Source organism: Bacillus sp. J41TS8 (assembly GCF_018333035.1).
GTDB classification, from domain to species: Bacteria; Bacillota; Bacilli; order Bacillales; family Bacillaceae; genus Bacillus; species Bacillus paralicheniformis.
In genome coordinates this window covers 1-81,194 of record NZ_BORF01000018.1, presented here as the reverse complement: position 1 = coordinate 81,194, position 81,194 = coordinate 1, and the positions used below count along the sequence as shown (strand labels likewise).

Below are 81,194 nucleotides of genomic sequence, written 5' to 3'. Positions count from 1 at the left end.
AGTTTGGTGGCGATAGCGAAGAGGTCACACCCGTTCCCATGCCGAACACGGAAGTTAAGCTCTTCAGCGCCGATGGTAGTTGGGGGCTTCCCCCTGTGAGAGTAGGACGCCGCCAAGCACTTAAAAAAGACCAGCTTATATAAGCTGGTCTTTTTTCTTGTTCCCTAAGGTTTTATGATAGCCAAAAGTGGAAATAATAAAGGACGAAGAGCAATTAGTTGAAAAAAAAACGAAAACCACTTATAGTAAAGTTAAAGTCAAATATAGTCAAAGTCAAGTGAAGGAGGGGGCTGAGTGGGGAAAAATATTTCTGACATAATCGAACAGTATTTGAAACAAATATTAGAACAGAACGGGAAAGAAATATTAGAGATTAAACGGAGCGAAATAGCCGATAAATTTCAGTGTGTTCCTTCTCAGATCAATTACGTGATCAATACGCGTTTTACGAGTGAGCGCGGATACATCGTCGAAAGCAAAAGAGGCGGCGGCGGTTATATCCGAATTATTAAAATTAAAATGAACGATAAAATTGATTTGATTGACAACATTATGAATCATATCTATACAAGGCTCTCCCAGGCTGCTTCAGACGATATCATTTTAAGGCTTTTAGAAAATGGTGTCATTACAAAAAGTGAAGCAAAATTGATGGTGAGTGTCATGGATCGTTCTGTATTATATATTGATTTGCCTGAACGAGACGAATTAAGAGCAAGAATGATGAAAGCCATGCTTACGTCACTTAAATTTAAGTAAAGCGGGTGAGAAGCGTGATATGTCAAGAGTGTAAAGAAAGACCAGCAACTTTTCACTTTACGAAAGTCATTAATGGCGAAAAAAAAGAAATGCATATCTGTGAACAATGTGCGAAAGAAAACAGTGAGTCATATTCTATGAATGAAAGTGGCGGATTTTCCATCCATAATTTATTATCCGGACTGCTGAATTTTGACTCGTCTTTTACTAACAGCAGCGAGGCTCAGCTTTTTCAACAGCCGGACCAGGTTCTGAGATGCAAAAAATGCAATATGACATTCCCGGAATTTCGAAAAACAGGCCGATTTGGATGTTCGGAATGTTATAAAACCTTCCATTCCTATATCACTCCGGTTTTAAGAAAAGTTCACAGCGGGAACACGGTCCATGCCGGTAAAATACCAAAGCGGATCGGCGGTAACCTGCATGTAAGAAGACAAATTGAAGCATTGAAAAAAGAGCTGAAAGAATTAATTCAGCAGGAGGAATTTGAAAAAGCAGCCAACATTAGAGACCAGATCAGGTCGCTTGAACAAAACCTGAATGCAAACAAGGAGGAGGAGGACTGATGTCACTGCAGCATTTTATTCAGAATGCTTTAAGCAATTGGATGCGGCAGGAAGGCCCTGAAAGTGACATCGTGCTTAGCAGCCGGATCCGTCTTGCTCGCAACTTGGATAAAGTTCGTTTTCCAACGCTTTTTTCAAACGAAGAGGCTTCAGCGATTATTACATTGTTTGAAGAACAATTCACAGGCTATGAAGTGCCAGGTATTGGGAAATTCGAGCTTGTGAAAATGGATCAGGTGCAGCCTTTGGAAAAAAGGGTTCTTGTAGAAAAACATCTGATCAGTCCGCATTTGACGGAAGCTTCCTTTGGCGCATGCCTTCTTTCTGAAAATGAAGAAGTGAGTATTATGCTGAATGAGGAAGATCATATTCGCATTCAATGTCTGTTCCCGGGATTTCAGCTTTCAGAAGCATTAAAAGCAGCAAATCAGGTGGACGATTGGATTGAAGAACGGATTGACTATGCTTTTTCAGAACAAAGAGGCTACTTGACCAGCTGTCCTACAAATGTCGGAACCGGGCTTAGAGCTTCTGTCATGATGCACCTTCCTGCTTTAGTGTTAACTAGACAAATAAACAGAATTATTCCGGCAATTAATCAATTGGGGCTTGTTGTTAGAGGAATTTACGGTGAAGGCAGCGAAGCATTAGGGAATATCTTTCAAATTTCCAACCAAATTACCCTCGGTAAATCGGAACACGACATTGTCGAAGATCTGAACAGCGTCGTTGCTCAGTTGATCGAACAAGAGCGTTCAGCAAGAAAGGCGCTTTATCAGACTTCGCAAATCGAGCTTGAAGACCGCGTCTACAGATCTTACGGCGTACTGTCCAATTGCCGGATGATCGAATCGAAAGAAACAGCAAGATGTCTTTCAGACGTTCGTCTTGGAATTGACCTGGGGATAATAAAAGGTCTTTCCAGCAATATACTTAATGAGCTGATGATCCTCACGCAGCCTGGATTTCTCCAGCAATATTCAGGAGGAGTCTTAAGGCCAAACGAGAGGGACATCAGGCGGGCTGCTCTTATCAGGGAGCGTCTGAAATTAGAAAACAACGGCAATAGACAGGAGGATGAAACGATATGATGTTTGGAAGATTCACAGAAAGAGCACAAAAAGTATTGGCGCTTGCTCAAGAAGAAGCTCTGCGTCTGGGCCATAATAACATTGGAACAGAACATATTCTCCTCGGCCTTGTCCGCGAGGGAGAAGGGATTGCTGCAAAGGCGCTGCAGGCATTGGGACTCAGCCCTGACAAGATTCAAAAAGAAGTTGAAAGCCTCATTGGCCGAGGGCAAGAGATGTCACAATCGATCCATTACACACCGAGAGCCAAAAAAGTGACTGAACTGGCGATGGATGAAGCAAGAAAGCTTGGTCACTCCTACGTTGGAACTGAACACATCCTCCTCGGCTTAATCCGAGAAGGGGAAGGTGTTGCGGCAAGGGTGCTGAATAATTTAGGCGTCAGCTTAAACAAAGCGAGACAGCAAGTATTGCAGCTGTTGGGCAGCAATGAGAGTGGTGGCGCTGCTTCAGGCGCCAACAGCAATGCCAACACACCAACCTTAGACAGTCTTGCCAGGGATCTCACGGCGATTGCAAAAGAAGACAGCCTTGACCCCGTAATCGGCAGAAGCAAAGAAATTCAGCGCGTAATTGAAGTGCTGAGCCGCAGAACGAAAAACAACCCTGTGTTAATCGGGGAGCCCGGTGTCGGTAAGACAGCGATTGCCGAAGGCCTCGCCCAGCAGATCATCAATAACGAAGTACCGGAGATTCTCCGCGATAAGCGAGTTATGACGCTTGATATGGGAACGGTTGTTGCTGGTACGAAATACCGCGGTGAATTTGAAGACCGCCTGAAAAAAGTGATGGACGAAATTCGTCAAGCGGGAAATATCATCCTCTTTATCGATGAGCTGCATACTCTCATCGGAGCCGGGGGAGCGGAAGGGGCCATCGATGCCTCCAATATCCTTAAACCGTCGCTGGCGCGCGGAGAGCTGCAATGCATCGGAGCGACAACCCTTGATGAATACCGCAAATACATTGAAAAAGATGCTGCACTCGAACGGCGTTTTCAGCCGATTCAGGTTGACCAGCCGTCTCCTGAAGAGAGCATTCAAATATTGAGAGGTCTCAGAGACCGCTATGAAGCCCACCACCGCGTATCGATTACGGATGAAGCGATCGAAGCGGCTGTGAAGCTGTCAGACCGGTATATTTCGGACCGTTTTCTGCCTGACAAGGCGATCGACTTAATCGATGAAGCCGGTTCAAAGGTTCGCCTGCGTTCATTTACAACGCCTCCGAACTTAAAAGAGCTTGAACAAAAGCTTGATGAGGTAAGGAAAGAAAAAGATGCCGCTGTCCAAAGCCAGGAATTCGAAAAAGCAGCGTCATTACGGGATACGGAGCAGCGCCTGCGCGAACAGGTCGAAGAAACCAAAAAAACCTGGAAAGAAAAGCAGGGACAGGAAAATTCCGAAGTGACCGTCGACGATATTGCAATGGTTGTTTCAAGCTGGACCGGAGTGCCGGTTTCGAAAATTGCGCAGACTGAAACAGACAAATTACTGAACATGGAGAGCATTCTTCATTCCCGCGTTATCGGCCAAGATGAGGCTGTCGTTGCGGTTGCCAAAGCAGTCAGACGCGCACGTGCCGGCTTAAAAGATCCAAAACGTCCTATCGGTTCGTTTATTTTCCTCGGCCCTACAGGCGTAGGAAAAACGGAGCTTGCCCGTGCACTTGCCGAGTCCATTTTCGGCGATGAAGAAGCCATGATTCGCATCGATATGTCCGAGTATATGGAAAAACATTCAACATCAAGACTCGTCGGTTCCCCTCCGGGATATGTCGGCTATGATGAAGGCGGACAGCTCACTGAAAAAGTGAGAAGAAAACCGTATTCCGTCGTCTTGCTTGACGAAATCGAAAAAGCGCACCCTGATGTCTTCAATATTTTGCTGCAAGTGCTTGAAGACGGTCGCCTGACTGATTCAAAAGGGCGCACGGTCGACTTTAGAAATACGATTTTGATCATGACATCAAACGTCGGTGCGAGCGAACTGAGAAGAAATAAATACGTCGGGTTTAATGTGCAGGATGAAACCCAGAATTATAAAGATATGAAAGACAAAGTCATGGGCGAATTAAAACGCGCCTTCAGACCTGAATTTATCAACCGGATTGATGAGATTATCGTCTTCCACTCTTTGGAGAAAAAACATTTGAAAGATATTGTATCCCTCATGTCAGAACAATTAACTAAGCGTCTGAAAGAACAGGATCTGTCAATTGAGCTGACTGAAGCGGCTAAAGAAAAAATTGCCGATGAAGGCGTGGATCTCGAATACGGGGCGCGCCCTCTCAGAAGAGCAATCCAAAAACACGTGGAGGACCGGCTGTCTGAAGAGCTCCTGAAAGGCCATATTGAAAAAGGCCAGCATATTGTTTTGGATGTAGAAGGCGGAGAATTTGTCGTAAAAACCGAAGCTAAAACGAACTAATATAGAGACAAAAGAAAGAGGCATACGATGTTCATCAGTATGCCTCACTTTCTTATAAAGGGAGCGTTTTGAAAAATCAATGGCTAAAACAAAGACTAAATTCATTTGTCACTCATGCGGTTACGAATCCGCCAAGTGGATGGGGAAGTGCCCCGGATGCGGCACATGGAATACCATGGTGGAAGAAACGATAAAAAAACCCGCCGCCAACAGAAGAACCGCTTTTTCACATTCCGTTCAAACGGTGCAAAAGCCTTCACCTCTCACTTCAATCGAAACAACAGAAGAGCCGCGAATTAAAACGAAACTGGGCGAATTCAACCGCGTCTTGGGAAACGGTATTGTCAAAGGTTCACTCGTTTTAATCGGAGGCGATCCCGGCATCGGGAAATCAACCTTGCTGCTTCAAGTATCTGCCCAGCTCGCTGATTCAAAAGAAAATGTCCTGTACATCTCAGGTGAAGAATCGGTCAAGCAGACAAAGCTGAGAGCAGACCGTCTAGGCATCAACAGTCCCACTCTTCACGTTTTATCTGAAACCGATATGGAGTATATTACGTCTTCTATAGAAGAGATGAATCCATCATTCGTGGTGGTTGATTCGATTCAAACCGTTTACCAAAGTGATATTACATCTGCTCCAGGCAGCGTGTCCCAGGTCAGGGAATGCACCGCTGAGCTGATGAGAATTGCAAAAACAAAAGGGATTCCGATATTTATCGTCGGGCATGTCACAAAAGAAGGTTCGATTGCCGGACCGAGACTTCTGGAACATATGGTCGACACCGTCCTTTATTTTGAAGGTGAGCGGCATCATACATTTCGGATTTTAAGAGCCGTCAAAAACCGGTTTGGATCAACGAATGAAATGGGAATCTTTGAAATGAGGGAAGAGGGCCTGACAGAAGTGCTGAATCCGTCGGAGATCTTTCTCGAAGAGCGCTCGGCTGGAGCAGCCGGCTCGAGTGTCGTGGCTTCAATGGAAGGCACGAGGCCGGTCTTAGTAGAGATTCAGGCGCTGATTTCCCCGACGAGTTTTGGAAATCCGCGCAGGATGGCAACCGGAATTGATCATAACCGCGTCTCATTGCTGATGGCGGTTTTAGAAAAAAGGGTGGGGCTGCTGCTGCAAAATCAAGACGCCTATTTAAAAGTCGCCGGCGGCGTCAAGCTGGACGAGCCGGCGATCGACCTCGCCGTTGCGGTGAGCATCGCCTCAAGCTTCAGAGACACCCCGCCTCATCCGACGGATTGTTTTATCGGCGAAGTCGGCTTGACAGGGGAAGTCCGCAGAGTATCAAGGATAGAACAGAGGGTGCAGGAAGCGGCGAAGCTTGGTTTTAAAAGAATGATTATTCCTTCTGCAAATGTGGAAGGATGGACAAAGCCGAAAGGAATTGAAGTCGTCGGTGTTGAAAATGTAGCTGAGGCCCTTCGAGCTTCATTAGGAGGATCATAATATATGGAAAAAGACAAAAAAGGAGCGAAACAGGATCTTTCAGAAATATTGCAGTTTGTCGCCCCCGGCACACCTCTTCGCGAGGGAATCGAAAACGTCCTTCGGGCCAAAACAGGCGGATTAATCGTGGTCGGCTTCAATGATAAAGTGAAAGAAGTGGTTGACGGAGGGTTCCACATTAATTCTTCTTTCTCTCCGGCTCATCTGTACGAGCTGGCTAAAATGGACGGGGCGATTATTCTCAGCGATTCAGGGCAGAAAATTTTATATGCCAATACGCAGCTTATGCCTGAGGCGACGATACCATCCTCTGAGACGGGCATGAGGCACAGAACGGCCGAGCGTGTGGCCAAGCAGACCGGCTGTCTGATCATTGCGATTTCTGAAAGGCGGAATGTGATTACGCTCTATCAGGAAAATATGAAATATATACTCAAAGATATCGGCTTTATCTTAACAAAAGCCAATCAGGCGATTCAGACACTCGAAAAATACAAACTCATTTTGGACCATGCGATTTCCAATTTGAATGCGCTGGAGTTTGAAGAGCTTGTGACATTTGGGGATGTCATCTCTGTTCTGCATCGATATGAAATGGTGCTCAGAATCAAAAATGAAATTAATATGTATATTAAAGAGCTTGGAACAGAAGGCCATCTCATCAGGCTCCAGGTTAGTGAACTGATCACTGATATGGAGCAGGAAGCGGCGCTGTTCGTTAAAGATTATGTGAAAGAAAAAATCAAAGACCCGTTTGTCCTGCTGAAGCAGCTACAGGATATGTCGAGTTTCGAATTGCTGGATGACTCGATTCTCCTTAAGCTTTTAGGCTATTCTGCAACTACGAATATGGAGGAATACGTTTTCCCGAGAGGCTACAGGCTCCTTCACAAAATCCCCCGTCTCCCGATGCCGATCGTAGAAAATGTTGTCGAAGCATTCGGCCATTTAAAGCTTATTATCGAAGCGGATGTAAAAGAATTGGATGAAGTGGAAGGAATTGGGGCGGTCCGTGCCCAAAAGATAAAGAAAGGGTTAAAGAGACTTCAGGAGAAACATTATACTGACAGGCAGCTGTGAGAAAAATTTCTAAAAGTGATTAAAATTTGCAATTTATGGGTATATTATTCTTACTTTTTGTTTTCCCTTTTTCCGGTTGAAACAGCTGCATTCATAAAAATTAAAACGATTATTTTAAAGGAGGTGAAGGTATGTTGAAACGAATAGTTCAAGCGTTCTTTGCGATTTTGGGAGGCGTTATCGGTATTTTTCTCATACCGGAATTGTTTGTGCTGTTAAATATACAGGACATACCTTTAGTAACAAACCCGTATGCGTCCGCTTGTTTAGGAGCTATCATCTTTTTTCTTCTGGGCATCTGGTGTGCGGATCATGTCATCAACTGGGTGAAACAAATTGAGGATTCCTTGATCAAAGCACCTGTCTCAGATTTATTGTTCGGCTCTTTGGGATTAATCTTCGGACTTATGCTCGCTTATCTTATCGTCAATGTCATTCCGTTAAAAGACATCCCTTATCAGTTGATCAGCACGGTCATTCCGATTGTGTTGGCCGCATTTCTCGGCTATCTCGGATTCCGTGTAGGTTTCAAGAAGAAGGATGAAATGCTGACACTTTTCACATCGAGAAAGAAAAAAGGTTCTGCTGAGGAAGAGCGTCCCGAAGAAGACAAAAAGCTGAAAATTTTAGACACAAGTGTTATTATAGATGGGAGAATTGCTGATATTTGTCAGACCGGATTTCTTGAAGGCGTCATTGTGATTCCTCAGTTTGTGCTTGAGGAGCTGCAGCATATCGCCGACTCTTCAGACGTCCTCAAACGAAACAGAGGACGGAGAGGACTGGATATTTTAAATCGGATCCAGAAAGAGCTCGATATCAAAGTTGAAATTTATGAAGGCGATTTTGAAGATATTCAAGAGGTCGACAGCAAGCTTGTCAAACTGGCGAAATTGACCTCAGGCGTTGTCGTTACCAACGATTTCAATTTGAACAAAGTATGCGAGCTCCAAAAGGTTGCCGTATTGAACATCAACGACCTTGCCAACGCCGTCAAACCTGTCGTGCTTCCGGGAGAAGAAATGAAGGTGCAGGTCATCAAAGACGGGAAAGAACATAATCAGGGCGTGGCTTATCTGGACGACGGCACGATGATTGTCGTGGAAGAAGGGCGGAATTATATCGGCAAACATATCGACGTGCTCGTGACCAGCGTGCTGCAGACAGCGGCTGGCAGAATGATATTCGCCAAGCCAAAACTGCTGGAAAAGGCGCTTTGAAAAAGGGAGAAATAAAATGAATTACGAAGTCGTCATTCCTGCCGCCGGACAAGGTAAACGAATGAATGCCGGGAAAAACAAACTGTTTATCGAGGCGAAAGGAATACCTGTGATTATTCATACATTAAAGGTGTTTGAAAACCATGATGCCTGCAAAAGGATCATTCTTGTCATCAATGAACAGGAATTCGGTGAATTCAGCACCCTTTTAAAAACCTATCATTTTACAACTCCGATCGAGATGGTTCCGGGCGGAAGAGAACGCCAGCAAAGCGTATTTGCGGGTATTAAAGCGGCCGGCAAAGAGGAAACGGTCCTCGTCCATGACGGAGCAAGACCCTTTATTAAACGGGAATATATCGAACAGCTTGTCGAGAAAGCGAAGGAAACGGGGGCTGCTATCGTTGCCGTACCTGTTAAAGACACGATCAAACGCGTTCAAGACGGTGAAGTAGCCGGAACGATTGAACGTTCAAGCTTGTGGGCCGCTCAAACCCCACAAGCTTTTCGTCTTTCTATTCTGATGAATGCTCACCTTGAGGCTGAAACAAAAGGTTTCCTCGGTACGGACGACGCCAGTCTGGTCGAGGAAGCCGGAGGTACGGTTGCAATCATTCAAGGGGATTATCAAAACATCAAACTGACGACCCCGGATGACTTGCTTGTCGCAGAAGCGATATTAGAAGCGGAAAAGAGGAATGAACATGTTTAGAATAGGCCAAGGATTTGACGTCCATCAACTAGTGGAAGGCAGGCCGCTCATTATCGGGGGAATTACGATTCCTTACGAAAAAGGCCTGCTCGGACATTCGGATGCCGATGTGCTTTTGCACACGATTGCAGATGCGTGTCTCGGCGCCGTCGGCGAGGGCGATATCGGAAAACACTTTCCGGATACCGACCCTGAGTTCAAAGATGCCGACTCCTTCAAACTCCTTCGTCACGTCTGGATGATTGTGAAGGAAAAAGGCTATACGCTCGGGAACCTGGATTGTACAATCATCGCCCAAAAGCCTAAAATGGCGCCGTATATCGAAGACATGAGAGCCAGAATTGCCGAAGGGCTTGAGGCGGAAATGTCCCAAATTAACGTAAAAGCGACCACAACCGAAAAGCTTGGATTTACGGGAAGAGCCGAAGGAATCGCCGCTCAGGCTTCCGTTCTGCTCCAAAAGGTATAATTCATTTTGAAGACAGGTTCATTTGATGATAGAATAGGAAATAAATTTGAACTCTGTTAGAGACGAAAGGAAGTTAGACAGATGGGAAACGAAGTTCGGGTTCGTTATGCGCCGAGCCCAACAGGCCATTTACATATCGGAAATGCCAGAACCGCTCTCTTTAATTATTTGTTTGCCCGGAGCCAAGGCGGAAAATTCATCATCCGCATTGAAGATACGGACCGGAAGCGTAACATTGAAGGTGGAGAGCAAAGCCAGCTGAACTATTTAAAATGGCTGGGCATCGACTGGGATGAAAGCGTGGATGTCGGCGGAGAATACGGACCATACCGCCAATCCGAAAGAAACGACATTTACAAAACATATTACGAGGAGCTTCTTGAAAAAGGGCTTGCCTACAAATGTTACTGCACGGAAGAAGAGCTTGAGAAAGAGCGCGAGGAACAGGCTGCCCGCGGAGAAATGCCGCGCTACTCAGGCAAGTGCCGCAATTTAACTAAAGAAGAGCAGGAAAAGCTCGAAGCTGAAGGAAGACAGCCGAGCATCCGCTTTAAAGTCCCTCAAGGAGAAGTCATCAGCTTCAATGACATCGTCAAAGGAGAAATTTCTTTTGAAACAGACGGCATCGGCGACTTCGTTATCGTGAAGAAAGACGGAACGCCTACTTACAACTTTGCCGTAGCTGTCGATGACTATTTAATGAAAATGACGCATGTCCTGCGCGGCGAAGACCACATTTCCAATACGCCGAAGCAGATCATGATTTACAACGCCCTTGGCTGGGACATCCCGGCATTTGGACATATGACATTAATCGTCAATGAAAACCGTAAAAAACTGAGCAAACGGGATGAGTCCATCATTCAGTTTATCGAACAGTACGAAGAGCTCGGCTATTTGCCGGAAGCATTGTTTAACTTCATCACTCTTCTCGGCTGGTCGCCGGTCGGAGAAGAAGAACTGTTTACAAAAGAACAGTTTATTGAGATATTTGATGTACACCGTTTGTCAAAATCACCAGCGGTGTTTGATACGCATAAACTGAAATGGGTCAACAACCAGTATGTGAAAAAACTTGATCTTGATCAGGTGATCGAATTGACCGTTCCGCATTTGCAAAAAGCGGGCAAGGTTTCAGAAGAGCTAACTGGCAGCGAACAGGAATGGGTTCGCAAGCTGATTTCTCTATATCAGGAACAGTTGAGCTACGGCGCTGAAATCGTCGAGTTAACAGAGTTGTTCTTTAAAGACGATATCCAGTATAATCGTGAAGCAAGAACAGTTTTAGAAGAAGAGCAGGTTCCGGAAGTGCTTCGCGTATTTGCCGAAAAGCTTGAGCAGCTTGACTCGTTTACGGCAGATGAGATCAAGGCATCCATCAAAGCCGTTCAAAAAGAAACAGGACATAAAGGGAAAAAGCTGTTTATGCCGATCCGCGTAGCGACGACAGGCCAGACCCACGGTCCTGAACTGCCTCAGTCCATTGAATTATTGGGGAAAGACACCGTTTTAAAACGGCTGAATAACATTATTCAATAAGATAAATCGTTGACAGGGATAAGTATAAAGCCAGGGCCTTTAAAGAGAGAGTCTTCATCGGCTGGAAAAGACTTAAGCGCCGGGCTTTAGAAATGCACCTCTTGAGACCTTTGAAGAACGTTTTTACACAAGTATTCAAAGGCGGTATCCGCCGTTATGGATGAGAGTTGAGAAAACAGCTGTGCTGTTTTCTAAACAGAGTGGAACCGCGCGTCAAAAAGCGTCTCTGTCATTAGACAGAGGCGTTTTTTTATATGGTTTGACAATAGATAGAGACAAAGGAAGCGGGGAACGGGGGGAATCATGTGTTCTTTAAAATGCTGAAAGAAGATGTAGACGTCGTATTTGATCAAGATCCAGCTGCGAGAAGCTACATTGAAGTCATCTTAACTTATTCAGGTTTGCATGCTATATGGGCGCATCGAATTGCACATGCTTTATATAAAAGAAAAAGGTTTTTCATCGCCAGAACGATCTCTCAAATCGCCCGCTTCTTTACAGGAATCGAAATTCACCCGGGTGCCAAGATCGGCAGGAGGTTTTTCATCGATCACGGCATGGGGGTTGTGATCGGCGAAACCTGTGAGATCGGAAACAATGTCACGGTTTTTCAGGGCGTAACGCTAGGAGGAACTGGAAAAGAAAAAGGCAAAAGGCATCCGACAATCGAGGATCATGCCCTGATCTCAACAGGGGCAAAAGTGCTTGGATCCATTACAATCGGAAGAGGGGCGAAAATCGGCGCCGGCTCCGTCGTCCTGCATGATGTGCCTGAATGCTCCACCGTTGTCGGCATCCCGGGCCGCGTCGTCGTACAAAACGGAAAGAAAATCAGACGCGACTTGAACCACCAGGACTTGCCGGATCCGGTGGCTGACCGCTTCAGAGAATTGGAAAACGAAATCAGGCAGCTGAAACAAGAGCTCCGGAGAAAAGAAAGGGAAGATGAGCTGTGACACTAACACTGTATAATACTCTCACACGAAAAAAAGAGCCGTTTGTGCCTCTTGAAGAAGGCAAGGTCAAAATGTATGTGTGCGGGCCGACCGTATATAACTACATCCACATCGGAAACGCGAGGCCGGCGATCGTCTATGACACGGTCAGAAAGTATTTGGAGTATAAAGGCTATGACGTCCAATACGTCTCCAATTTTACAGATGTCGATGACAAATTAATTAAAGCGGCAAATGAGCTTGGAGAGGAAGTGCCGGTCATCGCCGAACGCTTTATTAAGGCGTACTTCGAAGATGTCGGTTCACTGGGCTGCACAAAAGCGGATTGCCATCCGCGCGTCACTGAAAACATGGATGAAATCATCGATTTTATTCGAACGCTGATCGATAAGGGCTATGCTTATGAGGCAGACGGGGATGTTTATTATAAAACAAGATCGTTTGAAGGCTATGGAAAGCTGTCACATCAATCAGTCGATGAGCTGAGATCAGGCGCCCGGATTCAAGTGGGCGAGAAAAAAGAAGATGCGCTCGATTTCGCATTATGGAAAGCGGCGAAAGATAACGAAATCTCCTGGGATAGCCCTTGGGGAAAAGGCCGTCCCGGCTGGCATATCGAGTGCTCTGCGATGGCGAAAAAATATTTGGGCGATTCGATCGACATTCACGCCGGCGGCCAGGATTTGACCTTCCCGCATCACGAAAACGAAATTGCCCAATCGGAAGCATTGACAGGGAAGCCTTTCGCGAAATATTGGCTTCATAACGGCTACATTAATATCGATAATGAGAAAATGTCAAAATCGCTCGGTAACTTTGTGCTTGTGCATGACATTATTAAAGAGCATGATCCCCAAGTGCTGCGGTTTTTCATGCTGTCTGTTCATTACAGACATCCGATCAACTATTCGGTCGAACTTCTTGAAAACACAAAAAATGCTTTTGGGCGTCTAAAAACAGCTTATAGCAATTTGCAGTATCGCCTGAAAAGCAGTACAAATTTAACAGAGGGCGATTCAGAATGGCTTGGAAAAATTGAAGAGCAGCTAAAAGCCTTTGAAACGGCAATGGATGATGATTTTAATACAGCGAATGCAATTTCCGTCCTGTTTGATCTGGCCAAACACGCCAACTACTATCTGCAGGAAAAGAATACTTCAGAACATGTCATTCAGGCATTTCTACAGCTGTTTGACGAGATCTGCTCAGTTCTCGGCTTCTCCCTCAAGGAACAGGAACTTTTGGATAAGGATATTGAAGAACTGATCGAGAAGCGGAATGAAGCCCGCAGAAACCGTGACTTCGCAACATCTGACCAGATTCGCGACCAGCTGAAAAGCATGAACATTATCCTGGAGGACACTCCACAGGGTACACGCTGGAAAAGAGGAGAATCGTAAACATGAATTTGGAAACCATTAAAGACGCCAAACAGCTGAATGGTTTGGCGCTTGCTTACATGGGTGATGCCGTATTAGAGGTATACGTCAGGCATCACCTCTTAAAGCAAGGCAGGACAAGGCCCAATGATCTGCACAGGCAGTCGAGGCGCTATGTCTCTGCCAAGTCGCAGGCAAGCATGCTGTTTGCGCTAGAGGAGCAGGAATTTTTCACCGAGGAAGAACAGGCTGTGCTGAGAAGAGGACGGAATGCCAAATCCGGAACGGTACCGAAAAATACGGATGTTCAAACATATCGTTACAGTACGGCTTTTGAGGCGGTCATCGGGTATCTTTTTCTTGAGAACAGGGAAGATAGGCTTAATGAACTCATCAAAGCAGCACTGGAAAAACGGGATGGCAGGGAGGAAGTCAAATGAGTGAGCAGCATGATTACGTCATAGGAAAAAACGCGGTCATCGAAACATTAAAGTCAGGCCGGGAATTGTATAAGCTGTGGATGGCGGAAAACACAGTGAAGGGACAGGCTCAGCAAGTCGTTGAACTTGCCGCCAAAAAAGGCATCACGATTCATTATGTCCCAAGAAAAAAACTTGATCAAATGGTTTCCGGACAGCATCAAGGCGTCGTCGCTCAGGTCGCGGCTTACGAGTATGCCGAGCTGGATGATCTTTTTCAAAAGGCCGAAGACAGAAATGAACAGCCGTTTATCCTCGTTTTAGACGAGATTGAGGATCCGCACAATCTGGGCTCTATTATGCGCACCGCAGATGCGGTAGGGGCTCATGGCATCATCATCCCGAAGAGGCGCGCGGTCGGCCTTACGACGACTGTCGCCAAAGCCTCGACAGGAGCCATCGAACATATTCCGGTCGTCAAAGTGACCAACCTGTCGCGAACCCTGGAAGAAATGAAGCAACGGGGCATTTGGGTAGTCGGTACCGATGCGTCTGGAAAACAGGACTACAGGTCGCTTGACGGAAATATGCCGCTTGCGCTTGTCATCGGCAGCGAAGGAAAAGGCATGGGAAGGCTTGTAAAAGAGAAATGTGATTTTCTCATCCGCCTGCCGATGGCGGGAAAAGTTACGTCCCTGAACGCCTCAGTCGCAGCCGGCCTCCTGATGTATGAAGTGTACCGGAAACGAAGCCCTCTGGGAGAATAGACGGAATGGACATCCTGTTGGTCGACGGTTATAACATGATTGGGGCATGGCCTCAGTTGAAAGATTTAAAAGAAAACAGTTTTGAAGAAGCAAGGGATCTGTTGATACAGAAGATGGCGGAATATCAATCGTATACTGGGTTCCGGGTAATCGTTGTCTTTGATGCGCATCTCGTTAAAGGAATCGAGAAAAAGAAGGTCAATCATCGCGTAGAAGTGATATTCACAAGGGAAAATGAAACGGCTGATGAACGGATCGAAAAACTGGTGTCAGACTTGAATAATATTCAGACGCAACTCCATGTTGCCACATCTGACTACACAGAGCAATGGGCGATTTTCGGCCAAGGGGCCCTGCGCAAATCAGCCAGGGAGCTGCTCAGGGAAGTCGAAGCGATCGAAAGGCAAATCGAAAAAAGGGTGAAACAAATCACCTCAGAACGTCCCGCGGGGAAAATTCCATTGTCAGAAGACGTCTTGAAGATCTTCGAAAAATGGCGGCGTGGCGACTTGGATTAGGTTGACGCTTTTTTGTCCATTACTGTATAATATTTCTATCTACGTGCGGTCGGGGGGATCGGAGTGAACTTACAAAACAACCAGGGAAAATTCAGCAAAGAACAGTTCAGCAAAGAACGTTTTTGCCAGTTGGAAGACGAGCAGGTCATTGAAATGGTTCATGTCGGAGACAGTGATGCGTTAGATTACTTGATTACAAAGTACCGTAATTTTGTAAGGGCAAAAGCAAGATCCTACTTCTTAATCGGGGCTGATCGGGAAGATATCGTTCAGGAAGGCATGATTGGACTCTACAAATCTATCCGTGATTTTAGAGAGGACAAGCTGACTTCATTCAAAGCTTTTGCAGAATTATGCATTACCCGCCAAATTATTACCGCTATCAAAACAGCTACTCGCCAGAAACATATTCCGCTCAATTCTTATGTGTCGCTGGACAAGCCCATTTATGACGAGGAATCAGACCGGACGCTTCTCGATGTGATTTCCGGAGCCAAGGTCATGAATCCTGAAGAGCTGATCATCAATCAGGAAGAATTCGATGATATCGAGCTGAAAATGGGAGAATTGCTTAGTGATTTAGAAAGAAAAGTTCTTGCGCTCTATCTCGACGGAAGATCCTATCAGGAAATATCCGAAGAACTAAACCGCCATGTAAAATCGATCGATAATGCGCTCCAGCGTGTCAAAAGAAAGCTTGAAAAGTACCTGGAGCTCCGCGAAATCAGCTTGTAGCCAATGCTTATGGCATATTGACAGTCATTTTATGACTGTGATATGTTACTTAGGAAAATGATCGTCCAGAAAAAGGTGTAAACATGAAGAAAAAAGTAACGTTAGCCTGCAAAAATTGCGGAAGTCGTAATTATACGACAATGAAAAGCTCCGCAGCTTTGGCTGAACGGCTCGAAGTAAAGAAATACTGCAATAACTGCAATTCACATACAGTACATCTGGAAACAAAATAGGCGTTTTTGTTTTTAGGTTGTGGAGGTTTCTTACCATGGGTATTATCAAATTTTTAAAGAATGTCGGAAAAGAAATGAAAAAGGTCACCTGGCCTAAAGGAAAAGAACTAACGCGCTATACGATCACTGTTATCACCACCGTTATCTTTTTCGCTATCTTTTTTGCACTCATCGATTCGGGTATTACGCAATTAATTCGTTTAATAGTTGAATAATGATCAGCATAACGTGTTATAATAGATCTAAATATGACTTGCCAAAAAACCCGTTTAACGGGTTTTTTCATTGTTTCAAAATATGAGGCTCGTATAAAAGAAAGTGTCAGTTTCCCGGTACGGCCAAAAACTTTTAAGGTGTGGGGAGGGAAGGACTGAAAGGGTCCTGAATGAGAATGGAAAAGAAATGGTATGTGGTTCATACGTATTCCGGCTATGAAAATAAAGTAAAGGCGAATTTGGAAAAACGGGTGGAATCGATGGGGATGCAGGATAAGATATTCCGCGTCGTTGTACCTGAAGAGGAAGAAACCGATATTAAAAACGGCAAGAAAAAAGTCGTTAAAAAGAAAGTATTCCCTGGGTATGTACTTGTCGAACTAGTCATGACGGATGATTCTTGGTATGTTGTTCGAAATACGCCTGGCGTGACCGGGTTTGTCGGTTCAGCCGGATCAGGTTCAAAGCCGACTGCGCTGCTTCCGGGCGAAGCGGAAAAAATTCTGAAGCGGATGGGGCTTGAAGAAAGAAAAACAGAAATCGACTTTGAATTAAAAGAAACCGTCAAGGTGATCGACGGCCCGTTTGCTGATTTCACAGGGACGATCGAAGAGATCGACCACGACAAAAATAAAGTCAAAGTATTCGTTAATATGTTCGGAAGAGAGACCCCGGTTGAGCTCGAATTTACTCAAGTTGACAAATTGTAATGGAAAAGCGCTTGAAATCACTATATAAAAGTGATAATATACAAAGGTGCGTCTTGGCAAAAAGGTCAAGGCAGCTAGCTTGATATTTTCATCATTCATATAAAGAATGAGACCTTGAGTGGGAGGGTTCACCCTATTACCACATCACGGACTTAAGGAGGTGTGTCTCGTGGCTAAAAAAGTAGTTAAAGTTGTAAAATTGCAAATTCCTGCTGGAAAAGCGAATCCAGCTCCGCCAGTTGGTCCTGCATTGGGTCAAGCCGGTGTTAACATCATGGGATTCTGTAAGGAGTTTAACGCTCGTACATCTGACCAAGCTGGTCTGATCATTCCTGTAGAAATTTCGGTTTACGAAGACCGTTCATTTACATTTATCACAAAAACTCCGCCTGCTGCTGTATTGCTTAAAAAAGCGGCTGGAATTGAGTCAGGTTCTGGTGAGCCTAACCGTAATAAAGTCGCAACCGTTAAACGCGATAAAGTACGTGAAATCGCCGAAACAAAAATGCCTGACTTAAATGCGGCAGATGTTGAAGCGGCTATGCGTATGGTTGAAGGAACTGCCCGCAGTATGGGTATTGTGATCGAAGACTAATTTTTGTCTCTTTGCTGGGTTGCGAGTTTGGATCAGACAAGTTCGCAACCCTTATTCGTGGGAGGTTATTCCGCTAAAACCACTAAGGAGGAAATTTTAAAATGGCTAAAAAAGGTAAAAAATACGTCGAAGCTGCCAAGCTTGTAGAGCGTACAAAAGCTTACGACGTAAACGAAGCGATCGAGCTTGTGAAAAAAACAAACACAGCTAAATTCGATGCCACTGTTGAAGCGGCATTCCGTTTAGGTGTTGACCCTCGTAAAAACGACCAGCAAATCCGCGGTGCAGTTGTACTTCCAAACGGAACAGGCAAAACTCAGCGCGTTCTTGTTTTCGCTAAGGGCGAAAAAGCGAAAGAAGCAGAAGCTGCTGGTGCAGACTACGTAGGCGATTCTGATTACATCAACAAAATTCAGCAAGGCTGGTTTGATTTTGATGTAATCGTTGCGACTCCTGATATGATGGGTGAAGTCGGTAAAATCGGACGCGTGCTTGGACCAAAAGGTCTTATGCCAAACCCTAAAACAGGAACGGTTACTTTCGAAGTTGAAAAAGCAGTCAACGAAATCAAAGCTGGTAAAGTTGAATACCGCGTTGATAAAGCAGGAAACATCCACGTTCCAATCGGAAAAGTGTCATTCGAAGAAGGCAAGCTTGTAGAAAACTTCGCGACAATGTACGACACAATTTTGAAAGCGAAACCTGCTGCTGCTAAAGGTGTATACGTGAAAAACGTTTCTGTTACATCTACAATGGGACCTGGAATCAAAGTGGACCCTTCAACTTTCAACGTAAAATAATATTGACTTTTGATAAGACGTTCTGATATAATTCAAAACGTTGTAAAAATAAAATATGTCCATTTATACCGTAGACAGTAGGTGCCGATAAGGCTTAATCTCCTACCGAGGTGTATATATATCACAGCTCTAGCGTTACGTATGCTTGTATATACAGCCTCCATGTCGAATGGAGGCTTTTTATATGGAACATGTCGTTAAAGAACGTGATCACCGAACGGTATAAGTGTTACACAGATGAATCTTACAGGAGGTGTAACCATGAGCAGCGCAATTGAAACAAAAAAAGTTGTTGTTGAAGAAATTACTTCTAAACTGAAAGAAAGTAAATCAACGATCATCGTTGACTATCGCGGCCTTAACGTAGCTGAAGTAACAGAACTTCGTAAACAGCTTCGCGAAGCTAACGTTGAGTTCAAAGTGTACAAAAACACGATGACTCGCCGTGCGGTTGAACAAGCTGAACTTGATGGTTTGAACGATTTCTTAACAGGACCGAATGCGATTGCATTCAGTACTGAAGATGTTGTCGCTCCAGCTAAAGTTCTTAACGAGTTTGCTAAAAAGCACGAAGCTCTTGAAATCAAAGCGGGCGTAATCGAAGGCAAAGTATCTACAGTTGAAGAAGTGAAAGCTCTTGCTGAACTTCCATCTCGCGAAGGCTTGCTTTCTATGTTGCTTAGCGTACTTCAAGCTCCAGTTCGCAACCTTGCTCTTGCAACTAAAGCTGTTGCAGAACAAAAGGAAGAACAAGGCGCTTAATAGCATCAGTATCTAAAAAATAAAACAAAATGGAGGAATTACAAATGGCTTTAAATATCGAAGAAATCATTGCTTCCGTTAAAGAAGCAACTGTACTTGAATTGAACGACTTAGTAAAAGCAATCGAAGAAGAATTTGGCGTAACTGCTGCTGCTCCTGTAGCTGTAGCTGGCGGAGCTGCTGCAGGCGGTGCTGCTGAAGAAAAAACTGAATTTGATCTTGTTCTTGCTGGTGCAGGAGATCAAAAAATCAAAGTTATCAAAGTTGTTCGTGAAATCACTGGTCTTGGCTTGAAAGAAGCTAAAGAACTTGTTGACAACACTCCAAAACCTCTTAAAGAAGGTATTGCGAAAGAAGAAGCTGAAGAGCTTAAAGCTAAACTTGAAGAAGTTGGCGCTTCTGTAGAAGTTAAGTAATCTTCACCTAATCTTTAGGGGAAAGCTCGCTTTTAAAAGCGGGCTTTTTCTTTGCTAATTAATTGTAGTCCCTTCCGCATAAGATACGCCATCTTGTTTCAAGATATCTGGAGAGTTCACCAACTGAGGAGGTTCTGTGATGACTGACCATTATTATTCGGAAAAACCTTCAGCAAAAAGCAGCAGATCAACGTGGGCATTTCGCTTGAGAAACCGGACGTTTACTTTTATCAGCGACAGCGGAGTTTTTTCAAAAAGAGAAGTGGACTTTGGCTCAAGGCTGCTGATTGAAGCTTTCCGGGAACCGGATACAGAAGGTGATTTTTTGGATGTAGGCTGCGGCTATGGCCCGATTGGTCTTTCGCTTGCTGCGGATTTCGAAGATCGAATGGTTCACATGATCGATGTTAATGAAAGAGCTGTCGAACTTTCGAAGGAAAACGCGTTAAATAATCAGATCGACAACACAAAGATCTATCAGAGTGATCTGTTTGCCAACGTCGAACCTGCAAAAAAATTCGCTTCTATTATTACTAATCCCCCCATACGCGCCGGGAAAAAAACTGTGCACGCCATCTTTGAAAAAAGCGCTGAACATTTGCGGCCTTCAGGAGAGCTGTGGGTCGTCATTCAGAAAAAACAAGGCGGGCCTTCTGCCATTGAAAAATTAAAAGAACTTTTTGCGGACGTTGAAGTCGTTCACAAAAAGAAAGGGTACTATATCATCAAAGCAAAAAAAGTTTGACTCGGATTTTCAGCTATGTTAATATTATAAAATGCCAATGTATATATTTTGCTGCTGTTTTTAAGAAACGCCTAGGTTTGTATAAAATATACATTTTTGGGAACACTAATAAAATCGGTATTTTGTTTTTGGATGTGGTTTTCTAAATTAGAAACCCTTTTTTCTTTTGTCTTGTAAAAGTATTTCTTACATATTTGCGGAAGAAATGCTTGTTACACATATATTACGCATGATTTGAGGGGTGAATCAGTTGACAGGTCAACTAGTTCAGTATGGACGACACCGCCAGCGCAGAAGCTATGCACGCATTAGCGAAGTGTTAGAATTACCAAATCTCATTGAAATTCAAACCTCTTCTTATCAGTGGTTTCTTGATGAGGGTCTTAGAGAGATGTTTCAAGACATATCGCCAATTGAGGATTTCACTGGTAACCTCTCTCTGGAATTTATCGACTACAGCTTGGGCGAGCCTAAGTATCCGGTAGAAGAATCAAAAGAGCGCGACGTGACCTACTCAGCTCCGCTGCGTGTTAAAGTCCGCTTAATCAACAAAGAGACCGGTGAAGTAAAGGATCAGGATGTCTTCATGGGTGATTTCCCTATTATGACAGACACTGGAACCTTTATTATCAACGGTGCGGAACGGGTCATTGTATCTCAGCTCGTTCGTTCTCCAAGTGTATATTTTAGTGGTAAAGTAGACAAAAACGGTAAGAAAGGTTTTACCGCGACTGTCATTCCAAACCGTGGCGCATGGTTAGAATACGAGACTGATGCGAAAGATGTTGTTTATGTACGCATCGATCGCACACGTAAGTTGCCAGTTACGGTTCTTTTGCGTGCTCTTGGCTTCGGATCTGACCAAGAGATCATTGATCTCATCGGTGAAAACGAGTATTTGCGCAATACGCTTGATAAAGATAATACGGAAAACACCGATAAAGCGCTTCTTGAAATCTACGAGCGTCTTCGTCCAGGAGAGCCGCCTACAGTAGAAAACGCAAAAAGCCTGCTTGATTCAAGGTTCTTTGATCCGAAAAGATATGACCTTGCAAGTGTAGGACGTTATAAAATTAATAAAAAGCTTCACATCAAAAACAGACTGTTTAATCAGCGGCTTGCTGAAACGCTGATCGATCCTGAAACAGGCGAAATTCTTGCCGAAAAAGGCGCGATTTTAGACAGAAGAACGCTTGACAAAGTCCTTCCGTACCTTGAAAACGGAATCGGTTTTAAAAAGCTGTATCCGAACGGCGGAGTTGTCGAAGATGAGGTGACGCTTCAGTCTATTAAAATCTATGCCCCGACAGATCAAGAAGGGGAGCAGACAATCAATGTGATTGGAAATGCTTATATTGAAGAAGGCGTTAAAAATATTACACCTTCTGATATTATCTCTTCCATCAGCTATTTCTTTAACCTGCTTCACGGAGTGGGCGATACCGACGATATCGACCATTTAGGAAACCGCCGTCTCCGTTCAGTGGGAGAGCTTCTGCAAAACCAATTCCGTATCGGTTTAAGCAGAATGGAGCGTGTTGTTCGTGAAAGAATGTCTATTCAAGATACAAACACGATCACGCCACAGCAGCTGATCAATATTCGCCCTGTCATCGCATCAATCAAAGAGTTTTTCGGAAGCTCGCAGCTTTCTCAGTTTATGGATCAGACGAATCCGCTTGCTGAGCTGACGCATAAGCGCCGTCTGTCAGCGCTCGGACCGGGCGGTTTGACCCGTGAGCGCGCCGGAATGGAAGTCCGTGACGTTCACTATTCCCACTACGGCCGGATGTGTCCGATTGAAACTCCTGAGGGTCCAAACATCGGCTTGATTAACTCGCTTTCTTCATTCGCGAAAGTGAACCGTTTCGGCTTCATCGAAACGCCGTATCGCCGCGTTGACCCTGAGACTGGAAAAGTAACGCCGAGAATCGATTACTTGACAGCTGATGAAGAAGACAACTATGTCGTTGCCCAGGCTAACGCACGTCTGAATGATGACGGATCTTTTGTGGATGACAGCATCGTTGCCCGTTTCAGAGGGGAGAACACCGTTGTTCCGAAAGACCGCGTCGACTATATGGACGTTTCGCCTAAACAGGTTGTCTCTGCCGCGACTGCATGTATTCCTTTCTTGGAAAACGACGACTCAAACCGCGCCCTAATGGGAGCGAACATGCAACGGCAGGCTGTACCTCTTATGCAGCCTGAATCTCCGATCGTCGGAACCGGAATGGAGTATGTATCTGCAAAAGACTCCGGTGCCGCTGTTATTTGCCGCCATCCTGGAATCGTTGAACGGGTGGAAGCGAAAAACATCTGGGTGCGCCGCTATGAAGAAGTCGACGGCCAGAAAGTCAAAGGGAACCTTGATAAATACAGCCTGCTGAAGTTTGTTCGTTCCAACCAGGGAACTTGCTACAACCAGCGTCCGATCGTAAGCGTCGGTGATGAGGTTGTAAAAGGTGAAATTTTAGCTGACGGTCCGTCTATGGAAAAAGGTGAGCTTGCCCTTGGACGCAACGTCATGGTCGGCTTTATGACATGGGATGGCTACAACTACGAGGATGCCATCATCATGAGCGAACGCCTTGTAAAAGACGACGTATACACGTCTATTCATATTGAGGAATACGAATCAGAGGCCCGGGATACAAAACTCGGACCTGAAGAAATTACACGCGATATTCCAAACGTCGGTGAAGACGCTCTTCGCAATCTCGATGAACGCGGAATTATCCGTGTCGGTGCTGAAGTAAAAGACGGAGATCTTCTTGTTGGTAAAGTAACGCCTAAAGGTGTTACAGAGCTTACTGCAGAAGAGCGCCTGCTTCACGCCATCTTCGGCGAAAAAGCGCGTGAAGTCCGCGATACGTCGCTGCGTGTGCCCCACGGAGGCGGCGGTATCATCCTTGATGTAAAAGTGTTCAACCGCGAAGACGGAGACGAACTGCCTCCGGGCGTTAACCAGCTCGTCCGCGTTTACATCGTTCAGAAGCGTAAAATTTCTGAAGGGGACAAAATGGCCGGACGCCACGGGAACAAAGGTGTTATTTCGAAAATCCTTCCGGAGGAAGATATGCCGTATCTGCCTGACGGAACACCGATTGACATCATGTTAAACCCGCTGGGCGTACCATCGCGTATGAACATCGGGCAGGTGTTGGAGCTGCACCTTGGTATGGCTGCACGCCGTCTCGGTCTGCATGTCGCGTCGCCGGTATTTGACGGTGCCCGCGAAGAAGATGTGTGGGAAACGCTTGAAGAAGCCGGCATGTCAAGGGATGCAAAGACAGTTCTTTACGACGGCCGAACTGGGGAGCCGTTTGACAACCGGGTGTCTGTCGGCATCATGTACATGATCAAATTGGCTCACATGGTTGACGACAAATTGCACGCGCGTTCTACAGGTCCTTACTCACTCGTTACCCAGCAGCCTCTCGGAGGTAAAGCGCAGTTCGGTGGACAGCGTTTTGGAGAGATGGAAGTTTGGGCGCTTGAAGCTTACGGTGCAGCATATACACTTCAAGAAATCCTGACTGTTAAATCGGATGATGTCGTAGGCCGTGTGAAAACATACGAAGCCATCGTAAAAGGCGACAATGTTCCAGAACCTGGTGTTCCGGAATCGTTCAAAGTATTGATCAAAGAGCTTCAAAGCTTAGGTATGGACGTCAAAATCCTATCAAGCGACGAAGAAGAAATCGAAATGAGAGACTTGGAAGACGACGAAGACGCGAAACAAAACGAAGGGCTTTCTCTGCCGAATGATGAAGAGTCCGAAGAATTCGTTTCTGCTGACGCAGAGCGCGATGTCGTCACAAAAGAATAAACGAATTTTATACGCAAGTGACAGGGTATAACCCGAAGATAAAAAGGGAGGTAGGCCCCTTGCTGGATGTGAACAATTTTGAGTATATGAACATCGGTCTCGCTTCACCTGACAAAATCCGTTCATGGTCTTACGGAGAAGTGAAAAAGCCTGAAACAATCAACTATCGTACTTTGAAACCTGAAAAAGATGGTCTATTCTGCGAGCGCATTTTCGGTCCTCAAAAGGACTGGGAATGCCACTGCGGAAAGTACAAGCGGGTTCGTTATAAAGGCGTAGTCTGCGACCGTTGTGGAGTTGAAGTAACCCGGGCTAAAGTCCGTCGTGAGAGAATGGGGCATATCGAGCTGGCAGCCCCTGTTTCTCACATCTGGTATTTTAAAGGAATCCCGAGCCGTATGGGTCTTGTGCTGGATATGTCTCCGCGCGCATTGGAAGAAGTCATTTACTTTGCTTCTTATGTCGTAACAGATCCGGCCAATACACCGCTTGAGAAAAAACAGCTTCTTTCTGAAAAAGAGTACCGGGCGTACCTTGATAAATACGGAAATAAATTCCAGGCATCAATGGGTGCTGAAGCGATTCATAAGCTCCTTCAAGATATCGACCTCGATAAAGAAGTGGATATGCTGAAAGAAGAGCTTAAAACGTCACAAGGACAGCGCCGCACACGTGCGATCAAACGCTTGGAAGTATTGGAAGCATTCCGCAACTCCGGAAATAAGCCGTCCTGGATGATCCTCGACGTTCTTCCGGTCATTCCGCCTGAGCTGAGACCGATGGTACAGCTTGACGGTGGACGTTTTGCAACTTCCGATCTGAACGATTTGTACCGCCGTGTCATCAACCGTAACAATCGTTTAAAACGTCTTTTGGATCTTGGAGCGCCAAGCATTATCGTTCAAAACGAAAAGCGCATGCTTCAAGAAGCCGTGGACGCGCTGATCGATAACGGACGCAGAGGCCGTCCTGTTACAGGTCCGGGAAACAGACCGTTAAAATCCCTTTCTCACATGCTGAAAGGTAAACAAGGCCGTTTCCGTCAAAACCTTCTCGGTAAACGTGTTGACTACTCAGGCCGTTCGGTTATCGTCGTAGGTCCGAACCTGAAAATGTATCAATGCGGTCTTCCGAAAGAAATGGCGCTGGAACTGTTCAAGCCATTCGTCATGAAAGAGCTTGTTGAAAAAGGTCTTGCCCACAACATTAAGAGTGCGAAGCGTAAAATTGAGCGCGTTCAGCCGGAAGTCTGGGATGTCCTTGAATCAGTTATCAAAGAACACCCTGTGCTTCTCAACCGTGCACCTACGCTTCACAGATTAGGTATTCAAGCGTTTGAACCAACGCTTGTCGAAGGCCGTGCCATCCGTCTTCATCCGCTTGTATGTACGGCATACAACGCTGACTTTGACGGTGACCAAATGGCGGTTCACGTTCCTTTATCAGCAGAAGCGCAAGCTGAGGCGCGCATCTTGATGCTTGCCGCACAAAACATCCTGAACCCTAAAGACGGAAAACCGGTTGTTACGCCGTCTCAGGATATGGTGCTTGGAAACTACTATCTGACGCTAGAACGCCCAGGCGCAGTCGGCGAAGGTATGGTTTTCAAAGATACGGATGAAGCGCTTCTTGCGTATCAAAACGGATATGTTCATTTGCATACGAGAGTAGCCGTTGCGGTTAACTCCCTGAAAAATGAAACATTTACCGAAGAACAGCGTTCCAAGCTGCTCGTTACAACTGTCGGAAAACTGATCTTCAACGAGATTCTTCCGCCGTCGTTCCCATACATGAACGAACCGACGAAGAGCAACATTGAAGAAAAAACACCTGACCGTTTCTTCTTGGATTACGGTGCAGATGTTAAAGAAGCCATTAAGAACCAGGAAATCAACCAGCCGTTCAAAAAAGGCATTTTGGGTAAAATCATTGCGGAGATCTTCAAAAGATTCCATATTACAGAAACATCAAAAATGCTTGACCGCATGAAAAACCTTGGATTTAAATATTCGACAAAAGCCGGAATTACGGTCGGTGTTTCCGATATCGTCGTATTGGACGACAAACAGGAAATCCTTGAAGAAGCGCAAGGAAAAGTTGATAACGTCATGAAGCAGTTCAGACGCGGTCTGATTACTGAAGAAGAGCGTTATGAACGGGTCATTTCCATCTGGAGTGCAGCTAAAGATACGATCCAAGGCAAGCTGATGAAATCCCTGGATGAAATCAACCCGATCTACATGATGAGTGATTCCGGAGCCCGGGGTAACGCATCAAACTTTACGCAGCTTGCGGGTATGCGCGGTCTGATGGCCAACCCGGCTGGACGGATCATCGAACTTCCGATCAAGTCAAGCTTCCGCGAAGGTTTAACGGTACTCGAGTACTTTATCTCTACTCACGGTGCGCGTAAAGGTCTTGCGGATACGGCTCTGAAGACAGCCGACTCAGGTTACCTGACACGCCGTCTCGTAGACGTAGCCCAAGACGTCATCATTCGTGAGACTGACTGCGGCACAGACCGAGGTATTCTTGCCAAAGCCATCACGGAAGGCACAGAAGTGATCGAGCGTCTTGAAGAGCGTCTTGTCGGCCGATTCGCGAGAAAACCTGTTAAACATCCGGAAACAGGTGAAGTGCTTGTGGATGAAAACGAGCTGATCGACGAAGATAAAGCGCTCGAAATTGTCGAAGCAGGCATTGAAGAAGTGTGGATCCGCTCCGCATTTACATGTAATACGTCACATGGTGTATGTAAACGATGCTACGGCCGCAACCTGGCAACAGGAACCGACGTCGAAGTCGGGGAAGCAGTCGGAATCATCGCTGCCCAGTCCATTGGTGAGCCGGGTACACAGTTAACAATGCGTACCTTCCATACGGGCGGGGTTGCCGGAGACGATATTACACAAGGTTTGCCGCGTATCCAGGAATTGTTTGAAGCGCGAAACCCTAAAGGTCAAGCGACGATCTCTGAAATTGACGGTGTCGTAGCTGAAATCAATGAAGTGCGTGACAAACAGCAGGAAATCGTCGTTCAGGGCGAAGTCGAAAGCCGTTCATATACGGCGCCTTACAACGCGCGCCTGAAAGTCACTGAAGGAGAGAAAATTTCCCGTGGCCAGGTGCTGACAGAAGGTTCGGTTGATCCGAAAGAGCTTCTGAAAGTTACTGACATCACGACGGTGCAAGAATACCTCCTTCATGAAGTGCAGAAGGTTTATCGTATGCAAGGGGTTGAAATCGGGGATAAGCACGTCGAGGTTATGGTTCGCCAGATGCTTCGCAAAGTGCGTGTCATCGATGCCGGCGACACGGAAGTGCTGCCAGGCACGCTGCTCGATATTCACCAGTTTACCGAAGCGAACAAAAAAGTTCTGCTCGGAGGCAAACGCCCTGCAACAGGCCGTCCGGTGCTTCTCGGTATCACCAAAGCATCGCTTGAAACGGATTCCTTCCTGTCTGCCGCGTCATTCCAGGAAACAACACGTGTCCTGACAGATGCAGCAATCAAAGGAAAACGCGATGAGCTTCTCGGCCTGAAAGAGAATGTTATCATCGGTAAGCTTGTTCCTGCTGGAACGGGTATGCTGAACTACCGTAAAGTGAAGCCGGTATTGCAAGTCCAATCATCTGATGAAATGGTTCCGGCTGAATAAATAAAAAAATCCTAAAGAAGGATGTCACTAAAAATTGTCATCATGTGTTGACATCCTTCTTTCAGGATGATAATATAACCAAGGTGCTCAATTTAAACCTGTTACTTTGGAGGATATATGATGTCTTATGATAAAGTATCACAGGCTCAATCTATTATTATCGGTACGAAGCAGACAGTCAAAGCGCTGAAGCGCAATTCTGTTAAGGAAGTCGTCGTAGCAAAAGACGCTGATCCTTTTCTGACGTCAGATGTTATTAACCTGGCAAATGAACAAGGGATTCCCGTCTCAATGGCAGAGTCCATGAAAAAGCTCGGCAAAGCCTGCGGAATTGAAGTCGGAGCTGCAGCTGTTGCCATTATTCAATAACGTACTCGTTGTTTTTGCTTTTATGCAAAGGCATTGTTTTTTGCTTTTAAATGAACCACCTGGGTATGTGGGTTATAAAACATGATGAAGGGAGGAATTACAAAATGCCTACAATTAATCAGCTAGTCCGCAAAGGACGCGTAAGCAAAGTTGAAAATTCTAAGTCTCCAGCACTTAACAAAGGATACAACAGCTTCAAGAAAGAGCACACTAACGTATCTTCACCACAAAAACGCGGAGTATGTACTCGTGTCGGTACAATGACACCGAAGAAGCCGAACTCGGCGCTTCGTAAATATGCCCGTGTTCGTTTAACTAACGGAATCGAGGTTACGGCCTACATTCCTGGTATCGGACACAACCTGCAAGAGCACAGTGTCGTATTGATCCGCGGTGGACGTGTAAAAGACTTACCGGGGGTACGCTACCACATCGTGCGTGGCGCGCTTGATACTGCCGGAGTTGAAAACCGTGCACAAGGCCGTTCTAAATACGGTACAAAACGTCCTAAGAAAAAATAATTCCGTTTAAATACAAATAAAAGGGTTTTTAAAAGCAAGGAGTTCTGGCAATGCTGTTAAGGGCATCAGGCTTTTCGCGCCTAGCGCTAGTTTGATCCCGGCAGCTGAACCGTGAATCCCTCTGCTTACTGTAAACCCGTAACAAGAGAAGGGAGGATAATCAGATGCCACGTAAAGGTCCTGTAGCAAAAAGAGATGTTTTACCTGATCCGCTTTACAACTCTAAACTGGTTACTCGTTTGATCAACAAAATGATGATCGACGGTAAAAAAGGTAAAGCTCAAACAATCCTATACAAGTCATTCGATATTATTAAAGAACGTACCGGCAACGATGCAATGGAGGTTTTCGAACAAGCATTGAAGAACATCATGCCAGTGCTTGAAGTTAAAGCACGCCGTGTAGGTGGTGCAAACTACCAAGTACCTGTAGAGGTTCGTCCTGAACGCCGTACGACTCTTGGACTTCGCTGGTTAGTAAACTACGCTCGTCTTCGCGGAGAAAAAACGATGGAAGAGCGTTTAGCTAACGAAATCCTTGATGCAGCTAACAACACTGGTGCAGCTGTTAAGAAACGTGAAGATACTCATAAGATGGCTGAAGCAAACAAAGCGTTCGCTCACTATCGCTGGTAATCTCACACGACAAAATATTATTCCCTAAGAAGGAAGGAGAAAAGACCCAATGGCAAGAGAGTTCTCCTTAGAAAAAACTCGTAATATCGGAATCATGGCTCACATCGATGCCGGTAAAACGACAACAACTGAACGTATCTTGTTCTACACAGGCCGTATCCATAAAATTGGTGAAACTCATGAAGGGGCTTCCCAAATGGACTGGATGGAGCAGGAACAAGAACGCGGTATCACAATCACATCCGCTGCAACAACTGCACAGTGGAAAGGTTACCGCGTAAACATCATCGACACACCAGGACACGTAGACTTCACAGTTGAGGTTGAACGTTCTCTGCGCGTACTTGATGGTGCCGTTGCCGTTCTTGACGCACAATCAGGCGTTGAGCCGCAAACTGAAACAGTTTGGCGTCAGGCAACAACTTACGGAGTACCTCGTATCGTATTTGTCAACAAGATGGACAAAACGGGTGCGGACTTCCTTTACTCTGTAGGAACTCTTAAAGACCGTCTTGAGGCGAACGCTCACGCGATCCAATTACCGATTGGCGCCGAAGACAATTTCGAAGGGATCATCGACCTTGTAGAAAACGTTGCGTACTACTATGAAGATGATCTTGGAACACGCTCTGATGCGCGTGAAATCCCTGCCGAGTACAAAGACAAAGCTGAAGAGCTTCGCGCCAGCTTGATTGAAGCTGTTGCTGAGCTTGATGAAGAGCTTATGATGAAGTACTTGGAAGGCGAAGAAATCACAGTTGACGAGCTGAAAGCGGCAATCCGCAAAGGAACTTGTAACGTTGAGTTCTATCCGGTTCTTTGTGGTTCAGCTTTCAAAAACAAAGGTGTTCAATTAGTGCTTGACGCAGTTCTTGACTACCTGCCAGCTCCAACTGACGTACCAGCAATCAAAGGTACTCTGCCTGATTCTGAGGAAGAGGTTACTCGTGAGTCTTCTGACGACGCACCTTTCTCAGCACTTGCATTTAAAGTTATGACTGACCCTTACGTTGGTAAATTGACGTTCTTCCGTGTGTACTCAGGAACACTTGATTCCGGTTCATACGTAAGAAACTCAACAAAAGGCAAACGTGAGCGCGTCGGACGTATCCTGCAAATGCACGCCAACAGCCGTGAAGAAATCTCTACTGTGTACGCAGGGGATATCGCTGCTGCTGTAGGTTTGAAAGACACGACTACAGGGGACACGCTTTGCGACGAGAAAAACCTTGTTATCCTGGAATCAATGGAATTCCCTGAGCCTGTTATCCACGTTGCAATCGAGCCTAAATCTAAGGCTGACCAAGACAAAATGTCTACTGCACTGGCTAAATTGGCTGAAGAGGATCCAACATTCCGTGCGCATACTGACCCTGAAACAGGTCAAACGATCATCGGCGGTATGGGTGAGCTTCACCTTGATATCATCGTTGACCGTATGAAACGCGAATTTAAAGTTGAAGCCAACGTCGGTGCTCCTCAAGTTGCGTATCGTGAAACATTCCGTGCGAGCGCGCAAGTTGAAGGTAAATTCGTACGTCAGTCTGGTGGACGCGGACAGTTCGGACACGTTTGGATCGAATTCTCTCCAAACGAAGAAGGAAAAGGCTTTGAGTTCGAAAACGCAATCGTCGGTGGTGTCGTTCCTCGTGAATACATTCCGGCTGTTCAAGCAGGACTTGAAGATGCACTTCAAAACGGTGTAGTCGCAGGTTACCCTGTTATCGACATCAAAGCGAAATTGTTTGACGGTTCTTACCACGATGTCGACTCTAACGAAATGGCGTTTAAAATCGCTGCTTCCATGGCGCTTAAAAACGCGGCAAGCAAGTGTAACCCAGTTATTCTTGAGCCGATCTCCAAAGTTGAAGTCGTTATCCCAGAAGAATACATGGGAGACATCATGGGCGACATTACGTCACGCCGCGGTCGCGTAGAAGGTATGGAAGGACGCGGAAACGCTCAAGTCGTTCGCGCGATGGTTCCACTTTCTGAAATGTTCGGTTACGCTACGGCTCTCCGTTCAAACACACAAGGACGCGGTACGTTCACAATGGTCTTTGACCACTATGAAGAAGTGCCTAAGAGCATCGCTGATGAGATCATCAAAAAAAATCAAGGTGAATAATTGATTTTGCCTCTTCATTAAAGTATAAATACTATTGTAAGATGAGAAAGTGAAACATTGCTTTCACTTTCTATCACTCTATATAACAAAAACTAACCTTTTTAAGGAGGATTTTCAGAATGGCTAAAGAAAAATTCGACCGTTCCAAATCACATGCCAACATTGGTACAATTGGACACGTTGACCATGGTAAAACTACATTAACAGCTGCTATCACTACTGTGCTTCATAAGAAATCTGGTAAAGGTACTGCTATGGCATACGACCAAATCGACGGTGCTCCAGAAGAGCGTGAGCGCGGTATCACAATCTCTACTGCACACGTTGAGTACGAAACAGAAACTCGTCACTATGCACACGTTGACTGCCCAGGACACGCTGACTATGTTAAAAACATGATCACTGGTGCTGCGCAAATGGACGGAGCGATCCTTGTTGTATCTGCTGCTGACGGTCCAATGCCACAAACTCGTGAGCACATCCTTCTTTCTCGTAACGTAGGTGTGCCTTACATCGTAGTATTCTTGAACAAATGCGACATGGTAGACGACGAAGAGCTTCTTGAGCTAGTTGAAATGGAAGTTCGCGATCTTCTTTCTGAGTATGAGTTCCCTGGTGACGATGTACCAGTTATCAAAGGTTCTGCACTTAAAGCTCTTGAAGGTGACGCTGAATACGAAGCTAAAATCTTCGAACTGATGGATGCAGTTGACGAATACATCCCAACTCCAGAGCGCGATACTGAAAAGCCATTCATGATGCCTGTTGAGGACGTATTCTCAATCACAGGTCGTGGAACAGTTGCTACTGGACGCGTAGAGCGCGGACAAGTTAAAGTCGGTGACGAAGTTGAAATCATCGGTCTTCAAGAAGAAAACAGCAAAACAACTGTTACAGGTGTTGAAATGTTCCGTAAGCTTCTTGACTATGCAGAAGCTGGAGACAACATCGGTGCACTTCTTCGCGGTGTATCTCGTGAAGATATCCAACGTGGTCAAGTACTTGCTAAACCAGGTACAATCACTCCACATAAAAAGTTCAAAGCTGAAGTTTACGTTCTTTCTAAAGAAGAGGGTGGACGTCACACTCCATTCTTCTCTAACTACCGTCCTCAGTTCTACTTCCGTACAACTGACGTAACGGGCATCATTCAGCTTCCAGAAGGCGTAGAAATGGTTATGCCTGGAGACAACATCGAAATGACTGTTGAATTGATTTCAACAATCGCGATCGAAGACGGAACTCGCTTCTCTATCCGTGAAGGCGGACGTACAGTTGGTTCTGGCGTTGTTTCTTCAATCATCGAATAATACTTATAAAATAAAAAACGAGATCCAGCCGGGTCTCGTTTTTTATTTTGAGCCGCTATGCTAAAGGGATTTATTTTCCGCCTGTAAGTCCTTGATTAACACTGCTTGAATCTGTATAATAAAAAAAGTGTGCAAAAGCCGGTAATATTCAATATTACCTTGCATCATGCCTATAAATTTTGTATAATAGTGCATGTTGGTCTTTGACTGCGATGAAGTGAGAGGTTGCTGACACACCCGGCCGCTTTGCCATGGCAAGGTGATTCAGGTTTTTCTCACGGAGAATTGTCTAATGTAAGTAGGCGAAAAGGAGGGAAAATAATGGCAAAACAAAAAATTCGTATTCGTTTAAAAGCGTATGATCATAGAATCCTTGATCAATCTGCTGAGAAGATTGTTGAAACGGCTAAACGTTCCGGAGCCAGCGTTTCTGGTCCGATTCCGTTGCCAACTGAGAAATCAGTTTACACAATCCTTCGTGCGGTGCACAAATACAAAGATTCTCGTGAGCAATTCGAAATGCGTACACATAAACGTTTAATCGACATTGTGAACCCAACACCACAAACTGTCGATGCTCTAATGCGATTAGATTTACCATCTGGTGTCGATATCGAAATTAAACTTTAATCTAAAATATAGAATGATTTTTATAGGAGGTGTGACGAATGACCAAAGGAATCTTAGGAAGAAAAATTGGTATGACGCAAGTTTTCGCAGAAAACGGTGATCTTATTCCGGTAACTGTTATCGAAGCTGCTCCTAACGTTGTACTTCAGAAGAAAACTTCTGAAAACGACGGCTATGAAGCGATTCAGATCGGTTTTGACGACAAGCGTGAGAAGCTTGCCAATAAACCAGAAAAAGGACACGTTGCAAAAGCGGAAACTGCTCCTAAGCGCTTCGTTAAAGAATTACGCGGAGTGGATATGGATGCGTATGAAGTTGGTCAGGAAGTCAAAGTTGATATTTTCTCTAACGGAGAAGTCGTAGATGTAACAGGAACATCGAAAGGTAAAGGTTTCCAAGGTGCTATCAAACGCCACGGACAATCTCGCGGACCTATGTCTCACGGTTCACGCTACCATCGCCGTCCTGGTTCAATGGGACCGGTAGACCCTAACCGTGTATTCAAAGGAAAGCTGTTGCCTGGACGTATGGGCGGAGAGCAAATCACTGTTCAAAACCTTGAAATCGTAAAAGTGGATGCAGAGCGCAACCTTCTTTTAGTTAAAGGTAACGTTCCTGGTGCGAAAAAATCATTAGTCGCTGTTAAAAGCGCTGTTAAATCTAAATAATTCTCTTAGGAAAGGAGGAAATTGATCATGCCAAAAGTAGCTTTATATAACCAAAACGGTTCTACTGCTGGTGATATCGAATTAAACGACTCTGTATTTGGAATCGAGCCAAATGAGAGCGTAGTATTCGACGCTATTCTTATGCAAAGAGCTTCCTTACGTCAAGGAACTCATAAAGTAAAAAATCGTTCGGAAGTACGTGGCGGAGGTCGCAAACCTTGGCGTCAAAAAGGTACCGGCCGTGCTCGTCAGGGATCTATCCGTTCACCGCAATGGCGCGGAGGTGGTATCGTATTCGGTCCTACACCACGCAGCTATGCATATAAATTACCGAAAAAAGTTCGCCGCTTGGCTATCAAATCAGCATTGTCTTCTAAAGTGAATGACAACAACTTGATCGTTCTTGAAGATCTTAATCTTGATGCGGTTAAAACAAAAGAAATGGCAGCTATCCTTAAAGGTCTGTCTATCGAGAAGAAAGCTTTAATCGTAACTGCGGATGCAAACGAGACAGTTGAACTATCTGCTCGTAACCTTCCAGGAGTTACTGTTGTTGAAGCTAACGGAATCAACGTCCTCGATGTTGTCGGTCATGAGAAGCTTGTGATCACGAAAGCAGCGGTTGAAAAAGTAGAGGAGGTGCTTGCATAATGAAAGATCCTCGTGATGTTCTAAAGCGCCCCGTCATTACTGAACGTTCTGCTGATTTAATGACTGAGAAAAAATATACGTTTGAAGTAGACGTAAGAGCTAACAAAACAGAAGTGAAAGACGCTGTTGAGCAAATCTTTGGAGTGAAAGTTGAAAAAGTCAACATCATGAACTACAAAGGGAAATTCAAACGTGTCGGCCGCTACTCTGGTATGACAAACAAACGCAGAAAAGCGATTGTTAAGCTTACTGAAGACAGCAAAGAAATCGAAATTTTTGAAGCTTAATCACTTGTAAAAAGAAGGAGGGAAATTCAAAATGGCGATTAAAAAGTACAAACCGACCTCTAACGGACGTCGCGGCATGACTACGTCTGATTTCGCGGAAATCACGACAGATCAGCCGGAAAAATCCTTGCTTGCCCCGCTTCACAAAAAAGGCGGACGCAACAACCAAGGTAAATTAACTGTACGTCATCAAGGCGGCGGACATAAACGCCAATACCGTATTATCGACTTCAAACGCGATAAAGATGGTATACCTGGACGCGTTGCTACAGTTGAGTACGATCCAAACCGTTCAGCTAACATTGCTCTAATTAACTATGTAGACGGAGAAAAACGCTACATCCTGGCTCCTAAGGGCCTTCAAGTAGGAACTGAAATCATGTCAGGACCAGAAGCTGACATTAAAGTAGGTAACGCACTTCCACTGATCAACATCCCTGTTGGTACAGTCGTGCACAACATTGAATTGAAACCTGGAAAAGGCGGACAGCTTGTACGTTCAGCTGGTACATCTGCTCAAGTTCTTGGTAAAGAAGGAAAATACGTTCTTGTGCGTCTGAACTCCGGTGAAGTTCGCATGATTCTTTCTGCTTGCCGCGCTTCTATCGGTCAAGTAGGTAACGAACAGCACGAACTGATCAACATCGGTAAAGCAGGACGTTCACGCTGGAAAGGCATCCGTCCTACAGTTCGCGGTTCTGTTATGAACCCTAACGATCACCCGCACGGTGGTGGTGAAGGACGCGCTCCGATCGGACGTAAATCACCTATGTCTCCATGGGGTAAACCAACTCTTGGATTCAAAACTCGTAAGAAAAAGAACAAATCAGATAAATTCATCGTACGTCGTCGTAAAAATAAATAACGGGGTTGTCTACGGTTCATATCGGACCGTAGTGCAATCACGAAGGGAGGTTCCAAAATGGCTCGCAGCTTAAAAAAAGGACCATTTGTCGATGATCATCTAATGACAAAAATCGAGAAATTAAATGAAGCGGATAAGAAACAAGTTGTGAAAACTTGGTCTCGCCGTTCTACTATTTTCCCGCAATTTATCGGTCACACAATCGCAGTCTATGATGGACGCAAACATGTGCCTGTTTACATCTCTGAAGATATGGTAGGTCACAAGTTGGGTGAATTCGCACCGACACGCACTTACAAAGGTCATGCTAGTGATGACAAAAAAACAAGACGCTAATGAGAGGAGGCTTTTAAATGCAACAAGCTAAAGCTGTCGCAAGAACAGTCCGTATTGCTCCTCGTAAGGCACGTCTAGTAATGGACCTGATTCGAGGCAAGCAAGTAGGTGAAGCAGTATCGATCTTAAACCTTACGCCAAAAGCTGCTTCCCCGATTATTGAAAAAGTTTTAAAATCTGCTATCGCTAACGCTGAGCACAACTACGAAATGGATGCAAACAACCTGGTTGTTACTCAAGCTTACGTGAACGAAGGCCCTACGTTGAAAAGATTTCGTCCGCGCGCTATGGGACGTGCAAGCCAAATCAACAAACGTACGAGCCACATTACTATCGTTGTATCAGAAAAGAAGGAGGGATAACTCGTGGGTCAAAAGGTAAATCCAGTCGGTCTTCGTATTGGTGTTATACGTGATTGGGAATCTAAGTGGTACGCTGGCAAAGATTACGCTGACTTCCTTCACGAAGATCTGAAAATCCGTGAATTTATTAATCAACGCCTGTCTGACGCTTCTGTTTCTAAAGTGGAAATCGAGCGTGCGGCAAACCGTGTAAATATTACGATCCACACAGCTAAGCCTGGTATGGTTATCGGTAAAGGCGGTTCTGAAGTCGAAGCGCTTCGCAAAGCCCTTAACAGCCTTACTGGCAAGCGTGTACACATTAACATTCTTGAAATCAAAAGAGCTGATCTTGATGCTCAGCTAGTTGCTGATAACATCGCTCGTCAATTGGAAAACCGCATCTCTTTCCGTCGTGCGCAAAAGCAACAAATCCAACGCACAATGCGCGCTGGTGCACAAGGAATTAAAACAATGGTTTCCGGTCGTCTTGGCGGCGCAGACATCGCTCGTTCTGAATACTACAGTGAAGGAACTGTTCCATTGCACACACTTCGTGCAGACATCGACTATGCTACATCTGAAGCTGACACAACTTACGGCAAGCTTGGTGTAAAAGTCTGGATCTATCGTGGAGAGGTTCTTCCTACTAAGAAGAAAACTGAGGAAGGAGGAAAATAATATGTTAATGCCAAAACGCGTTAAATATCGCAGAGAGCATCGCGGAAAAATGCGCGGCCGTGCAAAAGGCGGCTCTGAAGTGCATTTCGGTGAATACGGCATCCAGGCTCAAGAAGCTTCTTGGATTACAAACCGTCAAATCGAAGCTGCGCGTATCGCAATGACTCGTTACATGAAACGTGGCGGTAAAGTTTGGATCAAAATTTTCCCTTCTAAGCCTTATACAGCTAAGCCTCTAGAGGTTCGGATGGGTTCCGGTAAAGGTGCTCCTGAAGGATGGGTAGCTGTTGTAAAACCGGGCAAAGTTTTATTTGAAATTTCTGGTGTGTCTGAGGAAGTCGCTCGTGAAGCTCTTCGTCTTGCATCTCACAAATTGCCAATTAAAACGAAGTTCGTAAAACGTGAAGAAATTGGTGGTGAATCAAATGAAAGCTAATGAAATTCGTGACCTTACCACTGCTGAAATTGAACAAAAAGTAAAGTCTCTTAAAGAAGAACTTTTCAATCTTCGCTTTCAATTAGCGACAGGACAACTTGAAAACACTGCTCGCATTCGTGAAGTGCGCAAGTCAATCGCGCGCATGAAAACTGTGATTCGGGAAAGAGAAATTGCTGCCAACAAATAATTCCGGAGGGAGGTTCTCTAAAACATGAGCGAACGCAATCAGCGCAAAGTCTACCAAGGACGTGTTGTTTCTGACAAAATGGATAAAACCATTACTGTTGTTGTAGAAACTTACAAAAAACATTCACTCTACGGTAAACGCGTAAAGTACTCTAAAAAATTCAAAGCACATGATGAAAATAACCAAGCTAAAATCGGAGACATCGTAAAGATCATGGAAACTCGTCCATTATCTGCGACTAAACGTTTTCGTCTAGTTGAAGTTGTCGAAGAAGCTGTTATTATCTAATAAAGTTCGGAAACCTTTTTCCGAAGGGAGGTAACAAATAATGATTCAACAAGAGACTCGTTTAAAAGTAGCTGATAACTCTGGTGCCCGTGAAGTATTAACAATCAAGGTGCTTGGTGGTTCTGGACGCAAAACAGCTAACATTGGTGATGTCATTGTTTGCACGGTTAAACAAGCAACACCAGGAGGCGTTGTCAAAAAAGGTGAAGTCGTAAGAGCTGTAATCGTACGTTCTAAGAGCGGCGCGCGCAGAAATGACGGATCTTACATCAAATTCGATGAGAATGCATGTGTTATCATCCGTGACGACAAAAGCCCGCGCGGAACTCGTATCTTCGGACCTGTAGCACGTGAACTTCGTGATAACAACTTCATGAAAATTGTTTCTCTAGCTCCAGAAGTACTTTAATGATATCAATGCCGGACTAAGGAGGTGCGATCAGGATGCATGTTAAAAAAGGCGATAAAGTAATGGTTATCTCTGGTAAAGACAAAGGGAAACAAGGTGTGATCCTTGCAGCTTTCCCTAAAAAAGACCGCGTAATCGTTGAGGGTGTCAACATGGTGAAGAAGCACTCAAAGCCGACTCAAGCTAACCCTCAAGGCGGAATTTTAAATCAAGAGGCGCCAATTCATGTGTCAAACGTAATGCCGCTCGATCCTAAAACAGGTGAAGTGACTCGCGTAGGATACAAAGTGGAAAATGGCAAAAAAGTTCGTATTGCAAAAAAATCTGGGCAAGTTCTAGATAACTAGTAATAAAGGAAGGGAGGTCTATCTCATGAACCGCCTTAAAGAAAAGTACAATAAAGACATTACACCTGCATTAATGAAAAAGTTCGAATACAAATCTGTGATGCAAGTGCCTAAAATCGAAAAAATCGTAATCAACATGGGTGTTGGTGACGCTGTTCAAAACGCTAAAGCTATCGATAGCGCTGTTGAAGAACTAACGTTTATCGCTGGTCAGAAACCTGTCGTTACTCGTGCGAAGAAATCTATTGCTGGATTCCGTCTTCGTGAAGGAATGCCAATCGGTGCGAAAGTAACTCTTCGCGGAGAGCGCATGTACGATTTCCTTGATAAACTAATTTCTGTTTCTTTACCACGTGTTCGTGACTTCCGCGGAATTTCAAAAAAATCTTTTGACGGTCGCGGAAACTACACACTAGGAATCAAAGAACAGCTGATCTTCCCTGAAATTGACTATGATAAGGTAACTAAAGTTCGCGGTATGGACATCGTTATCGTAACGACTGCCAACACTGATGAAGAAGCTCGTGAACTGTTAACTCAATTAGGTATGCCATTCCAGAAATAATCAATGAAAGGGAGGCGAAATCGTGGCTAAAAAGTCAATGATTGCGAAACAAAAACGCACACCGAAGTTTAAAGTACAAGAGTACACTCGCTGCGAACGCTGCGGCCGTCCGCACTCTGTTATTCGTAAATTTAAACTTTGCCGTATTTGTTTCCGTGAACTTGCATATAAAGGACAAATTCCTGGCGTTAAAAAAGCCAGCTGGTAATCCCCGTTTATGGGAAGGAGGTTATTAAATAATGGTTATGACAGATCCGATTGCAGATATGCTGACTCGAATTCGTAATGCAAACATGGTACGTCATGAGAAGCTCGAAATTCCTGCTTCGAAGTTAAAAAGAGAAATCGCTGAAATCTTGAAAAGAGAAGGTTTCATCCGTGACGTAGAATTCATTGAAGATAACAAGCAAGGTATCATCCGTGTTTTCTTGAAATACGGACAAAACAACGAGCGTGTCATCACTGGCCTTAAGAGAATCAGCAAACCAGGTCTGCGCGTTTACGCTAAGTCAAACGAAGTGCCTCGCGTACTGAACGGACTTGGAATCGCAATTCTTTCTACATCACAAGGTGTGTTAACAGATAAAGAAGCCCGCGCTAAACAGGCTGGCGGAGAAGTATTAGCATACGTTTGGTAAGAAGTTTAACATGAATGGAGGTGTTTGGTATGTCTCGTGTAGGTAAGAAGCTACTTGAGATTCCTTCAGGCGTTACAGTTACTCTGAACGACAACACTGTAACCGTGAAAGGACCAAAAGGAGAATTAACTCGTACGTTTCATCCTGATATGAAGATTAAAATTGAGGACAATGTACTTACTGTAGAGCGTCCTTCAGATAATAAAGAACACCGTGCGCTGCATGGCACAACTCGCAGCATCATCGGAAACATGGTTGAAGGTGTATCTAAAGGTTTTGAAAGAGGTTTGGAATTAGTCGGTGTCGGTTACCGTGCTTCTAAATCCGGAAACAAACTTGTTTTGAACGTTGGATACTCTCACCCTGTAGAAATCGTTCCTGAAAACGGAATTGAAATCGAAGTTCCATCTCAAACAAAAGTGGTTGTAAAAGGTACAGATAAAGAGCGTGTTGGAGCTACTGCTGCAAACATTCGCGCTGTACGTTCTCCAGAACCTTACAAAGGCAAAGGGATCCGCTATGAAGGAGAAATGGTTCGTCGTAAAGAAGGTAAATCTGCTAAGTAAAACCGCTTAATGTGAGAAAGGAGTGACCCAGATGATTACGAAAACAAGCAAGAATGCTGCACGTCTTAAAAGACACGGTCGTGTTCGCGCGAAGCTTTCAGGAACCCCTGAGAGACCTCGTCTAAATGTTTTCCGTTCAAACAAACATATTTACGCACAAGTGATCGATGATGTGAACGGTGTTACACTTGTGAGTGCATCAACTCTTGATAAAGACTTTAACGCTGAAAATGGCAGCGATACGTCTGCGGCTGCAAAAGTTGGCGAGCTTGTTGCAAAACGCGCTTCTGAAAAAGGTATCACAAATGTCGTGTTCGACCGTGGCGGTTACCTTTATCATGGACGTGTAAAAGCATTGGCTGATGCTGCACGCGAAGCTGGATTAGAATTTTAATAAAAGAAGGAGGGACATATGAATATGCGTCGTATTGACCCAAGCAAATTAGAGTTAGAAGAACGCTTAGTTACCGTTAACCGCGTAGCGAAAGTTGTTAAAGGTGGTCGTCGTTTCCGCTTCGCAGCTCTAGTCGTTGTCGGTGACAAAAACGGACACGTAGGATTCGGTACTGGTAAAGCACAAGAAGTACCAGAAGCGATCCGCAAAGCTGTTGAAGATGCGAAAAAGAATTTGATCGAAGTACCAATGGTTGGAACTACAATTCCACACGAAATCATCGGACGTTTCGGTGCAGGAAACATCTTGTTAAAACCTGCTTCTGAAGGTACGGGAGTTATCGCTGGAGGCCCAGTACGTGCGGTACTTGAGCTTGCAGGTGTAGCTGATATCCTTTCTAAGTCTTTAGGTTCTAACACACCGATCAACATGATCCGTGCAACAGTCCAAGGTTTAAGCGAGCTGAAACGCGCTGAGGACGTTGCGAAGCTTCGTGGAAAATCTGTAGAAGAACTGTTAGGATAAGGAGGGAACATTAATGGCTAAATTAGAAATTACCCTCAAACGCAGTGTAATCGGACGCCCGGAAGATCAGCGTATTACTGTAAGAACGCTCGGTTTAAAGAAAACAAACCAAACTGTCGTTCATGAAGACAACGCTGCAATCCGCGGTATGGTTAACAAAGTATCTCATTTAGTTTCTGTTAAAGAACTTTAAAAATAAACGATAGGCTAAGGAGGTGTCCAAATGAAACTTCATGAATTAAAGCCCGCAGAAGGTTCACGTAAAACGCGCAACCGCGTAGGTCGTGGTATTGGTTCTGGTAACGGTAAAACAGCAGGTAAAGGTCATAAAGGTCAAAACGCTCGTTCTGGCGGCGGTGTACGTCCTGGATTCGAGGGTGGACAAATGCCTTTGTTCCAACGTCTTCCTAAACGCGGTTTCACAAACATCAACCGCAAGGATTTCGCTGTAGTCAACCTAGACAAACTCAACAGCTTTGCAGAAGGGACGGAAGTTACTCCTGAACTTCTTTTAGAAACAGGTGTAATCAGCAAGTTGAAATCTGGAGTGAAAATTCTTGGCGACGGTCAATTAGAAAAGAAATTAACTGTTAAAGCCAATAAATTCTCCGCTTCTGCTAAACAAGCAATTGAGGCTGCTGGCGGTACAGCTGAGGTGATCTAACTTGTTTAAGACAATCTCCAATTTTATGCGTGTGAAGGATATTCGGAATAAGATTATCTTCACTCTTTTAATGCTTATCGTCTTTCGTCTCGGTTCGTTCATTCCTGTGCCGCATGTAAACACAGAAGTTTTAAAGGCACAGGATCAAATGAGCGTATTTGGGATTCTAAACACATTTGGCGGCGGTGCATTGTTCAACTTCTCCATTCTTGCGATGGGAATCATGCCTTACATCACAGCTTCAATCATCATTCAGCTCCTGCAGATGGATGTTGTGCCGAAGTTTACCGAATGGTCTAAGCAAGGAGAAGTTGGTCGCCGAAAACTAGCACAGTTCACAAGGTACTTCACAATCGTTCTTGGATTTATCCAGGCTTTAGGTATGTCTTACGGGTTTAACAACATGGCCGGCGGCGCGTTGATTACAAACCCTGGAGTCGGTACTTATTTGCTTATTGCGGTTGTACTAACTGCTGGAACTGCTTTTTTAATGTGGCTGGGAGAACAAATTACGTCTCATGGAGTTGGTAACGGAATATCCATTATCATCTTCGCCGGTATCGTTGCCGGCATTCCGCAGACGATTAATCAGATCTACGCTCAGCAGTTTGTAGATGCTGGAGATCAGTTATTCTTGCAAATCATAAAGGTTGTCGTTATATTGGTTGCGATTTTGGCGATTGTCGTTGGCGTTATTTTCATCCAACAGGCAGTTAGAAAAATCTCAATTCAATATGCGAAAGGTTCAGGCCGTTCACCGGTTCCTGGCGGCCAGTCTACACACTTGCCGCTGAAGGTTAACCCGGCGGGAGTTATTCCGGTTATCTTTGCAGTAGCATTTATCACCACTCCGCGGACCGTGGCAACATTTTTTGGTACCAATGACGTCACGAATTGGATTCAAAAAACGTTTGATTACACGCATCCGGTCGGAATGGGAGTTTATGCGGCGTTGATCATCGCCTTTACCTATTTCTATGCATTTGTGCAGGTAAACCCTGAGCAAATGGCCGATAATCTTAAAAAACAAGGTGGCTATATTCCGGGAGTTCGTCCAGGAAAAATGACTCAAGATAGAATTACGAGCATTTTGTATCGACTTACATTTGTAGGCTCCATATTCTTGGCCGTGATTGCCATTCTTCCTGTCTTGTTCGTTAATATTGCTGGGCTGCCTTCATCTGCACAAATTGGTGGAACAAGTTTGCTGATTGTCATCGGGGTTGCACTTGAAACAATGAAGCAGCTTGAAAGCCAGCTGGTAAAACGAAACTATCGTGGATTTATGAAGCACTAGAGGAAATGGGGCGCGCCCATTCCCTCTAAAATAGAGAGGACGGGGAATCCGAAATGAACTTAGTCTTAATGGGACTGCCTGGAGCCGGTAAAGGGACACAGGCTGAACGGATTGTTGAAGATTTTGGGATACCTCATATCTCAACAGGAGACATGTTCCGCGCTGCGATGAAAGAAGAAACGGATCTGGGACTCGAAGCCAAATCATACATTGATAAAGGTGAGCTTGTTCCGGATGAAGTGACAATTGGTATTGTCAGGGAGAGACTTGGCAAGAATGATTGTGACGGAGGTTTTCTTCTGGACGGATTTCCGAGAACAGTCGCTCAAGCTGAAGCACTTGAGGAAATTCTTAAAGGACTTGGCAAGTCGATTGACCATGTCATCAACATTCAAGTCGATAAAGATGCATTGATGGAACGTCTGACAGGACGCAGAATCTGCAGAAACTGCGGTGCAACTTATCATTTAGTCTTTAATCCGCCTGCGAAAGAAAATGTATGCGACAAGTGTGGAGGAGAGCTTTATCAGCGTGAAGACGATAATGAAGCTACTGTATCTACACGGTTAGAGGTCAACATGAAGCAAACCCAGCCTTTACTCGATTTCTATGCGGATAAAGGATATCTCGTAAACATTGACGGGCAGAAGCACATCAATGAAGTTTACGCTGATATAAAGGAGCTTCTCGGAGGCCTGGACAAATGATTATTTGTAAAACTCCCCGAGAAATCGAAATCATGCGGGAAGCCGGAAGAATTGTCGCTTTAACTCATCAGGAGCTGAAAAAGCACATTAAACCCGGTATCTCGACAAAAGAACTGGATCAAATTGCCGAACGTTTTATTACAAAGCAAGGTGCAATCCCGTCTTTTAAAGGGTATAATGGTTTTCGCGGGAGCATTTGCGTTTCGGTCAACGAAGAACTCGTGCACGGTATTCCGGGAAAACGGGTCCTTCGCGACGGAGACATCATCAGCATCGATATCGGTGCGAAGCTGAACGGTTATCATGGTGACTCTGCATGGACTTATCCAGTGGGTACGATTAGCGATGATGATCAAAAGCTGCTGGATGTGACAGAGGAGTCTTTATATAGAGGCTTGAAGGAAGCAAAACCGGGAGAACGTTTGTCGAATATTTCCCACGCAATTCAAACGTATGTCGAAAGCGAACAATTTTCAGTCGTCAGGGAATATGTAGGACACGGGGTAGGGCAGGATCTTCATGAGGATCCGCAAATTCCTCACTACGGTCCGCCGAACAAAGGCCCGCGTTTAAAGCCTGGCATGGTCCTGGCCATTGAGCCGATGGTCAATGCAGGCACACGCTATGTCAAAACATTGGCTGACAACTGGACGGTTGTAACTGTGGACGGGAAGAAGTGTGCTCACTTTGAACACACGATTGCCATAACGGAAGCCGGTTTTGAGATACTGACAAAAGCCTAGGTGAAATGAGATGTATCGGAAAACACCTGAAATTGGACAGTTCGTACGCATAGCAAAAGGCCGCGAAATGAACCAATACGCAGTTGTTATTGATATAGTCGATCATCATCATGTGCTGGTAGCAGACGGAGAAAAGCGTAAATTTCATTCTCCTAAGAAAAAGAATATCAATCATTTAACCTTTTATGATTGCGTATCTCCGGAAGTTCAGAACAGTATAAACGAAACAGGGCGTGTGACAAACGGAAAATTGAGATTTTCTCTTTTGAAATTTGTCAGAGAGCAAGTTACTGATTTGAAGAAGGGAGAACACTTGAATGGCGAAAGACGATGTAATTGAAGTGGAAGGTACTGTAGTCGAAACGCTGCCAAACGCAATGTTCAAAGTTGAACTTGAGAATGGTCATACGGTTTTGGCTCACGTATCTGGTAAAATCCGCATGCACTTCATTCGCATTTTACCTGGAGACAAAGTTACGGTAGAATTATCTCCATATGACTTAACTCGTGGTAGAATTACGTACCGTTACAAATAAAGCACTCCGGAAATTGAAGGAGGTTGGAAACACATGAAAGTGAGACCATCAGTTAAACCGATCTGTGAAAAATGTAAGGTCATTCGCAGAAAAGGAAAAGTAATGGTGATCTGTGAAAATCCAAAGCATAAACAAAAACAAGGATAATTTTTAAGGAGGTGCGAGAGAGATGGCTCGTATTGCTGGTGTAGATATCCCACGTGATAAACGTGTTGTTATTTCATTAACATACATCTTTGGAATCGGTCGTACAACGGCTCAGCAAATCTTAAAAGAAGCTGGAGTTTCTGAAGATACTCGCGTTCGTGATTTGACTGAAGAAGAACTTGGTAAAATCCGTGACGTGATTGACAAATTGAAAGTTGAAGGTGACCTTCGCCGTGAAGTGTCTCTTAACATCAAACGTCTGATCGAAATCGGAAGCTACCGCGGAATTCGTCATCGTCGCGGATTGCCTGTTCGCGGTCAAAATACTAAAAATAACGCGCGTACTCGTAAAGGTCCGCGTCGTACTGTAGCTAACAAGAAAAAATAAGCAAGGGAGGTAATTAAACAATGGCTGCTGCTCGTAAAACAAACACGCGTAAACGCCGCGTGAAAAAGAATATTGAATCTGGAATTGCTCATATCCGTTCAACTTTCAACAACACGATTGTTACTATCACAGATGTTCATGGTAATGCTCTTTCTTGGTCAAGCGCCGGATCTCTTGGATTTAAAGGTTCTAAAAAATCCACTCCGTTTGCTGCGCAAATGGCCGCTGAAACAGCTGCTAAAGGTTCTATCGAACATGGACTTAAAACTCTTGAAGTTACTGTAAAAGGACCTGGTTCTGGCCGTGAAGCTGCAATTCGTGCACTTCAAGCTGCTGGACTGGAAGTTACAGCAATCAGAGACGTAACGCCTGTTCCTCATAACGGATGCCGTCCGCCAAAACGTCGCCGCGTGTAATTTGTTTGTATAGATTTTGTGTCCCTGTCAATAATGGGTTATGATACAGTTAATTTATAAAACGAATGCACACTCGTTGCCTGAGCACATACGGGACTAAACAATGGGGAATTTCGGATAGAATCAGAGAAATTCTTTCCGGGGTTTCGACGTTTTGAAGGAGGGTTTTATGAAATGATCGAGATTGAAAAACCAAAAATCGAAACGGTTGAAATCAGCGACGATGCCAAGTATGGTAAATTTGTCGTAGAGCCACTTGAGCGTGGATATGGTACAACTTTGGGTAACTCCTTACGTCGTATCCTTTTATCCTCACTCCCTGGTGCCGCTGTAACATCGATCCAAATAGATGGTGTACTGCATGAATTCTCGACGATCGAAGGCGTCGTTGAAGATGTTACAACGATTATCTTAAACATTAAAAAACTTGCACTGAAAATCTACTCTGAAGAAGAGAAGACGCTTGAGATTGATGTACAGGGTGAAGGAGTTGTAACAGCTGCTGATATTACCCACGACAGTGATGTTGAGATTTTGAATCCTGATCTTCACATTGCGACTCTTGGCCAAAATGCGAGTTTTCGAGTTCGCTTAACCGCTCAAAGAGGTCGCGGGTATACACCAGCTGACTCGAATAAGAGAGACGATCAGCCAATTGGAGTCATCCCGATTGATTCCATCTTTACACCTGTTTCTCGTGTAACATATCAAGTTGAGAATACTCGTGTGGGTCAGATTACAAACTATGACAAACTTACGCTTGACGTATGGACAGATGGAAGCACTGGACCAAAAGAAGCAATTGCGCTTGGTTCAAAGATTTTGACTGAACACCTTAATATTTTTGTCGGTTTGACCGACGAAGCTCAGCATGCTGAAATCATGGTTGAAAAAGAAGAGGACCAAAAAGAAAAAGTTCTTGAAATGACTATTGAAGAGCTCGATCTTTCAGTCCGTTCTTACAACTGCTTGAAGCGTGCGGGAATCAATACAGTTCAAGAACTTGCGAACAAAACTGAAGAAGATATGATGAAAGTTCGCAACCTGGGTCGCAAGTCGCTTGAAGAAGTAAAAGCGAAACTTGAAGAACTTGGACTTGGCCTTCGCAAAGACGATTGACTAGTTTCCATGTGAACTAGGATTTTCGTGTGTTTTTTATTTCAGATCGAGTATTTCAATAAAGGAGGGGACACCACATGTCATACAGAAAACTAGGACGCACTAGTGCACAGCGTAAAGCAATGCTGCGTGATCTTACAACAGACTTGATCATCAACGAGAGAATCGAAACAACAGAAGCTCGCGCGAAAGAACTTCGCTCTGTTGTAGAAAAAATGATTACACTTGGCAAGCGCGGAGATTTACACGCACGCCGCCAAGCAGCTGCATACATCCGCAATGAGGTTGCAGATGCAGAGAAAGACCAAGATGCACTCCAAAAACTTTTCTCTGATGTAGCACCTCGTTATGAAGAGCGCCAAGGCGGATACACACGTATTATGAAGCTTGGTCCTCGCCGTGGTGACGGAGCACCAATGGCTATCATCGAATTGGTTTAATCACATATTTTGTGTGTCTAAAGAAGGGCGGGACAGTTTTTAACTGGATCTATGCCCTTTTTTTAGATACCGGGGAATTTTCTATGATAAAAGAATAGTCAGAAAAGCAGAGCTTTAGAGGTGAGGAGGCCGGACGGGCAAATGAATCAAGATCGATTAATAGCTGCAGAGGATATCACGTTTCGCTACCAGAAAGATGCGGACAGGCCTGCGCTTGATCATGTATCTTTCCATGTGTCGAAAGGAGAATGGCTTGCGATCGTAGGTCACAACGGCTCAGGGAAGTCGACGCTCGCCCGTGCTTTAAACGGACTGATCCTGCCTGACGAAGGATCGATTGATGTCGGCGGTATTCAGCTGACGGAAGAGACGGTCTGGGATGTCCGAAAAAAAATCGGCATGGTGTTTCAAAATCCGGATAACCAATTTGTCGGGACAACCGTCCGCGATGATGTGGCTTTTGGTTTAGAAAACAACGGAGTTCCAAGAGAAGACATGGTGGAAAGGGTGGATTGGGCCGTTCAACAGGTGAACATGCAAGAATTTCTCGATCAAGAGCCGCACCATCTCTCTGGAGGGCAAAAGCAGCGTGTTGCGATTGCGGGAGTGCTTGCCGCCCGTCCTGACATCATGATTCTCGACGAGGCGACTTCCATGCTCGACCCGATGGGACGGGAAGAAGTGCTGGATACGGTCAGAAGGCTGAAAGACCAGGGAATGGTTACGGTCATTTCGATTACACATGACTTAAACGAAGCTGCTAAGGCCGACCGGATCATCGTCATGAACGGCGGAAGAAAATTTGCCGAAGGCACGCCGCAGGAAGTCTTTCGTCTGAATCAAGACCTGATAAAAATCGGGCTTGATTTGCCTTTTTCTTTTCAGCTCAGCCAAATGCTGAAGGAAAGCGGTCTGGCTTTGAAAGGCGATCATCTGACACAAGAAGGATTGGTGAATGAGCTATGGACATTGAAATCAAAGATGTAGAGCACCGATACCAGATGAAAACGCCTTTTGAACGCCTTGCGATCTATGATGTCAACGCCGTGATTAAAGAAGGAAGCTATGTTGCTGTGATCGGCCATACAGGATCGGGAAAATCGACGTTGCTTCAGCACCTGAACGGGCTTTTAAAACCGACAAAAGGACAGATACGCCTCGGCGGGGACGTTCTCGAAGCAGGCAAAAAGAATAAACACTTAAAAGCTTTGCGGAAAAAGGTCGGGATTGTCTTTCAGTTTCCTGAACATCAGCTGTTTGAAGAAACAATTTTAAAGGACATTTCATTCGGCCCGATCAATTTCGGCATGAGCCGGGAGAAGGCGGAAGAAAAGGCGAGGGAAATGCTGAAGCTTGTAGGTTTGGATGAGGAGCTGTCCGACAGGTCCCCGTTTGAACTAAGCGGCGGGCAAATGCGCCGCGTGGCCATTGCGGGAGTGCTGGCGATGGAGCCGGAGGTTCTCGTCCTCGATGAACCGACGGCAGGGCTCGACCCAAGAGGCCGCAAAGAGATCATGGACATGTTCTACAGCCTCCATAAGCAGAGGAATCTGACGACGATTCTCGTCACCCACAGTATGGAAGATGCGGCGGCGTATGCAGATGAACTGATTGTGATGCATAAAGGCACGGTCAAAGCAAAAGGGACGCCGCGGGAGCTTTTTTCAAGAAAAGACGATATCGCTGCCTTTGGGCTTGATTTGCCGGAAACGATTAAATTCCAAAAACGTCTTGAAGAAACGCTGGGCATTACGTTCAAAGCGCCGATCTTGACGATTGAAGAAGCAGCCTCCGAAATTAAAGCTCTTTTTCAGGAGGAAAATGCCCTATGATGGACAATATCATTATCGGCAAATATGTACCCGGGACATCGATCATTCACCGGCTTGATCCGCGTACAAAGCTGTTAACCATTTTCCTTTTTGTCTTTATCGTTTTTTTCGCGAATAATACGGAAACATATGCACTGCTCGGCCTGTTTACGGTCGCAGCCGCAGCTTTGTCGGGCGTTCCGGTGCGATTCCTTTTAAAAGGGATGAAGCCCGTGTTCTGGATTGTGCTGTTTACGTTTCTGCTTCATATTTTTATGACAAGGGAAGGGCCGCTTCTCGCCGATCTCGGCTTGTTTAAAATTTATGGGCAGGGGCTTGTTCAAGGGATTTTTATTTCGCTGCGCTTTGTTTACCTCATCATGATCACAACGATTTTAACATTGACGACGACTCCAATCGAAGTGACCGATGGTTTGGAGCATTTGCTCGGTCCGTTTAAAAAATTAAAGCTTCCCGTTCATGAACTCGCTCTCATGATGTCCATCTCCCTCAGATTTATACCGACTCTGCTCGAAGAGACGGATAAGATCATGAAAGCGCAAATGGCAAGAGGCGTTGATTTTACGAACGGCCCGGTCAAAGAACGTGTCAAAGCGATCGTTCCTCTTCTTGTTCCGCTGTTTGTCAGTGCCTTTAAAAGAGCCGAAGAGCTTGCAACTGCGATGGAGGCGCGAGGATACAGGGGAGGGGAAGGCCGTACAAAATACAGGCAGCTGACGTGGAAATGGAAGGATACTTCCGTGCTCCTCATTTTAGCTGGTCTTGGCGTATTGCTAATTTTATTGCGGACTTAGGTGATAGACGATGAGAATGAAGTGTACGATTTCATATGACGGACACCTTTTTTACGGCTACCAAGTGCAGCCTGGTCAAAGAACGGTGCAGGATGAGCTTGAAAAAGCGCTGCAAACGCTCCATAAAGCGAAGGAGCGTATTCCTGTCGTTTCATCCGGGCGCACCGACAGCGGCGTTCACGCGGTCGGACAGACGATTCATTTTGACAGTCCGCTATCCATCCCTGAGGCGAAATGGCCGTATGCTTTGAATGCCCTGCTGCCTGATGATATATCGGTCCACAATGCGGAAGCTGTGGATGATCAATTTCATGCGAGGTTTTCTGCAAAAAGAAAAGAATACCGGTATATGATTTACAGGGGCAGACATCCGGACGTTTTTAAACGCCACTATGCATACCATGTTCCGTATGACCTTGATATGGAAAAAGTCCAAGAAGCCTCCCGCTTTCTGGTTGGAACCCATGATTTCACAAGCTTTTGTGCAATCAAAACCGAAGTGAAGGACAAAGTTAGAACGGTCTATGAACTCGAATGGTCTGACACAGGGGACGGACTGCAGATGAGGATTGTGGGCAGCGGATTTTTGTATAACATGGTTAGAATCATTGCCGGCACGCTTCTTGATGTAGGAACCGGAAAATTTTCCCCTGGAGACATTGAAAAGATGATTCTTGCCAGAAGCCGCGATGCCGCAGGGCGCACTGCACCGGCGCACGGCTTGTATTTATGGCGTGTTATCTATGACAACTAAACCAGGTGTAACATTTTCTTGACAGAGAGTACAGAAAGTTATAAGATATCATATGGTATGTATTTCAACCCCACGATAAGCCCCGGAAACTTATTGTGTTTTGAAATAGAACGTAATTGAAGTTTATTGAAAATGGCAGATTTATTTAGGAGGGAAATTTAATGCGTACAACACCTATGGCTAACGCAAGTAATATTGAACGCAAGTGGTTAGTTGTTGATGCTGCTGGCAAGACGCTAGGACGTCTTTCTACAGAAGTTGCATCTATCCTTCGCGGAAAACATAAACCAACTTACACACCACACGTTGACACTGGAGATCATGTGATCATCATCAACGCTGAAAAAATCGAGTTAACTGGTAAAAAGTTAACGGACAAAATCTACTACCGTCACACTCAACATCCAGGCGGTTTAAAATCAAGAACTGCTCTTGAAATGCGTACAAACTACCCTGAGAAAATGCTTGAACTTGCGATCAAAGGCATGCTTCCAAAAGGTTCTCTAGGTCGTCAAATGTTCAAAAAATTGAACGTATACCGTGGTTCTGAGCATCCACACCAAGCACAAAAACCTGAAGTTTACGAACTTCGCGGTTAATTAAAAAGGAGGTTACCAATTTGGCACAGGTTCAATATTACGGTACTGGCCGTCGTAAAAGCTCTGTAGCGCGTGTGCGTTTAGTTCCAGGAGAAGGCCGTATCATCGTGAATAATCGTGAAATCAGCGAGCACATCCCATCTGCAGCTCTAATCGAAGATATCAAACAACCATTAAATTTGACTGAAACAGCTGGTACTTATGACGTTTTAGTAAACGTTCATGGAGGCGGCTTATCCGGTCAATCCGGAGCAATCCGTCACGGTATCGCCCGCGCTTTGCTTGAAGCAGATCCGGAATACCGTTCAACTCTAAAACGTGCCGGTCTACTGACTCGTGACGCACGTATGAAAGAACGTAAAAAATACGGACTTAAAGGCGCACGCCGTGCACCTCAGTTCTCAAAACGTTAATATACCAACGTTCAAGCCCTCATCCGGTTACTCGGAAGAGGGCTTGTTTTTTGCTTTAAAATGATTTTTGACCACATTTTGACCACGTTTAAATGAATTTCTCATAATTCCATGTACTTTTTAAATGTTTCGGCCGTTTTTTCTTTTGCGGTTTTCGTGACATGTGTATAGATGTTCATAGTCGTTTGAATTTCTTTGTGACCTAAACGGGCTTGTACTTCTTTAATGGATGCGCCTGCTTCAAAAAGGATCGATGCGTGAGAATGTCTAAAACCGTGAATCGTGATTCTGTGAAGCTTATTTTTAGCGATCATACGGTTTAAGAGGGAAAAGCCTTAGAGGGCGCATATCGCCCCGTATAAGCGCGTATTTAGCTTCTGAGGTGATCCCATTAGATAAGAGTATTTCTTTTTGCTACGTACGCCATTTTGTAAGTATTTGGGCCGTATGATAATCAATCGTAATAATTCGCTTAGAATGATATTTTTTTGTTGTTTGGATGACTTCTTTACCGTCTTCAAAAAACATTGTTTGTTTGATGTTTATTGTTTTCTCTTTTAAGTCAACGTCCCTCCATTCCAAGGCAAGAAGTTCCCCTTTACGCATACCGGTAAAAATAAGAACATAAAACATAACATAATCTTGTTGTTCAAGTTGCGAATGCGCTTTTTCGAGAAAGGTTTTGATTTCGTCCTTTTCCCAAAAGTTCCGTTTCTCTTCTTCCTGCGGTAAAAACCAATATGAACGCCTCCTATGCTCAATTAGTAAATTGCACAAGTTGAAAAGAACGTTTGTTCTGTTTTTGGTGTTAAAGAAAAGCCCTAAAAAGGGCATTTCTTAATTATTGACTTCGATTGTGTGCTTGATGTCTTTTCCAAGAGGCTCGAAATTGTTATCTGTTGGAGCATCAACACGCAGTTCAATGGATTTCAAATCCTTAACAGATGACTTTTTTAAGATATATACATTATGCCCCTCGTTTTTAACTTTGCCTAAGTATTCACCCTCGATGTGTTCAGACAATAACATTTCAGGTTCCAGCTGCTCTTTAGTGTTTGTGACGATTGTGGCTTGTCCTAAATAGAAGTTAACATCTTTTTCTGATGTGTTTTCGCCAGATAGTTCAATTGTGACAGCATTCACTTTCTCACCTACTTTGACACCGAGCAGATCAGCAGTTTCTTCGTTTTTTGGCTCCATTTCTTTCAATTGTACAGCTTTGATTTCGTATTTAATAGGACCTGTAGTTCCGTTTATATTTAGTTTTTTATTAGTATAGACATTTTTCCCTTTGAGGTTTTCGTCTTCCTGTACATCTTCTTTTTTGTTGTCAGTGTCTTTATTTTCGCTTGCTGATGATTCTTTTTTGGTATCATCTTTTTTTGCGGTGTCTTTAGAACCGCACGCCCCTAAAATAATCCCTAAACAGAGCGCAAGGGATAAAATTAAAAATTTCTTCAAGTAAAGCCCCCCAGTTCATTTATATGGTATATCTTTTATCATAGGACAAAACTCCCGCAAATTCAACGGAACAATACCAATTTTGTAAAAAGTTACGTCTGTGATTAATCAGATTTCTTTTTCCCGCCTTCTTTCAGTTGCGCCGTCATGATTTCAAGAGCAGCATCTAAATCTCCTGTGTAAATTCTCCATCAAGGGTGGCAAGGAATGTTTTTGCATTAGATAATCCAAAAGGGGAATTTATAGTAAAAAACGGCAGTCATTTCGAAATGGATACAACGGGGCACACTTGGATCGATTCAACAGGAGTTATATCGATCAGCAGTGGCGAAAGGGTTTCGCTAGGATCAACTGTTCACTTGCCTGCTAAAACTATGTTAGGCGGAAGAGATACCTCAAGCCAATACGAGCAAGCAAGAACTTACAGAGATATATGGCGGATTACAGTATAACCGAATGATTCCGCTGATTATGTAGATGTTCATCTAGGCTCGGATTCTGCCGCCTACGGTTCCACGCAATACTTTTTTCAAGATGAAAACGCCAAAAAAGCTGAAAATATTTTTGCTGTTTTCGCCCAACCATACGGGGGCTATTCTAATGCTTGTACGGCAGGCGTTGAGGCCATGTCTAGCACAGGATTTAAGTGTATGTGCGAGGAACTGGAACATTAACAGGGGGCAGCGATAAGATTATGCGAGTGCTAGTCTGTATGTTTTACGAAGTACCGTAAAAAAAGTGAGGTTTTAAAATGGCTATCGATTATAAAGGTTATTCCTATCACAAATATATGGACGGGGTCGAAATCACCGAAACCGATACGGGGATCATTATAAGCGAATTTTCCTGATCGACGGTGACACAAAACATCATTTTGACGCCGTTTCTATCAGTTTAAATAGAGACGATGAATTCCCGATCTTGTATGAATTGTTCATCGTGAAAGACGCGGAAACCGGAAGCATGAAATACCATCTTGATAAAACATATCTTGAATAGCTGATTGTAAAGCCTTTCTCCAAAGAGAAAGACAGATCAGTCAGAACTTAGAACAGGAAAACGAAAAGCTCAAAAAAGAGCTTCAAGAAGAGCGGATCGGAAATTCACAGGCGGAAGATGAAGTGATAGAAATGAATCAAATCGAAGTAAATAAAGAATATCACGAAAAAAGAGCAGAAGCGGCGAGATAAGCGGCTTTTTTATTTTGTATAAAGGAGTCCATACAATGGATACATTTTATAAAGGTGTCATTGCTGTTGCGGGTGAAATTGCCGGATTTCTTTTTGGAGGTTGGAGCGTGCTGCTTACTATTTTGTCTGTACTTGTGATTGATTATGCAAGCGGTCTGATGGCTGCCGGAATAAACGGAGAAAAGTAAAGTCGGATATATCGGCATTACTCGTAAAGTGTTTATTTTTGTGATCGTTGGGGTTATGGCGAATTTCGGTGGATTTTCGGGACATGAAAGAACGTAAAAAATACGGACTTAAAGGCGCACGCCGTGCACCTCAGTTCTCAAAACGTTAATTTCTGGCGTTTCAAAGGCTCTCAAGACTTTTGTCTTGGGGGTCTTTTTTATTGCTGCCGTCCTACATATGAAGCGGATACCGGAACACGGTTCATCTCCCGCGCCCAGACGGATATTTGTCCGATGTGATGAATTTCATGGGCGATCAAATGCTTTAAAATGTCACTTTGTGTATAGGTATCTTCTGACCAAGACGTTTTGACAGGCTTTTGTTCGGCTGCGCTGGAAAAATGAAAAACCACGCTCTCAACTTCGGGACGATACGCTTCAGAAAACCTGATAATGTGCTGAATCGACGGGTAGTCGGAAAACTCGGGAGTGAAGTCCGGCTTGTCTAAAATGGCATACATCCAGCTCACCTCAACATCGACAATATGAAACAAGTTTTTCAAAATGCTTTCCATACCGCCTGAATGCCTTTTTTCGAGTTCCTCTTGTAACTGATGCAAGCACCATTCAAACCCTTCATTGCGAACCTGCCAATTATATTGAAACAATCCATTCATTGCCTCACATCTCTTTATCTGTTCGGACTTTTCCTTCTCCTGAAAATCGGGCTTCAAACTGCATAAAAGGAAACTGATCAATTGAATTTTCCGGCGTTTATTTTTCATTTTTACTTGAAGCAGATCCGGAATACCGTTCAATTCTAAAACGCGCTCTACTTCTGACTCGCGATGCGAATAAGAACGTACCCGTGCACCTCAGTTTTAAAAACGTAAATATAGCATGTTACATGCTCTCAAATCATTTGATTGGAGGCCACGACGATTGTATAAGATAAGCAGACATAGAAAAGCCTTTAAAAGACGGTTCTCAGCCTTCTGAAAATGTTTTGATTGTGCCTTGGTCCTTTGACCTCTTAGCGGAGCTGTAAACGTTTATTGAGGCTGTTGAGGAGAGGGAGGGCAGCGAGAGGGTATAGCCCCCCGGATGATGTGTGAAAACGGGCTTAAAATAATGGTCCAGCTATAAAAAAAGCAAAAGAACCAATGAGTTCTTTTGCTTTTTCAAAGGGAAGGGGGAAACTTTTTAGTTTCGCACACTCAATCAGTCAATGCTCGATAGACATTTAATACTCCCGCACCGGTGTCTATTTTGTCAGCGTTCCGATCAGCATTTTTTAACAGGATTTTAACAGCCTTGTCTGGTTTGTCATGCAATTGTTTCTGATCAATCAGAAGGGCCAGAGCGCCGGATACTTTTGGGGCCGCGATCGAAGTGCCTATTGAGAATGTATAGGTTACTCCGGGAGCTGCACCGAGAATGTATTCCTGCCTGAACAGTCCTTCTCCGTAATATCGATCCTCGCCCACTTCATTTAAAAGACGGAGATCGCCTCCATCGGCTGCAATGTCGACGACATTTTTTCCATAATTGGAAAAGACGGATCTCATTCCGCTTGGACCTATTGAGGAAACGGTGACGACATTCGGCAATTGGGCCGGAATCAAAATGACTTTGCCGTCTGCCGATAAGTCCTCCTGTTTGGTACTTCGCCAATATTCAAATACGGCATTTTTGTCTTTCAAGTCAAGGCCTTCATTTCCAATTGAGGCTACAACGGCACTGCCCTTTTTATGGGCAAATGAGACTGCTTTTTTAAAAGCTTTAATTTCAGCCAGATCATTCGTATCAGGCATTTGTTTGTTCTTCCGATTTTGTTTTACAAGAAATGTACCGAAGCTGACGTTGATAATATCGACATCATCGATCGCCGCTTGGATGATCGCATCAATAATCCAGACTGTGTCAGCGCTTTTCCCGCCGAATACTCTGTAAGATCTGATTCCTGTTTCTGGAGCGATCCCTTTCATCAATCCATTTGCCGCAATTTGACCGGCTACAAATGTTCCGTGTCCCAGGTAATCTGTGCTGTCGTTTATGTCACCCTTTTCATATGGTTCCTGTCCTCTCAGTCCCCCTTTAGGCACAAAGTTTCGGACGGAGAGGATGTTTTCTTTCAAATCTGGATGGTTCATGTCAATTCCGGAATCAATGATACCCACGATTGTGTTTTTGCTTCCTTCGGTGATTTGATAAGTCTGTCCATTATTAGTCGCTTTTCTCATATCCCATTGGAAGTCGTCCCATAGAGTAGGGGTGCCCCCAAATATCGTCGCCTCCGCCGGAGCAGTGTTATGCAGTGAGGCAGGCTGCATGGCTACAGATTGGTTATGGCTGTTTATATAGTTTATTTCAGCCGCCAATTCTTGAACCTCTTTTTGTCTGCCTTCTATCTGATAAAGCCCGATTTCTTCGACTGAGTATACAAGTTTTATGTTTCGTTCATTAAGTGTCTTCACCCAATCATCGTGATGGGCTGGGCTCTCTAGGTAAATCGTATATCTATCAAGTTGACTGTCATTAGCGGAAGCCTGCCCGGGCAGGGCAAAGATGATCACGACGAGCAGGCACAATAATAATATGTGAATTCGTTTTATGTTCATGATTTTTCCTCCCAGCCTACCATACATGTTGAATTCGCCGAGAAGTTAGTAGTTTTTATTGGCTTTTAGTATCAGGCTATCATGAATAAAAGGTTCTGTTATTCAACTTTTTAATGCTGAGCAGCGAGAAGAGCGCGGTCATCGCGACGCAGACGATAAAAAATACTGCCAGCCTGTCGGTGCCGGCATATACATTTGTCATCCCATAGAGCGGCAGTGCCCATGGATAAAGGACTGGTATCAACGAGTCCGTATTGTTCGAAAAGGCTAAGAAGGAGGGAAAACTTAAGAATATGCTGATCATCAGGGCCGTCCGAGCGGATTTCATTCGTAGATAAAAATAGAACAGGAGCGTTCCGAGACTGGTTGCCCCGGCCGTTCCAAGGATTACGGCCGATAAGTAAGTGCCTATTGGGATTTGGTCCGTATATCCAGAAGCATAGCCAAGGACAATCTGCAAACCGAACATCAGCAATTGTGCGGACAGAATGATGATTACGGTCCAAGCCATCTTGCTTAAAAAGAACACTGTTCCCTTTGCAGGAATCATCAGCAAATGCTCCCAATTGTTTGCTTGTTTTTCATATTTGGACATTGTGCCCGTAATCAGGGAGATGATAATCGGAAAGAAGACCGTACCATAAAACATCTGGGTCATCATCATAAGAATCTGCCAAGAATTCGCCTCATTGTAAACGTACTTTCCAATCATGATTTTTGTATGAATAATCCATCCGTAGATGACAGGCAGGACAACTAGGATAATGATCATCAGCCAGATTTTCATTTTTCTAATTTTGATCCATTCTGCCGAAAACGCCTGCTGAAAGCTTGCCATTTCACTCACCTCCGGAAGAAAAGGTTTTTTGGTAAAAAATCAGTAAAGATAACATACCGTACCCCAGTGTCGACACCAGCATGAGAACTGGTAATAAGCTGTTTGCCTGTGTTCCGGCCCGCAACAGTTCAGCAAGCGGACCCCATGGGAGCCACCAATAAGGCAGCACAGCATGAAAGAGGAAAACCGCCATCCCGATGCTGACGGAAATATACGGATTTTCAACCACGACTGTCGCAGACGTCTGAAAGACAACAAAAGGAAGTGCAAACAGAAATGCCGTGTAGAGCAATGGTTCAGGGAATGTCCCTCCGAATATGAAGCCTAGTCCGCCCATCAGCAGCCACAGGATCAAACCGAATAGCTGGACAAGTAAGGTGGCTAGAATAACTTTTACAAAAAAATGCTTCCACTTTGCATGCGGAGTGGAAAGGAGAACGGGCCACATTCCCGATTTGTGCTCAACCCCGCTCACTAACAAGGTGAACATCATCACCACAAAGATGATGAGATAGCTCCAAGTCAAGGTGCAAAGCTCATAAAGGACGCGGAAGGCCTGTTCCGCGGTTCGCCCGTTTTTTGTCAAATAGAGCATCATTGTCCAACAGGCCGCAAAAATCAGGAGCGGTCCGGAACATAATGGCAGCAGGAGGGCTGCGGGCCTTTGTTTCCGCCACTCGGCTGCAAAAACGCTTTTCATACAGACACCTCGGAGGAACGGATTAGCTGTAGATAGGCTTCTTCCAGCGTCCCTGGAGATTCGTTTATATGAAAATCGGTTATTTCATTTTCAATCAAAATGCCTTCTATTTTGTCTTTTACTGCTCCAGAAACTTGCACTTGCTCAGCCCGGTCAACGCGGGTCTCTAAGCCATGTTCGTGCAGAATATCGATGATTTTTCCGCTTTCAGTTGAGCGGATGATGTAACCAGATTTTTGATCGGAGAGCAATGTCGCCATTTCTCCTTGAAACAGAAGGTTTCCATGGTAAATGACACCTATCCGATTTGCCATTTGCTCGACCTCTCCAAGAAGATGGCTCGATACAAGAACGGTGGCACCTTCTTTTTTCGGCAGTTCGCGGATTAGCTCCCGTATTTCATGGATTCCCTCAGGATCCAATCCGTTTGTCGGCTCATCGAGCAGCAGGAGCCTGGGGTTGTGAAGAATCGCGCTGGCAATGCCTAGCCGCTGCTTCATGCCGAGTGAATATGACTTTACTTTTTTAGATCCGACGCGGTGCAGACCGACTCTTTCAAGCGCCCAGTCGATAGCCCTGTTGTCTGAGATTCCGCGCAGGGTGGCCAGTATACGTAAATTATCGCGTCCGTCCAGATGTTCATAGTAGGAGGGCTTTTCAATCAGGGCGCCCGTCTTGGCTAGAATTGAAATCCGGTTATCAGGCATTCTATTTCCAAACATAAGAATCTCACCGGAATCGGGGCGGATCAAGCCCATCAACATCCGCATCATCGTTGTTTTTCCTGAGCCATTAGGTCCGAGGAATCCGTATACTTCTCCTTCCGGAACCAGCAAACCGGCATCTTTCACGACATCGATGCGGTTGTATGTTTTCGTCACGCCTTTCGTTTCGATGATCAAGAATCGTCGCTCCTTTCTATTTCGTTACACATCTTCTTTATTGTATTCAAATACATCATCGATCGAACAGCCGAACGCATGTGCAATTTCAAATGCGAGCGTGAGGGAAGGGGTGTATTTCATTTTTTCAATTGAGATGATTGTTTGCCTGCTCACACCCGCCCGTTCCGCTAATTGCTGCTGGGTCATCTTGGTGCGCGCCCGCCATTCCGGAAGCCGGTTCGTCAGTTTTTTTTTCTGTTTGTTTTCTGCATTCATACCTGTCCCCCATTGATCAATTTCTATGTCCATTCCTTTTTGTGAAAATATAAAGCACCGCCGCCGATGAATGCAACGAAGCTGACAATCAGCGTCGGATAAAAAGCTGATTCATTCGCCAAAAAGCCAGCATCTCCGCCCATTGCAGCTGAAAAAGCCTGTGTCATGCTGAGCATTGGATGAGACCAAGGATAAAGAGGTCCCAACAGCTCCGAGTTGGCAATGAGGATAGCCGGCAATGTCAGCATTACATTGACGGTGCTTGGACCGGCAAAGCTTTTAAAATAGGTCGCAAGCCAAAACTGAAGGGCGGCAAGCGGAAGGCACGACAGCCATCCCATAAGGCAGCTCATGACCAGGCTGTACCAGGGGAACGGAGAGCCGAATCCTTGAACGCTTCCCACAAACCAGATGCCGATCAGGAAAAACAGCTGCGTGAATAGCAGCAAGATCATGATGATGACATATTTGGCAGCGTACACTTGAACCCTGCTCACCGGCAGGGTCAACAGCTGCTTCCATCCGCCGTGGGCATGCTCGTTACTGCACAGTAGAGCGGCAAGTACACCTGTCAACAATGGCAAAAACAGCGCACTGTGCGTAAGGATCATTTGTGTGCTCAGTGCAAGCCATTTGCTCGAGCCAATGCTGAAGAGCGGGAAAAAACCGATGACAGCGGAAAGGGCTGGACTGGCGAGCACGATAAACCAGATTTTTGAATTTTTTAGTTTCAGCCACTCGGAGTTCAATAGTTGATAGAACATACTATGCGACATCCTTTCGTGATAGGGATAACAAGGCAAATAAATAGATGAGCAGTCCCACGGCCAATCCCTTTATGACTGAGAGGGTGCTTTGCCCTATACCATCTATTAACAATGGCCATTTCCATGGCATCCACTCAGGCAGTCCGTGAGCATACATGATAAACACTGCACTTGCGATGCCGATTGTCAAAGCGATTCCTTGATTGGAATATTTCACCGAGAGCCAAAACTGTAAAAAAACGAAAGGTAGTGCTGCAAATAATGTATAAAAGCTCATCATCAACGCATCCCCGAGCGGAAATGTCTCCGAAAATCCAAGCAGTCTGCCGAGCACATATGTGCCCGCAGGAAGTATAGCTGTCGAGATCAGCATCATGGTGATAATGATGATAATCTTGGACTGGTACACTTTCCATTGTTTAACGGGGAGGGAAAAGAGTTTCTTCCACATATTTGCATGATGTTCCATTCCCGCGAGCAGCGAGTTGATCATCGTTGTTCCGAGAAGGAGGGAAGGCGGCCAGTAGGCATGGATGTTTTCAAGCAGGAACAGCCATTTATCCGGGTTCCGCGACATGAGGTAATCAAAGCGGAGCGCATAATTGGCCCCTTGCATCGCGACGACTCCGAGTGGGCCGAAAATGACGATTACCCATGTCAGTTTTCTGATCTTCAGAATTTCAGATTTCAACAATTCAGAGATCACAGTGTTTCTCCCCCTTTAGTCATGTCGAGGAAGATATCTTCAAGTGATTTCGATTCGTCGTAAATTCGGAAGATGTCAATCTCATTTTCAAAGAGTTTTCTGGCGAGCCGGGAAATTTCCATATCAGTCCTGTCCTCAATCATCAGGCCGCGCTGTGTTTTAACCGCCTCTACGCCCTCACGCGAGAAAATGTCTAACGCCCCGTCCGTGTCACTTGTCGAAAATACAATCTTTGTATCGGCCTTCGAACGGAGCTCTCCGATCGCGTCTTGAAAGAGCATTTCTCCGTTGGCGATGATTCCTACCTGGGTGGCTACTTGTTCAATTTCAGAAAGCAAATGCGAGGAGATCATGACGGTAATGCCGTAATCGGACGGCAGTCTGAGGATGAGCTCGCGTATTTCAAGGATTCCCGCCGGATCCAATCCGTTTGTTGGTTCATCGAGAATGACGAGTTTCGGATATCCGAGCAGCGCTGCAGCTATGCCTAAGCGCTGCTTCATGCCGAGCGAATATTCTCCCGCTTTCTTGTCCGCCATTTTCGTCAATCTGACCATCTCAAGCACATCGTCAATATTAGACTTCGGAACATTCAGTATCTTCCGGATTGCCTCCAGATTCTCCTCGCCTGTGAGATGAGGATAATATGACGGCGATTCCACAAGTGAACCGACGTTTCGCAGAATGTCAAGCCGATTGCTTTTCAAGTCCTTCCCGAAGATTCTCGTTTCGCCTTTTGTCGGGTTGATGAGTCCGAGCAGCATGCGAATCGTCGTCGTTTTTCCTGCACCGTTTGGACCGAGGAAGCCATAAATTTCTCCCTCTTGAATGCACAAATTCACGTTTTTCACAACATCTGTTTTACGGTATGTTTTGGTTAATTGTCTCGTTTCCAGAATATATTGATGTTCATCCATTTTTTCATCCCCTTGATCGCATTTTTCCTTGTTTTATTCGTCAAATGTGGAATCAGTACTTTCTTTTCAAAATGAACAGATAGATAGTACCGAAAATTACGCTTAGTGCAAACATTAATGACGTTATTTTTTGATACATTAGTCCACTGATGTCATGGCCGAATCCGAAGAAAATACTCAGTGCGATAAGCGCTGCAAGCACATAAAACATAGATGAGTAGACTCTTAGGAAAATTGCTTCTGACCGTTCATCCCTGCCCATACGCCTCGATACTATCCAGATAATTGCCAGGCAGGCGAGGATCACCACTCCTCCAATACTATTTCCGTATACCGCAATCTGTTCGATATTCATGGTAATCATCCTCCATAATTAGTTATTTCAATTAAATTGTAAAGTAAACTTCACTTATTGTAAAGTGTGCTTTACGAATTTTAGAAAAAGACACGCTTCTTGACGATCCAAGAGCGTGTTATGAAATCATTTCTTTATAGAATTCACTGTAGAAACTGGACTTTTTCAGCAACTCATGGTGTGTGCCCGATTCGATGATTCTTCCGTTGTCGACAACGACAATCATGTCACAATTCATTACTGTCGTAAGTCTATGGGCAATCACAATTCTTGTGCAGTTAATATCAGAGAGATACTCGTCAATCTTTGATTCATTTAAATGATCAAGTGAGCTGGTTGCCTCATCAAGGACGAGAATCGACGGTTTTCCAAGAAGCGCCTTTGCGAGGGCGATTCGCTGCCTTTGCCCGCCAGAAATATTCATGCCCATCTCAGATACCATTGTATGATACTGCATTGGCATCTTCATAATTTCTTCATGGATTTGGGCAGCCTTTGCGGCTTCGATTACTTCTTCGGGAGACGCCTCTGGATTATGGAGAATTATATTATCATAAATGCTTCTATTAAACAGCATGACATTTTGAGGTACGGTACCAATTTGCCGACGCAGGTGGCCCAGATCAAGCTCTTTCATGCTAACGCCGTCGTAATAGATGTCTCCCGAAGACGGTGCGAATAGCCCGATTATCATGTTGGCGAGTGTCGTTTTTCCTGATCCTGACTGTCCAATAAGAGCAACTTTTTGTCCTTTCTTGATATCGAGTGTAACATTATGAATCACATTTTCGCTGTATTTAGAGTAGGAGAAAGTGACATTCTTTAACAGAATATTGCCTTCAAGTGTTTTTTTCATCTTGTCTCCCTCCATTTCTCCAGGTGCATCGAGGACATCTTCAACTCGTTTTAGGTAGGATGTTGTCAAGATAAAAGAATTGATCGTTTGAACGATATTGCCGCTCAACATGAAAAATTGGTTTGAAATGGCATGAAATGCTACCAATACCCCAAGCGTGATACTTCCTGCAAACACTTGGTGTGCTCCAACCCATAAGAGGATCAGGGGAGCCATAAGCTGCATTGTATTGCTTGCGGTGTTTACGCGGTTCAGTACAATTTCTTTCTTCCTATAAGCGCTAAGAAGATTCCTGAATCTCTGAAGCCATCTATTGTAAATCTTGCTTTCCACACCGGACGTCTTTACTCCAAATATTCCATAGAGCATTTCTGTCTGCGCTCCTTGCACTTCGGAATGCTCTTTAATCTCCATCTGATTCGTCTCTGCGAGGTATCTTTGGCTCACGGCGATTAGTATTACATTGGTAGATGCTATCAAAGCGACTATAAAAACCATTAGAGGCGATTGCAAGAACATATACAATAGGATGACCAGCAAAACAGCGGAATCCAGCAGACCTTTTACTACCTGGTTGGCCAGCTGGTCGCGGATCACCTTCATGCTGTTCGCCCTAAAAAGCAAATCTCCGAAGGAACGCAGAAGGAAGAACTGGTACGGCAGCCTGAGAAGGTGACTGAAAAATCTAGTTTGGATCTCATAATCAAGCGCATTATGAAGAGTGATCAGAATTCTCCCCCGTAAAAACGTAAATAGGGTATTGAATAGGATCAGCCCACCAATTCCGGCTAAGAATATATTCAGTAGATCCCGATAGTCGGGGACAATAATCTTGTCAATGACAAATTGGATAAAGATTGGCATCGCTACTGTGAACATCTGTAGCAAGAATGTGAGAAACAGGATACTAATGAAAATCTTTGGCCTATTCGTCACTAAATAAGAGAAGGATGCCCAGACGTTTTTTCTGCTCCGGCGTTCAAAATTTTTGTTGGGATATAAAGTAAGTACGTATCCCGAATATTTCTCCGTGAATTCTTTCTCTTTCAGCTTCCTCCTTCCAGAACCTGGATCAACGATTGTATAAGCTTGTTGTGCAACCTTCTCGAGAATAACGAAATGATTGTTTTCCCAGTACAGGATTGCTGGCAGTATGAGAGTCCCCAGTTGCCGGCTATCAGCTTTATACGATTTCGTGTCGAAATTCAGCTGCTCCGCCAACTTTTTAAGATGGAACAAAGTCGTTCCATCACGGCCGTTTCCCATTCGCTCCCGAACCTCGTACATGGATAAGTCATTTTTGTAATAGGACGAAATCATTGCGATGCAACAAAGTGCGCATTCGGTCTGCTGCATCTGTTCAATGAAAGGAACACGCCTGCGAGTTGGAAATAATTTTTTCTTCTTTAACATACGGCTCCTCCCTTTGGCAGCTCCAAAGCCAGAACTGATGGTATTTCGGGGTTTTTGAACCTCAACAGGCTATACCCAATCCCCGTCCGGCCAAGCATGAAGCCATCCATCTCCGCTCTAGGATCTAAGCCAAACCTCCAACCGTACGTCTTTTTCTGGGAAAGAACAATATCAACTAAATCCCTTGCTTTCTTTTCCAGTTTTACGTCATTCAGCTCTTGGGAGGCTGTTAGGAGGATGTCCGCGTTTCCCATAGTTCCGTGGCAAAGACAGTGGCTTTCTATTACCCCTTCGCATATGACCGTTTTCAAAGATATGTCGAGGTCCTTTGCGATAAGTTCTAAATTTGATGTGTTTTTCAGCATCAGTCGGGATAGGGCAATGCCCGGCGCTCCGTGACACCAGTAAACTCTTTTTCGTTTCTGATTTTCGGAAGCTGCAGCCGAGTCCCAATTGCCTGTGGCTGGATCGTAAAATGTATTTTCATATAAAAGTAATTTTTCAGTTTTATCTTTATAGATTTTCTTCCCTGTTACTTTTCCAAGTGAGCCGAGTGCCCAGGCGTATCCCGATGCTCCATGAGCAAGGCCGGTCCCCTCATCGATTTCAGTCAGCAGCTGCATGAGTCTATCTCCTGCAAATTGAGCCATATCCAAATAGTCTTTGTCTCCCGTTTCTTGATAGATATTAAGCGACATCACGATAAAACCGGCCAGACCTCCTGAGAAATCAGGGTTTTTTTCATCACGGATGATATCATGTAAAGAAGGCAACCTTTCCTTTGCCCGCCGGATCAGTTCGCGGTCATTCCATAGTAGTCCAAGGTGAACCAGTCCATACAAAAATGCGCCTTCTCCACTGAAAGCCGAAACGGAAGGGTTGAGCGGTTTGTCGCCGGCTTTTCGAATAACTGTTTTGATCGCACCACGGCTTAGTTTTTCGTATTGACAATTGTTTGTTTCCCTCGCTAAATAAGCCAAAAAGAGAGCATAGCCAAGTAATCCATCATATAGATCAGAGCTCTTGACCGACACGTTAACGCCTGTTTCCTTATTTAAATTTAATCCAAGCCAGTTCACTTCAAGGTTATCCTCGATAATAGCCCTGTCTTTTAATTGTCTGCCTAGCTCCAATGCTTCCTTAATGATAGAGGAAGGAGAAAGGTTCCCTTTTCTTTTAGGTAGGGTTGGGACGGTCTGATGAAATTTCCATACGTCGCCCAGCATGGATGCGAGAGACCACCTTAAATATTGTGTTTGTTTTTCTAAGTCGCTTTTGCTAAGTTTGTTGATCCTTTTGAAAATAGATTCAAACCCTGTTTCAGAAAAGAAAGAGGAGATAAGGTGTCCATTGCTGTTATAGAGATCACGGCTGTTTAGTGTAAAATAGAAATACGGAACGTCATGTCTTAGCAGATCCTTTGTTTCATGCTTGACTAGCTCCTCGAATTTTGAGCTTTGGTTGGTCACTTGCCACAGAATATCGAACATTTGCACTCGGTCAAGCCCGTTCTGTACATAATCGGGATGCAGGCTGTTATGGAGGAATTCCATGTACACGTGTGTTGGCCTGAATACCTGGCGGACATGGGCTTTACCATAAGGCTGCAAAGGGCCATCAACACTCATGAATTCTTCCTTATGGCGAAGAAACAGTTTGTACATGTCTGAAAAACCTGTTTCCAATTCAGCCGAATAATCGAAGGCGGACATTGTTTTCCCTTTAAACATCGGTTTGTTTTTGTACTCACCCGACTTTGCGGGAACACGGGTCATCTTAATTTCATCGGTTCCCTCGCCTTCAAGATGGAGGCTCTTTATTTTTTTTGATACCTGGTTTTGACCTGCGCCTAGGGCGCTCAAGTCAAAGTCAATAATTGAATGCTCAAAAGAAGGGAGTGGAAGCATCAAAGTTGAGTAGACCGAATCGTTTAGCTCAAGTGCCAGTCGGCTCTGGACTCTGAGCTGTTTCATCATTTCCAGATTTCGGCTGAAAAGCGTCTCTAAATCTATCGGAACTGGGTATTCCCCGTGCGCGATAATATTTTCTGCATGAAAATCGGAGGAGCCCAAGATGTAGAACAGCGCAGTATAAGCTCCTTGCCTATAATAAAAGCGACTCACCTCATCTTCATGTGTGCACTTTTCGTACGGGACAAACTCCTGCCAGCCGTAGGTTCGGCAATCCAAACTTTTGGCTGATTGGAGAGGATACTGCAAACCTTTCCCGTTCAGCCAAGACAGCAAGGCTTCGAAAATTTTATCGATCAAAATCTGTCGTGGTTTATAAACTAGCTTGTTGCCGGTTTCAAATTCCAGTAGAGCAACAGTTCTGCCGTTTTGATGTGTATCACCGAGGCCCATTTTCAGTCTCTCTAATCGATGGAGACGGTTCCCAAATTGATATTTGATGCTCTCGTGATCTTTCACAAAACGTTGGATTAGTTCCACGGTGACGTCCAGAGTATTTTGCATGCTCTCAGTCATCAACCGCGAAAGGACTGGATAGTTTCCGAAGAATTCCATCCTGAGTTCATGATCCTCATTGAGTTGGCGCATAAAGTGCTCAAATCGTTCTTCACCCGTTTCTCCTTCGAGCATCCCGACCTTTCTAGCGATGTTGACTTCGAGAATCACACATTTCATCAGCATTGAATGAAGCCGTTCATAAAGTGTATTAGCAATCGACTTGATTATGGTTTCAAGGTTTACCAGGCTGGTGTTAATATGCCTGAGTGCATCAGCAAGCCGCTTTTTCGCATACTGGATGAAAGGATCAACCAATGCTTGAAAGCTGGTGTAATCCAATGGAGTTGATTTATATGTATGCATCACTTTTTCAAATACCGTAGTCCACGGCAATTCTTTCTCCACAACTGGATTATCCTTCTCTTCTATGTACTGCATCAGCTGTTCTATAGTCAAGCGGTCCATTTTGAGCCGCTTCTCGAGCATTCCTTCGGGTATAGCCCTTTTCCACTTATTGAACTCTTTTATATTAACAGCTGGCGTTTTTGTGCCGGTAATTTTTCGTTCATTCAGATAAGCAGAACGGCTGAACATATCCTTCATTTTTGCAACAGTCATGTTAATCTCCCCTTTCTTTTATGCATACATTTAAGAAAAGTTGGATATAATAGATAACGAAACGGTTGGCCTCGATAAAACATGACCAACCGCCCCTTGTTTTTCATTTTCCGGCCAAACGTTATGTAAGAAGAAGGATCTGAGCTCCCATTCTAAATCCCTCTCATACTAGCATTGGCCAAATTAGCAATCAGATGTACATGCGTTAGACGGACACCAAACAGCTGTAACCAATGTTCCACATGGCAATGAAGAAGGAGTAGTGTGCGGTGTAACATCCGCAGCACCTGCAAGGTTCTTTAATTCTTCTTCGTTGACCTCGCCGACAGGGTTAGAAAACTCAAGATTGGCACGTTTGTTGGCATCACGGTAAATTGCAGCCATTTCACGATGTGACATTCGTTTCACCTCCTTTCAAGTAGTTTGTTTTCAAGATTCAATATGTTCGGTACCGCCTCACTGTCATATTGCTTCAATAACCCCATTCCGATGCCAGCCAGCCCGGTCATTAACCCTTTAGCTTCCGTTCCCCTTGATATACCATAATTCCACATTTTCTGTTTAACGATCTCCAACAATTGCGATCTGACAGATTCGATATAAACGTCCAGTTCACGATCCTGAAGTACTTGTTTGGCATAGAGGAGAATTTCTAATTGTCCAAAGTCACCGTGGCAGTAAGAGCGGTTATTACCAAATCCTTTGTGCAAAGTCGTTTCAAGCGCAACTTCAATTTCCCTGTCGAGCAAAGGATCCGTCCAGCCATTTTCCTTCAGGCGGAGCCTTGACAATAGTATTCCCGGAGCTCCATGACACCAGGCGTATGAGGATGTATCCCTTCCTGGCGTTCGCCAGTTTTTCTCCTTTTCATCATAAAATGTCCGCTCATATTCCAAGGCTTTCGATATATACGGAAGGATTGCTTTGTTTTCAGTCCAGTAATTGAGAGAGGAAAGAGCAGCAGCGGTACCTCCCGTACCATGCGAATAGCCTGTCAGAACTGAGCCGTCCAAGACAGAAGGCCAGCCCATTCCGCCGCTTTTCATTACACGACCGTGTTTCATTAGATGTTTTCCGCATGAAATAGCTCCCTTAACCGCTTGGATGCTTCCTGTTCGATGGAAAATACACAGCAGGATGTCAAGTGCTCCCGTAGCACCACCTATATAATCAAAGATTGTATCCTCGTTGATCATCGCGATATATCCTGGCAAGGCTTTTTCCACCTGTTGGTGAAGAGATGAATCATTCCAGAGTTCTGCAAGTAGGATGGTTGTAAACAGGTTTCCGCCTACACCGCTGTATGCCCCGAGGCTCCAAGTTGGATTTTCGCTGAATTTTTTCATATCATTTAGAATCGGAACAATTGCTTGTTCCGCCGCCTCTTTAAATCGTTGTTCACCTGTAAAATACGAGAGGTAAGCTAGAAAGAGGGCTATTCCGCTGTTGCCGTTATAAAGATCGAGTCCTACGGGAGAAATTTTCCATATCACTTCATTGTTTCCTTCCAGCACGGTACTGATCCAGGTAAGATCCTTTTTGTTCCTGTTCACCCCTTGTATTTTTGTCTTCAGTAAGTAATTTCCTATATCGACTGCCTGTTCTAGGAAATCTTCTTTAGCCGGAGCTGTCTTATTCCAGAATGGATCAATTTTCTCAACATCCGCATAATGATCTGCACTTGAGGCGAGCATGACCATATGCAAAACCTGTAGTTGCCCGTATAAGTCCTTTTCGTCAAGACTTCGTATCTTTTCCAAGACAAGGTCAAACGCAGGGGAAAGAAAGAAGTCTCTGATGACTCTTCCGTTTGAGCTCCATAAATGCCGCTCGCCCGGTCTGGTTGTGAATAAAGGGACATCATGGCGGCGTAAATCTTCCATTTCATCAATGATAATACTCTCCATTTTTGGAACCTGGAGGCACTTTAGCCACAGCCTGTGTAAAAAAACTTCCTGATCAACTGGATCTCGAAGCAAATCAGGATGGACTAGACTACGCAGGAATTCTCCATAGACCGCTGTTGGTCTTAAAATCGTCCTGACTCTGACTTGCTTGAATCCTTGCAACTGGCTGGTAAGCTCTACTTTGTTTGCAGCCATAAATCGGTAGACGGCCGTAAAGCCCTCGACAATTTCAGATAGATAATCGTGAAGATTCACGAACTTCCCATTATAGCTTGGCAGATTGAGGCCGGCTTCCAAAAAGGCTATCCCCTTTTTCAAATATGCCTGGTCAGTACCCTTATCGACAATTTGGGCCACTTCAAACGGGAGGCGCTGATTTCCTTTCCCTCCCAATCCACTTAAATCAACACCTGATTTATTCCGGTCCTTCCGCTGATAAAGCAAATTAGGTAGCATGCCGGAAGCCATAATCGATTTCGAGAGCATTTTATCGGCTTGTCCAAGAGCTTCTTTGCTGTAACTGTCATCGTAAATATTCTGATGAAACAATGATTCCATATCGACGAACACCGGGTGACCACCCATTGCAATGATATTTCCATAGTGAAAATCAGTTGCGTTCAACACATACAGTACAGCAAGTTGAGCGCCCATACGTTTATAAAAATCTTTGACTTCTTCGGCTGATTGGCAGGCTTTATATTGAATAAATTCCGTCCAACCATGATCATCTGCATTGACCACCTTCATTTTGTAGAAATTCGGAATATTGTTCTCCTGAGCATTTAGCCAAGATAGCAACTTCTGATATTGTTGGTCTGCGTCCAAGGGTCTTGGTTTATAGACGAGCGATTGGCCGCCTTCGAATTCCAAAATTGAAACACTTTTTCCATTGTCGTGTGTGTCCCCTTTACCAAGGTGAATCTTCCTTAATCTTCCTATTTTCGGGAAGGTTTTAATCAGCACGGGCCAGTCATTTTCTAGATGCTCAACAATATCCCTAATAAAGCTAACTGAGCTATTGACTTTGTGGATCAAAAGGGAGATGAGGCTCTGATACTCGCTTCCGAATGAGGATAGGAACTTTTTATCTGTCAAAATTTCATGTTCGAAATAGTCATACCGCTCTTCGGGGGTGCTGCCTTTCAGGAGTCCCTGCTCTCGGTATACATTCAGCTCAAGCACGAGGGTCTTGTGGCAGATAGAATAGATGTCGTCATTCATTTGTTCAAGCAAGTCTGAATATAACTCGTTTTCTGAAAAATCGAATGAATGGTTATGTATGTATAAAGTTTTAAGTTTGGAGAAAGCTAGTTTCAGGAAATGATCGATGAATGTACCGAACTTTTTATTTTGTTCCGTCTGGCGTGCCGGCAGAGGATCAAGCGCTCCCTTAAGGATTAAATCCCAATCATCAAACCAGGGATGAACATTTTCTACAGCACTCTTTTTGCCGCCAAACTTTAAGGCTAATATATGATCAATGTTTATTCCAGATATTTCATTTAGGCTTCTTTTCATATACTCTTCATTATTGTAGAAGAAACGGCTCCAAAATTTGATCTGCTCTAACCGCTCTGAATCCGTTCCCTTCAACATGCTGTCCATTGTTTCACTCCTAACCTTTTTCTGAATGAGATGCACACGGCCGGCAAAATGCCGGCCAGATTCAACTAATATCTTGTACTGAAGAGTACACCAGGAACCTTTATTACCTAATTGACAGCTGATGTTGCACCAAGCACAGCCGCCTGCAAGCATTTCCATTTCACTGTCTGACAGCTTGTCCATTAAATCACCCGCAGGGTTGGTCACTTGGCAGTTGTGTAATAGGATTTTTCCATGCTTCCAAATTTGAAGTTTTCCTACATCTCTTTATTAACATTATTTTTGTAGACAGTCGTTAATATCGGCTGGGTTTCATTTGCAGCTCCGTTGACATTCTTTTGTAAGAGTGCACCATTGACCTTTGTTACCTAATTGACAGCTGATGTTATACCACTCGCAGCCGCCTGCAAGCATTTCCATTTCACTGTCTGACAACTCGTCCATTAAGTCACCGGCAGGACTTACAATTTGGCTGTTCATACGTGCAACAGGATTTTTCCATGCTTCGATCTTTGACATTTTCCTTCACCTCTTAATTAATTTTGGGAGCTCAGCATTATTATAACAATAATTAGAATTGTTGGATTATTTTTGGGCTATTTTGGATTATTTCTTGTGCAAAATGCCCTATTTCAAAATTATTGTGTCCAATAAGTTAAATATTCGAAAATATCTATACATAAACTTTCCTTCTTTGTATAATTGAGATGAAATACCTAATATGTATATTTTAGGAGTGTTAGTAATGGATCTGCCAACCCAATTAATTGGAGGTATGCTTGAAACATTCTTGATTATAACGATTGGTATTTCGTTATTGAATGTCAGCTATAAAAACAAATTTTTCAGCCTGCTCTTAATCAGCCTTTACGGAAGCATTGTATTGTATCTGGTGAAAAGTTCTTTTCCTCCTCTGCTGTACCTTTCCATTATGGTTTTGGCGATCAGTTTACCGGTTTCGCTTTTTTTGAACCTCAGAATTCTGTTATCGATAATCGGCGTTTTATTGGGTGCTGTTTGTTTACTCGTATCCGAAGTGATTGGCTTCGCAATGTTAAGAGTTGCCGAGCCAGTTCTCAATGTAAAAGAGGGAAGCCTTGGTACGGCATTGCCCCATTTTTGTATCCTTTTATTCATGCTTTTCCTAATTCGAAAAAAGAGAGTGGTTTTAATTTCACCGAAGAAACAGGTGAAAGACTTGGACATAAAATTGTACATGATTTTGATACTGTCATTTTCTTTGCTGCTTCTATACTATTTCATCATCTATAAGAACCAAAAAGTAGAGGGCTTTATTAATCTTTTTTGGAGCATTGCCCTTGTTTCATTAACTTTTTTCACCTTGATTATCATGAGGCGCATTTTCTACAAAAACCTCCGTAACGCTGAGAATTCTTTAGAGGAACAATATGAGGAGGTTGGCAAATACATTCACTTCATAAAAAAACATAACCATGATCAGGGGCATCATCTTATCGCAATTCAACAAATGCTTAATAAAGGGCAATATGAAGAAACGAAACATTATCTAAGTGACGTGATGAAGGACTCCGCTTTAATCAGCGACATACTTCCTATCCATTCCATTGCGCTCAGCGCCCTGCTCCTTTCGTATAAGGATAAAGCCTTAAAGGAAGATATTCGTATTCACTATAAAATCAGCGATAGTCTGAGGGATTTTCCATGCAAGCTTTTTGAAACAAATAAAATATTTGGAAACCTGATCATGAATGCAGTGGAAGCCGTAAAAGAACTCGGTGATATTCCAGAACGGACAGTATATGTCCAGATTGATTCCGGAGAAGGTTACTACAGAATAGATGTAGGCAACTTTGGAGACGTAGAGCGGTTCGCTGAGGTGGTAGATCGGATTTTTGAAGAAGGATTTTCTACGAAAGGCAAGAAGGGAAGGGGATATGGCCTCCATATCGTTAAATCAGTCGTTGAGAAGCATCAAGGATTCATCTTTCCGGAGATCATCGATAGGATGATCGTCTTCAAAGTCAGGATTCCGAAGGAGTTAGGCGATGGTTAAGTTCACACCCAATTACTTGTCAAAAAAAATTTCGGAACAGATCATTTATTACAACCCTGATTTTCGTAGTAGGCAAGATAGCATACGATACGGGCTTGAGTGGATGCTTGCCGCCATCAATCAAATACTGCTGGTATTTATTATAGCTTGTTATTTTGACTGCGTGATACAAGCCATGGTCATCTTGTCGGCGGGCGGATTTTTGAGAATGTTTTCAGGGGGAAGCCACTTTAAAGGTTATTATTATTGTTTATTTTTCAGCACGTTTCAAATTATGGTGATCACGTACATATCCATAGAATTTGCTTTTCACTTCTCCCGGGGGATGAAATGGATGCTGATTGGCCTGATTGTCTTGTCATTTTTCATTTTCTTAAAAAAATCACCGAAACTGCATAAAAAGATGCAGGTATTCAGTCCTCAACAGAGAACAGAGATTAAATATAGGTCGATTTGCGTTTTTCTGGGTCTCATGCTGGTCAGCCTTTTGGTTGACAGCCAGCTTCAATACGGCATTTGGATCGCAATGATCATGCAAAGCATTACCTTGACTGACTCATGGCATAAAATCATCTTATCTTTTGATAAGAGGTTTAATAAAAAATAAAAGGGGACTAGGGAAATGGTGAAATTTATTACTTATTTGATTGGTGTATCCGCTTTGTTTTTCAATTCAATTACTTCACTAAGCAGCTGTTTCTGGTTTGCTTATGAACCGGAATTGCCTGAGGATTTAAAGAGTGACGATCATTGACGGTAAGAATATGCGTGATTGATGATGATCAAGATATTCTTGATTTTTTCAAAGAGGTTTCGGACAGCATCAGTCATGCTAGATTTGAATTAATCACAAGAGAAATAAGCGAGTTGATTTCCCACCTGGAGTCTGTGAATGAAGTCGATCTGGTCATTATCGATATCAATCTGAAGCAGTCAAGCGGTTTCGATTTAGCTGAATATCTGAAAGAGTATTATCCCAGTATCAGCATCATGTTCATGAGTTCCTACACAGAATACGCTCTGGATGGATATAAGTTTTATCCTATTGATTTTTTAGTCAAACCGATTAACATTTTAAGACTCAAATCAGCTGTAGAGCTTCTTCGAAATCATAAGGCTTTTTCAAAAAGAAACAATAAAAAGATAGGCATCAGTTCTAGCGGCAAAATTCATCTCGTAGATGTAGACAGCATTTTGTATATTGAAAAGGTGGGGAGAAAATCCTGCATAAATCTTGAAAATGGAAAGATCATTAAGTCAAGTCAATGTTTGATGACCCTTGAGGAAATGCTTAAAGGGAGCAACTTTTTTAGAACCCATCAGTCTTTCCTCGTTCCGTTGGATAAGATTGAGGAAATCATCCAAGACACCTACATGAAGTCGTATAATCTAAAAATTAAAAACTGCAAAAAGATTATCAATGTGAGCCGTAACAAATACCGTGAGCTCAAAGAACTTCTCACCGCGGTGATATAAAAGTAAAACTTTTACTTGATACAAGGCACGATGAATCGATTTAGCCAATCGATCATTGCGCCTTTATTTATGCTGCTGGACAGATGATTAAACAAGTATTGAAAATAAGAAAAGACTAAAAACTGATTTTCCTTTGCAGAACACTTTATGGATGGCGCGCATAAATGAGCTGAAACTAACCTCTCCTAATATTTTCGGCTTCTTCCTCCGTTTCCCTTCCTTAGAAAAGCATGATTTCCGGCTCCTGACTGCACAATACAAGGTAAAAAGGAGGCGGTTCTATGGGGACGGTCGTATCTTTTAACAATGAAAAACAAAAGAAGCAGATCAATTTGGAAAAAAAGCTTCTGCGCGAACTGTCTTTGGAAAAAATGCTGAATTCTGCGGAGGAATGCTTTGCTCCTCTTTTTCATTTTTTTTCTAAGCACACGGATATTTTGTATGACGGCTGCATCGATTTTGCCATTGAGGCCTATTTGCTGGGAGCCGAGTACGGAAAGTTCGGCTATCACGGAGAGCCCGTTCAACGAGCGATGGTCCGCTCAGAAAAAGAAGAAAAACAGCTTCTGCACGAGCTTTATGAATATGCGGTGAGCTGGTCTGAGGCTTTTAATATTCAAGCGGCTCATGAACCACTCTATTATGCTTGCGAATACTTCATCCAAAGCTGGTGGAAGGAAGGCTTCAGCGAGCGGGAAAGACGCTTTAAGCTTCGGCTCAGATAATTTATGTAAAAGTGCGGCCAAGCTGAATCATATTTCCTTTCCTTGTCCCATATGTTGTAGTAAGGACGAGCGGGAGGGAAAGGGATGAAGAAAAAAATAAAATGGCTCGGGTTTTTACTCGGCTTTGTCGTTTTATTATGTTTATTTCAATATCAATTTCACAATGATGATTCTTGGCGGTCATGGAATCTTCCGTTGAGCGGCAAGATCATTTATATTGATCCTGGACACGGGGGCGCGGATGGAGGAGCATCAAGCGGTGAACTCCTTGAAAAAGATGTGGCGCTTGAAGTATCCCTTAGAATCAGGGACTATCTCCAGGAACAGGGCGCCTTGGTGTTGCTGACGCGGGAGGACGATCATGATCTCGCTCCTGAAGAAACGAAGGGGCTCAGCAGAAGGAAAGCGGAAGACTTGCGGAAAAGGGTCGACGTGATCAACAATTCTGAAGCCGACCTTTACCTCAGCATCCATTTGAATGCGATTCCTTCCGCCCGATGGAGCGGTGCGCAAAGCTTCTTTTACGGGCAATATGAAGAAAACGAACGGGCCGCCAAGTTTATTCAGGATGAATTAAGACATAATCTTGAAAACACGACGCGGAAGGCAAAGCGGATACACGGCATTTATTTGATGCAAAATGTGAAAAAGCCGGGGGCCCTCGTCGAGATCGGGTTTTTGTCAAATCCGAAAGAAGCAAAACAGCTGGCCAAGCCCAAATATCAGGACAAAATCGCGGCATCCGTATATAAAGGTGTATTGCGCTACTTTACAGAAGACAGAGACCCTCCTGAATAAGAGGGTTTCTTTTTGTGTCAAAGACACTATAAGGAAAGATATGCTATACTTATTTTGTAAACGAATACAACAAAGGGTGAGATCAATGTTGCGAGAAGACGATGTAAAAAAAATAGTCGGCGATTTGGACGAGCCATTTCTTCACAAGCCGCTCAGAGAGCTGGATGCCGTCAAGGAAATTAAAATAAAACCCGAAAAACGGCACGTCAGCGTAAAGGTGGCGCTCGCAAAAACGGGATCTGCCGAACAAATGCAGCTTCAGCAGGAAATCGTCATACGGTTAAAAGAAGCCGGTGCAGAGACGGTCGGCCTGCGTTTTGAGGAGCTGCCTGAAGAAGTCGTGATGAATAATCAAGAGTCTGCCCAAGGGCAGGATCAATCTCTGCTGAATAGTGAAAAACAGCCTGTGTTTTTAGCGGTGGCAAGCGGTAAAGGCGGCGTCGGCAAGTCGACGGTGTCCGTCAATTTGGCTGTGTCTTTGGCTCGAATCGGAAAGAAAGTCGGATTAATCGACGCCGATATTTACGGATTCAGCGTTCCGGATATGATGGGAATCACTGTACGGCCGACGATTGAAGGAGAAAAGGTCGTGCCGGTTGAAAGATTCGGAGTCAAAGTAATTTCGATGGGATTTTTTGTTGAAGACAATGCCCCTGTCATTTGGAGAGGCCCTATGCTTGGAAAAATGCTGAATAACTTTTTCCATGAGGTTGAATGGGGAGATGTCGATTATATTATCTTAGACCTGCCGCCGGGAACAGGCGATGTAGCGCTTGATGTTCACTCAATGCTTCCAAGCTGCAAAGAGGTGATCGTGTCGACGCCGCACCCTACTGCCGCGTTTGTCGCTGCAAGAGCGGGCGCGATGGCTTTGAAGACCGATCATGAAATCTTGGGAATCGTTGAAAATATGGCTTATTACGAAAGCGTCAAAACAGGCGAAAAAGAATACGTATTCGGCAAAGGCGGAGGCGAGAAGCTCGCAGAAGAACTCGGTGTTCCGATTCTGGGCAAAATTCCGCTGAAGCAGCCCGATTGGGATGACAGCGAATTTGCGCCGTCCGTTTATGATGAAAGTCATCCGACCGGTGCCATTTATTTGGATATCGCCAAAAAAATCGACGAAAGCATTGGCGTAAAAGCTTAAAGATCAGAAAAAGCTTCCTCCGCGGAAGAAGCTTTTAGTGAATGAAAAGCGGCTTAGCTTTGTTTTTCTTCGCCGCCTTTCATTTCTTCTTTCATGCTTTCAGAAGCAGCTTTTTTCAGTTCCTCTTCAAACTGCTTTCTGTAGAGCGGGCTTGACAGAGTGTCAGATATGACTTCCTGCAGGTGGGTTCGGAATTCCTGGCTTCTGACAAGTTCACCGTATTTTTTGGTCATTTCAGGATCCTGCATGACCTGCATCAGCATTTTTTGGTACTCAGGATCTTTCATCAGTTTTTTCAGCACTTTTTCATGTTCATTTTGAAGTGTTTTGGCAAAGCCTTCTGCGAATTTTGGATCTTCGAAGACTTTTTTCCAAAATTCAGCTCCTTTTTTGGAGGTCATTGTTTTTTCAACGGTTTCTTTGACGGTTTTTTCATCCATCACAAGTGTTTCATTTAATTTGTCATCATTTAATATTTCTTGAATCGCTTTTTTTCCGTCATCTGTCTTTAATATATCGACAACCATCTTTTTGGTTTGATCATAGTCCATCTCAGCTGCTTGGTCCGTGGGAGCACAAGCTGTTACAGATAGAAACAGAAAACAGCTTATCGATAGCATTGTGGTCTTGAACATGCTTAAGCTCCTTTCGAAAACTCGTCTTACCTTTAATATGAATGTCTTTTATAAATTTATACATAACAAAATATCGCTGCTACAGCGTTTACTTAGGGGTTGGGAAGTCTACAATGAAAAGCCGTAATCTCGTCCGATTTTTCTTTTCCGTGTTGGGTGTCGGAGCTTTGACTACAAGTATTGTCGGTTTTGCCATTGAGTGGGGAAGATATAAGGAGCTGTTTCTTTCCTTCGAGGTATTGGAGATTCTTTCTGTTCTATTTTGGTTTATCGGGGTTGGCATGATCTTTAGCGTGATTGCTCAAATGGGGTTTGTGATTTTCTTAACGATTCACCGTTTTGCACTGGAAATCTTCAGATCTCATTCTTTGTGGAATTCGATTCAGCTGTTTTTGATTGTATTTGTCGCGTTTGATTTGGTTTACTTGCGTTTTCTGTTTTTTGAAAAAGAGGGAGGCTCCATCATTCCGTATATTTGGCTGCCGCTCTTTATTTTGGCGGTAAGCATTGCGGCCGCTTATGCAAAGCAAAAACAGTCCTCTAAAAAAACGTTCGTTTCCGCATTATTTCTAATGTTTGTTTTTACTGTGATGGAGTGGTTCCCGGCGTTAAGGGTCAATGAAGAGGACTGGCTCTATTTAATGCTGCTTCCTTTATTAGCCTGCAACGCTTTTCAACTTTTAATGCTCCCAAAATTTCAGGCCCGCGCTTAGACCGGTTGCTATTTTACTTCTGATGATTTTGCATCCGTATTTGCGATTAAATCGCTGACGGTTACATTTTTGAGTCCCTTGCTTCTGAGGTGGTGCACGATCTCAGGCAGGGCTTCTTTTGTTTGTTTGGCCGAATCTGAAGCGTGAAAGAGCACGATATCACCAGCGCTCACCGTTTCATTTACGTTTTGTACGATCTTTTGAACCCCCGGGTTCGTCCAGTCATCCGAATTAATACTGTAGTGAACGACGGTATAGCCGTACTGTTTAGCGACATCGAGTACGTCTTTATTAAACTGGCCGGTCGGCGGCCTTAAAAGCGTGAGGTCCTCAAGACCGAGTTTTTGAAAAGAGTTTTGTGCTTTTGTTAAGTCTTTTTTGATTTCGCTTTTCTTCATTTGCGAATAGTTTTTATAAGCATAGCCCATGCTCCCGATCTGATGACCGTCTTTACGGATTCTTTCCACGACATCCGGATGGCGCTCCGCCCATGAAGCTGAAAGAAAAAAGGTCGCATCTTTAATACCGTTTGCTTTTAATGTATCTAAAATAGGCATGGCCTTTTGATCTCCCCAGCTGATATTAAAGGTAAGAGCGACTTCGTTTGTATCTGAGTCTCCTCTATATACCGCTTTTGCTCCGCTTTCTGTAGAAAACACAGGAAGAGGGAGCAGGTTTTGTACATAAAAAAAGCTTGCTGTCGCAAAAGCGGCTATCATAATAATGATTAACTGCTTAATCCGTTTCATATGCCACACATAAAAATGGTTCACAGAGAAACTCCTCCTTGTCCATGCTGCTTTGTATTCATCCTATGCTTGTTTAAAATAGAACATAACAATAATTCATCTTAAGAAAAAAATTAAAAAGAGGGTTGACCAGATTTGAATTAACATGTTATATTATTATTCGTCGCTGATAAACAGCTGACATGAAAAAGCTCCAACAAATAATTTTGAAAAAAGTTATTGACAAATATGTGGGCTTGATGTTATATTATTAAAGCCGCTGAACGAAGCGGAAATGATCTTTGAAAACTAAACAAGACAAACGTACCTGTTAATTCATTAAATAAATCGCACATGCGAATGTGCGTAGTCATTATCAAACTTCATGGAGAGTTTGATCCTGGCTCAGGACGAACGCTGGCGGCGTGCCTAATACATGCAAGTCGAGCGGACAGATGGGAGCTTGCTCCCTGATGTTAGCGGCGGAC

At 44.2% G+C, this 81,194-nt stretch carries 97 protein-coding genes, 2 rRNA genes, 1 pseudogene and 2 other annotated features; of the genes and pseudogenes, 80 read left to right on the top strand and 20 right to left on the bottom strand.

Annotation, left to right across the window (positions count from 1 at the left end):
• Positions 1 to 2 precede the first annotated feature (2 nt).
• The 69 genes from rrf to rpsI (KI350_RS19915) all read left to right on the top strand — a co-directional run bounded on the left by rrf (position 3) and on the right by rpsI (KI350_RS19915) (position 52,697).
• Positions 3 to 118: ribosomal RNA gene (gene rrf, locus KI350_RS20255) — 5S ribosomal RNA — on the top strand.
• 176 nt (positions 119 to 294) lie between these two features.
• Positions 295 to 759: a CtsR family transcriptional regulator gene (locus KI350_RS20250; RefSeq protein WP_020449835.1), complete on the top strand. Its 465-nt coding sequence runs from the start codon at positions 295 to 297 to the stop codon at positions 757 to 759.
• Positions 760 to 773: 14 nt separating this feature from the next.
• The gene (gene mcsA, locus KI350_RS20245) at positions 774 to 1,328 is read left to right on the top strand and encodes a protein-arginine kinase activator protein McsA (RefSeq protein WP_003178271.1); all 555 of its coding nucleotides are present in this window, start codon (positions 774 to 776) and stop codon (positions 1,326 to 1,328) included.
• Positions 1,328 to 2,419 carry a protein-arginine kinase McsB gene (gene mcsB / locus KI350_RS20240; protein ID WP_023855926.1) on the top strand — a complete coding sequence of 364 codons (1,092 nt, stop codon included), beginning with the start codon at positions 1,328 to 1,330 and terminating at the stop codon, positions 2,417 to 2,419. The genes mcsA and mcsB overlap by 1 nt, the downstream gene beginning before the upstream one ends.
• Positions 2,416 to 4,848 (top strand): ATP-dependent protease ATP-binding subunit ClpC, encoded by a 2,433-nt coding sequence (gene clpC / locus KI350_RS20235; RefSeq protein ID WP_020449838.1) that lies wholly within the window; start codon positions 2,416 to 2,418, stop codon positions 4,846 to 4,848. The genes mcsB and clpC overlap by 4 nt, the downstream gene beginning before the upstream one ends.
• A gap of 79 nt (positions 4,849 to 4,927) precedes the next feature.
• Entirely contained in the window at positions 4,928 to 6,307 is a 1,380-nt protein-coding gene (radA, locus tag KI350_RS20230) for a DNA repair protein RadA (RefSeq protein WP_020449839.1), read from the top strand.
• Between the two features lie 3 nt (positions 6,308 to 6,310).
• Entirely contained in the window at positions 6,311 to 7,387 is a 1,077-nt protein-coding gene (gene disA, locus KI350_RS20225; RefSeq protein ID WP_020449840.1) for a DNA integrity scanning diadenylate cyclase DisA, read from the top strand.
• A gap of 131 nt (positions 7,388 to 7,518) precedes the next feature.
• Positions 7,519 to 8,607, top strand: a complete 1,089-nt coding sequence (locus KI350_RS20220; protein WP_023855923.1) for a PIN/TRAM domain-containing protein — start codon at positions 7,519 to 7,521, stop codon at positions 8,605 to 8,607.
• 16 nt (positions 8,608 to 8,623) lie between these two features.
• Entirely contained in the window at positions 8,624 to 9,319 is a 696-nt protein-coding gene (ispD, locus tag KI350_RS20215; RefSeq protein ID WP_020449841.1) for a 2-C-methyl-D-erythritol 4-phosphate cytidylyltransferase, read from the top strand.
• Positions 9,312 to 9,788: a 2-C-methyl-D-erythritol 2,4-cyclodiphosphate synthase gene (ispF, locus tag KI350_RS20210; RefSeq protein WP_020449842.1), complete on the top strand. Its 477-nt coding sequence runs from the start codon at positions 9,312 to 9,314 to the stop codon at positions 9,786 to 9,788. The genes ispD and ispF overlap by 8 nt, the downstream gene beginning before the upstream one ends.
• A gap of 81 nt (positions 9,789 to 9,869) precedes the next feature.
• Complete coding sequence (gltX, locus tag KI350_RS20205; RefSeq protein WP_023855922.1) at positions 9,870 to 11,327, top strand: glutamate--tRNA ligase; 1,458 nt, start codon at positions 9,870 to 9,872, stop codon at positions 11,325 to 11,327.
• Positions 11,328 to 11,558 (top strand) — a binding site (T-box leader).
• Between the two features lie 74 nt (positions 11,559 to 11,632).
• Positions 11,633 to 12,283 carry a serine O-acetyltransferase gene (cysE, locus tag KI350_RS20200; RefSeq protein ID WP_020449844.1) on the top strand — a complete coding sequence of 217 codons (651 nt, stop codon included), beginning with the start codon at positions 11,633 to 11,635 and terminating at the stop codon, positions 12,281 to 12,283.
• Positions 12,280 to 13,683, top strand: a complete 1,404-nt coding sequence (cysS, locus tag KI350_RS20195; RefSeq protein WP_212930578.1) for a cysteine--tRNA ligase — start codon at positions 12,280 to 12,282, stop codon at positions 13,681 to 13,683. The genes cysE and cysS overlap by 4 nt, the downstream gene beginning before the upstream one ends.
• Before the next feature lie 2 nt (positions 13,684 to 13,685).
• Entirely contained in the window at positions 13,686 to 14,102 is a 417-nt protein-coding gene (locus KI350_RS20190) for a Mini-ribonuclease 3 (RefSeq protein WP_026578984.1), read from the top strand.
• Positions 14,099 to 14,848, top strand: coding sequence for a 23S rRNA (guanosine(2251)-2'-O)-methyltransferase RlmB (rlmB, locus tag KI350_RS20185; RefSeq protein ID WP_023855918.1), 750 nt, complete (start codon positions 14,099 to 14,101; stop codon positions 14,846 to 14,848). The genes KI350_RS20190 and rlmB overlap by 4 nt, the downstream gene beginning before the upstream one ends.
• A 5-nt stretch (positions 14,849 to 14,853) precedes the next feature.
• On the top strand, positions 14,854 to 15,366 hold the full coding sequence (gene rae1 / locus KI350_RS20180; protein WP_020449848.1) for a ribosome-dependent mRNA decay endonuclease Rae1/YacP: 513 nt from the start codon (positions 14,854 to 14,856) through the stop codon (positions 15,364 to 15,366).
• A gap of 63 nt (positions 15,367 to 15,429) precedes the next feature.
• Positions 15,430 to 16,101 (top strand): RNA polymerase sporulation sigma factor SigH, encoded by a 672-nt coding sequence (gene sigH, locus KI350_RS20175; RefSeq protein WP_003178288.1) that lies wholly within the window; start codon positions 15,430 to 15,432, stop codon positions 16,099 to 16,101.
• A gap of 83 nt (positions 16,102 to 16,184) precedes the next feature.
• A complete protein-coding gene (rpmG, locus tag KI350_RS20170; RefSeq protein WP_020449849.1) occupies positions 16,185 to 16,334 on the top strand; it encodes a 50S ribosomal protein L33 in 150 nt (49 codons plus the stop codon).
• 35 nt (positions 16,335 to 16,369) lie between these two features.
• Entirely contained in the window at positions 16,370 to 16,549 is a 180-nt protein-coding gene (gene secE / locus KI350_RS20165; RefSeq protein WP_003178291.1) for a preprotein translocase subunit SecE, read from the top strand.
• Positions 16,550 to 16,725: 176 nt separating this feature from the next.
• Entirely contained in the window at positions 16,726 to 17,259 is a 534-nt protein-coding gene (gene nusG, locus KI350_RS20160) for a transcription termination/antitermination protein NusG (RefSeq protein ID WP_003178298.1), read from the top strand.
• Positions 17,260 to 17,428: 169 nt separating this feature from the next.
• The gene (gene rplK, locus KI350_RS20155) at positions 17,429 to 17,854 is read left to right on the top strand and encodes a 50S ribosomal protein L11 (RefSeq protein ID WP_003178300.1); all 426 of its coding nucleotides are present in this window, start codon (positions 17,429 to 17,431) and stop codon (positions 17,852 to 17,854) included.
• 101 nt (positions 17,855 to 17,955) lie between these two features.
• The gene (gene rplA, locus KI350_RS20150; RefSeq protein ID WP_020449850.1) at positions 17,956 to 18,654 is read left to right on the top strand and encodes a 50S ribosomal protein L1; all 699 of its coding nucleotides are present in this window, start codon (positions 17,956 to 17,958) and stop codon (positions 18,652 to 18,654) included.
• 50 nt (positions 18,655 to 18,704) lie between these two features.
• Positions 18,705 to 18,846: a sequence feature (ribosomal protein L10 leader region), on the top strand.
• 69 nt (positions 18,847 to 18,915) lie between these two features.
• On the top strand, positions 18,916 to 19,416 hold the full coding sequence (gene rplJ / locus KI350_RS20145) for a 50S ribosomal protein L10 (RefSeq protein WP_003178304.1): 501 nt from the start codon (positions 18,916 to 18,918) through the stop codon (positions 19,414 to 19,416).
• 44 nt (positions 19,417 to 19,460) lie between these two features.
• Positions 19,461 to 19,832 carry a 50S ribosomal protein L7/L12 gene (rplL, locus tag KI350_RS20140; protein WP_003178305.1) on the top strand — a complete coding sequence of 124 codons (372 nt, stop codon included), beginning with the start codon at positions 19,461 to 19,463 and terminating at the stop codon, positions 19,830 to 19,832.
• Between the two features lie 139 nt (positions 19,833 to 19,971).
• A complete protein-coding gene (locus KI350_RS20135; RefSeq protein WP_020449851.1) occupies positions 19,972 to 20,577 on the top strand; it encodes a class I SAM-dependent methyltransferase in 606 nt (201 codons plus the stop codon).
• A 250-nt stretch (positions 20,578 to 20,827) separates the two neighbouring features.
• Positions 20,828 to 24,409: a DNA-directed RNA polymerase subunit beta gene (rpoB, locus tag KI350_RS20130; protein ID WP_020449852.1), complete on the top strand. Its 3,582-nt coding sequence runs from the start codon at positions 20,828 to 20,830 to the stop codon at positions 24,407 to 24,409.
• 59 nt (positions 24,410 to 24,468) lie between these two features.
• Positions 24,469 to 28,068, top strand: a complete 3,600-nt coding sequence (gene rpoC, locus KI350_RS20125; RefSeq protein ID WP_020449853.1) for a DNA-directed RNA polymerase subunit beta' — start codon at positions 24,469 to 24,471, stop codon at positions 28,066 to 28,068.
• 120 nt (positions 28,069 to 28,188) lie between these two features.
• A complete protein-coding gene (locus KI350_RS20120) occupies positions 28,189 to 28,437 on the top strand; it encodes a 50S ribosomal protein L7ae-like protein (RefSeq protein ID WP_023855916.1) in 249 nt (82 codons plus the stop codon).
• A gap of 104 nt (positions 28,438 to 28,541) precedes the next feature.
• Positions 28,542 to 28,958 (top strand): 30S ribosomal protein S12, encoded by a 417-nt coding sequence (rpsL, locus tag KI350_RS20115; RefSeq protein ID WP_020449855.1) that lies wholly within the window; start codon positions 28,542 to 28,544, stop codon positions 28,956 to 28,958.
• Positions 28,959 to 29,122: 164 nt separating this feature from the next.
• Positions 29,123 to 29,593, top strand: a complete 471-nt coding sequence (gene rpsG / locus KI350_RS20110) for a 30S ribosomal protein S7 (protein ID WP_003178317.1) — start codon at positions 29,123 to 29,125, stop codon at positions 29,591 to 29,593.
• Positions 29,594 to 29,642: 49 nt separating this feature from the next.
• Positions 29,643 to 31,721, top strand: a complete 2,079-nt coding sequence (fusA, locus tag KI350_RS20105) for an elongation factor G (RefSeq protein ID WP_020449856.1) — start codon at positions 29,643 to 29,645, stop codon at positions 31,719 to 31,721.
• Between the two features lie 119 nt (positions 31,722 to 31,840).
• Positions 31,841 to 33,031 carry an elongation factor Tu gene (gene tuf, locus KI350_RS20100; protein ID WP_020449857.1) on the top strand — a complete coding sequence of 397 codons (1,191 nt, stop codon included), beginning with the start codon at positions 31,841 to 31,843 and terminating at the stop codon, positions 33,029 to 33,031.
• A 321-nt stretch (positions 33,032 to 33,352) separates the two neighbouring features.
• Positions 33,353 to 33,661, top strand: a complete 309-nt coding sequence (gene rpsJ / locus KI350_RS20095; protein ID WP_003156464.1) for a 30S ribosomal protein S10 — start codon at positions 33,353 to 33,355, stop codon at positions 33,659 to 33,661.
• Between the two features lie 38 nt (positions 33,662 to 33,699).
• Positions 33,700 to 34,329 carry a 50S ribosomal protein L3 gene (gene rplC / locus KI350_RS20090; protein ID WP_020449858.1) on the top strand — a complete coding sequence of 210 codons (630 nt, stop codon included), beginning with the start codon at positions 33,700 to 33,702 and terminating at the stop codon, positions 34,327 to 34,329.
• A gap of 27 nt (positions 34,330 to 34,356) precedes the next feature.
• A complete protein-coding gene (gene rplD / locus KI350_RS20085) occupies positions 34,357 to 34,980 on the top strand; it encodes a 50S ribosomal protein L4 (protein WP_020449859.1) in 624 nt (207 codons plus the stop codon).
• Positions 34,980 to 35,267: a 50S ribosomal protein L23 gene (gene rplW / locus KI350_RS20080; protein WP_020449860.1), complete on the top strand. Its 288-nt coding sequence runs from the start codon at positions 34,980 to 34,982 to the stop codon at positions 35,265 to 35,267. The genes rplD and rplW overlap by 1 nt, the downstream gene beginning before the upstream one ends.
• A gap of 31 nt (positions 35,268 to 35,298) precedes the next feature.
• Positions 35,299 to 36,132: a 50S ribosomal protein L2 gene (gene rplB / locus KI350_RS20075; RefSeq protein WP_020449861.1), complete on the top strand. Its 834-nt coding sequence runs from the start codon at positions 35,299 to 35,301 to the stop codon at positions 36,130 to 36,132.
• A 57-nt stretch (positions 36,133 to 36,189) separates the two neighbouring features.
• A complete protein-coding gene (gene rpsS, locus KI350_RS20070) occupies positions 36,190 to 36,468 on the top strand; it encodes a 30S ribosomal protein S19 (protein WP_003178334.1) in 279 nt (92 codons plus the stop codon).
• A 17-nt stretch (positions 36,469 to 36,485) separates the two neighbouring features.
• Positions 36,486 to 36,830 carry a 50S ribosomal protein L22 gene (rplV, locus tag KI350_RS20065; protein ID WP_020449862.1) on the top strand — a complete coding sequence of 115 codons (345 nt, stop codon included), beginning with the start codon at positions 36,486 to 36,488 and terminating at the stop codon, positions 36,828 to 36,830.
• A gap of 3 nt (positions 36,831 to 36,833) precedes the next feature.
• Entirely contained in the window at positions 36,834 to 37,490 is a 657-nt protein-coding gene (rpsC, locus tag KI350_RS20060) for a 30S ribosomal protein S3 (protein ID WP_003178339.1), read from the top strand.
• Between the two features lies 1 nt (position 37,491).
• Positions 37,492 to 37,926 carry a 50S ribosomal protein L16 gene (gene rplP / locus KI350_RS20055; protein ID WP_020449863.1) on the top strand — a complete coding sequence of 145 codons (435 nt, stop codon included), beginning with the start codon at positions 37,492 to 37,494 and terminating at the stop codon, positions 37,924 to 37,926.
• Positions 37,916 to 38,116 carry a 50S ribosomal protein L29 gene (rpmC, locus tag KI350_RS20050; RefSeq protein WP_003178343.1) on the top strand — a complete coding sequence of 67 codons (201 nt, stop codon included), beginning with the start codon at positions 37,916 to 37,918 and terminating at the stop codon, positions 38,114 to 38,116. Before rplP ends, rpmC begins: the two co-directional genes overlap by 11 nt.
• A gap of 24 nt (positions 38,117 to 38,140) precedes the next feature.
• On the top strand, positions 38,141 to 38,404 hold the full coding sequence (gene rpsQ / locus KI350_RS20045; RefSeq protein ID WP_003178345.1) for a 30S ribosomal protein S17: 264 nt from the start codon (positions 38,141 to 38,143) through the stop codon (positions 38,402 to 38,404).
• A 40-nt stretch (positions 38,405 to 38,444) separates the two neighbouring features.
• On the top strand, positions 38,445 to 38,813 hold the full coding sequence (rplN, locus tag KI350_RS20040) for a 50S ribosomal protein L14 (protein ID WP_020449864.1): 369 nt from the start codon (positions 38,445 to 38,447) through the stop codon (positions 38,811 to 38,813).
• A 35-nt stretch (positions 38,814 to 38,848) separates the two neighbouring features.
• On the top strand, positions 38,849 to 39,160 hold the full coding sequence (gene rplX / locus KI350_RS20035; RefSeq protein ID WP_003178350.1) for a 50S ribosomal protein L24: 312 nt from the start codon (positions 38,849 to 38,851) through the stop codon (positions 39,158 to 39,160).
• 25 nt (positions 39,161 to 39,185) lie between these two features.
• Positions 39,186 to 39,725, top strand: coding sequence for a 50S ribosomal protein L5 (rplE, locus tag KI350_RS20030; protein WP_020449865.1), 540 nt, complete (start codon positions 39,186 to 39,188; stop codon positions 39,723 to 39,725).
• Between the two features lie 22 nt (positions 39,726 to 39,747).
• On the top strand, positions 39,748 to 39,933 hold the full coding sequence (gene rpsN, locus KI350_RS20025) for a 30S ribosomal protein S14 (protein WP_003178353.1): 186 nt from the start codon (positions 39,748 to 39,750) through the stop codon (positions 39,931 to 39,933).
• Positions 39,934 to 39,964: 31 nt separating this feature from the next.
• Entirely contained in the window at positions 39,965 to 40,363 is a 399-nt protein-coding gene (gene rpsH / locus KI350_RS20020) for a 30S ribosomal protein S8 (protein WP_003178355.1), read from the top strand.
• A 29-nt stretch (positions 40,364 to 40,392) separates the two neighbouring features.
• The gene (gene rplF / locus KI350_RS20015) at positions 40,393 to 40,929 is read left to right on the top strand and encodes a 50S ribosomal protein L6 (RefSeq protein WP_003178356.1); all 537 of its coding nucleotides are present in this window, start codon (positions 40,393 to 40,395) and stop codon (positions 40,927 to 40,929) included.
• Positions 40,930 to 40,960: 31 nt separating this feature from the next.
• Complete coding sequence (gene rplR, locus KI350_RS20010) at positions 40,961 to 41,323, top strand: 50S ribosomal protein L18 (RefSeq protein ID WP_020449866.1); 363 nt, start codon at positions 40,961 to 40,963, stop codon at positions 41,321 to 41,323.
• Between the two features lie 24 nt (positions 41,324 to 41,347).
• Complete coding sequence (gene rpsE / locus KI350_RS20005) at positions 41,348 to 41,848, top strand: 30S ribosomal protein S5 (protein ID WP_023855910.1); 501 nt, start codon at positions 41,348 to 41,350, stop codon at positions 41,846 to 41,848.
• A gap of 13 nt (positions 41,849 to 41,861) precedes the next feature.
• Positions 41,862 to 42,041, top strand: a complete 180-nt coding sequence (gene rpmD, locus KI350_RS20000; protein WP_020449868.1) for a 50S ribosomal protein L30 — start codon at positions 41,862 to 41,864, stop codon at positions 42,039 to 42,041.
• A 30-nt stretch (positions 42,042 to 42,071) separates the two neighbouring features.
• Positions 42,072 to 42,512: a 50S ribosomal protein L15 gene (rplO, locus tag KI350_RS19995; protein WP_020449869.1), complete on the top strand. Its 441-nt coding sequence runs from the start codon at positions 42,072 to 42,074 to the stop codon at positions 42,510 to 42,512.
• Position 42,513: 1 nt separating this feature from the next.
• Positions 42,514 to 43,809, top strand: coding sequence for a preprotein translocase subunit SecY (gene secY, locus KI350_RS19990; protein ID WP_020449870.1), 1,296 nt, complete (start codon positions 42,514 to 42,516; stop codon positions 43,807 to 43,809).
• A gap of 53 nt (positions 43,810 to 43,862) precedes the next feature.
• On the top strand, positions 43,863 to 44,516 hold the full coding sequence (locus KI350_RS19985; protein WP_020449871.1) for an adenylate kinase: 654 nt from the start codon (positions 43,863 to 43,865) through the stop codon (positions 44,514 to 44,516).
• Complete coding sequence (gene map / locus KI350_RS19980) at positions 44,513 to 45,259, top strand: type I methionyl aminopeptidase (RefSeq protein ID WP_023855909.1); 747 nt, start codon at positions 44,513 to 44,515, stop codon at positions 45,257 to 45,259. Before KI350_RS19985 ends, map begins: the two co-directional genes overlap by 4 nt.
• A gap of 10 nt (positions 45,260 to 45,269) precedes the next feature.
• Complete coding sequence (locus KI350_RS19975; protein ID WP_020449873.1) at positions 45,270 to 45,599, top strand: KOW domain-containing RNA-binding protein; 330 nt, start codon at positions 45,270 to 45,272, stop codon at positions 45,597 to 45,599.
• Positions 45,577 to 45,795, top strand: a complete 219-nt coding sequence (gene infA / locus KI350_RS19970; RefSeq protein ID WP_003178377.1) for a translation initiation factor IF-1 — start codon at positions 45,577 to 45,579, stop codon at positions 45,793 to 45,795. The genes KI350_RS19975 and infA overlap by 23 nt, the downstream gene beginning before the upstream one ends.
• 33 nt (positions 45,796 to 45,828) lie before the next feature.
• Positions 45,829 to 45,942, top strand: coding sequence for a 50S ribosomal protein L36 (gene rpmJ, locus KI350_RS19965; protein WP_003156543.1), 114 nt, complete (start codon positions 45,829 to 45,831; stop codon positions 45,940 to 45,942).
• Positions 45,943 to 45,964: 22 nt separating this feature from the next.
• On the top strand, positions 45,965 to 46,330 hold the full coding sequence (gene rpsM / locus KI350_RS19960) for a 30S ribosomal protein S13 (RefSeq protein ID WP_003178378.1): 366 nt from the start codon (positions 45,965 to 45,967) through the stop codon (positions 46,328 to 46,330).
• A 20-nt stretch (positions 46,331 to 46,350) separates the two neighbouring features.
• A complete protein-coding gene (gene rpsK / locus KI350_RS19955; RefSeq protein WP_020449874.1) occupies positions 46,351 to 46,746 on the top strand; it encodes a 30S ribosomal protein S11 in 396 nt (131 codons plus the stop codon).
• A gap of 174 nt (positions 46,747 to 46,920) precedes the next feature.
• Complete coding sequence (locus KI350_RS19950) at positions 46,921 to 47,865, top strand: DNA-directed RNA polymerase subunit alpha (protein WP_020449875.1); 945 nt, start codon at positions 46,921 to 46,923, stop codon at positions 47,863 to 47,865.
• A 77-nt stretch (positions 47,866 to 47,942) separates the two neighbouring features.
• The gene (gene rplQ / locus KI350_RS19945) at positions 47,943 to 48,305 is read left to right on the top strand and encodes a 50S ribosomal protein L17 (RefSeq protein ID WP_020449876.1); all 363 of its coding nucleotides are present in this window, start codon (positions 47,943 to 47,945) and stop codon (positions 48,303 to 48,305) included.
• Between the two features lie 141 nt (positions 48,306 to 48,446).
• Entirely contained in the window at positions 48,447 to 49,292 is an 846-nt protein-coding gene (locus KI350_RS19940) for an energy-coupling factor ABC transporter ATP-binding protein (protein WP_026578982.1), read from the top strand.
• The gene (locus tag KI350_RS19935) at positions 49,268 to 50,137 is read left to right on the top strand and encodes an energy-coupling factor ABC transporter ATP-binding protein (protein WP_020449878.1); all 870 of its coding nucleotides are present in this window, start codon (positions 49,268 to 49,270) and stop codon (positions 50,135 to 50,137) included. The genes KI350_RS19940 and KI350_RS19935 overlap by 25 nt, the downstream gene beginning before the upstream one ends.
• Complete coding sequence (locus KI350_RS19930) at positions 50,134 to 50,931, top strand: energy-coupling factor transporter transmembrane component T family protein (RefSeq protein ID WP_075212742.1); 798 nt, start codon at positions 50,134 to 50,136, stop codon at positions 50,929 to 50,931. Before KI350_RS19935 ends, KI350_RS19930 begins: the two co-directional genes overlap by 4 nt.
• Before the next feature lie 10 nt (positions 50,932 to 50,941).
• On the top strand, positions 50,942 to 51,685 hold the full coding sequence (truA, locus tag KI350_RS19925; RefSeq protein ID WP_106071186.1) for a tRNA pseudouridine(38-40) synthase TruA: 744 nt from the start codon (positions 50,942 to 50,944) through the stop codon (positions 51,683 to 51,685).
• A gap of 161 nt (positions 51,686 to 51,846) precedes the next feature.
• Entirely contained in the window at positions 51,847 to 52,284 is a 438-nt protein-coding gene (rplM, locus tag KI350_RS19920; RefSeq protein ID WP_003178393.1) for a 50S ribosomal protein L13, read from the top strand.
• 20 nt (positions 52,285 to 52,304) lie between these two features.
• Entirely contained in the window at positions 52,305 to 52,697 is a 393-nt protein-coding gene (rpsI, locus tag KI350_RS19915) for a 30S ribosomal protein S9 (protein ID WP_023855904.1), read from the top strand.
• A gap of 101 nt (positions 52,698 to 52,798) precedes the next feature.
• On the opposite strand, the gene KI350_RS23270 is transcribed toward rpsI (KI350_RS19915), so the two are convergent.
• From KI350_RS23270 to KI350_RS19905, 3 genes are all read right to left on the bottom strand, one after another.
• The gene (locus KI350_RS23270) at positions 52,799 to 53,011 is read right to left on the bottom strand and encodes a tyrosine-type recombinase/integrase (RefSeq protein WP_025810425.1); all 213 of its coding nucleotides are present in this window, start codon (positions 53,009 to 53,011) and stop codon (positions 52,799 to 52,801) included.
• 100 nt (positions 53,012 to 53,111) lie between these two features.
• The gene (locus tag KI350_RS23265; RefSeq protein ID WP_250635916.1) at positions 53,112 to 53,474 is read right to left on the bottom strand and encodes a site-specific integrase; all 363 of its coding nucleotides are present in this window, start codon (positions 53,472 to 53,474) and stop codon (positions 53,112 to 53,114) included.
• Between the two features lie 60 nt (positions 53,475 to 53,534).
• Complete coding sequence (locus tag KI350_RS19905) at positions 53,535 to 54,158, bottom strand: glycosyl hydrolase lipoprotein (RefSeq protein WP_020449883.1); 624 nt, start codon at positions 54,156 to 54,158, stop codon at positions 53,535 to 53,537.
• A gap of 1,225 nt (positions 54,159 to 55,383) precedes the next feature.
• On the opposite strand from KI350_RS19905, the gene KI350_RS19900 reads away from it, so the two are divergent.
• The gene (locus tag KI350_RS19900) at positions 55,384 to 55,536 is read left to right on the top strand and encodes a phage holin family protein (RefSeq protein ID WP_223254888.1); all 153 of its coding nucleotides are present in this window, start codon (positions 55,384 to 55,386) and stop codon (positions 55,534 to 55,536) included.
• Between the two features lie 83 nt (positions 55,537 to 55,619).
• Positions 55,620 to 55,685, top strand: a pseudogene (gene rpsI / locus KI350_RS19895) (30S ribosomal protein S9); the annotation flags it as partial.
• A 48-nt stretch (positions 55,686 to 55,733) separates the two neighbouring features.
• On the opposite strand, the gene KI350_RS19890 reads toward rpsI (KI350_RS19895), so the two are convergent.
• From KI350_RS19890 to KI350_RS19820, 15 genes are all read right to left on the bottom strand, one after another.
• Positions 55,734 to 56,192, bottom strand: coding sequence for a DinB family protein (locus KI350_RS19890; protein WP_020449884.1), 459 nt, complete (start codon positions 56,190 to 56,192; stop codon positions 55,734 to 55,736).
• A gap of 540 nt (positions 56,193 to 56,732) precedes the next feature.
• Positions 56,733 to 58,136: a S8 family peptidase gene (locus KI350_RS19885; protein ID WP_033155051.1), complete on the bottom strand. Its 1,404-nt coding sequence runs from the start codon at positions 58,134 to 58,136 to the stop codon at positions 56,733 to 56,735.
• 79 nt (positions 58,137 to 58,215) lie between these two features.
• Positions 58,216 to 58,974 carry an ABC transporter permease gene (locus tag KI350_RS19880; protein ID WP_020449886.1) on the bottom strand — a complete coding sequence of 253 codons (759 nt, stop codon included), beginning with the start codon at positions 58,972 to 58,974 and terminating at the stop codon, positions 58,216 to 58,218.
• Between the two features lies 1 nt (position 58,975).
• Positions 58,976 to 59,674, bottom strand: coding sequence for a hypothetical protein (locus KI350_RS19875; RefSeq protein WP_020449887.1), 699 nt, complete (start codon positions 59,672 to 59,674; stop codon positions 58,976 to 58,978).
• The gene (locus tag KI350_RS19870) at positions 59,671 to 60,576 is read right to left on the bottom strand and encodes an ABC transporter ATP-binding protein (protein WP_020449888.1); all 906 of its coding nucleotides are present in this window, start codon (positions 60,574 to 60,576) and stop codon (positions 59,671 to 59,673) included. The genes KI350_RS19875 and KI350_RS19870 overlap by 4 nt, the downstream gene beginning before the upstream one ends.
• A gap of 24 nt (positions 60,577 to 60,600) precedes the next feature.
• Positions 60,601 to 60,834: a helix-turn-helix transcriptional regulator gene (locus tag KI350_RS19865; RefSeq protein ID WP_020449889.1), complete on the bottom strand. Its 234-nt coding sequence runs from the start codon at positions 60,832 to 60,834 to the stop codon at positions 60,601 to 60,603.
• 23 nt (positions 60,835 to 60,857) lie between these two features.
• Positions 60,858 to 61,598, bottom strand: a complete 741-nt coding sequence (locus KI350_RS19860; protein WP_020449890.1) for an ABC transporter permease — start codon at positions 61,596 to 61,598, stop codon at positions 60,858 to 60,860.
• A 1-nt stretch (position 61,599) separates the two neighbouring features.
• Positions 61,600 to 62,307, bottom strand: coding sequence for an ABC transporter permease (locus KI350_RS19855; protein WP_020449891.1), 708 nt, complete (start codon positions 62,305 to 62,307; stop codon positions 61,600 to 61,602).
• Positions 62,304 to 63,224, bottom strand: a complete 921-nt coding sequence (locus KI350_RS19850) for an ABC transporter ATP-binding protein (protein ID WP_020449892.1) — start codon at positions 63,222 to 63,224, stop codon at positions 62,304 to 62,306. The genes KI350_RS19855 and KI350_RS19850 overlap by 4 nt, the downstream gene beginning before the upstream one ends.
• A gap of 52 nt (positions 63,225 to 63,276) precedes the next feature.
• Complete coding sequence (locus KI350_RS19845; protein WP_020449893.1) at positions 63,277 to 63,579, bottom strand: hypothetical protein; 303 nt, start codon at positions 63,577 to 63,579, stop codon at positions 63,277 to 63,279.
• Between the two features lie 118 nt (positions 63,580 to 63,697).
• Entirely contained in the window at positions 63,698 to 65,848 is a 2,151-nt protein-coding gene (locus KI350_RS19840; RefSeq protein ID WP_020449894.1) for a peptidase domain-containing ABC transporter, read from the bottom strand.
• Positions 65,842 to 68,934, bottom strand: a complete 3,093-nt coding sequence (locus KI350_RS19835) for a type 2 lanthipeptide synthetase LanM family protein (RefSeq protein WP_020449895.1) — start codon at positions 68,932 to 68,934, stop codon at positions 65,842 to 65,844. The genes KI350_RS19840 and KI350_RS19835 overlap by 7 nt, the downstream gene beginning before the upstream one ends.
• A gap of 183 nt (positions 68,935 to 69,117) precedes the next feature.
• Positions 69,118 to 69,333, bottom strand: a complete 216-nt coding sequence (locus tag KI350_RS19830; protein WP_020449896.1) for a class II lanthipeptide, LchA2/BrtA2 family — start codon at positions 69,331 to 69,333, stop codon at positions 69,118 to 69,120.
• A 5-nt stretch (positions 69,334 to 69,338) separates the two neighbouring features.
• Complete coding sequence (gene lanM / locus KI350_RS19825; RefSeq protein ID WP_223254889.1) at positions 69,339 to 72,656, bottom strand: type 2 lanthipeptide synthetase LanM; 3,318 nt, start codon at positions 72,654 to 72,656, stop codon at positions 69,339 to 69,341.
• A gap of 105 nt (positions 72,657 to 72,761) precedes the next feature.
• Entirely contained in the window at positions 72,762 to 72,968 is a 207-nt protein-coding gene (locus KI350_RS19820) for a plantaricin C family lantibiotic (RefSeq protein ID WP_020449898.1), read from the bottom strand.
• Between the two features lie 202 nt (positions 72,969 to 73,170).
• Between KI350_RS19820 and KI350_RS19815 the strand changes: the two genes are divergently transcribed.
• From KI350_RS19815 to KI350_RS19785, 7 genes are all read left to right on the top strand, one after another.
• A complete protein-coding gene (locus tag KI350_RS19815) occupies positions 73,171 to 74,484 on the top strand; it encodes a sensor histidine kinase (RefSeq protein ID WP_080131199.1) in 1,314 nt (437 codons plus the stop codon).
• Positions 74,477 to 75,091: an accessory gene regulator ArgB-like protein gene (locus KI350_RS19810; protein WP_020449900.1), complete on the top strand. Its 615-nt coding sequence runs from the start codon at positions 74,477 to 74,479 to the stop codon at positions 75,089 to 75,091. The genes KI350_RS19815 and KI350_RS19810 overlap by 8 nt, the downstream gene beginning before the upstream one ends.
• Before the next feature lie 15 nt (positions 75,092 to 75,106).
• The gene (locus KI350_RS23465) at positions 75,107 to 75,238 is read left to right on the top strand and encodes a cyclic lactone autoinducer peptide (protein ID WP_006640358.1); all 132 of its coding nucleotides are present in this window, start codon (positions 75,107 to 75,109) and stop codon (positions 75,236 to 75,238) included.
• Positions 75,235 to 75,960 carry a LytR/AlgR family response regulator transcription factor gene (locus KI350_RS19800; protein WP_006640359.1) on the top strand — a complete coding sequence of 242 codons (726 nt, stop codon included), beginning with the start codon at positions 75,235 to 75,237 and terminating at the stop codon, positions 75,958 to 75,960. Before KI350_RS23465 ends, KI350_RS19800 begins: the two co-directional genes overlap by 4 nt.
• A 281-nt stretch (positions 75,961 to 76,241) precedes the next feature.
• Positions 76,242 to 76,685, top strand: coding sequence for a YbaK family protein (locus KI350_RS19795; protein ID WP_020449901.1), 444 nt, complete (start codon positions 76,242 to 76,244; stop codon positions 76,683 to 76,685).
• A gap of 84 nt (positions 76,686 to 76,769) precedes the next feature.
• Positions 76,770 to 77,483: an N-acetylmuramoyl-L-alanine amidase CwlD gene (cwlD, locus tag KI350_RS19790; protein WP_020449902.1), complete on the top strand. Its 714-nt coding sequence runs from the start codon at positions 76,770 to 76,772 to the stop codon at positions 77,481 to 77,483.
• An 85-nt stretch (positions 77,484 to 77,568) separates the two neighbouring features.
• Positions 77,569 to 78,630: an Mrp/NBP35 family ATP-binding protein gene (locus tag KI350_RS19785; RefSeq protein ID WP_020449903.1), complete on the top strand. Its 1,062-nt coding sequence runs from the start codon at positions 77,569 to 77,571 to the stop codon at positions 78,628 to 78,630.
• 53 nt (positions 78,631 to 78,683) lie between these two features.
• On the opposite strand, the gene gerD is transcribed toward KI350_RS19785, so the two are convergent.
• Entirely contained in the window at positions 78,684 to 79,265 is a 582-nt protein-coding gene (gene gerD, locus KI350_RS19780; protein WP_020449904.1) for a spore germination lipoprotein GerD, read from the bottom strand.
• Between the two features lie 113 nt (positions 79,266 to 79,378).
• Between gerD and KI350_RS19775 the strand changes: the two genes are divergently transcribed.
• Positions 79,379 to 79,978, top strand: a complete 600-nt coding sequence (locus tag KI350_RS19775) for a KinB-signaling pathway activation protein (protein WP_020449905.1) — start codon at positions 79,379 to 79,381, stop codon at positions 79,976 to 79,978.
• A gap of 8 nt (positions 79,979 to 79,986) precedes the next feature.
• Here KI350_RS19775 and pdaB read toward each other — a convergent pair whose 3' ends face one another.
• Complete coding sequence (gene pdaB, locus KI350_RS19770; RefSeq protein WP_020449906.1) at positions 79,987 to 80,751, bottom strand: polysaccharide deacetylase family sporulation protein PdaB; 765 nt, start codon at positions 80,749 to 80,751, stop codon at positions 79,987 to 79,989.
• A 337-nt stretch (positions 80,752 to 81,088) separates the two neighbouring features.
• Here pdaB and KI350_RS19765 point away from each other — a divergent pair.
• Positions 81,089 to 81,194 (top strand): 16S ribosomal RNA (locus KI350_RS19765); the annotation flags it as partial.

Bases quoted from the DNA above. Each gene is read 5' to 3' on its own strand.
- mcsB (WP_023855926.1), top strand. From the start codon at position 1,328: ATGTCACTGCAGCATTTTATTCAGAATGCTTTAAGCAATTGGATGCGG.
- clpC (WP_020449838.1), top strand. From the start codon at position 2,416: ATGATGTTTGGAAGATTCACAGAAAGAGCACAAAAAGTATTGGCGCTT.
- radA (WP_020449839.1), top strand. From the start codon at position 4,928: ATGGCTAAAACAAAGACTAAATTCATTTGTCACTCATGCGGTTACGAA.
- disA (WP_020449840.1), top strand. From the start codon at position 6,311: ATGGAAAAAGACAAAAAAGGAGCGAAACAGGATCTTTCAGAAATATTG.
- KI350_RS20220 (WP_023855923.1), top strand. From the start codon at position 7,519: ATGTTGAAACGAATAGTTCAAGCGTTCTTTGCGATTTTGGGAGGCGTT.
- ispD (WP_020449841.1), top strand. From the start codon at position 8,624: ATGAATTACGAAGTCGTCATTCCTGCCGCCGGACAAGGTAAACGAATG.
- ispF (WP_020449842.1), top strand. From the start codon at position 9,312: ATGTTTAGAATAGGCCAAGGATTTGACGTCCATCAACTAGTGGAAGGC.
- gltX (WP_023855922.1), top strand. From the start codon at position 9,870: ATGGGAAACGAAGTTCGGGTTCGTTATGCGCCGAGCCCAACAGGCCAT.
- KI350_RS20190 (WP_026578984.1), top strand. From the start codon at position 13,686: ATGAATTTGGAAACCATTAAAGACGCCAAACAGCTGAATGGTTTGGCG.
- rlmB (WP_023855918.1), top strand. From the start codon at position 14,099: ATGAGTGAGCAGCATGATTACGTCATAGGAAAAAACGCGGTCATCGAA.
- rae1 (WP_020449848.1), top strand. From the start codon at position 14,854: ATGGACATCCTGTTGGTCGACGGTTATAACATGATTGGGGCATGGCCT.
- rpmG (WP_020449849.1), top strand. From the start codon at position 16,185: ATGAAGAAAAAAGTAACGTTAGCCTGCAAAAATTGCGGAAGTCGTAAT.
- secE (WP_003178291.1), top strand. From the start codon at position 16,370: ATGGGTATTATCAAATTTTTAAAGAATGTCGGAAAAGAAATGAAAAAG.
- nusG (WP_003178298.1), top strand. From the start codon at position 16,726: ATGGAAAAGAAATGGTATGTGGTTCATACGTATTCCGGCTATGAAAAT.
- rplA (WP_020449850.1), top strand. From the start codon at position 17,956: ATGGCTAAAAAAGGTAAAAAATACGTCGAAGCTGCCAAGCTTGTAGAG.
- rplJ (WP_003178304.1), top strand. From the start codon at position 18,916: ATGAGCAGCGCAATTGAAACAAAAAAAGTTGTTGTTGAAGAAATTACT.
- rplL (WP_003178305.1), top strand. From the start codon at position 19,461: ATGGCTTTAAATATCGAAGAAATCATTGCTTCCGTTAAAGAAGCAACT.
- KI350_RS20135 (WP_020449851.1), top strand. From the start codon at position 19,972: ATGACTGACCATTATTATTCGGAAAAACCTTCAGCAAAAAGCAGCAGA.
- KI350_RS20120 (WP_023855916.1), top strand. From the start codon at position 28,189: ATGTCTTATGATAAAGTATCACAGGCTCAATCTATTATTATCGGTACG.
- rpsL (WP_020449855.1), top strand. From the start codon at position 28,542: ATGCCTACAATTAATCAGCTAGTCCGCAAAGGACGCGTAAGCAAAGTT.
- rpsG (WP_003178317.1), top strand. From the start codon at position 29,123: ATGCCACGTAAAGGTCCTGTAGCAAAAAGAGATGTTTTACCTGATCCG.
- fusA (WP_020449856.1), top strand. From the start codon at position 29,643: ATGGCAAGAGAGTTCTCCTTAGAAAAAACTCGTAATATCGGAATCATG.
- tuf (WP_020449857.1), top strand. From the start codon at position 31,841: ATGGCTAAAGAAAAATTCGACCGTTCCAAATCACATGCCAACATTGGT.
- rpsJ (WP_003156464.1), top strand. From the start codon at position 33,353: ATGGCAAAACAAAAAATTCGTATTCGTTTAAAAGCGTATGATCATAGA.
- rplC (WP_020449858.1), top strand. From the start codon at position 33,700: ATGACCAAAGGAATCTTAGGAAGAAAAATTGGTATGACGCAAGTTTTC.
- rplD (WP_020449859.1), top strand. From the start codon at position 34,357: ATGCCAAAAGTAGCTTTATATAACCAAAACGGTTCTACTGCTGGTGAT.
- rplW (WP_020449860.1), top strand. From the start codon at position 34,980: ATGAAAGATCCTCGTGATGTTCTAAAGCGCCCCGTCATTACTGAACGT.
- rplB (WP_020449861.1), top strand. From the start codon at position 35,299: ATGGCGATTAAAAAGTACAAACCGACCTCTAACGGACGTCGCGGCATG.
- rpsS (WP_003178334.1), top strand. From the start codon at position 36,190: ATGGCTCGCAGCTTAAAAAAAGGACCATTTGTCGATGATCATCTAATG.
- rplV (WP_020449862.1), top strand. From the start codon at position 36,486: ATGCAACAAGCTAAAGCTGTCGCAAGAACAGTCCGTATTGCTCCTCGT.
- rplP (WP_020449863.1), top strand. From the start codon at position 37,492: ATGTTAATGCCAAAACGCGTTAAATATCGCAGAGAGCATCGCGGAAAA.
- rpmC (WP_003178343.1), top strand. From the start codon at position 37,916: ATGAAAGCTAATGAAATTCGTGACCTTACCACTGCTGAAATTGAACAA.
- rpsQ (WP_003178345.1), top strand. From the start codon at position 38,141: ATGAGCGAACGCAATCAGCGCAAAGTCTACCAAGGACGTGTTGTTTCT.
- rplN (WP_020449864.1), top strand. From the start codon at position 38,445: ATGATTCAACAAGAGACTCGTTTAAAAGTAGCTGATAACTCTGGTGCC.
- rplX (WP_003178350.1), top strand. From the start codon at position 38,849: ATGCATGTTAAAAAAGGCGATAAAGTAATGGTTATCTCTGGTAAAGAC.
- rplE (WP_020449865.1), top strand. From the start codon at position 39,186: ATGAACCGCCTTAAAGAAAAGTACAATAAAGACATTACACCTGCATTA.
- rpsH (WP_003178355.1), top strand. From the start codon at position 39,965: ATGGTTATGACAGATCCGATTGCAGATATGCTGACTCGAATTCGTAAT.
- rplF (WP_003178356.1), top strand. From the start codon at position 40,393: ATGTCTCGTGTAGGTAAGAAGCTACTTGAGATTCCTTCAGGCGTTACA.
- rplR (WP_020449866.1), top strand. From the start codon at position 40,961: ATGATTACGAAAACAAGCAAGAATGCTGCACGTCTTAAAAGACACGGT.
- rpsE (WP_023855910.1), top strand. From the start codon at position 41,348: ATGCGTCGTATTGACCCAAGCAAATTAGAGTTAGAAGAACGCTTAGTT.
- rpmD (WP_020449868.1), top strand. From the start codon at position 41,862: ATGGCTAAATTAGAAATTACCCTCAAACGCAGTGTAATCGGACGCCCG.
- rplO (WP_020449869.1), top strand. From the start codon at position 42,072: ATGAAACTTCATGAATTAAAGCCCGCAGAAGGTTCACGTAAAACGCGC.
- KI350_RS19985 (WP_020449871.1), top strand. From the start codon at position 43,863: ATGAACTTAGTCTTAATGGGACTGCCTGGAGCCGGTAAAGGGACACAG.
- map (WP_023855909.1), top strand. From the start codon at position 44,513: ATGATTATTTGTAAAACTCCCCGAGAAATCGAAATCATGCGGGAAGCC.
- KI350_RS19975 (WP_020449873.1), top strand. From the start codon at position 45,270: ATGTATCGGAAAACACCTGAAATTGGACAGTTCGTACGCATAGCAAAA.
- infA (WP_003178377.1), top strand. From the start codon at position 45,577: ATGGCGAAAGACGATGTAATTGAAGTGGAAGGTACTGTAGTCGAAACG.
- rpmJ (WP_003156543.1), top strand. From the start codon at position 45,829: ATGAAAGTGAGACCATCAGTTAAACCGATCTGTGAAAAATGTAAGGTC.
- rpsM (WP_003178378.1), top strand. From the start codon at position 45,965: ATGGCTCGTATTGCTGGTGTAGATATCCCACGTGATAAACGTGTTGTT.
- rpsK (WP_020449874.1), top strand. From the start codon at position 46,351: ATGGCTGCTGCTCGTAAAACAAACACGCGTAAACGCCGCGTGAAAAAG.
- KI350_RS19950 (WP_020449875.1), top strand. From the start codon at position 46,921: ATGATCGAGATTGAAAAACCAAAAATCGAAACGGTTGAAATCAGCGAC.
- rplQ (WP_020449876.1), top strand. From the start codon at position 47,943: ATGTCATACAGAAAACTAGGACGCACTAGTGCACAGCGTAAAGCAATG.
- KI350_RS19940 (WP_026578982.1), top strand. From the start codon at position 48,447: ATGAATCAAGATCGATTAATAGCTGCAGAGGATATCACGTTTCGCTAC.
- KI350_RS19935 (WP_020449878.1), top strand. From the start codon at position 49,268: ATGGACATTGAAATCAAAGATGTAGAGCACCGATACCAGATGAAAACG.
- KI350_RS19930 (WP_075212742.1), top strand. From the start codon at position 50,134: ATGATGGACAATATCATTATCGGCAAATATGTACCCGGGACATCGATC.
- truA (WP_106071186.1), top strand. From the start codon at position 50,942: ATGAGAATGAAGTGTACGATTTCATATGACGGACACCTTTTTTACGGC.
- rplM (WP_003178393.1), top strand. From the start codon at position 51,847: ATGCGTACAACACCTATGGCTAACGCAAGTAATATTGAACGCAAGTGG.
- KI350_RS23270 (WP_025810425.1), bottom strand. From the start codon at position 53,011: ATGATCGCTAAAAATAAGCTTCACAGAATCACGATTCACGGTTTTAGA.
- KI350_RS19900 (WP_223254888.1), top strand. From the start codon at position 55,384: ATGGATACATTTTATAAAGGTGTCATTGCTGTTGCGGGTGAAATTGCC.
- KI350_RS19890 (WP_020449884.1), bottom strand. From the start codon at position 56,192: ATGAATGGATTGTTTCAATATAATTGGCAGGTTCGCAATGAAGGGTTT.
- KI350_RS19885 (WP_033155051.1), bottom strand. From the start codon at position 58,136: ATGAACATAAAACGAATTCACATATTATTATTGTGCCTGCTCGTCGTG.
- KI350_RS19880 (WP_020449886.1), bottom strand. From the start codon at position 58,974: ATGGCAAGCTTTCAGCAGGCGTTTTCGGCAGAATGGATCAAAATTAGA.
- KI350_RS19875 (WP_020449887.1), bottom strand. From the start codon at position 59,674: ATGAAAAGCGTTTTTGCAGCCGAGTGGCGGAAACAAAGGCCCGCAGCC.
- KI350_RS19865 (WP_020449889.1), bottom strand. From the start codon at position 60,834: ATGAATGCAGAAAACAAACAGAAAAAAAAACTGACGAACCGGCTTCCG.
- KI350_RS19860 (WP_020449890.1), bottom strand. From the start codon at position 61,598: ATGTTCTATCAACTATTGAACTCCGAGTGGCTGAAACTAAAAAATTCA.
- KI350_RS19850 (WP_020449892.1), bottom strand. From the start codon at position 63,224: ATGGATGAACATCAATATATTCTGGAAACGAGACAATTAACCAAAACA.
- KI350_RS19845 (WP_020449893.1), bottom strand. From the start codon at position 63,579: ATGAATATCGAACAGATTGCGGTATACGGAAATAGTATTGGAGGAGTG.
- KI350_RS19840 (WP_020449894.1), bottom strand. From the start codon at position 65,848: ATGTTAAAGAAGAAAAAATTATTTCCAACTCGCAGGCGTGTTCCTTTC.
- KI350_RS19835 (WP_020449895.1), bottom strand. From the start codon at position 68,934: ATGACTGTTGCAAAAATGAAGGATATGTTCAGCCGTTCTGCTTATCTG.
- KI350_RS19830 (WP_020449896.1), bottom strand. From the start codon at position 69,333: ATGTCACATCGTGAAATGGCTGCAATTTACCGTGATGCCAACAAACGT.
- KI350_RS19820 (WP_020449898.1), bottom strand. From the start codon at position 72,968: ATGTCAAAGATCGAAGCATGGAAAAATCCTGTTGCACGTATGAACAGC.
- KI350_RS19815 (WP_080131199.1), top strand. From the start codon at position 73,171: ATGTATATTTTAGGAGTGTTAGTAATGGATCTGCCAACCCAATTAATT.
- KI350_RS19810 (WP_020449900.1), top strand. From the start codon at position 74,477: ATGGTTAAGTTCACACCCAATTACTTGTCAAAAAAAATTTCGGAACAG.
- KI350_RS23465 (WP_006640358.1), top strand. From the start codon at position 75,107: ATGGTGAAATTTATTACTTATTTGATTGGTGTATCCGCTTTGTTTTTC.
- KI350_RS19795 (WP_020449901.1), top strand. From the start codon at position 76,242: ATGGGGACGGTCGTATCTTTTAACAATGAAAAACAAAAGAAGCAGATC.
- cwlD (WP_020449902.1), top strand. From the start codon at position 76,770: ATGAAGAAAAAAATAAAATGGCTCGGGTTTTTACTCGGCTTTGTCGTT.
- KI350_RS19785 (WP_020449903.1), top strand. From the start codon at position 77,569: ATGTTGCGAGAAGACGATGTAAAAAAAATAGTCGGCGATTTGGACGAG.
- gerD (WP_020449904.1), bottom strand. From the start codon at position 79,265: ATGTTCAAGACCACAATGCTATCGATAAGCTGTTTTCTGTTTCTATCT.
- KI350_RS19775 (WP_020449905.1), top strand. From the start codon at position 79,379: ATGAAAAGCCGTAATCTCGTCCGATTTTTCTTTTCCGTGTTGGGTGTC.